Origin of the sequence: Pseudochelatococcus lubricantis (genome assembly GCF_042432495.1) — a bacterium.
GTDB lineage: Bacteria > Pseudomonadota > Alphaproteobacteria > Rhizobiales > Beijerinckiaceae > Pseudochelatococcus > Pseudochelatococcus lubricantis.
Genome location: NZ_JBHLXC010000012.1, coordinates 336,492 through 451,225, shown reverse-complemented (window position 1 = coordinate 451,225; position 114,734 = coordinate 336,492). Strand labels below are relative to the sequence as shown.

Below are 114,734 nucleotides of genomic sequence, written 5' to 3'. Positions count from 1 at the left end.
CACTATCGATGGTGGACACTATCCCGCACTCTCAGCACGCGGCAGTGCGGTCAGCCCGGACGCTTACGATGATGACAGCCGTAATGCCGATACAAGGGCCGATGCCATGCCAACGATGCTCTCGGCCCACCCATTCAAATGAGGGCTTGCCGTGCACGATAGCTGACAGTGACATGACTTTCAGGATCTCGAGCGTCGAGTTGCTCGTGTCTCGTCAACAGCTCTTGTTATCGCATTGATCGGAACACGGAGGTACAGTCGGCAGCGCTCAGCGCTCCCAGCCCTTTCTCTGCGCCAGGATAGCCCGGCGCCGTTTCTTCAGCTTCTTGCGGCGCTCCTCCTCGCTGATGTCGGCAGAACCGGAGGCTGATCCGCTCGGCTGTTGGGGCGCGGAAGCCGCGACAGGATCATCTTCCGGAGCATGACCGGGTTCGCCGACGGGAGATCCTGCATCCGGGGAGAATCTGATATCTGATTTGTCTTGTGCGGATGAGCCGCCGAGTGACGGCGAGAGGTCCGCTTTGCCCGAATTGGTCATCCTCGTAGCATGCCGAGGTCCGGGATCCGGTCGCATCGCTTCGAGGGGCGACCCTCGTTCTACAGAGAAGGCTTTCGCTGTTCTGCTTACAGGATCGTGTGCATGGACGCTGCCTGCAACTGGCGCATCCTGCCGTTCCTGGCGAACAATCTCGCCGAGCAGAGAATTTGGACGGAGAGCTGCGAAGTGCGGCATTTCCGTCCTTGGCGCCTCGCTGTGTTGGCCCGCAGGAAGCTGGTGCAGCCGGGCAATGTCGTTGATGAACTCCTGGAAGCGCGACAGAATGAGGTGCTTCTTGAAATTGACGACATCTTTGCGCAGTGCAGCGTTGATTCTGTTAATGTCTGCATTCGCGGCCTTTATCAGTCGATTGAAGGCGGCCTCGTCTTCCAGCCGGATGTCCCGTGAGACCGCGGCCAGAAGTTTCTGTGCAAGGGAAAGCTTCGTAGCCGGGACAAGTCGGGCGCGGGATATCAGCCTGTCAGCCATATAGCGTGCGGCGTCTCGCAAACCGATCGCGGAATACAGGCGATTTGAAGCCTCCTTCCACTGGTCGGCATGCCTTTGCGCAGTTATGGCGCCGGAAAAGCCGCTGGCACGCATCTTGTTGACAAAGCTCTGATGGAATTTGACGCTATGCATGGATGCAGCGGCGAATTTTCGCTGCTTGTCAACGAGACGTTTAGCCTCCTCGTTCCATTCCTCCGTCGCCTGATCAAGCCCCTCGGGTGTTGGCTCGCCGCGTCTCTCCTTGACATAGGCATGCGGCGGTATTCGGGTTCGGGCAGTCTTCTCTATGCCCATTTCCTCGTAGGAACGCGGATCATAAAACTTGTCGACGTTCGCATCCCTGAGCGCGCTGTTCATGATGTCGCTGAAACGCGCCCGCTCTGCAGGGATCCAGCTTCTCGCGGACATGGTGCGATTGCGTGACTGCATGAACGGTCGGCGAAGCCTTCCGCTGTGCCGATGCTTGTCGCGCACTTTCTCCACAATTTCAAAATCCCAGACGAATTTTCCGGTTTCCGGATGTTTCATCTTTTTTGCCGGCCGTTCACTGAGATTGATGTGCACGTGATAATTTCGGCGATCGTTGTTGGCGTCGGGAGCGTGAATGACCGCCCAGTAGGGGTGGCCTTCTTCCTCAAACTTGCGGCAGTAGGAACGCGCGATCCCGATGCGCTGCTCGGGCGTCAGTTCGTGGGGCAGCTCGGCGACGATGCGTGTCTGGACGCGGCCGGCCCGACCCGTCAATATCCTGACCGCTCTGCCATGGTCACCTGCCGATTGCAGAAAGCGATCGAGGTCGACCATCTGATGACTGTCGAGTTTGACTTCGGATTCTGTCGACTGCCAGAAGGCCTCCAGAATGGGTCCGGGCACGTATTCGGCGTTATTGATACGTTCGAGAACGACGTCCCAGAAGTCCGGATCTTGATAGGGGGCGATCACCACTTTCCGCGTTCTGGAACGGCGTTCGCAGCCTTCGATCGCTTCCCAGAATGCGATGCGCTCTTCAATCGTGTCTCCGATGTTACCGAAAGACGCCACCGTTTCGCCTTCACGTTCGGGTGCGCTTTCCCGTTCGATGTAGCGCTGCGACCGTGCGGCGTCGGTCTCGTTCCCGGGATCTGGCGGCACGGCGTGCTTCTGAACTGTTTCCGCGGCGCCGGGACGCTCCATGTACCGCTGGTGTGCTCCGGCCGGACCCGTGGGATGTGTACCGGCAGGGCGCGGACGCGCTGTTGCGTCTGTGGTGTGGATTGTAACGGAGAAATGAAACGATCTGCCCCCCGTTACCGGAGATCTCGGACGTTCGGACGTTCCCATCTTGCGCCGCCCGGGGCCCATCCCCTGAATGGAGCGCATGCCGGGCTGTTGAAGGGCTCTCCTGATGTCGGCGAGGGAAGCCCCGCGCACCATTTGGTTTTGAATCCGCGTACGGACCCGCCGCTCCGCTTCGGCAAGTCTCGCGATCTGGGTGCTGCGACGCTCAATATCGTCCAGAAGCCGCTGGTGTGCATCTTGGTCGTACATACAGCCACCATAATATGACGGTAAAAAGCATAGGTGCGAATGTTCCCTTGTCGGGCCCGGGTATGGTGAGAAGCATACCGTCCGCAGGCGAGTTGCACCGCTCAGGCCTTAGCCCCGGAACCTTTCGTAATATTTGCAGGCAAGTGGTGAGTTTCAAGCTCATTTCATTCGGCTAGACGGGCATATCGCGATTCCGTCCAACAAGTGCCGCGCAACAGCAGGAAGCTTGCAGCAAGATCAGCGGCGATGTTGGCCCCTTTTTTGCGATCTCATCCCTAGCTTGGCGGATCAATGCGATAGCGACAATGCCGTTGGTCGGATTGGCGGGAGATAAATGGTGGTGCACAGATCCTGAATTCGGACGTGTTGAAAACTGGAAAAACAGAAGAAAGATTGACGAGAAGACGCAGAAATCCCCATAAAAAACAAAAACAAATTCACAGAAACGAAAATTCAACCAGCGTGCCCGGATTGCCTGTACCATCGAGATAGATCGAAGAAATTGCGGCGTCGGTCGGACGAGAGCGGGCAGGGCACATCCAGCCGAATGATGCCGCCGGGACGCTGTGGTCCCGGCGGACGGATTGTCATTTTCTCATCTTGAAACGACACGTCGGCCCGCAGCACGATCCGGCCGCCGATCCGGGAGGGGCGAGTGGCCGGGCCAATATCAGAAATCGCGCTGCAGGCGCAGGCGGGTCTGGATCTGGTCTTCGTTGCGCTTCACGTAATAGGGCTGGTTGTGGTCGACCGCATTGAAGCGGCTGCGCTCCAGACGGCCATAGAGCACCTCGACACCAATATCGAACTTCGCCACCGGTGACCAGATCAGGGCGGTGCCGGCCTGCCAGATGTTGAAGTCACGGAAAGAGAGGGGGCCACTCCGCGGGAGAGAGGAATTGTACCTGACGGAGGCGTTGTAGGTCACGTCCGTGTACGATCCCCAGAGGGTCGAGCGGATGGACGGGGTCCAGTAGTGAACGCCGGCGGCGGTGAGGTTCCAGCCCGAGGTCGTCTTGATATCGCCGTTGACGATGTAGCCGTCGGTGACGTGGTTGACCACTCTGCCGGCGGTGGTGCTGCCGCTGAGGCCAAGGTAATTGAGGGCACCGTCCGCATAGGCGGCCTGCAGCCACAGCACGTCACCCGCGCCGAGCGCAGGGAGCTTGAGCTTCACGCCACCCTGGACGGCCCAGCCGTAGGTGGTATCGACGCGCTGGCCCCACTGGCCGGTGCCCCACGGATCATGGATGGAGCCCGAGTTGAGCTGGTGCAGGGCGCCCGACAACTGGGCCGAACCCCAGTCCTGCTCGACGCGCAGGTTGGCAACGATGTCGGGCAGGCGCTGACCGGCGCGGTCATAGGTCCTGTACGTCGTGCTGCCGATTGCGATGCCCGCAGCGTTCAGCTCCCGGTTGCCGCGATCCTCAAGCGAGATCGTGGCGGAGAAACCCGAACCGAATGAGGCGGTGTAGGCCAGCAGGTTGGTGGAGGTATCCGAGCCGGGCGCGCCGCCGAAGCTGCCCCAGTTGAGGTCGGAGGCATAGAAGTCGAAGAACGACTGTGCGTGACCGGCGGTGATGCCAGCCCATTGGATGTAGGCCTTGTCGAGCAGAGCACCGTTGCCGGAGCCCTGGTTGCCGGAGTTCTTGTCGATCTGGAAGCGCAGGTAAGCGCGCAGGGTGCCGTACTCGGTGGGGGTGCGGACGTCGACGTTCAGGCGGGCGCGCGCCTTGATGCCGGTGGCATCCTTGTAGCGGCCGTTGCCGGCAGCAAAGGCGTTGGTCTGGGTATTATTCGGTTCGATAAAGACGTAATCGGCGCGCAGGCGGCCTGACAGCTGGATGCAGGTATCGGTGCCGGGGACATAGAAGAAGCCGGTGCCGTAGGTCGAGCAGACGCGGACATACTCGACGGGGTCGGCCTTGGTCACCGGCAGGTCTGCGGCAAGAGCAGCGCCGGTGACCGCGATCGATGCGACGGATGTCGCGAGTAGAATCCTGAAAGCGTTCATGGTTGGTCTCCAATGGAAATCTGTGTTGCAGGATGAGAAGCCGCTTGCTGCCGGATATGCGTGACATGCGGGAAGGGCGACGCACGCGGATCATCGAATCCTGATTGGAAAATGCACGGCTGACTGTCGGTGAACAAGTAATGAAATAAAGTAAAACGTAAGCAAACAAGACAAGTTGTAAATATAGCACAAGAAGAAACATCAATAAAAACACGATAATCTCACCCGCAAACTGACAGGCAAGATTTGTAAATCACTGATACTCATTCGGCGCGCAGCCACCCGCGACAACCCATCCAGAAGGAGGGGTTGTGCTTTGTCCATCACGGACACTGCTCGTGATACTGTCTGTGCGAGTTCCTTTGGTCATGTGGAATAGGAAAAGGAGTGCCCGGCGGCAGTTTGTTGGGTCTCGATGCCGCCGGGCTGCATTGATTGGAGGTCAACGCACCGCAATTAAGTAATGAATCGGGATATATGTCAAATAATACGAATGAAACGGCATGATATCATTTCATAATCATTCTTGTATTATGAAATATCTCAATATAACTCAACTTTGATTACGCGATAAATGTATGCGACCGCTCTGGATGGCGCGCCACCTGGCAGCTTTATCATCATTCTGATATTGAAGGGGATTTCCGCACGAGACCGCAGCCGGGCTTGTTATTCCATCAGCGACAGCCGGGCAGGTTGTGGCCGGATAATCATCGGAAGATGAGTGTCGAATATGGCAGAATCTCTAATTATTGTCATGATAATGGATGCCGTATGCGATAGTAACGCCAAAAATAGACAGAAATCTGGAGATGTGCGGATGATATGACGTCATCCCGCCAGTGCATGGGCTTCTCCGTGGCCATCCGGTCACACCGTCGATCTTTGCCGTGGCGGCTTGAAGGGGTATCTCTACCACGATATTATCTAGAGTATATCTGCAACATCCATCAATAAATACATCAGCATTATTGCCTGATCTGGGCCTATGCCCATAATACAGATGAGACGACGTCAGACAGGGTAAGGATGCCAGTCCGCGCCCGCTCTGGAACCGCTCCCGGAAAGGGCACATACCACCAATCACTGCACTTCTGACCATTACGCGTTCACGACCTGCCGGCCGTCTCGGGAATGACGGCGGCCGGTTATGGATTCCACCGCTGCAGTACGTGTCATGGCCGCAGGCTCATGACCGGCGCAGCTTTCCCCCAACCAGCGGATTCTCGACGCTTCCCCGCGCCTTCGAACGCATCATCCGGGTCAGCTCTCTCGCGTACGCGCACGCCGCGCAGTCACGTTCCCAGAGTCAATGATGAGCTCAACAGACTATGACACCCTGATCAATCACATATACACAAGCCACTTCAGCAGTTCACGATGGCAGGAGACCATCCGCAAAATAGCCGCCTACGCCGGGTTCGACGGCGGCAAGCTGATCAATCTGGTCGACGGGAATGTCCATTTGGCCGGATCGCACCCATTCTATGGCGGTATCGCCGCAATCTTTCGGGAGGAAGGCGAGAACGCCGACATCAGGCTGTCGCGCTACTTCGAACGCGGTAGGGAAGGGTTCGTACCCGATTACGACCTCTGCAGCATCGAGGAAATCCGGCAAACCAGAATATACCGGCAGGTTCTGGGGCCGAACCGGTTGCAGGCGTCGGTCGGTTGCGCGTTCCGATTCGGGAGCCGGGCGACGACCGTGATCGTTCTCGATTCGAAGGACGGGAGACGTCCCCTCGAGGAATCGTGCCTTGGCACGTTGAGCCTCATCGGCGGACATTTGAAAGCGTCCATAAAGGGGGTCCACGACCAGCAGGACAGTGTCGTCGATGCCGTCCTGTCCTACATGGATGCGCACCGGGAAGCCGTGGCGACGATCGATCCGGCGGGGACTATCAGATCCCGGAACTTCGCATTCCAGCGGGCCGTGCCGAAACTGGTGTCGCATGTTTCGGAGCTGACGGATACCGCCGATGCGGCGACTGCGGACTCTGTCAGCGAAGCCTTGTCCCTGATCGGCAGAGCCGATGACACCGGCATGCGGGTGATCAGGGGGCCGTTGACTGATCTCGACAGGCGCAGCTACACGCGCGTCAGGATCATTCCCTCACGGCGCAGCCCCGGTGACATTTTCCATGTTCCATTCGCCTATGTTCACCTTGTGAGGGAACCGCTTGAGCGGGACGAACTGGCGCGCATCAACGCGGCGCTGTTCAGCCTCACGAAAGCGGAGGCGGACATTGCCGTGGCGCTCGCGGCGGGGGAAACGCCCGCGGAGATTGCCGCCCGCACAGGGGTCAGCGTCGCGACGGTCCGGACGCATATCAGAAGCCTGTTTCGCAAGACCGGGTCTCATCAAAGATCCGAACTCGTCGCCAGACTGTACAAGTGAGGCGACGTGGCCAAGCGGATCGGGTTTGCGGCGAGGCATCGCGCTGTCGTGATGTCTCATCAGGCCTTTGCCATGCCGGTTGTCATCAATGCCCGCGCCGCCAGCTTCGGAATACCAGATAAAGCACAATGCCGAGAATGAAGGCCGCTATCGTCGTATAGTCGAGCACCCGGTCACCTTTCCCCAATCCGCGCGCTATCATGATGCCACTGGCTCCGTCGCGCGACGAGTTTCGCATCAATCGATACCTTCATTACTTGCCGCTCACCAATCCCCACAAGTGTCCAGGCGCCTGAACGGAACCCGCAGTCTCGGTGATAATGATTGTCCATTGTCCGAAAGCCAGATCGGCTTCGACGTACCGGCGACCAGCGACTGGAGTTTCATGAAACCCGTTGTTCAGGAACGTTTTTTCAGCGCCGGCCTTTGACATCCGGTAGCCTTTGCCGCACAGTTTATGGTGTGGGACGAAAGATTTCGTCCAACCGCCCATGTTCATCAACCGAAGTTTCGAGGAAATTCCATATGTCGGAGGCTGCAAAGTCTGATCTCACCGCCTTGACCGTGCAGCTTCTGAGCGCCTATGTCGCCAACAACGCGGTGCCGAGTACCGATCTCGCCGATCTGATCCGCAAGACCCGCGCAGCACTTGCCGAAGGCGGAGAAGTCGAAACAGTCTCTCTTCCCGAGCAGCCCCGGTATATTCCCGCGGTTCCGGTTCATACGAGCCTGATTTCGCGCGATCATATTTTCAGCCTGATCGACGGCAAGCCCTACAAGAGCCTGAAGCGCCATCTCTCGTCTCATGGGCTCACCCCTGCGGAGTACCGCGCAAGATACGATCTTCCCGACGATTATCCGCTGGTTGCTCCCGCCTATTCGGAAGAGCGGCGGGAAGTCGCGCGGAAGCTCGGGCTCGGACGCAGGAAAGGTGAGGCCGGATCTGAACAGCAACGCGAAACGCCGGTCGCAATCGAACCTCAGGTCGAGGTTGAAGTCACGCCTTCCGCCGAGCAGGCCGCGCCTGAACCGGCTCCTGCTCCGAAACGTACCACGCGGGGCAGGGAGGCGGTGGCTTCCGAGGCACCTGCAGCACCTCGTGTGAAGCGGACGCGCAAAGCAGTGCAAGTCGACGCGGAGTAGGCTTCAAGATCCTGCGAATAGAGGTTGGCAATGCCGTGACAGCCGCATGATCTTGCCTCCTGCACGGCTCACATGCCTGAATGCGCGTGCTAGACGGTCGTCGAAACTGGCCGCCATTGGATCAATGGAACGAGACACTCGGATCCGAGCGTGTGCTGCTCGCACTATCCGTGGCCCACTTTTCCTGCACCCAATGGCTTGATGCCCGTGATCTGTTCATTGGTGAATTTCATTCCATGCGTTGTCCGTCATTAAATTGGGTCGCCCCTGTCGACTGTGAACGGAAATTGCCCTGATCGGTGCCTCATCCGGGCAAAGCCTGAGCTTCGCCGGGGATTATCAGTTCTCCGCTGAACGCGCCCGAGACGGACCGGATTTGAGCTTGCCCATCAGTTCAACGCCCTTTTGCACGAGCACGTAAAGACCCGGAATGATGACGATGCCGATGACGGTCGCGGCGGTCATGCCGCCCAGAATGGTGACGCCGAGCGCCTGACGGGCGTTGGCGCCAGCGCCGGTGGCGAGCGCGAGCGGCAGCAGCCCGAAGACGAAGGACACCGCCGTCATCATCACCGCCCGGAACCGCTGGCTGGCGGCTGTCACCGCAGCAGTGGCCGGATCCAGGCCGTTGACCTCGTGCTGCACGCGCGCGAACTCGACGATCAGGATCGCGTTCTTGGACGCAAGCCCGATCAGCAGGACGATGCCGATCTGGGCGTAGAGCGAATTGTCGATGCCCGTCAGCGCAAGGGCCGCCACTGCCCCGAAAGCGGCAAAAACCAGCGACAGCATGATGGAAATGGGCAGCGTCCAGCTTTCATACTGCGCGACCAGGAACAGAAAGGCGAAGACCAGCGCGAGGCCGAAGATCATCGGCGCCTGAGCTGCGGACTGGCGCTCCTGCAGCGACAATCCCGACCATTCATAGCCGTAGCCCTCCGGGAGAACCTCGGCGGCAATGCGGTCGAACAGGCTCATTGCGGCTCCGGAACTGACGCCTCCAGCCGGGATTGCGTTGACCGGGGCGGCCGTGAACAGGTTGTAGCGCGACAGCGAGAAGGGGCCGAGGTCGGGCTCCAGCTTCATCACGCTGCGCAATGGCACCATCGCGCCCGAGGCGCTTCGCACATGGATGTTGAGGACATTGTCGGGCACGGCGCGGAAAGGACTGTCGGACTGGAGATTGACCTGGAACGAGTGCCCCTCGTGCGTGAAATCGTTGACGTAGCGGCTACCGAAATTCGCTCCGAGCACGGCATGGATGCTGCCCGCGCTGACGCCCATGCTCTCCGCGCGGTCACGGTCTATGTCCACGAAGATCCGCGGCACATCCGCGGAGAAGGCGCTGGTGGCCATGGCGATTTCGGGAGCCTGGTTCACGCGTCCGAGAAATGCCCGCACGACCTGCGCGATCTCTTCCGGCGACTGACCGGCCTGCGCCTGGAGGCGGAAATCCAGGCCGTCGACCTGCCCTATGCCGGCAATGGGCGGAGGCGAGAATACCGCGACATTGGCCTGCGGCATGGAAGCGAAGCGCTGGTTCAGTGTGGCCACGAGGGCGTTGGTCGACAGGCCCGAATCCGTCCGTTTGTCCCACGGATCCAGCGTCACGATCGCGAAGGCGCCGTTCGGGATGTTGCCGCCCTGCAACAGGCTGAAGCCGGAAACCGCGATCACCTTGGCGACGCCGGGGGTTTCCTGGAGAACGTTCTCCACGGTCTGGACCACGTCTTGCGTGCGCGCGAGCGAGGCGGCATCCGGCAGTTGCACGTCCACGAACAGGAAGCCCTGATCCTCTGCGGGGAGGAAGGAGCTCGGCACGGAGGAGAACAGCAGAATGGTCGCGATGATCGTGCCGACGCTGATCACGACGGTCAGCGCGAGCCGGCGGACAAGGCGGCTGACCAGCGCGACGTAGCCGCTGCGCGTCGCCTCAAGACCGCGCGCGAACCAGGCGAGCACGCCGGCGGGCGGCGAGGGCTTGCGCAGGAAGATCGCGGTCAGGGCCGGGCTGAGGGTCAGCGCGGTCAGGGAAGACAGAACCAGCGCGGCGGAGATCGTCACGGCGAATTGCTGGTAGAGTTGCCCGTTGATGCCGGGCAGGAATGCGGTGGGGACGAAAACGCCCAGCAGCACCAGCGTCGTGGCGACGATCGGCCCGGTCACCTGCTCCATGGCCTTGCGGCTCGCCTCGCGTGCCGAGAGGTCTTCTTCCGCCATCAGGCGCTGCGTGTTCTCGACCACCAGAATAGCGTCATCGACCACAAGGCCGGTGGCCAGGATCAATGCAAGCAGCGTGATCAGGTTGATCGAGAATCCGGCCACGAACAGCACGGCGAAGGTGGCGATCAGCGAGACCGGAATGGCGATCGACGGAATGAGCGTGCCGCGCCAGTCGCCGAGAAACAGAAAGGTGGTCACCACGACGATGACGAAGGTGATCCCGAGCGTGACCAGGATTTCCTCGATGGAGGCCCGCACGAACAGCGTTGAATCGTAAACCGCCTCGTAGGACAGACCCGTGGGGAAGCGTGGGGCGAGACGAGCGAGCTCCGCTTTCACGGCGTCCGCCGTGCCGATGGCATTGGCGCCCGGTTCCTGGTTGATCACCAGCATCGCACCGGGCGCGCCGTTCACCCGCACGCTGGTGGCATAGCTCTGCGCTCCCAGCTCGACGCGGGCGATATCCCTGAGGCGAACCAACGCTCCGTTGTCGCCATTCCTGACCACGATGTTCTCGAATGCGGCGGCGTCTTCCAGCCGTCCCTTGGCCACGAGCGTGTACTGGATGCGCACGTCGTCCTGCGTGGGGGGCGCGCCGACCTGCCCGATCGACGCCTGCATGTTCTGGGCCTGGATCGCGGCCGCGACGTCGTCGGGTGTGATTTCCAGCGCGGTCATGCGCACCGGGTCCATCCAGATCCGCATGCTGAACTGGCCCGCACCCATGACGCTGGCCTCGCCGACCCCGGGAACGCGGGAGAGGGCGTCCGTGACGTTCATAGTCAGATAGTTGGCGATATCGAGATCGTCGAGAACGTCGCCGGGCGAGTAGAAGCCATAGGCCACGAGGAAGTCGGGCGAACTCGCCCTCACCGTGATGCCGTGCTGGGCCACCGTGGACGGAAGCTGCGCCATGGCGAGCTGGGCACGGTTCTGCACGTTGATTTGCGCCAGATCCGGGTCGGTTCCGACCGCGAAGGTCACCGTCAGCGAGTAGGTGCCGGAATCCGAGCTGCTCGCCGACATGTAGATCATGTCGTCCACACCGTTGATCGCCGATTCCAGCGGATGGCCGACCACGGTCGCGATCACCTCCGCATTCGCGCCGGGATAGACCGCGGACACCGTGACGGTCGGCGGCGCGATGTCGGGATATTGCGCGACCGGCAGGCCGAGCAGCGAGAGCAGGCCGGCAAGGCATAGAATGATCGCCAGCACGCCGGCGAAACGGGGTCGCGAGATGAAGAAGCCGGAAATCATGGCCGGTCTCCGGCAGCCTCGCTGACGACTTGCACGGCCACGCCGTCCGACAGCCGCTGCGCGCCCTGAACCACCACCTTTTCCCCGGGCTGCATGCCCTGGCGCACGTGCCAGCCGTCGCCGAGCTTGACGCCGGTATCGATACGGCGCTGGCGCGCGACGTCATCCTGGCCGACGACATAGACGAAGCGTCCTTGCCGATCCTGAAGCACGGCCGTCTGGGGAACGACCGGTCCCTCGTCGGGCGAGGCATCGCGCAGGTTTACTCTCACGAACTGGCCGGGCGCCAGCAGGCCGTCGGGATTGGGAAAGATCGAACGGACAGCTGCCGTGCCGGTTCTCGGATCCACCTCGGGCCCGATGAATTCGAGCCGGCCCGGCGGGGCATAGGCCCGGTTGTTCGGCAGAATGAGCGCGATATCGACACCGTCCCGGTCAGTCCGGCCATTCTCGAGGCCCTTCTGATGCATCGTCACGATGTCGGCCTCCGACGCGGAGAAGGTCACGCGTATGGGATCAACCTGCACAAGTCGCGCGATCGCTCCGGAGTTCGGGTCCACGAAATTGCCGACAGTAAAGGCGGGCTGGCCGATTCGGCCGGAAATGGGCGCGGAGATCCGGGTGTAGGACAGTTCCAGCTCGGCTTTGGAGAGAGCGGAGCGGGCGGCGGCGACATCGGCCTCGGCGATGTCAAAGGCGGTCTGCGCGTCTTCGACAACCGTTCGCGCGACGGTGTTGCGGTTCACCAGTTGGGTGTTTCGGTCCAGGGTGTTGGCAGCCTGTGTGCGTGCGGCCACCGCTCGCGACAGCTGCGCCTGCGCCGCGGCGACGGCGGCCTCGTAAAGCGCGGGCTCGATCTTGAACAACAGGTCGCCCTGTTTCAGGTAGGCTCCCGGCTTGAACGGAATTTCCTCGATAAAACCGCTGACCCGGGCGCGCAGGTCGACGGCTTCGAGCGCTTCAACGCGCGCGATATATTCGTTGGCCGGTGCGATGATCATGCTCTCGACGGCGTGCACGACCACGGCCGGCGCCGGACGCATGGCAGCCGTTCCCTGAGCGGCCGCCATGCCTCCCATGTGCAGAATCAGCGGGCCGGCAGCTCCGAGCGCGAGCGCAAGCCAAGGCGGGAGAATCCTCGTGCTTCTCATGGGCATGTTTCTTTTTCTGATGGTCTGATGGGCAAGAAAGCGCGGGGCGCCGTGGATACGTCATGTCTTCGAAGCGGTGGAAACTCCGTGGCGGCGTTCTCCAGAAGTGCGCATTTGGCCCCGATCGGGCAGGGCGGTCAAGTACTATTGGTTCGGTGGGCCAGGACGCGATAGCCCACGTGGTCGGTATGTGTTTCAAGCTGAAGAGCGCAGCGTGCAATGATGATCTGTTTGTCATTTTCCAGATAAAGTGTCAAAAATACGAATATATACATTAAATATTATGTAATTCTAGTGCTTTGCAAAATAACAGAGAAAATGTTGTTATCTGCATTGGCGGCCATATTGAGCGTTGTAACGGGATCTTCGCATTTTCTTCATCGAGCAGGTTCAGCCACTTCACCCCTTGGATGCCTGGATCCAGGCCGAATACAAAAAATATGGTGAAGTGATCAAGTAGACGGGCTCGAAATTGAATCGAAAAGAGAAACGTGACGTGGATGATGAATCGGGGTCCTGATGACTGACGAGCTTCGTATGACACCGTCAGGTCGCTTAAAAAATATCCTGAATGTGAATTATAATGTTATACCGAGGCGCTGTAGCGCCCCGGTACTTTTTCGATTGGAATAGATAGCTCATATATTTTTTTGAGATCAAATTCTTGTTTGAGATTTATCTATTGAGACGGCAGTTGTTTCAGAACTTCCAGTTCAGGTTTGCCTTGAAGCCATGATCCTGAGCGTCGTCGCCGAGCTGGCCCGTGTAGGAGATGCCCACCGTCACCGCATCGTTGATGGCGGCGTCGAGGCCGGCCTCAAGCACCGCCACGTCACGCGCCACCGGCAGGCTGGTGGTGGTGAAGGCGCTGCCCTTGTCGAACCAGAAGGTCGACTCAGGCGTGATGTCGTCGAAGGCGTGGCGCCAGCCGACGAGGCCGCGCACCGTCGCCTTCGTGCTGCCCAGATCGAAAGCCGCCGAGAGCCGCAGGCCGAGCGTGGAGTAGGTCACGTCGGTGTCGTCGCTCTTGCTGTAAAGCGCCGCCGATCCGCCGCGCTCGAAGAAGCCGTCGGTGTGCAGGTTGACGTAGGCAAGGCCGGCAAAAGGCTCAAGCGCGACCGTACCGACGTCGAACCTGTATCCCACCTCGCCGAACACCTGCGCGGTGTGAGCGTCATAGGAACCGCTCAGGAAGTCGCTGTAACCGGCGAAGCTCGCGGTGCGGTCCGTCGAGACGTCGTGCCAGGTATAGGCGCCGCCGAAGCGCAGCGAGAATGCGTTCCATTGTCCGCCGCCGTAGAGGCCAATGTGGAAGTTGTCGCTTTCCGCCGACGAGAGGCGGGCATCGACGTCGACCTCAGTGCGGCTGTAGCCGGCGAGAGCGCCCAGGCGCCAGTTGTCGCTCACCAGTGCGTCCGCGCCGATGAAGAAGCCGCCCGTCGTGCGGTCGATGTCGCCGGCGTTGCTGTTGCCGTCCGTCTCGCCCCATGATCCGAAGCCCTGCCCCCAGAAGGCGTAGGGCGCGTTCGCGGGCGTCGGCGTCGGGGCGGGTAGCGCGCCCTTCGTCACCGGCTTGCCGGCGTCATAGGTCACGGCGGCACCTACGCCGTCCTGCGCCGCGCGCAGGCGGCCCAGCGCGGCGTCGCGCACGAAGCGGCTGTCCTCGATGGCGGCTGTCTTCACCGCGCTGTGGACCTCGCCCGAGAGCGCGTCGAAGGCGACGATCGCTTCCGGCGTGCTGAGGCCGACGACGGCGTTGTAGATACCGCTGTCCGGCCCGGCGCTCTGGACGCCCACGGCGGTCGCCGCTTGGTTGGTAGTCTGAGCGATGGTGGCGAACGAGATGTCGTTGCGCGTCAGCGTCAGGAAAGCGTTGGTCGCGCCGTAGGACAGCGACGGCGACAGGAAGGCCAGGTTCGCGTTCACGCCCTCGAAGCGGCCCGTCACGCCGCCGTCCGCGGTCAGGATGGTGTAACGGGTGCGCGGGTCGTAGCTGCCGGTTTCCGCCAGCACCTGCACCAGGCCGCCTTCGATGGTCGCCTTGCCCGACACAGCCAGATGGTCCGACAGGCCGGCCGCGTTCACGTCGACGACGTAGAACGAACCTGCCGAGAAGGTGGCGTTGCCGGAAACGGTGAAGCGGCCAATGGAGTGGCCAGGCGCAATGGCGCCGCCGCCCTTGACGGCAAGGCCGGCCACCGAGCCGGTGCCGTTGAGAGCCGCATCTCGCTCCACGGTCACAGACGAGTTCTTCAGCGCGCCGTCAACAGTAAGCAGGCCGCCGGTGACGTAGGTGGGGCCGCTGTAGGTGTTCTGGCCGGTGAGCGTCAGCGTGCCGGTGCCCGCCTTGATCAGGCCGCCCGCGCCGCCAATGTCGTTGTTCCACGAGTCCAGGGCGTTGAAGCCGCCCTTCGCGGCGTCCATCGTCACGGTGACGTTGCTGTTGAAGGCGCCATAGCCATCCGCGGCGGAGTACAGGTTGAGGCGCGCCCAGCCCGAGCCGTCATCGAGGGGGCCGCCGGAGGGCAATTCCGTCGTCGCCAGCACGTCGCGGCGCTGGGCGGCATTGAGATAGGGAAAGCGCGTCGAAAGCAGCACTTCGGCGCCTTCCGGCACCACAGGTGCGAGGTCGGTGGCGCCGACGCTGCCGAGGCCGTAGGTCAGACGATATGTGTAGTCCGCCTTGTTCTGCGCCTTGTCGGAGAAGCGGTCGGGCTCGCCGCTGGCAGCGCAGGCCGCGATGCTCGTGCCGCAGCCTTCCTCGAGAAGCTTGCGCAGGTCGTCCTGCGCGGCGGCGAACAACTCCGGCTCTTCCAGCATGACGCGGACAACGTTCTGCGTGGCGATGATGCGCCCGCCGATCACGTCGAGGGGATAGTGCACACCGAGGACGATGCGGCTGTTGCCGTATTCCGAGCCACGCGTGACGGTCTCCTGGAAGCGCTCCGGGACAAGAACGGCGAACAGGAGCGAGGAAGATATACCCATCGCCGTGTGGCCGCTTGGGAATGCCGCGCTGCCCTTGAGGGATGCGTTGAGGATGTCCTTGGCGCTATCGACGGGCTGGCCCAGGAAGTCCGTGCCACTGAAGCGCTCGATGCTGTCGCTCCGGACCTGGAAAGGACGGGAGTTGCCGGCGGTGTTGGCGGACTCAGGCGGAGGGTTGTAGGCTTCGTCATAAACGTTGAAGCGACCGCCCTGCGGCAGGCTGACACCTTCCGCAGGCACGCCATGAACCGTGCCGTCGGCGAAGAATGTCTTGGCGGCCTCCGAGTCCGACATCGTTGCGCCGGAAACGGCATTGCTGAAAACGGCGGCCGTCGCAGCCGACACATTCGTTGTGTTGTACGGAATTCCGTAACCGGTATAGGGGGAGTTCGGATCGCTAAATATGTAGACTTTCTCGCTGAAGGCCCTGTTAAGCGCCGTTCCCAATCCGTCGGCGACGATCTGGCCGTTGGTGAATGAAAGAAACAATCCGGCCAGCGTGTTGTCGCTGAGAGCCTGCGCGCGCTGGGCCTCGGTCGACCCGTTATTGATCCCGATCACTGTGGCAAGATTGCGATCCAGTACGTCGCGCCCCGCCTGGGTATTCAGGAGAGTGCTAAATGGCGACAATGTATTGATTGCCGTAACGTTGGTGGCAGTCTGTGCGGCGGCTGAGCCAGCCTGAGAGATAAATATGGCGACGGATAAAGCAGAAACGGTGTGCAAGTATCGCACGATTAGCCTCCTGAACGGCATGATTCCCAAATAAATTTGGTAAAACTCTAGGGTGACGGTCGAGTGACAAATTGAGTGTGCCACCATTATGAACCACGTCGGTTTTGCGGGAGCCTCTTCCCTGAATTGAGGTGGAGCAGGGTGAGTAAAAGGCTGACCACGTTTTTCCCTAACGTGTGAGAACGCACAATGTGCTTGGTTAGGACATTGCTGCCGTCCGAGCGTGGTCGGTGGGCGCGACCAGCCCAGGACAACCGCCGTTTCCTGAACGGCATGCTCTATGTGCTGCGGGTCGGCTGCCGGCTCGTGGGTCAGCCGCAGCGCATCGGGTATCTGTTTGCTGCGGTGGGGCCGTTGATTGTCGGAGCCTTGCGTTAGCAGGCAACTGGCGGCTGGACAGCTGCGTTGTTGATGCTGGTTCTGGTCAATCCGAAGTGTCAGCACCTTACTGGCCGGGCGGGCGCAATTTGAGATCGCCGTCACTTAGGTGAGCATAGGCGCGATCGAGCGCATCGGTGATCGCGCCTTGCTGGCCATTGGCCCATAAGGCCCAGCACTGATCCAGCACGGCGATCGCTGCGACAGCGAAGACATGCGCGCCGAGCGGATCCGCGCCTTCGCGCTCGATCATGGCGGCCAGCGCCTCGATCTGGGGCTGGCGCGCCTTGCGAAGTCCTGCGTGCAGTTGTGGCAACGACTGGACCAGCTGGAAGCGTGCTCTCATGCGGTCGGGTTCGGCCTCGATACGCTCGATGACCGGCTGAATGGCACCGCGCAGGCGCAGCCAGATCGATCCTGATGTCTCGGTATAGGCTGCCGCGAAGATGTCAACCGGCCCCAGCATGGCGGCGATGACGATGTCCTCCTTGGTGCCGAAATACCGAAAGAAGGTTGCGCGCGAAATACCAATAGCGGCCGCGATATCCTCGATGGACTGGCCGTAGCCGTTGGCGATGACAGCATCGAATGCTGCTTCGGCCAGGTCCTGGCGCAGCATATCTCGCGAACGCTGTCGGATGTTTTTACCGATGATGGTTGCCTCCCGAGCATTATCTGATACTTGGTATCACAGATGAAACTGCATATCGATACCATCGTTCGGCAGATGGTCATTTCAAATGGAGTGCGCGAATGAACAGGGCCCGCTTGACGCGACGACAGACTCTTCAGGCAATCATGGCGACCTCCGCCATGACGATGTTTCCAATGCCACTGATCGCGCAAGAAGACGAGGTGCTGACAGATCCGCTGGCTTTGCCAAAGTTTGCCGAACCCTTCGTCGACATCGACGAGTGGCGCGACGTGCCGGTCCGCCACCGCTATGTGCATGGCGGCTTCAAGGGGACAGAGACGTTGTTTTCGTTCTATTTTCCACCAGAGGATCAGTATCGGGGCCGGTTTTTCCAGCATGTGACGCCGGCGCCGGGCAGCGAAAAGCTGGGCCAGATGGCCGCGCCCGGCCTTCACAACAAGGTCGGTTTCGCCATTGCCAGCGGCGCCTATTTCGTCGAGACCAATGGGGGCGGCAGCGACCGGGAGGTCACCGCCTATCGCGCCAATGCCGCCTGCGCTGCCTATTCGCGGATCATCGCTCAGAATATCTATGGTGGCGAGCGTCCCTTCGGCTATATCTACGGCGGTTCGGGCGGTGGTTACCGCTCGATCGGGTCGATGGAAAACACACGCGGGGTCTGGGACGGCGCGGTGCCCTATGTCATCGGTTCCAGCATGTCGCTGCCCAATGTCTTTACCGTGCGATTGCAAGCGATGCGGATGCTGAACCCGGTCTTTCCGCAGGTGATCGACGCGCTGGATCCGGGCGGCAGCGGCGATGCCTTTGCGGGATTGAACGATTTGCAGACTTCGGCCCTGCGCGAGGCGACGCGGATGGGCTTTCCGCCCCATGCGTGGTTTGGCTATCGCACGATGGGTATTCACGGGCTGGCGGCGCTTTATCCAGGTGTTCTGGGTTCCGATCCGGGATATTTTACGGATTTTTGGACAAAACCGGGTTATGCCGGTCACGATCATCCCGAACACTATCAGTCCGATCGCGTGCAGTTCGACACCCGCATCGCAGCGGCGCTGACACGCACTGATGCGGTTGAGGCGGGCCTGATCGCGGCTCCCGATGCAGCCAGCGTTGGCGGTGTGGATAATGCTTTCCGAGGTGAGGCGCAAGACGATCAGATCGTCGGATTCCGTCTTGAGCAGGCTCCGCCTGCGGGCCTGTTCCTCGGCGGTGATTTGCACAAACCCGATGGCGGCACGGTTCCGCTGGAGCATCTGAACGGTGATATCGTTCTGCTGATGATGCCGGAGACCTTGCAGGGCAATCTGCCCGCCGTGGGCGACGCGGTGCGAGTCGATAATTCGAATTTCCTGGCACTGGAAACCTACCACCGCCATCAGGTGCCGGGGCCGGATTTCGTCGGATGGGATCAGTTCCGCGACGGCGCGGGCCAGCCGATCTATCCGCAGCGCCGCCTCATCAGCCCTGGCATCGTCGCTTCGGCAGCGGGGTCTGTGCCAACGGGACGGATCAACGGCAAGATGATCGTCGTAGCCTCACTTCTGGATCGCGAGGCCTTTCCGTGGCAGGCGGATTGGTATCGAAAACAGGCGGCAAGACATCTGGGCGAGGCAGCCGATGACAGTTTCCGCCTTTGGTTCAGTGAAAACGCCCTGCATGGGGATGAGGCGAAGCTGGAGGATGGCTCGCGGGTCATCTCATACGAAGGGATGCTGCATCAGGCGCTGCGCGATCTGGCGGCATGGGTTGAGGATGGGATCGAGCCGCCCGCATCCACCGGCTACCGCGTCGAGGATGCGCAGATCGTTCCCGCGATAACGGCAGACGAGCGCCAGGGTGTCCAGCCTCTGATCACCTTGTCCACCGATCTCATCAAGGCCAAAGCGGGTGAGGAGGTCAACTTCGAGGGGCGCATCGCTCCGCCTGCCGGCGGTGGAACGCCGATTGCAGCCGATTGGGATTTTGAAGGCACGGGTGACTATCAGCCGGGCAAGGCGGGAGACACAGTGCAGGCCACCCATACCTATACCCGGCCCGGCACTTATTTCGTTAGCCTGCGCGGCGCCTCGCGCCGGAATGGCGACGACGGCACACCCTATGCCGTCTTGCCCAACATCGCGCGGGCGCGTGTCGTCGTCAGCTAAGGGAAGGCACAAGGCATCCAGACCATCTGTTCCACTGAGCCGGTAAAGTGGTCTTGGTTACAGATGGCACGTGGCTGTCTCATCCTTGATCTCCTGCAGGTGCGACTCGTTGGCGCGACCTGAAGCAAAGGTGATGAGAATACATCGGAGCCCATTTTGAACGCCGAAACGCAGACGACAGACGGGCCTTGCCGGACAATGTCTGAGCGCGTCCACCGAAACCGCTACAGAGCCAGCCAGCGATCAAAAATCTTATGTTTCCCGGCGATGGGCGGGATCAGTCAGGGCGAGCCGCACCCGACTGCGCCTTGCCTTGAATACGGGAGCGCAATTGGCCGGAAAGCTCGTTCGACTTGATCGGCGGTGGAAGGGTAGCCTCCACCTCGGCGCGGAGGCCAGCCAGGAATATCGCAGAGAACCGTTTCATGGCTGGTGCGGCCAATGCTCCCAGGCCCTGTACGATGCCGACGTTGGCCAGCATCAGAATCAGGAAGTCTTCCATCGCGAAGTCTGAACGAAGCTGCCCGGCCGCCTGGGCACGATGGACCAGGCAGGAGAACGCCTCATAGGCGCGCGCACGATATAACTCGATACCGGGGACATTGGGGAAGGTCGTCGCCAGCACCTCGGCCGCGCCAGCATCTGCGGCCTGCAACTCGCAGACCCGCTCCACATAGCTACAGAAACCGGCCCACGGATCGGGATCATCAAGGGCCGCCTCGGCTGTCTCGGCGTATTCGATGAGCCGCTCGCTGAACACCGCGGCAACGAGATCGTTGCGCGTTGGGAACCGTCGGTACAGGGTTGCGTTTCCGACGCCGGCGCTTCGGGCGATCGCGTCGAGCGGGGCGTCAAGGCCTCGTTCTGCGAAGGCGCTTCGCGCCGCCTCGATCAGGCGGCGACGGTTGTCTGCGGCATCCGCGCGCAGCCCTGGCTCAGGTTTGGGTGTGCTCTTCATTCCCTAGAACCGCCACATATGGACAACAATCCCCACTTATAATAGCATCCCCTCATGGCTGGGAACCCCCTCCTGTTTTTAGGGATATCGACATGACTGATAGCAAGGATGAAATGTCCTTTCAGGAGCAGATCAAGGATCGTTTTACTGAGGGGCTTCGCAGTCACTTCAACGACAGCTATGAAGACTGGCTGGAGTGGTGCGATACGCTTTACGAGCCGGATGCGCACTATAATGTCAACAGCAATCGCCTGACCCTGCAAGAATACAAAGACCTGATGTCGGCAATGATGTCCAAGTATGACATCAAGATCGGAGAGGTCAAAAATATGGTCATCGAGAATGATTGGGGGGCGATTCGCTATGCGGTTCGGATCACTGACCGGACGACCGGAGAAGTCATCAACCAGATGACCATGGAATTCGTGCAGTGGAAGGACAATCCGCAGCCTATAGGCGCGCGCGTCATAGAAGGCTGGGCTTTGTCGGACCATCCGCTTTCGGCGGATTGAGGCGTAGGCGGGCCTAAAAAGCCTGCCCACAACAATACCGCAGAAAGACAGATGAAACGGTCACGTCCGTCAAGATGGTGTAATTCTGTGTGTGGTCACCGGGCTGCATCTTTCAGGCAGCCTTTGGTGTAATCTGTAGTAGTTGGCCGTCCTCGCTTTGCGGCGCTGCGAGAGCGGCCATTCCCTCGATCTGCATGTATCGGTGCTGGAGCTGCCACTCGTCGTTCTGCGCGAGAAGAACGGCGCCGACGAGGCGGCTGATGCTGTCCTCGTTGGGGAAGATGCCGACGACATCAGCGCGCCGCTTCACCTCCTTGTTCAACCGTTCGAGTAGGTTCGTGCTGTGCAGCTTCACCCGGTGCTGCTCGGGGAATGTCATGTAGGCGAGAACGTCGTGCTCGGCTTCGTCCATGCATGTTCCCAGTTTTGGCCAGCGGCCGCGCAGTTGGTCGGCGACCTGTCGCCAGACCTGGGTTGCGGCGGCATGATCGGGCTGGAGGAAGACCTGGCGGATGGCGGCGGCGACCACGGTGCTCTGTCCCTTGGGCACGTATGCGAGTGCATTGCGCATGAAATGAACGTAAGCGCTACGTCGTTCCCCTATGCGGCGAGGGTTGACATCTGATTGAAGTGCCACGGCGTGAGCATCTTCGATGCGGCTCTGCAGGTGGCCATCAAGGATAGCGCGAAGGGTGGCAGCGAGATAGTCGACCGGGTTCACGTCGGCCATCTTGCAGGTGGCGACGAGCGAGGCGAGCATGGCCCAGTTCTCGGCGCCGACCTCGTTGCCGGCAAAGAGCGCATTCTTCCTGTTATGCAGAGGTTTGCATAACAGGAATTATGTTAAGCGCCGGATTATGCGCAGTTGGCCGAGGCGGACGCCGACAGCTGGGGTTTCCGCCTCGTTGAGCTTGACATAATCAAAGCGCCTCCAGGAAGCGCATCAATTGGTCGGGCGGTCGGTAGCGTCCGAGCTTTGCTTGCTGAGGCCGCAACTTTCCGAGTGCCTGCTCCTTCATGGAGAGGTCGGCCTCCACGTACATGTGCGTGGTCGCGGTATCCTCACAGATACGGCCAGTCGCCGGTGAGCGGGCGCTTGAGGAAGGCGTTGACGCGTTCATCGATGTCCTTGCACAGCTTCGAGACCGAGGATTTGGAGATGCCGGTCATACCCATGGCCTGAACCAGTTCGTCGACACGCCGGGTGCTGACGCCGGGGCGATCCATGCCTCCTGGATCACCGCCACCAACGCCTTCTCGACAGTTTTGCGCGGCTCCAGGAAGCCGGGGAAGTAGGTGCCGGTGCGCAGCTTGGGGATCTTCAGGTTGAGCGAGCCAAGCCTTGTATCGAGCGTGCGGTCACGGTATGCCTGTGTTTCCGAAGCACGCGCCTCGATCGGCTGATATCTGGCCTTTTACAATGAAGGCAGCCCGCATTCGAGCCTTGACGGTCGCACGCCCGACGAGGCTTACTTCGGCGCGCAAGCGCAGGCGGCGGCCGCATGATCACCACCAGCGATTTTTGTCGCAGCTCTGGTCGGGCTACGCCCGCCCGCCCGCCGCCGCGACAAAAATCACCAAGCCCTGCAAGCAGCATAACCCGGCAGGTATCCACTTAATTGCCGCGGGGCGCTGTCCAAACAAACGGAGCCAGCTCTCGCACCAGCGACAGTCGCACCGAAGCACATGAATGATGCCGCTGAGGATACGCCGGTCACGGACGCTAACAGAAGATCAGGCAGCGGAGACGATCATGAGCGGATGCCCCCTATCCTCTATTGATTGTTCCCTGCATCATTTAATGGCAAGGATAGGAGTGGGCCTGCTACATGTGAGATTGGTCATTTGGACAAATCACCGATCCAGGTTTGATATAGATCATATTAAATATTTATAATAAATTCTATACTCTAGCATTTTTATATACTTCCCGGATTCTTTCATGTGTCATCTGATTTCAAGAACCGATTGTAGAGCATGCCTGCAAGGTGCGGCAGAGTTCGGTTGCGCCGGGAAATGATGCTGATGCGTCTCTCTAGTATGGGGCCTTGAAGATCAATTATTTTAAGCTGTCTGTGTGCAACAAGTGGCAATGTCAGGTCAGGCAGGGCGGTCACCCCCAGTCCCGCAGCAATCATTGCCCCGGCTGTCGAGGGGTGAGATGTTTCAAGAACAGGACGTTTCTCTGGATTAATATTCTGGAATACTCTGTCCGTAAGAGACCGTACGCTGGTTCTTTCACGCATGGCGATGAAGGGATGATTGAGCAACTCATCCCATGTAATGGATTTTCTTTTTGCCAGCGGGTGCCCAAGCTGTACAACAGCCCTGAACCTGTCTGTTTTCAGATGCCTGTATTCCAGATGCGGCTCCGTCTCATCCAGTTCTGCTGAAATCCCAAAATCGACCTCTCCCTTCGCAACGGCAGAGGCGACATTTTGCTTGAATGTATCCAGTATTTCAATTGTTACTGCTGGAAAATCTTTATGGAATCCACTTATAACATCAGGAAGAAAGCTGAAGGCGAGTGATGGCAGCGCAGCAATGGAAACATGACCAACAACACTTGAAACATAGCTGCGCAATTCGTCAAGAGATACAGTCAGGTCATGTATAACGCGACGGGCTATTGGCAGAAACGCCTCACCATGAGGGGTGAGCACAATCTGCCGGCTGGTCCGGTCAAACAGTCGCACATTCAGGCGCTGCTCAAGCCGCACGATTGCACGGCTCACGGCCGGTTGCGAGAGGCCGCACATCTCCGCCGCACGGCTGAAGTTCCTGCTGGCCGCGACTTCCAGGAAAAGCTGGAATTCAAAGGGTGCGATATCTATGCGGTTCATGCATTGATTTATAGCAATTATTCATTTTCTATACAACCAGCCTCCTGCCATCCTGCACCAAAGATAAGGAGCTGCGCAAAGTCGGCTCCGCATGGAGGAAACATGCTCGCGCTTTTGGGGTTGGCGACAATCGTCGCCTTTCTTGCCGTGACCTTAAGTGGTCGCGTCTCCGTACTGGTCGGCCTTGTTTTGATCCCGCTGATTGCGGGACTTATTGGTGGCTTCGGACTGGACCTTGGCAAAATGATGATGGACGGCATTGTGCGTGTCGCGCCGACAGGCATCATGATCATGTTTGCCGTTCTGTATTTTGGCCTGATGCTGGGAACGGGCATCTTCAACCCGCTGATCCGAGGCCTTGCGGGGCTCGTTAACGGTGATCCGGTGCGCCTGTGTCTCGTCACGGCCGCGTTGGCCATGCTTGTCGCGCTGGATGGGGATGGCGCAACAACATTCCTCATTACGGTCACGGCCATGCTTCCCGTTCACCGGGCGATGCGCATGAACCCTCTTGTGCTGCCCAGTGTTGTGGCCCTCGCCGCAGGCGTCATGAACATTTTGCCATGGGGTGGGCCAACCGCTCGGGTCATGAGTTTGCTTCAGTCCGATTCCGGCGTGGTTTTTTCGCCCCTTATTCCTGCAATGCTGGCCGGAATCTGCTGGGTTTTCATTGCCGCAGCGCTGATCGGCATGGGTGAACGTCGCCGCCTAGGCCAGGTGGATGGCGTTGACGCTCGAACTCTTGTCGTTACAACCAACCCCGATGATGATGAGGCGCTCCGGCCGAAGCTGTTCTGGTTCAATGTGCTGCTGACACTGGCAGTCGTCACGGTGCTATTCATGCACCTTCTGCCCATGGCCACCATCTTTATTATTGCATTCTGTATTGCTCTGGTCGTGAACTATCCAGCATGGGAAGATCAGCGCAAGCGTTTGATTGCACATTCAGACAGCGTGATTGTCGTAACGTCCATGATCTTTGCAGCAGGTATATTCACAGGTATTCTTGGTGGAACAGGCATGATCAATGCCATGGCCGAAGCTTTTGTCAGCTATATTCCAGAGAAGGTTGCCGCATATATGCCGCAAGGCGTGGCTGTTGCCAGTATGCCACTTTCACTGGCTTTCACACCGGATGCTTTCTATTTTGGCGTGCTACCCGTCCTAACCAGCAGTGCTGACGCATTGGGGTACTCTGGCATCGATGTCGCGCGGGCGGCTCTTCTGGGACAGATGACAACAGGCTTCCCGCTGAGCCCGCTCACTGCCTCAACATTCATTCTTGTCGGTTTGTCGGGGGTAACGCTGGCTGACCATCAGCGCTTTACTTTCAAATGGGCCTTTGCAACGACCGCCGTCATGACCATCGTGGCCACTCTTACGGGTGCAATCTGAAATGAAAACAGCAGAAACAATTGTGAGGATCGGATGCGGGGCCGGCTTTGCTGACGACAGGACAGATGCGGCGGTACCGGTGGTTGCTGCGCTCTCGCAGCTGGATGGTCCGCGCTTCCTGATTTTCGAAACCCTTGCTGAACGTACGCTGGCTCTGGCGCAGATAAAGCGGCGGAAGAATCCGGATGCGGGCATTGGTGCTGTGGAACGGTTTTTGCGCCCCATCCTGTCGGATTGCCTGAAATCCGGTATCCGCATTGTCAGCAATTTCGGGGCTGCCAATCCCCGTGCTGCCGCCCGCGCCATCCACAGGCTAGCTGAAGAACTGGGGCATCCGAAGGTGCGTATCGCCATTGTTGAAGGCGATGATGTGACCAGTATTTTTACGCCTCAGGAACTGGCCAGGCGTGAGATCGCGGCCACATATCTGAACGGCAAGGCACAGATTATTTCGGCCAATGCCTATATCGGGGCTCTTGAAATTGCGCATGGCCTTGATATGGGGGCTGATATCGTGGTCGCCGGGCGGGTGTCAGACCCCTCTCTGGCGCTTGGTCCCCTTGTTCACGCCCATGGCTGGCAGATGGATGACTGGGACAGGCTGGCATCGGGAACACTGGTCGGGCATCTGCTGGAGTGCGGCTCACAGGTGACAGGCGGTTATTTTGCGGATCCAGGCCTGAAAGATGTCCCCGATCTTGCGGAGGTGGGCTATCCAATCGCGGAGGTGCGGGCTGATGGCAGCTTTGTCATCACCAAGCCGGAAGGCACGGGCGGGTGTGTCAATGCCGCAACCGTGAAAGAGCAGATGCTCTATGAAATTCACGATCCGTCGGAATATATTACTCCGGATGTTGTTCTGGACATCACTTCTGTATCCATTGCGATGCAGGGTGAAAACCGGGTTTATATAAGAGATGCCAAGGGAAAGCCCCGCACTGATACATTGAAAGCCACTGTATGTCTCGACGGAGGATATCTCGCCGAAGGGGAGATATCATACGCAGGCCCCAATGCGGCAAGCCGCGGTCGTCTTGCCATTGATATTATCAAGTCAAGGCTGGCCAAGCGTCAGCCCGGGCTGGAAGTACGTGGTGATCTGATTGGAGTTGCCAGCACATTCAATGACAATGCTGGTTATTTTCTTGAACATAACTATATTCAGTCGCGGGATGTACGGGTGCGTATCACTGCTCAGTCTTTTGACAAAACTGTTCTTGAGCAACTTTTAGATGAGGTCAGGGCGCTCTATTGTGCGGGGCCCGCGGGTGGCGCGGGCATCCGGGTCCATCTGATGCCGCGGCTTTGGAGTGCATCCTGTCTGCTGGAACGCAACCGGGTCAAACCTTCCGTATATCTTGACGAGACTGCAAACCATGCCTGAAGTTGAACTGCATCTCCTCGCCCATGCGCGCGCCGGTGATAAAGGAAACAGGGCGAACATTTCCCTTATTTGCTTTGACCCTGCAGACTATGAACTGCTGCGCGATCAGGTCACGGAAAAAGCTGTTTCCGAACTGTTTTCAATGCGGCATCCTGTGTCTGTGCGGCGCTATGAATTGCCAAATATAGCAGCCTTCAATTTTGTTCTGGATGGTGTTCTGGAAGGCGGCGTCAATTCAAGCCTAGGATTGGACGGACATGGCAAGGCCCTTTCATTTCTTTTGCTTCAGATGAAGATTGAGGGTGATCCGTACTCAACATAAGGTTCTTGTATTTATGGTTCTGAATGCACCGCAGCGAGAGGTGGCCTCGTTTGTTTGGACAGGGCCCCGCGGCAATTAAGAACCCCTAACAAAACCTCGCGGGGTCGGCTGGCCGGCGATTTTGGCCACCTGCTGCGTCGCCGATCCTCGCCGATGCAACCAGCATCGACTGCGTTCGGCTCCTTGCAGGATGACCAAAATCCCTCGGCCATCCTCAACCCGGAGGTTTTGTTAGGGGTTCTAATACTACAGTTGCGTATTTTGAGTAATTATAGTTCCTTGTTGGTTAGCAAGGAAGGACATTGATGGCTGTTTCGGACTGGTCGGGATCGTTGTTGGCATGGGAGCGTGAGCTTTCGGCTCTGAAGAAGCATCTGTTTCCGGCGTTCGGCCGCCGCGAATTGCAAGAGACGGGAGCGGCCTTCATCGACGGCTTGCTGTCGGGCGCGGCGCGCAAGACCGGCTGGCTGATGGCGGAGGCGGCAGGCTTTGATCGTCCCTACCGGATGCAATCGCTGCTAGGGCGCAGCTCGTGGTCGGCGGACGCGTTGCGCGATCGCGTGCGTGACTACGCTATCGAAGCGCTGGGCGATGCGGATGGCGTGCTGGTGGTCGACGAGACCGGGTTTGTGAAGAAAGGCGAGCAGTCTGTCGGGGTTGCGCGGCAATATTCCGGCACGGCCGGGCGCATCGAGAACAGCCAGATCGGCGTGTTCCTGACCTATGCGAGCCGGCTTGGCCAGACGCTGATCGACCGACGGCTCTACCTGCCACGGACCTGGGCCGAGGACAAGGACAGGCGCATGAAGGCGCATGTTCCCGAAGACATTGCCTTTGCTACCAAGATTGCAATTGCCCGCGACATGATCGCCGCCGCGCTCGATGCACGGGTTCCCTGCCGGTGGGTGCTGGCGGATGCGCTGTACGGCGGCGACTACGGTCTGCGGCGCATGCTGGAAGAGCGCGGTCAGCCCTACGTGCTGGCGGTGCGTTCCAACCATCATCTGCGCTTCCTCACCCGTGAGGGACTGGTCATGGCCGATCCGAAGACTATCGCCGATGAACTGCCGGCGCGGGAATGGGCGATGCTTGCAGCCGGAGAAGGCGCTAAGGGGCTGCGGCTCTACGACTGGGCACGTCTGCGATTGCCATGGATCACCGATGAGGGCTTCGAGCGTTGGCTGCTGATCCGCCGCAACCGGAAGGAACCTGACAAGCGGGCCTATTATCTGGTCTTCGCGCCACAGGATACGTCGCTTGCGGAACTCGCCGGCGCGGCGGGCTTGCGCTGGACGATCGAGGAATGCTTCGAGCGCGCCAAAGATGAGCTTGGCCTCGATCACTGCGAGGCGCGTTCCTGGCATGGCTGGCACCGACACATGAGCCTTGTCATGGCCGCGCAGGCCTTCCTGGCAAAGCTTTCCGCCGACCTGAGGCGTTCCGCTTTCGATGGCCGGGCTTCAGGCAAACCGAACGAAAAGAGTCCAATGGCCGCAACGGCCGCCTGATGGCCATGGATGCGCTTCTGCCGAGCGTGCCTGAAATCCGCTACCTCTTGTCCAGATTGCTACTCGGACCCCCAATCGGCAAGGCATTTGTCCTCGCATGGTCACTCTGGAGACGGCAGCACCAGTGCTGTGCTGCCGTCGCTCACTATCGAAAACAGAATAATACGCAACTGTAGTACTAAGTGGATACCTGCCGGGTTATGCGGCCGCAGCCTGCGCTTGCGCGCCGAAGTAGGCCTCATCGGGCGTGCGACCGTCAAGGCTCGAATGCGGGCGGCCTTCATTGTAAAAGGCCAGATATCAGCCGATCGAGGTGCGTGCTTCGGAAACACAGGCATAGGCCCGCAAATAGACCTCCTCGTATTTGAAGCTGCGCCAAAATCGCTGGACAAAAACATTGTCGCGCCACGCGCCCTTGCCGTCCATGCTGATGGCCACCTTCGCATCCAGCAGCACGCCCGTGAAGTCGGTACTGGTAAACTGGGCGGATTCAACCGGTCGTCGCAACACTGGGTTATTGTCCAGATTTCAGATATTCGTTCAAGGCTTCTGTTGGTGTCTTCCAGGCAAGGGTTTTTCGGGGCCTGTTGTTCAAAGTGTGTGCTACGGCTTGAATCTCTTGCGCAGTCCAGCGCGACAGGTCGGTGCCCTTCGGGAAGTATTGCCGCAAAAGGCCGTTGGTGTTCTCGTTCGTACCGCGCTGCCACGGACTGCGGGGAGCTGCGAAGAAGACCTTCACCCCGGTCTCGCTCGTGAACCGAGCATGGTCGGATAGCTCCTTCCCACGGTCCCAGGTCAATGACTGCCGCAGTCGGGCAGGCAGAGGCTTCATGGTGTCCTTGAGCGCATTGGCCATGGCGACGGCCCCATAGCCAGACAGCGCCGGGCCGTTCTTCGTGCGTTGAACCAGACCATAACCCTTCTGACGAGGCAGATGGACCAAGCTGGTAAAGCGAGTCGAACGCTCGACCAGGGTTCCGATTGCGGACCGGTTCAAGCCGATGATCAGGTCACCCTCCCAATGTCCGGGCACCCCACGGTCTTCTACTTCTGCGGGGCGTTTGGTGATCATCACCGCGTCGCTGACGTGTGCCCATGCCTTGGCCTGAGCTCTGGCCCGCGGGATGCGCAACACCCGGCCGCGGCGCAGGCAGCCGACGAACTTGCGTTCGAGAGCACCGCGATTTTGGATGTAGAGGGCCTGATAGATGGCCTCGTGTGAGATGCGCATCGATTTGTCCTCCGGGAAGTCGATCTGCAGCCGATTGGCAATCTGTTCGGGCGACCACCCGTTAACCCATTGCCTGTCACCGCGATGTGGCTTGTTGCGCCCCTTGAACGGTGCCTGCTGAGGGCCTGCAATCTCACGGCCGTCAGGGGCTTGGATTTTACCAGCCAAACGGTCTTGGACGTAGTGTTGCAAACGTGGGTTCGTCACCAGCTTCGCCGGCTTTGGTCTTCTGGCCACCAGTTCCGCCTTCCATTGTGCGACCGAAGCTAGATATTCGAGCTTCCCGCCACGCGTTGCAGCGTTTCGTCTCAGCTCTCGCGAGACCGAGGATGGGCTACGCCCGATACGACGGGCGATCTCTCGCACCCCGACGTGTTGGGCCCACAGAAGTCCGATCTCCTCTCGCTCGATGAACGACAAGTATCTCTCGGATATGGGTCTCGACATGAACAATGGCATCCCGCCACGATGACGGAACCAGCGGGTGCCGACAACTTGCGACACCCCGACCGCTTCTGCGGCCTTCTCACTGGTGATCCCGGTCGCAATCTTTTCCCAGAACTGTCGTTCGATCTCACGACGAAGCGACGGTGCACCTGGCGAGCGCATTGCTCCTCGCCCCGTCAACTCCTGCATCCATCCCGCAGGTCGTCCCATGAACACCTCCATGATTGGAGTGTTGCGACGACCGGTTGAATCCGCCTATTGCGAGCCGGTCCGAATGATGAACGCAGTTGGGCGGAGGCTTCAGGCCTTCGATGGCGGTCAGGGCGGCCAGCGCCAGCCGCGCGTCGGCGGAACGGTCGATGGCATATCCGACCACCCGTCGCGATCGTGCATCCAGGACGATCGCGATGTATGCGAAGCCGCCAGCATCAGCTCGGACGAGATCGGGTTGCGCTTCTGCGGCATCGTCGACGAGGCTCCGCGTCCCTTGTTGATGGACATCCTCGAAGCGATGGCCGCGGGCCGGGGGCGTGACCCTCATGCCGGAGAATGCGGAGCTGACGACGGTTCAGGCCGCTGAAGTGCTTAACGTGTCCGGCCGTTCCTTATCAAGTTGCTGGGCAAGGGCATGGTCCCGCATCGGAAGGTAGGCCACGCACTGTCGCATCCGTATGGAAGACGTAATGGCTTACAAGGCGGCGATCGACCGTGAGCGCGAAGCCGCATCGGCCTGATGATCCGTGTCCACAGATCGCTTCTCCGTCTTGCAAGTCTACCGTCTTCCTGCTTTCCTTCGCCCTGTGCGCGGCTTTCCCGCGCTCCGACCACTACGGAAGCTCCGCCCTTCTTCGGCCGTTGCGGCGAGCCGAGCTCCGTTCCCGGTGGCCTGCTGCTGATTTTGTGGATGCAGATAAGATCGTGACGACTGCCTGACAGCGACATAGTCCGCATGCAGCAGGAGCTCATTGCCGACAACAAACCGCCCCCGAAATTTTTGCGCGACGGAAGGCACTCAATTCCCAGTTCTTCTGCGGCGAGGAATTCCGCCGCCATGATCTGCCTTCCACCGTTATTCGATGACGCGCTGGCGCCAGCGCATGGGCGAGAGGGCACGCTGTCGTTGTCTCGCATGCGAGTCCTGCCTGCTGTCGGTTACTCCTCGCTCGGGACGATATTGGCGGCCAGGAAGACTGCATAGCCTTGTTCATCCATCCGTCCCGCCGCGAGCGCGAGCACCGCATTCGCGGCATCCTCCTGCGTGGCCGTGAAATGGAAGCCGTTCAGTTCCAAAAACAGCACGCCGAGCACGAAACCTGTGCGTTTGTTCCCGTCGATGAACGGATGGTTTTTCACGATGCCGGCCGTGTACACGGCCGCGAGCCGCGCAATACCCGGGGCATCCGCATAAGCTGCATGCTGTTGCGGCCGCGCAAGCGCGGATTTCAGAAGGCCCTCGTCCCGCACGCTGGACGCGCCGCCGTGCAGCACCAGCAAGCGATCATGTAGGATCAGGGCTTCCCGCTCGTCTATCCAGACGAACGCCGTCATTGCGCCAGAACATGCAACGTATCGCTGTAGCGCCGCATGATGTCCTCGGCCTGCGCCATTTTCTTCTCGAAATGTGGATCATAGGGCACCAGCCGATAGCCGCCCTCCGGCGCTTCGATCAGATGCAACAGCGCACCGTCCTGCGTGTTCAGGCGCGAGATCACCTCCTTGGGAAGCACCACCCCGAGAGAGTTGCCAAACCTGCGTACTTTCAGCTCTACCATTGTGAAACTCCATCAAGTTATTACCATTGTAATAACTTTTCGAGACTCCGGCAAGCGCTTCGGGAAAGCCAGGAAACTTGAAATCATCCTGGGCGACCGCCACACCGAGTGGGATTGGGTCAATCAAAGCGTCGGCGGGCGCGATGGTAACTGCGGCCTCCTTGGCGCAGGGTCCCTTGTGGTTGAAGAGAAATTTCGTGTAAGGCGTGGCACCGAGACAGCGATAGAAATTGCAATATCGCTCGGTACCTCGTGGACATCATGCACACGCCTGCAGCGGAATTTTGCTGCTGCCGCATGCTCTCGAACTTGCTTCAATATGGCGTCATCTGGCATGGAACTCCCAGGGATCCCGCATCTATCGGAACCACCACCATGGCGCGCAAGCCCGCACTGTCCATCGAAACGCTGACCGAGCTTGGCGCGGAAAAGCTCGCGCGCCTGGTGCTTGCCGAAGCGGAGCGCAGCGCCCCATTCCGCAAGCTGGTCTCGGCAGCGCTCGCCGCCCGCAAGGGACCGGAGGCCATTGCGAAGATCATCGACCGTCGTCTCGGCGCCCTGGAAAAGACGCGCGGTTTCATCGACTGGGACAAGGCGCGGCCATTCCGCGACGATCTAGCGGCGACCGTCGCGACCATCGCCGGTGAACTGGGCGACGCATCGCCCCTGATGGCGGTCGAGCGCCTGCTGCGCTTCATCGCAACGCACGAGCCAGTGTTCGAGCGGGTGGACGATTCCTCCGGTTACGTTCAGGATGCCTATCATGAGGCGATCGCGGCTCTGGGTGCGCTCGTACCAAGACTGGAACCGCAGGACATGACCAGCTTGCCGGACAGGATCATGGCATCGCTCGGCGAAAGCAGCCATGGCTATCTGGTTTCCGTGGCGAGAGGTGTGGCGGGGCATCTGCCGAAGGACACGTTGCGGCGCTGGGACGCCGATCTCGACGCCCTGCAGCGCGAACGGGAAACAGAGGATGCAAAGACGAAGGACCGCTTTCGTTTCTCCAGTGCCTACCAGTATCGCAAGGTCCGGCAGATCATCGCCGATGTGCTGGGCGACCTCGACGGATTGATCGCGCTGGAGGAAAAGAAGCATCCGAACGTGTAGGACACGATCGGCATTGCCGAGCGCCGGCTGGAAGCGGGAAGGGCGCGTGAGGCGCTCGACTGGGTGCGCCGCGAGAAGACGGGTGGCCTGAAATATCTGGCCGCTGCCGATCGCGCCGACGGCTTAGGACCGCGGGATGCCTTGTTGCCGCGCCGCACGCACCTCGAGGCAGAGATACTCGAAGCACTCGACGAGAAGGACGCCGCGCAGTCTCTGCGGTGGGCGGCGTTCGAGAGTTCGCTCGACGCAGACACATTGCGGGAATACATCGCGGCATTGCCGGACTTCGAGGATTCCGCTGCGCTCGACCGGGCTTTCGCCCATGCCCTTGCATCACCGCATGTTCACGGGGCGCTTGCGTTCCTCGTTGAATGGCTGCGTCTCGATCTCGCCGCGCAACTGGTGATCGCCCGCCATGCCGAATGGGACGGCGGCCAATATTACATGCTCCCGCCGGTGGCCGAGGCGCTGGAGCACGATCATCCACTCGCCGCCGCCATCCTGTATCGCGCCTTGCTCGACGACATCCTGTCACGCGCCCGTTCGAAAGCCTACCCGCATGGGGCGCGCTACCTGGCAAGGCTCGATGCACTCGCCGCATCGAGGGACGCGGAAACCGAGAGACCGGCAGGCGTCGTCTCCCTTGCCGACTATCGGTCTGGTTTGCGGAAGACCCATGGCCGGAAATCCGGGTTCTGGGCACTCGTCGGCCAAGGACAGGCTGGATGGATCGGGTCGGCCGGAACATGCTGAACGGTAGCAAGCGGGAGAGTGTTGTATGAAATTGTCATCGACTTCTGGTTGGCACACAAATGGCACATGAGAAGGTGCTCATCTTTGAAAAATAAAGGAAAATGGCCTCTTTCCTTCAGGCTCATAACCTGAAGGCCGCAGGTTCAAATCCTGCCCCCGCAACCAAATCGAACCAAAGACCCCAGCAAACTCAATGAGTTGCTGGGGTTTTGTTTTTATGCCCTATTTCGATCCAGCAAAATCAATCACTTAGCATCGCAGGTTCAAATCAGGTGGCGTGCCCCCTGCAACCAATATGCGGCGAGGAAAGCCGCCGCCGCCAAGTCGGGCCGATCTTATCCGAAAGTTCGAAGCGTTAGCCAAAAAGCCGATGGCGTCGTTTCCGGTCACTCCAATCGGATGGAAGGAACCACGACGTTTCGGAGCAGCCGAAGTGCTAATCGGAGGCTGGTGCCGGGACGTCTAGGAGGGACTTTCCCGCGGCCCGCTGGCAGAGAGCTGTTTCCGCTCCGCGCCAATTGCCGACATTACGGCATTGCCGCGAAGCAGACGTTGACGGCTTATAATGTCGGAGACCCTCCAGCTCGCGCTACGCACCACCCTCGCGACGCTAGGCTTCACCGATTTCCTGAAGATCCACGCCGGCTGCTCACTCCATCATGGCGCGACCGAGGAGGAGGTAAGGGAGATCGCCAACATCGTTATCATCGTGGGAGGCCTCCCGTGTACGAACATGGCCTCTCAGGTGATCTCGGAGCTGGTGGCGGCCCGCGATGGCTGAAGCGAAAGGCGGTGCGTCAATCATCAGCCATATCGAACGTGTTATTCCGGCGAGTCAGGCAGTTGCGCCGGAGTCGAAGCCGCGAGGGCTGGCCGTGGCTGCGGCAGTTATTTCGGCTCTCGCGCTGATGGTCTCGTGCTAGCGAAGGAGCATGAGTTGATTCGGCCTCTCGCACGTGTGGTCGATGTGAATGGAGCCCGCTCGCCAATGGCCCCCCGATTAGCGGCCGGACAGCTGATCTAAGTGGATAAGTTGGCCGCGGCCCTTGCAAACGGCTCAAGATCTGATGGTGTCAGTGCTCACGCGATCGCCTGAAAGCCTGCCAATGACGCTAAGTCCTGAGAATCTGGTCGGCTATGTCAGAGCCGAGTTTGCCAAGGCTTCAAATCTCCGCGTCTGGCTCTTCTTCGTTCAGCTCGCCGTGGCGGTGCCGGGCGCCGCGTCGGTCGTCGCCGACGACAAACTTATCCTCTATGTTCTCGCAATCGCCGGCGCCGTACTAGCTGTCGCCTGGTGGGTGCTGAACAGCCTCTACACCGCAGCGCGAGACGCCGCTCAATCAGCACGGCGAGCCACATTGCTGGTGGCCGGACTGGATCGCCCCCTGTCGGCGCATGCCCTTCTCGCACTCAAGGAAAAGCTCACGGTCACTGAGGAAAAGGCCCGAAAGAACGAGAATCCCAACTACTACGCCACCCGCAATCCAGCGGGGCCCGGCCGTCTGGCGGAGATGATTGAGGAGTCCGCGTTCTACAGCGGGAAACTCCAGACTATCAGTGCTAACGTCATGCTTGGCGTGATCTTGCTGTTCGCAGTGATATTCGCCTGCATCGCGATCTTTGCTGCCCCGGTTGTCGCCAGAGACACTGCGATGACGGGACTTCGGGTGTTTTTGGCCATTCTGGTGTTCGTCATGTCGTCTGACGTGCTAGGAGCCTACCGGCTCCACAAATCAGCGGCCAAGGCCATCAACGAGGTCAGGATGCGTCTCGTGACCGCCGAGGGGCAAGACTACCCTGAGGCTGACGTCCTTCTGGCGATGGTCGACTACAACGCCGCTGTCGAAAGCGCGCCCGAGAGCGTGCCCTACGCCTACAAGTTCAGCGAGAAAAAGCTCAACAAGCTGTGGACGGAATATAAGGTCGATCGCGAAGCCGCACGTCAAGAAGGCTAGCCGGGGCAGATGAAGCACGTTGATCTATTCAATGACTTTCTCAAAGAGGTTGTAAATCTCAACACAACCCGGATAGGAGACCTTGAGCGCACCACTGAGGCCATCAAGAAGGCCGTTCGGGAATCCGAATGGGAGCCGACGATCTCCAGCTGGATGCCTCAGGGCTCCTGGGCGCACAAAACGATTATCAGGCCTGTTGATGCGGGAGAATTCGACGCCGACCTGCTGGTCTTCGTCTATCCGGTCGATGGCTGGAGCGCCGCGAAATACATCAACGAGCTGTATAATGTCCTGAAGGCCAATGCCACCTACGCCAACAAGGTTCGCAGGTGGTCACATTGCGTGACCATCACCTACGCCTCGGAGCAAAAGGTCGACGTGGCGCCGTGCATCATCAACCGGGATGGGTATCAGCGGCTTGAGGTGTGCAACCGCGACACCGATAAATTCGAACTGACAGAGCCCCGGCAATTCACGGACTGGATTATCGAGCGAAACGGCTACACTGGCGGCAACAGCTTCCGGAAGGCGGCCCGCCTCATCAAGTACCTGCGGGACATCAAGACCACGTTCACCTGCTCATCGGTGCTGCTGACGACTATCCTCGGTCAGCGGATCAGCGCATTCGACCAGTATGGCAGTGAGTTCGCCGACACCCCGACAGCGCTGAAGACACTTTTCAGCCGCATGGACGATTGGGCACAGGCAAACCCCAGCAAACCCGCAGTCAGCAACCCGTTTCTGAACACGGAGAACTTCGCCGACAACTGGACCGACAATCAGTACGCCAATTTCCGCGACGTGGTTAACCGCTACCGGGGCTGGATCGACGACGCCTATGCCGAGACTTCACGGAACGCGAGCATCGCTAAATGGCGGCGCGTTTTCGGCGAGGACTTTGCCAGCGACGTCGTGATCGAGACCGCCAAGTCCGTAAGCTCCACGGCGCTTGTGCATATCCGAGAGACTGCAGCGGCTGCCGTGCAGTTCGCCGGCGACTTGGTGATGGCGGTGAAGCTGTTTGGGTCGCGCGCGCTGCCGCCTGAGTTCAACCGCATGCCGCATATGAAGCAGCCCCGGTGGAAGGCTGCCTCAAACTCGGTCTCTGTGCAGGTCAGGGCGGAACTCTATCGATCGAAGGGGTTCAACAGGGTCGGACCGATCCAGTCGCTCGATCCGGTAGGGGCCGGCAACTGGATCCAGTTCACAGCGGTCACCTCGATGGGGCTCCCATTCCCCGCCAATGAGTTTCGGGTCAAATGGCGGATCACCAATACCGACCAAGCGGCCTACTCCGCACGGGCTTTGCGGGGTGATTTCTATGATTCAGATACCGCGAGCATCCGGTGGGAGCAACTGCAGTACCGAGGCGTGCACCTCGCTGAAGCCTTCGTCATCCGTAAGCGGGATGATGCCCTGGTTGGGCAGAGCGCGCCCTTTCGTGTCGTGATCGATGCGTAGGTTGAGGCGGACCACGCCCGCAGCAACTCTCCTCCACGCAGATTGCCGCACTAAAGGTTCGCGACAAACACCATTGATCTTAGTGGCGCCGCGGTGAAAAAATGGAATTTCTGGCGATCAGCCCAGTCGGCTGTTCGCCGATAGAACAGGGCGCACGACCGCGGGGGGGCGGCTGAATGGCGGAACAACGGGTCGGGCGTTACAGGTTGACGCGAAAAATTGTTCCCGGCGACCCCAAGCGGGGAATTCCTGACCTTTGGCAGGCGGAAGACCAAGGGGACCTATACTACGCCAAACTATGGACAAAAGGCCCTAGCGATAGCGCTGCAGTTCAAGCGCTATGGAATCGCGAGGTGCGCGGCCTCATGCGGCTCCAAGGCTATCCGGGAGCCTCCGAACTGTTCGTAAAGCTTCGTGATCTGGATTCGGACGAGAAGCAATTTTTTGCAATCCTCGACGGCGGGCGCAGGCAGGTCCTTGCCGATGTGTTGCAGAACCGAAGCCGATATCATTGGCTCCTGAACTTGGCCGAGGCAAGCCGACGTCGCCCGCTTTGGGAAGGGTTGCTGCGGATAGCCGAAGCGCTAGCAATCCTCCATCGAGAAGGCACGCTCCATCGCTCCCTTTCGTCATCTTCGGTTTTCGTTAGTCCGGATGGGCAGGGCGAATTTCGCCTGAGCGGGTTTGAATGGTCCTTGCGGCTCGCGGGACCCGATAGCGGCGCGTCAAAGGTCTTGCGCAAGAGCGCGTTCAGCGCTCCCGAGCTCGACAAGCCGGACGGCGAGTATTCCACAGCGACGGATTGGTATGACTTTGGTTTGACCGCCGCTGAACTTTTTGGTGTGCCTCTCAGGAACACCAAGAAGCGAGCCGCGCTGCCCGCGCTTATTGAAAACCTAACGAATCTCCGCGAGGCTGAGCGGGATATTATTCGGCGTCTGCTGGAAGAGAATCAGGAACAACGCCTCGTTGATGCTGAAGAGATCGAGCAGTTGCTGCGGCAGATCATCCGTGATCTTGGCGCCGTGACTTCCTCGTCCGGCAGGGGTCTACTAGTCGCTGTGCGCCTCAGCTCAGACCTGGACATTGCCCGGACGATCGAAGTTGTTTCTGAGGGGAAAGCAAGTGCGCATGACCCCGTCGCGCAGCGGGACTGGATACGCAGTGACCTGAGAGGCGACGTCCGTGTCATTGGTCGCACCGTTCCATCGCCGTACTATGTGCTAAAGGGCGAGAAGCTCGAGTACCGCGTTCGTAATTGGTCGGTTGACAATCTAACGACATGGGACATCGGCTTTTGCGACGGCATCGAACGGGTTCCTCGGATCAATTCGGATGATCAGCTTTTCAGCTTGGGCCAGCGCAAGCTGGACGTTCAGCTTTTTCCGCACGTTCGGAAGAACATTCGATCAGCGCGAGATAGGTCGGCCCAATGGGACAGGGTATTTCCTATCCGCGCTCAACGGACCGAGCTTCCAGATAATCTACGTACCGTGCACGAGTTTTTCCGAATTACACAACAGCTCGATACGGTACTGACCGTCGCGCAGATTTGTGCCGTTGACATCCTGGAGATTGATAAGGGCACCAACGACACGACGATCATCGTAACTCCAGTTCGAGAGCCTGAGCGAGCAGACTTAGCGCAGTTCCTCAATCTTGATCCTCCTCCAGAGCAGGTTCAGGACTGGTTCAAGCTGGGAGCAGAAGCGGTCTCTGCTGATGATGAGGAAGACCCAAAGCAAGACCGTTACTCATTCCTTGACCGGCACACGATCGGCAGTGACACCTCGACAACCACTTGGCGGTTCGTGCGAGCCAAACCCGACACGAAAGGGCCGCGCTACTATTTTCGAACTCAAGGCGCCGCCGCGGTCCGGGAGGGGCGGGCCTATCTGGCTCGAAATCACGGCGGGACACTTGCGCAAATCCGTCGAAGGCACAAAGCAATCGAGGATTTGCGACTTTTTGAAGGGCTGTTGCGCCTCGTCACATCCCCGCGTGAAGTGACACGCAACAATTCGGATGGCCTTCCGTCGCCGAAAGCGACGATACCGCTCGACGATTCCAAGCTCACAGCCCTTCAGCGACTTTGGCGGACTCAACCTTCTTTTGCCATCCAGGGTCCACCTGGTACGGGCAAGACAACGTTGATCAAAGCGTTTGCCGATCGACTCTTCGGTGTCGACTCAAGTGCGCAGATACTTATCACTGCGCATTCTCACCACACCGTAGATGACGTCCGCGACAAACTTTCAAAGGTCTTTGCTGGCCACGACAACCACCACCGACCTATTGTTCTGCGCTTAGGGGCCGACGATGGCGATGGCGACAGTTCGGAGATGGTCACTGAGGCCCTTCTCCGTCAGCTTAATGACAGCGATTTGGCGCGGCGATCGCCGGCGCACCTGCAGGACAGGCTGTCTTCCGCAGCAGACCATGGCAGCAGCAGGAGCCCAGACGCCGATACAGATGTCCGGACGATGCAGGTTCTGGTGCAAGACGCTGCCAACCTCACCTTTTCAACGCTCAATTCGCCTGAGCTGGCCGACCTCGCCGGCCGAGGCCGGCGTTTTGACTGGTCGATTATTGAAGAGGCAGGCAAGGCGCACGGGTTCGACATGGCGACCGCCCTGCAGGAGAGCCATCGACTGCTTTTGATCGGGGACCATCACCAGCTTCCGCCGTTCAATGTCCGACGCTTTACGGATCTACTCGGGGACCCCCTCAAGGTTCGGAAGGCAATACAGGGCGGCGCTCGATTTGCCCCGGGATTGGTAGATCCCTCACTGGTGGCGGACGATGAGGATCGGGACCCATTCATCGACCGCTGTGCGGAATGGGCGCGTATGGTCAAACTGTTTGAGACGATCTTTACGCGAAGCGCATCAGGTGGCGCGGAGGATTCGCCCGCTGCGATTCTGACCGACCAACACCGTATGCACCCGCACATCGCCCAACTGGTCGGGAGAGTGTTCTATCCTGACGAAGAGGGCGGAACTATTTTGCACTCACCGCCCGAAACGCACGATCGCTTCAAAGGTCCCACGCCCTTTACGATTCCTTCAACGTCCTGGCTGCCAGAGCAGCGAGTGGTTTGGTGCGATATTCCGTGGGAGCAAAAGGAGGAGTTCGCCGAAGGTGAGGTCGAAGGTCTCTTTGTCTCGAAACCAGAGGCCGAATTAGTGGTCAAGGTTCTTGAGCAGATTCATCCCCGTGGCGAGGAGCCCTGCGAGCTACAAATTCTGTCCCCGTATAACGGCCAGTTGCAGGCTATCAGAACAGCCGTCGAGCGAGCGTACGCGTCCGGCCGGCTCCCACACATGTTTAAGTCCCCATTTGACCTCGGCCATGGAAAAAGAATGGGCGCGACGGTCGACGAATTCCAAGGCTCTGAGGCTGACATCGTGATCGTTAGCCTTGTACGAAATAATGCCCTCGTTCCCTGGAAAAGCCTGGGGTTTCTTAAAGAAAAGAATCGAATGAACGTGCTGCTGAGCCGCGCAAAGCAGAAGCTCATCATCGTTGGAAGCTGGGACTTCTTTACGTCGCGATGTAACGCGACCACCAGTGAATATGATGAGCACGCGTATATTGGTCGGATGATGAAGGAGATGGCATCAGCGGAGAAAGCACACATCCTGTCCAGAGTGAGGGCAACTCAGTGAAATATCTCTATGTCCCGCTTTACAGGATGGCAGTGAGCTATCTCTACAGCTTTGGCCGCCGCTGGAGCCTCATTGAGCATATGCTCCTTATCGAGAGCACGGTGGCAAAGCACACGGCTTCTGAGCTCGCGGTGATAGCCAACGTCCCTCACAGGCTCGTCGTCGAAGCCTTGATCAATCTCTTGCGCGCCAATTGGATCGAGGTGCGAAGCGACAACGATAAGATCTACTTCGCCGCCACCCCGGCGGGGCAGAGACACGCCAAAGAGAGGACCCTTCCAGAGCGTTTACAAAAAAACATTCGCTGGGATTCCGTTTGCGTGGAGAGGCTGACAGGCCACTGGATGCGGGCCGACGACCTAGATCTCGTTTACGAGAGGGACCTTCCGGCTGATGCCGTCAGGCTTCCGGCACTCCTCCATACGTTCGAGCCCAATGATGCTGCCTTGCGAGACCTCTTTCGCTTAAACCTCGACGAGAGCCTGGAGCCAACGACACCGCAGTTTCGCACCCCGTCTTTGCCGTACGCCCGCGTTGGAATAGCTTTCAATGAGGTGCAGGCTGGCCTTCCTCCAAATGCTCCTCTTGGCTTGCGGGCCAGTTTGGTAGAAGCGTCGACAGAACTCATAGATGATGACAGCGCCGCCTATTCGGCGAAGTCGCATATGGTTCAGGAGGTGGCGCGGGACGCTCTCACCGCTGATGACATTATCGTCGGTGGCCCGGCTCACCTTCAGCTGCTTCGAGATTCGTTGGAGCGAACGAAATCAACAATCGTGGTCCACTCATGTTTTCTCAGCGCTGACACCCTTCGCAACCTACTGCCCGATTTCGAGCGTGCAGCAAGACGCAAGGTCCGGGTAGAGTTGCTCTGGGGTCTGCATGCGGATCCAGAACTTGGCGGGCCGCCCAGAAAATTTTCAGATGCTGCGGCTGTGCTTGCGGGACTGCCACCCGGTGCCAGGGGCCGAATCCGGCTGTCCTCACACTCGTCGGGATCTCACGCTAAGGTGCTGCTCTATGACGATCGCGACACCGGGCAATGGACCACGGTAGTCGGCAGCTGCAATTTTCTCTCCTCGGAATTCGATTGGCTGGAGGTATCGTTGCGGACACGCAGCGCCCTGTTCGCGTCGAAGGTGCTGAGTCGTTTGCTTTCTAACCAGCTTCCAGCAGTCGGCAATTGGAGTGCGACCGCGCGACAACTCAATCATATTTTGTCGGCGCTAAAGATGAAGACTCGCACTCACCCTGAAGTCGGTGAATACTCGCTTTCTATTATAACCGATTATGATCACTATGGATGCGTAACTCTCGCACGCGACCGTGCGTCCAAAGAGATAGATATTGCGTGTGATCTGTATGGCTTGTCAGCGGAGACGTCTGTGCTCGTCCCGATGGAAACGGCTGCATCCCGAGGGGTCGACGTCCGGCTCCAGTATACCCGCCCAAGCAAATTCCTACTTGAGGAAGGCCACGAGCCCGCACCAGCTGAAATTGCCAAACGCGGCATCAAAATTGTCCGCGTCGATGATGCCCACGCGAAGTACCTAGGCTGGGATGAAGACAATCTCGTGATCTCAAGTTTCAACTGGATGGCAACGTCTGTTGATGCGGGACGGGCACGTGGCGCCGAAATCGGCGCGCTGATCATGGGGCCGGGAATTCGTTCAACTCTGGTCGAAAAATTGCGTGATACGCGCGGCGAGAAAATGAGTCAGTCCGTCGGGTCCCTAGATGGGGTGATTCCGAGCTGATCGCACAAGGAGCGCCATTTGTGTGAGAGCTCGGGATTCAGTTTGTTAAACACGCCGGTTGAGAGTGACAAACCCGCTTGAGCCTTGCTCGTTTCGTAACGGATTAGAGTCTCGATGACGCGGGCACGAAACTCTTTACTGCTCAGATCCGAGGTGGATTGGATGAGCGCGTACAGATCTTCATAGAGGCGCTCCGCTCTTGAGCGAAGCCATTCCATGCGCACCCACCGTGAAAGCAACTGCTCGCTAAACAAGACCTGCGCGGCGACGGCCAGCAATTCTAAGTCCGTGGCGCGATAGACCGCGGCCCATAGCCAGGCGAGTATATAGACGCAAATGCGAGTTCGTTCGAAATGCAACATTCTCCCAAGAATCGATTTAGTGAAGAGCGTGTTCTCCAGAACAGATGCACCCATGCGGAGGAATGAATCGCCCTCAGGGGGGGGTATAATAGCCTTCGGACGGAGACGGGACGAGGGGAACGGAAAACGCATTGGAAACGAAGTCAGCAAATCGGCTCGAATGCGCACGAGACGCGAAGTACGTTCGTATCACGATGCCGCTTGCAAATATTCCGACGACCGCTACCACGAACGTAGCTTGAACTGCTCCATAAAACTTTGGTTGTGATGTCTTGTCGATAAGTAGTACTATGATCGATAGCGCTGCTGCGAGATAGAATGCAACGTCGGACACTCTTTCGGCAGCTCTTAGCGGAATATAGAATTCTGGTCCAATTGGATCGCTTCGTGTCACGACCTGCCCCTCACCATCAAACCCTGCCCCGTATCATATTTTTGCTGAGGAATTCGAGACTGTCACGACGAAAGGTAAAATCGAATCAGCACGGCCTCGGGATGCCTCGCTGGAAGGGGCCGACGAGATGAAGGGCTCAGATCAAGGCTTATAATGTGAGCCAATAAAAATCATTTCGCTGGTTAAAGCCCTGGGAGGCCGATGCTCCCTGAGCCACCAACGGGTCAGCTGTAGTCTCTCGTACTAGCTGAGTTGGCTGACTGAAAGCAGACGCTCCCAACGTCTGCAAGGGGTCAACTTTCGACACTCGGCATCCCACAAAGTGCGACCGGGAACACTGCTTCAAGCAGTGAGTTGATGCCGCTACGCCGCCTCCCACACGCGATTGAGGATTTGCGCGGCAAGCGCCGCCTTATCCTGCGGCAGGAAGCGCCCATAGTGCTTGGCCACCATGTCGGGCGTGTCCTGGATGGCATAGCTCGCCTGCTCATAGGAGCCGGTCTGCTTCAGGATATGGGTGGCGAGCACGTCGCGGACATTGTGCGGGCCGTGCGGCAGAAGACCCTTGATGGCGCCACGACCCGTATAGGGGTTGTGGATGCCGTACCGCTGGATGGCGATACGCCAAGCTTCATAGAAGGTGTTCTGGCAATAGGCCGCGTCCTTGCTGGTGAGCTTCACCGTCTTCACGAACAGCGTGCCGGGATCGGCGGCGTTTTTGAGCAGCGTTCTCCGGTGCCGGTCGATATAGGCGTCGAGATAGTGGTAGAGCCCGCCGAGATCCGGCAGGATCAGCCGGAACGGCTTGCTGCCGAAGAAAGATGAGTTGGCATTCTTGAACGCAACCGCGGGGATGAACACCTCCCAGCCGTGGTCACGGTCGTTCCAGCGCAGTTCGCCGCGCTTCAGTTCCGTGAGGCGACGCTCCGAGCTAGGAATGTGTCCGCGAGGACAAACGAGAAGCTGTCGCAGGTTCTTCTGGCGTAGCCCGAGATGCAGGCCGAGCCGGAGCATCAGGAAGGCTCGCACCGTCTCGGCAGCGGCGCGCGGGTAGCGCTTCTCGTCCGGCATAAGACGGATGACCTCCTCGGTGATCTTCCGATACTCGCCCACGGGGCTGTCGGCCTCCAGCACCACCATGATCGGCTCGAAGGGATCGCGATGGATCCGGGCCACGCGCTGCACCTCGCGCGCCCGGGCCAGTCCGTGCTTGTGCATCTGCTCGCAGGCGCCGGGCCAATTGGCTCGGACGGTGGCGATGTCACGCTCGGTGACAAGATTAGGGATCGGCCTGATCCGCTCGGCGAGCTGCGGATTTTGGCGCAACCAGCCCGTATCCACGCGGGTCAGGGCGACAGCGATGCGCAGCATGTCGACCTCCCAGGCGGTATAAAAACCGCGCCGGCGTTCACGCCACTGGATGTACCAATCCCAGACGACCGGGAAGACCAGAAGGCCGAAGGTCAGGCATTCCAATGGAACGCCGAAGCCAACAACGGCCCCGCTCGGCGCCGCCGCCAGGGCACCGAACATCAAGCCCAGATGCTCGATCCTCTGCGAGGCGGTTTCCTCGCCCCATACGCCACTCCGCTGATAGACGAAGGCGGTCAGCGTCGAGGTCTTGAAGCGAACGAGATCGGCCATCTCTTGCGCAAGCGGAGGCGGTGCATCGACGGCGGCCGCCGCCAGGTCAGGATCTGGCAAGGCACCATCGTCATCACGGCAAAAGCGGTAGAGACCGCGCGGACGCAGGGGTTCGCGTAGTAAGCCGGGGAAGCGGATAGAATAACGCTGCTTCATTGCCGCCGCTTGGAAGCGGCGATATTCGGTGGAGCCCGAGATTACTACCTTCCGCACCCATTCGAGGATCTCCTCGCGCTCCCGTAGCGTACGGCGGTCGAAATCCGCCGGCAGATGCCAGGCGAGCCGCCGCCGCTCGGCGCGGCTGACGCCAGAAATCATCCCCACTGAGGTACAGCGATCAGTGAGGGGAAGCTTCGCCCGAAAATAGCCGACCGTGAGCCGATAGCGTTTCTCAATGTGACCGAGGACCTCCAGGCTATGCGCCGCTCGAGGCACCTTGAGACCACGCCTCCACATCCGGATCGTGGTCGCGTCCACATGGCTCGTGACAAATGCAAGGGCCTTCGCCAGGTGTTTCGCACTGTCGCTATGCCGACGCATATGAAGATCGAGCGCGTCAGCGAAGGACACCGGATCGGTCCACGGCTTTCCGTCATCTTCTGGAAACGCGACAATCGGTTTGGCACGAGGGCCGCGCTTGCGCGGTGGTGGAGCAGGCTTTTCATCCACGAGGACCGGCGCCGTATTGGAAACAATGTTGGGCGTCCGACGCGTCGCGACACGCTTCGGCTTTATCCGGGCCGAGCCACCTCGCCGGGCAACCTCTCGGCTGAGCGCATCAAGGCCAGGCTCAAGAACCCCAGCTGCCCGCTTCAGGCCAGCATGATTGATCCCACAGGTGCCAGCGATTGTGATCCAGTCATAGTCGCCTCCAGCCTTTGGTGGCGGGATGTGCGCGGCCAAGAGACCGAGCAGATAGGTCTGAAAACGTCGGTGTCGCGGGGCGACAGGACACTAGCGGCGCGCTGCTGGCAGAACTTCACCAGCATGCGCGAGAAACTTGAACGAGGCATATTCGGTGGACTAAACGCAATGAGAAGGAACGAATCGATTCCGGATCGGGGCAGATTAATAAGGTTAGGAGAAAAGCCCCTTATCGATGAAGCGGGGCGGCATGTATTGCGTTTGGCGCTACGCGGGCGCTGCTCTGATCATAAAGAAATGAGGGTGACCGTGACCAACGAACGCGAGGAATATTCGATCTCAATGCTCCTGCCCGAAGCGGATGCAGCGATGATTGATCACGCAGCCGTGCTGCGCGGCTGGTCGCGAGCAGACTTCGTGTGTGACGCTGCCGTGCGTGCCGCCAAGGAAGTCCTGATGGACGATCGTCTGATCAGCACGAGTCCCGAAGGATATGCCGATTTCATGGAAATTTTGTCGGCGCCAGCTTGGCCGGTCGCAGAGATGGTGGAAGGTGATCAAACGATCTGCACCGTGGGAGCCTGGCTATGTCCGAAAAGGTGACATTGGACAGCAATAGCTTCTACGCAGCGCTGCGAAACAGTCCCCAGCGGGACGCTGTAGTCATCTGCGACAAGAGGGGATAATCCCTTGAATAATAACGCAAGTTAAGATGGTTGCGAGCCCCCGCAACCAATTCCAGCATAAATCACTCGAAATCAACGTGTGATCAAACGCTTAGGCCGCCAGAGGGCGGCCTTTTCTGTTTTGAAGCAGGCGGAATATCAGCCGTTTCGGCCATGCCGAAGCCCTGCGCGCTCAACGGCCGTTTTGATGGGATAGTGCAGCAGGAGATGATAGCCACCGCGCATCATCTTGATGCCGTAAGCGACGAGACGACGGGCCTTGTTCTTGCGCGGATCGACTTCCCAATCCTCTTTCGTGCCCCTGAATCCGAGAAGAACTTTGGCGATGGTGCGGTAGCTCTCACCGTGCAGGCGGGCGTCCAAGGCTCGCAGGGACAAGATGTGCCATTGGCGGAGTTGGGCAGGCATGGTCCGAAACTCCGGCCCCGGCCGGCGGCCTTCAACGGAGCGCCAGAACCGCCGCGCAGCATGGCATCGCAGTTCGTAGAAGGCATCCAACGGCAAGAACGTGCCGTAGAAGGCCGTTGCGTCGGGAGTGGAGCGCGGCAGCCACAGTTGATGCGCAATGCCATCGGCCTGCCAGATTCCGTGCCATCCGTCAGCCGCGGGGCGGAGTTCGAAGCCGGACAGATGCGCCAGTGTAATATAGGCCCCGTCACCCTGCCACGATGCTGCACCGGGGATAGTTGAATGGCTCGCGGCTGTAGGCTCGGTATCCAAAACAGAGATTGCCGGTCAGGTGGGGTTTCGGGATCACATGGGAAATCGCAAACCCCAACGCTGCGAGAATGTTTCCAGTTGAGCCGCGTCCGGTTCCTTTATGCGGGCAATGGTCTGGAAGTCGCAGTGATAGTCTTCATGACGACGAAGATACTCCCACGCGAAATCAGCAGGAAGAATGACCTTTTCGTAGCCGTAAGCCGATGTCGCGCGCCAATCAATACTCAACATGACGTGCCCTCCCATCTATTGGCGATCAACCATCGGTGCTGAATGCCATAGCCGCCGCATCGCGTTAGGCCCGGACACTCGCGGCTCGATCTATGAACCGCACTCCCGATCTCGGTGGGAAAGGTGATGATGCCATCTTCATTTTATTGTGTATGTGCATCTGGCGACGATTTGCCTGCCAGTTGGGACCGTAACTGAGCGTTTTCTGCTTCTAGCGACTTCAATCTCTGCCTGATGGGTTGCAAGGCGCTGGCCAGTTCCGTTTCCGTGAAGCGCGGGACGATATGCTGAGGACAATTCCAGTCGAAGTTTTGCAGACGCAGCCGGATGATCCTCTCGACCTTTCCGTTGGCACCATCGAGCACCTTTTTAGTTATGACAGGGTCGGCATCGAGAGCGATCACGTCTGCATGCACGTACATCTTGAGCCGGGCTCGGCGCGGATAGTCCATCAGAAACAGGCAGGCTTTGCTGTTCGCGGACAGATTGCCAATGCTGAGATACTGAAAATTGCCCCGATAGTCCGCGAACGCCAACGTCCTGTCGTCCAGAAGCTTCAAGAAGCCTCGGGGTCCTCCGCGATGTTGGATATAGGGCCAGCTCGTCTCGGAAGTGGTCGCCATGTAGAAACTGTCCCGATCTGCGATAAAGGCAGTCTCCGCTTCGGTGAAGCGATAAAATTCGCGCCTGCCTTTGAAGTTTTCCCACATGTGCGCCACGCCGAGCGCTTCTTGCACCGCCCTTACAGCAGGGGCCACTGCCACTTCCAGAAAACCAAAAGCCATGTCATCTCCAGCCGTGCTTGCCCGTCCTCATGCGATTGCTTTGTGAGCCTGAGTGGCCCCGTGCTTCGTTTGCGCCCGGTCTGGAAAGCGAGCGCTGCCGCCGCGAGCAGCGCGAACACGCTTCCGGTCCACATCGCAACGGCGGGGTCATCGCCGAAGGCGCTGATCGTGCCTGCGCTTACGGCGGTGCCGACGGTGATGCCCAGCGTGATGACCGACATGTGGACGGTCGCGACGAGGTTCCCGCTGCCCCCGATCTCCACGACGCGGGTGACCAGCGGCGGGTTCATCGTGACCCCGGCAAGGCCCACGATCAGGACCATCGTGAGCACCAGAGGCTGACTCTCGCTGGCGATGGCGAGCACGCCCAGCGAGACGAAGAGCAAGGCGTGGCCGAAGCGCAGCACGCCGACAGCATGATTGTCAGCAAGCTTTCCGACGATGAGATTCCCGACGAGCGAACACAGTCCGTAGGCAAGAAGTATCAGCGTGGTCGCATCCGTGCTGAAACCGGCGTTCTGTTCCAGAAGTGGTGTGAAGTAGGAGAACGCTGCATATGCCGAACCGATGGTCAGGAAGCTCACGAGATAGCGCGACCAAAGCCTGGGCAGTCTGAGATTGCGCAGGTCCTGCGCACTGTCGTCGGCAGAGGCCGCGCTTCTGTCGGGGAGCGTCAGAAGACTCAAAAGAAAAAAGAGAAATGCCGCCGCACCGAGGACGTAGAATGTTGCCTGCCAATTCCATCGGCTGGCGATGAAATGAGACACCGGAAGACCGATGACGATGCCAGCCATGATGCCGCTGAGGACGATCGAGACAGCCTCACCGATCTTGCTCTGGCTCGGCGCAAGCCTGGCCGCGTAGGCGACGGACAGTCCGACTGCGGCCCCCGCGAGACACCCGGTCAGGACACGCATAAGAGCGACCCACCAGCAATCGTGCACCAGAGGGACGAGCAGTTCCGGGATTGCGTAGGCGGCGACCACCGTGAGTAGCGCTTTTTTGGGTGGAAGATGGCGCAACGCATAGGCGATCACTGGCCCGCCTAGGGCCATGCCGAGTGCGAAAAATGAGACGAGCAGCCCGATCCTGCCGGTATCCACGCCAAGATCACGAGCCATCTCGGGCATTATGGCCGGAACTTGCAACTCGCTTGCGACCACGATCAGGATGGTCAGCGCCAACAGGAACAGGTGTCTTTTCATAGTTGGCTCCTCTTTTTCAGGCTGTGCTTTTTGTATTTTATAGTACAAAATATGGTAAAAAAATGCGGGATCACGCGACCCTGCGACTTACGCGCGAAGTGAATCGAGATGGAGATCGGCGACCTTGCGCAGGCTGGAGACCCCCGTGCCGGATTGCGAGAGAACCCGGATGCCCGAGATCGCCGACACCACCGTTAGCGCTGCCTCGCGCGGCGAGAGGTCATTTCGCAAGCTCCCGTCGAGCCGCCCCGACGCGACAGCCTCGGCCACGAGGGAGAGCTGGCGGTCCATGAAGCGATCAAGAATGCGCTGCACGCGCGGCTCTCTGTCGCCGATACCGGGCGCCATCCGCGAGGCGACGATCATGCAGCCGGCCGCATGTCCCTTCTTCCTCGCAGAACGTTCCTCCTCAAGGATCAGATCAAAGAGGGCGGCGAGACGCTCACAGCCGGACAAGGCGTTTTCCGTCAAGATCGCCTTCTGCGCATCGAGCGCGACGGAGATGTGTCGCTCCAGAGCGCGAATGAACAGCTCATCCTTCGAGATGAAGGTGTTGTACAGACTGCTCCGCTTCACGCCGGCAGCTTCGCACAATTGCTCTGTCGACGTGTCTGCGAACCCGTGAACCCTGAACTGCCTAGCTGATGCGTCGAGCACCGCCGCCTCGTCGAAACCTCGTGGCCGTCCCATTGTGATCTGTGCACCTTGTTTTGTACTTTATCATCCAAAACTATCGTTTTTTCCAAGACTCGTCAATGAGTAGCGTAGCTCCGTATCCCAGTTTGTGTTCTTGAGGCGAAACCGAACAGAATGACCGTGCTGTCGTGCGATGTCCTGAGGCGATTCTGCCGCCGCGTACAACAGTGAAAGGCTGCTGCCCGAGCTGCCGTTCGATCACCGGCTCACTGCATCAGGCTGAAACTTCACACCATTGTCATCCTCGCGCTCAAGGCGTCCGTCGAGGACAACCTCGACAGAAAGGCTAAACGGCAAAGCAAGGGTGTACACCAAGGACTACAGCCCCAACCTCTTTGCCGCCCAACTGCCACGATACCGATCCGGCCGGAACGACGCCCATGACCTCACGGCTGAACTGGCCGTCGATGACGGGCCACCACGAGATAAGGGGGCATATTGCGCTTCGTTGTCTTTGCGCGGCGTTGCCGCGCGATGGCGGGCAGCGCTGCGATATGTGGGGTCTCCGCGCCGCCCGCCATCGGTCACGCCCGATCCTGCTGCGGTTGAGTTTTGTCGTTCGGACCTGCCGGACGCTCCACCTCGAACGCCTCTTTCCCCTTTTCGGCCCACTGGCTGCGAGCCTGCCCACCTTGCTCGCTTTTAAGCTTGTCAGCCATCCAGAGCAGCGCGCCGTAGATGATGGCGCGGTCATCGCCGGTCAGGTCCACGATGCCCGCCTTTATGACGAGGCCGCCGAGTTCGATCAGGTGGCGCGTGCGCTTGCGGCGTTCGACCTGCCATGTGCGCATGTCATGCCGCGCCCGCGCCGCCTGATGGCGATTGCGCGCCGCCCGGTTGCGGTTGAGCGCCGCCGTTGTCGCGGTCAGCCGTTGGCGCAGATCGCCGTGATTTCCCGCGAAAGAACGCAGCCCCGCGCTTGGCCCATGCGTCCCTCTTTCCGGCATCGGTGGTTTCCGCCAGCACGACCAGCGCCCCGGCCAGTTCGTCGGCGGTGAGCGCATCGGCCCCCGTGGCGATCACCAGTTCGCCAAGCTGCTGCACCTTGAGGGTTCTCAGGTCGCGCGCCTTGTCTTCCAGCGCCTTCAGTTCCGCATCGTAATCGCGTGGTTTGCGCATGATCGTGTCCTTTCCCGATCGCAAGTGGTTGATGCGGTGAGGATAGTTGCGCAGACGGCGGAACACAGTATTGTTGCCGGGACGGTCTGGAACGGCCCGGTCCATCCCGAGATTTTTTCGAGAGAGGGCGCGCTTATACGTCGTTCCGACGTGCGCTTTTCCGTGCCAATGCTTGATCGCGATGGCGATCTATCATCTTCACGTCAAGGTCAGCGGCCGCAAGGCCGGCAGCAGTGCGGTGGCGTCCGCCGCCTACCGCTCGGCTTCGCGGATGCGCGACGAGCGCATCGACCGCGTGCAGGATTTTTCCGCCAAGCGCGGCGTCGTCCATTCCGAGGTACTGTTGCCGGAACATGCGCCGGTTCATCTTGGCGACCGCGAACGGCTCTGGAACGATGTAGAGGCGTTCGAGGTCCGCAAGGACGCGCAGCTTGCCCGCGAGGTCGAGTTTGCCATTCCGCGCGAGATGACGCAGGCAGAGGGGATCGAACTGGCCCGCGACTTCGCACAGTCCGAATTTGTCGATCAGGGCATGATTGCCGACCTCAATGTGCATTGGGACATCGGCGAGGGCGGGATGCCGAAGCCTCACGCCCATGTCATGCTCGCCATGCGCTCCGTTGACGAGAACGGTTTCGGCCAGAAGGTGCGGGACTGGAACCGCACGGAGATGGTCGAGCGCTGGCGCGAACGATGGGCCGAGCATGTCAACGAGCGCCTTGCCGAACTCGACATAGACGCAAGGATCGACCATCGCAGCCTTGAGGCGCAGAGCATCGGCCTTGAGCCGCAAAGCCAGATCGGCGCACCCGCGCAGCGCATCGAGATAGACGGCATCGAAGCCGCAGACCGTGCGGACATGCACCGCGAGATCGCCCGCAATAACGGCGACAGGATCATTGCCAATCCCGATATCGCACTGGACGCGATCACGCAGCAGCAATCGACCTTCACGCGCCGCGACATGGCGATGTTCGCGCATCGCCACAGCGACGGTATCGAGCAGTTCAACGAGGTCATGGGCGCGATGCGCGGTTCGCCCGATCTGGTCGAGCTTGGACAGGACGGACGCGGCGAGGATCGCTTCACCACCCGCGACATGATCGAGGCCGAACAGCGCCTGCACCGCGCGGCGGAACTCATAGCCGAGAAGGAGCGGCATGAGATCGGCGACAGGGACAGGGAAGCCGCACTTGCGCGCGCCGAACAGCGCGGTCTTGTCCTGTCGGGCGAGCAGGCCGAGGCGCTGGCGCATGTCACTGATAGCCGTGACCTTGGCATTATCGTCGGCTATGCCGGGACGGGAAAGAGCGCCATGCTCGGGGTTGCCCGTGAGGCTTGGGAAGCGGCGGGCTATGAGGTTCGCGGCGTGGCGCTCTCCGGCATCGCCGCCGAGAATCTGGAAAGTGGATCGGGCATCGCATCCCGCACCATCGCCAGTATGGAACATGGCTGGGGACAGGGCCGTGACATGCTCACGTCTCGCGATGTGCTTGTCATCGACGAGGCGGGGATGGTCGGCACGCGGCAGTTGGAGCGCGTGCTGTCCCATGCCGCCGAGGCCGGTGCGAAGGTCGTGCTGGTCGGCGATCCGCAGCAGTTGCAATCCATCGAGGCCGGCGCGGCCTTCCGTTCCATTCATGAGCGTCATGGCGGGGTAGAGATTCATGAGGTCCGCCGCCAGCGCGAGGACTGGCAGCGTGACGCCACCCGCGATCTGGCGACCGGCAGGACGGGCCATGCGATCCACGCCTATGACGCGCACGACATGGTGCATGAGGCCGCATCCCGCGAGCAGGCGCGCGGCGATCTGATCGACAGATGGGACCGTCAGCGTCAGGCCGCACCCGACAGCAGCAGGATCATCCTCACCCACACCAATGCCGAGGTGCGGGAACTCAACGAGGCCGCACGCGACCGGATGCGGGAGGCCGGCGATCTGGGCGAGGACATGCACGTCACGGTCGAGCGCGGTGCTAGAAACTTCGCCGCCGGGGATCGCATCATGTTCCTGCAAAACGAACGCGGGCTTGGCGTGAAGAACGGCACGCTCGGCACCATCGAACAGATCAGCACGCAGAGCATGACCGTGAAGACCGACGATGGCCGCTCCATCGCTTTCGACCTCAAGGATTACGACCGCATCGACCACGGCTATGCGGCGACCATCCGTAAGGCGCAGGGCATGACGGTGGACCGCACCCATGTGCTGGCGACTCCCGGCATGGACGCCCACGGCAGGTATGTCGCCCTGTCCCGGCACCGCGACAGCATGGACCTGCATTATGGTAGTGACGACTTCGCCAGCCGGGACAAACTCGTCAACACCTTGTCGCGTGACAGGTCGAAGGACATGGCGACGGATTACGAGCGCGCCGACCCGGCGCAGAACTATGCCGAGCGGCGCGACATCACTTTCTGCGCCCGTGTCGCCGAGATCATGCGCAAGCTCGTGCCCGAACGGTTGCGCGATGCGGTCGATGACATGCTTGACCGTCTGCACCAGCACGACAATGCTGTGCCTGGCCGCGAGGTCATGCAGCAGCCGAGAAGGGAAAGATCGATTGCGGACGCCGGGCCGCGCGAGGCCGCAGCACCGGCAGGCGGTGCGGCCGAGGATCGAGAGAACGCCTTGCGCCGCGCCCGCAGGCAGGCGCTCGTCCGTCATGCCCGCGCCTCCGAAGCGATTCTTGAGGCCAAGCATCAGGGCCTTGCGCATTCCGAGGAACAGCGCCGCGAGCTTGGCGCTGCACGGCGCGCCTTCGATGAGGTACGGCCCCACGGCTGGCGGGACGCGGAAAGCGGCCACTGGGTTGCTATTGACGGCCGGTACCGGGCAGGGTCCGGTGAATTCTAAAAGAGTGGTTCTATGCAGGAGATTCCTAGGAATTCCGGGCGAGCCGATGATGCCGTTCGATGTAGCGAGATCCAAAAAGCGTGGACTGCTATGGGATTTTGATTGCTTCCAACTGCAAAAATAGTGACTAATGTACTTGGCGTTAGGCAAGAGCAGGAGGAGGTAGTGCTATTTGGCGTATTGAACCAAAACATCTTCATGTTGTTCGCCGGGGAAAATCGCCTCCTTTACGAAGCAGTCTTGATGCGTATCTACAATGATTGCTTCAGCGCAGACCTGATGTTTCCTACACGTAGCGAGATTATTGGCGTTGTCTACGACGCTCTGGCGCAAAAACCGAAACTCTGGCACGATGAAAGTCCGTTGGTCGTGCTTCAGGAAGTCTCCACTCGCGGACGCCGCCTTCGTCCACGAGCGGCTGCTGGTCGAGATCGAGGCGCCACTGTGGAGGCCATGGAGCGCGCTCGGCACATCTATGCTCGATTGCTGGAGACTGGCTGGTTGGAGGAGAGCCGATATGGCCTGCGGGTGACGGTCGACATGCCGCCGGCGGCGATGCGGTTGGCGGAATTTCTCTCCAGCCTTCGCCAAGGCAGCGGCGAACAACTTGGCGGTCTGATCGTCGAGGTCAAGAATGCGCTCGACGCGGTGAAGGCCAGCGCCAGTCAGAATGCTCTTGGTCTTCACAAGGCGGCGAAGGACGCTGTCGGCTTCGGGCGCTACCTGCGTAGCGTGCTCTCCTCCCTCCGCGAGATCGATCGGCAAATATTGGCCAGTCAAGATTTGAGCGAACGGCTTCAGCACTATTTTGAAGAGTTCGTCGGCCAGATCCTGCTCAAAGATTTCGCGTCGATTTCGACGACCGCGCATCCATATCGCTTTCGATTCGCTATCTTGGATGCATTGCAGGTGCTGGAGGATTCTCCTGCCGACATCGAGAGCCTCGCTGCGGCCTATGGCGACGCCCGGCTGGCTAGCCAGCGGGACGAAGCGCGCGACCTGGTGTTTGACGATCTTCAGCGGATCAGGCGCGTCCTCGTTCAGATTGACGAGGCGTTCCTTCGCATCCAGCAGCATCGGTCGCGCCTCGAGATCCGCCTCCGCAACACGGTGAAATATGCCGGTCGCCGCGCCGAGGCGTATCTGCGACGGAGCGAGGACGCGATTCTGAACTTAGACCGTATCGTCGCCGCCAACCGCAGCACGCGTGTCGAGTTGTCAGTGCCAGGAACCCTGCAGGCAGTGATAAGTCCATTCTCCTTCGGCCTGCTCGCTCGGCCTCGCGGGGAGAGAGCATCGATCGTTTCTGCCGCCATGCCAATCGTGGAGCCGGAGCCCATCGATCTGCTCCGTCGGCAGCTTGAGCGCGAATATCTTGCGCGCATAACCGTGAAGCCCGAGCAAGTCCTCCGCTTCCTCGATACGAGAGTGCTGCCAGAACAGACGATCGAGGCAAGGGATCTCCTAATGGTCGATCTCGACGATTTCCTCGCATTCGAGGCCCTTCGCCGATCGGTCCAATCCGTGCTTCATGGTTCTCGCGATGACAGATTGTCACGAGACCTCGAGGATCGTTATCGGTTCTCGGCGGGCAGCGAGGACGGCGTCGACAACGACTGGGTCTCTTGCTCCAACTTCAGCATCCATAGGGTGACGCCGCCAGCGCCGTAGAGGAAGATCCATGCTGAGTGAATTCCAGGATATTGAGGCGCGTGAACCGCGGATCATGGAGCGGGTCACGCAGACAATACACCACCTACTCCGCCATCAATTTCTTCACACGGAGGATCGCGGGTCGCCACCGATGCTGGAGATTCTCCGACGGTCTGCTGTCGTCCGACCCGTCGAGAAGTTCTTCGAGACAGCTGGCTACCGGCTGGTCATACGTGAAAGCGAAGGATGGGCAGGTATATTCCCGGATCTCGATCGAGTGTCGCATCCTCGTATGCAGATCGATGAGACCTTGGTGCTCCTCGTCCTGGCGCGGCTCTGGCAGGAAGGCATTCAGGACGGGAACGTCGGGAACTACGGCAGCGTCCTCACGACCCTGAACGATACTTACGACGCCTATCTCGAGCTGGTGTCCCGATCCAGAAGGCCGGCTCTGCGCATTGAGGACTTCCGCGATGCGGTCAAGGAGCTCAGCCGCAGGGCAGCTGTGAAACTCCATGTCTTCGACGATGAGGCGCAGGATCAGGAGCTGGTGATCCGTCCCATCGTCAGCCTGTTGGCGGGCGAGGATTTCCTGACTTCGCTGGAGACCTTCATCAGGCATAATGCGCCGCCCGAGGAGGGCTCCACGTCGGAAGAAACAACATGATCCACCTGACTGGCATTTCCTTGGTGAACTGGCATAGGTTCACAGTCGCAGATGTCGACTTCGCGGGTAATACCGCCGTCCTCGGCAAGAATGCGACGGGCAAGTCGACGCTCATCGACCTGATCCAAGCGGTAATGGCCGGCGGTTCCGGCGCATACTATCGGTTCAATCGGTCGGCTGGTGAGGGCGGGAGCAGATCCGATCGCACTTTGCGCAGCTACTGTCTCGGGCAGACAGACATCGGCAAGCCTGGGCGCTCGCAATGCGTCACGCATCTTGCCCTGCGCTTCGATGGTGGCGAGAAGCCCGTGACCATCGGCCTCTGCATTGAGGCTGCAGAAAGCGAAGAGGCACCGAGGATCGTGGGCCGATACGTCGTCGAAGGCGTGTCGGTCAATACCCGATTCTTCCTCGAAGATCGAGGCGGCGAGACGTTTCCTTCCATGTGGCCAACCCTTCGCACACGGATCGAAGAGGCGTGCCGCGACGCGGGCGGGGCACTGCACGAGCACCAATCTACTTCGGCAGTGCGTTTCATCCGCGAGTACATGCGCGTGCTCTTCACGGGCCGACGAGCGCCGGACCCGGACAGATTCATCAAGGCCTTCATCATGGCGTTGTCCTTCGAGGACATGCGGTCGGTCGAGGAGTTCGTCCGCAATTATCTGATTGAACGTCGTGACATCAACATTTCAGAGCTGCGGGAATCTATTCAACGCTACCGCCAGATCCAGAGCGAAATCGCCGAGCTTGAGAGAAAGCTGGAGGCGTTGCGGCCGATCATGTATGAGATCGAGCGCCTGGGCTCCATACTCGAGCAGAGCGATACTGCGGAGAGCATGCGGCGCCTTGCCGACCTCCTCGATACTGCGAAGGTCCACTACAAGCTGCTTGCATCCCGTCGTGCCAAGGCGGCCGAGAAGGAGCGGCTGAGCGCGGAACTGGCGAGGATCAACGAAGAGATCGGCTATGCCAACGCGGAACTGGAGAGCGTGACCGCGCAGATCGCCATCAGTGGCGTAGATGCCAAGAAGCATGCCTTGAGACTGGAACTGTTGGTCGAGGAGCAGAAGCGAGAAGCAATCATCGTTCGCCTTCGGAACCGTCATGCACCAGTCGTCTCCGCTCTCAAGTTGCTGGCGGTGCGCGATCGCATCCAAAACTTCGGTCTGGGGCTCGGCGCTCTGCTCGATAACCTCGAGCGCATTCAGCAAGAATCCGCGGGACTTCTCCCACCAACCTGGCCGAGGAATCCAGTCCGCATGGAGGAAATGGTCGCATCGGCGGTCGCGATTGCGCTCGACGGGTCCGGCAAGGTCGCGGCAAAGCGGGACGAGGCCGTGTCGCTTCGGGTCGAGGCGGAGAGGCGTGTCGCGGAGATCGCTGGCAAATTGGCCGAGACGCGGCGCGGCGCGGTGTCGCTCGATCCCAATGTTGCATCGTTGATTGCGGCCTTGACCGAGCAGGGGATGAAGCCCCGCGCCCTGTGTGCAGTCCTCGAAGTTTTGGACGAACGGTGGCGAGGTGCGGCCGAAGCACTGCTTGGCCGTGATAGGGAGGCCGTCATCGTTGATCCCGAGCATGCGGAGCGGGCGATCTCGTTCTTCCGCCGCGAGCGCTCGAGGTTCCCCGGCTGCCGAGTGGCAAACACGCGCAAGCTTGCCCATACCCCTGACAAGGCCAAATCCGATACTCTGGCGTCGATGCTCTCCAGCCAGGACTCGATCGCAATGGCGGTAGTGGTGTTCCGGCTCGGGAACGTGGGTCTTGCTGAGACGCAGGCCAAACTGATCTCTGGCGGCCGCGCCATCATGAGCGATGGTACTTATTACGACGGGCTCATCGTGGAGATCAGGACCGTACGTGATGTGAGGATCGGTAAGGTCGCAGCGAGGATGATGACGGATCGGCTTGCCAAGGAACTGGAGGATGAGCGCCAATTGGCGCAGGCTCACCGATCGAACGAGAACCTGCTCTCGGACGTACTTGCAAAGATGGCGGCGCTAGCCAGCGAAGTGTCCGACGACGATGGTCTGATGAAGCTTGGTGCGCAGCTAGCTGACGTCGATGCGCGGCGGCAGGACATTGCGGATCGCATCGAGAAGGTATCGCTGTCGGTCAACCCGGCCCTTGAGGAGTCCCGGCGGGGGCTCGCCGCCCGCATCGAAGAGCTTCGAGCGGAAACGCGTGGTCACGATCAGTCAATCGGCGGGTTGATGTCGGAACTGGCTCTGCTTCGGTCCCAGATCCAGGCCGGCAATGACATGCCTGGCTCCTGGTGGTCGGTGCGAAATCGCCTGACGATGTTCAGGGAGTGGGTCAAGTCCTCGGCCGTCTTCCGACGTATCCGGCCGCTCTACCGACCTCTGCGAGGGGCCCGGACTGACCGTGCCATCTCGGCAGAGCTGGATGTCCGCTTGAAGCGTCTCGCCGATGATCGAATCGCTTGCGATGCACTCATCCGAGACAAGGTGTCGAGCTTCCTCTACGATTTCGACGTGCGGCGTCCCTTCGACAGCAGTTCCTCGATCATCGGCCAGATGAAGCCTTGGGTTCAGGACATGATCGATACGCTCGAGGGCAATGATCTCATCCAGTACCGGAAGCAAGCGGACGAAGCCGCGGGCCGCGTCACTTACCTCTTCCGCACTTCCTTCGTGCAGGAACTCAATGGCTGCTTCCGCAATGTCGAGCGTGAGATCGATGACGTTCGCGTTGCCTTGCGGAGCAAGCCGTTGCACGGCGAGATCTACTCGCTTCATGCATACGTTCGGCCTGAGTTCCGGGATCTCTATAACTTGGCGCGGGCGAGCGAGACGGATGACGGTGTCCTTGCCCTGCTCTTCTCCCCGGAAGCGACGGAGCATCCCTTCGCCTCGGCAGTCCGCCACGTGGAGACGCTTCTTAAGGACGAGAACGCCAGTTTCGAGCGGTATCAGGACTACAGAAACTACTACACCTTCGAATTGCGGATGAAGAAAGTCAGCTCTGGCGACGAGATCGCTTACGATCGCAGACGCGGGACCGCCAGCGGCGCGGAGCGCCAAGTTCCCTTCTACGTCGTGATCGGCGCAGCGCTCTCCAGCATCTATCATGGCACGCGCCGGTCGGACGAAGCCAGAGGGATGGGGCTGGCGGTCTTCGACGAGGCGTTTAGCAAGATGGATGGAGAGAACCAGCGCACCATGCTTGAGTTCTACAATGAAATCGGCCTGCAGGTGATCATCGCTGCCCCGACAGAGAAGCGCTCCGTCGTCTACGAGAACCTCGACAGCATCGTCGATGTCTATCGGTTCGGCGATTCGGCAGTGCTCGAAACCTCGCGGATTAAGGGACGCGTGCGGCAGGAGATGCGGAAGGCCAATCCGGAGCACCTGAGCCAGGAAGCTCTTCTGCTGCTCCTTGCAGAGCAGCCAAGGCTGACCGAGCACCTCGACGATCCGTTGACCGGTCAGAGCGATGAAACAGTACACTGACATAGACCGTCTTGTCGACGAGATGCTGAATCGGCTGGAATCCAAAGGTGGATCGACGCGGTTGTTCTCCTATCCCGGCACTTTCTCGTCGACAGCAGAAGAGGACGCCTTCATGGCGCGTCTCGATATCCTCGAGCGAGAAGGAGCTCTGATCGTCAAGAGGGTGCGGCGTGACGGCGTGCATCTGGTTCAGCATGTGCGGCTGGCGGATCCTGCCCCGCTGTACGCTTATCGTCGGCGCACTCCCGCTAAGGTACTCTCCAGAGGCGCTCTTGGCCCCTTGCGAATTGCTCGGATATTTCCCGGCAACATCAAGGAAATCATCGACGAGATCGATGCGGCGTGGTCGCGCGGCGTCGCCTGGGGCGGCCTGCAGCCGGGTCGTGCCGCGGAGTTGTCAAACGCGGTGAAAGCGGTCGAAGCGCTCCGTGGTGCGCAACTTGACCCGACGCTGGCCGCCGACTACCGAACCTTCTCGCGGCGCGCTGTTGGCGATACCAAGTTCCTCGAAAAGCGCATGGGGCTGATCCTCTCGATCTATCGCCGGGTGTATCCCGACTCGGTGGCGGATCCCGAGCTGGACGACAAGAAGTTCCTTGCGACTTTGGGCATCCAGAGGTTACCTCAACCGATTCTCCTCGGTGGACGGCTGGCAGTTGATGGCCAAGTAATCCCGGCGATGCCCTACGTCGGCGTGGCGCCGGATCATGCCCATCGCATCTCGGTCGATGGCCCCACCTATCTCCTCACCGTCGAGAACTACGCATCCTTCGTACGGCATTGCCGGGAGGTGAACCAAAGCGGGAATGGCCTTGTGATCTATACCGGTGGTTTTCCCGGTCGGCAGATTCTGCAAGCGACGACCGCCTTAGCTAGTTCCACACGTTGCCCCGTCTTTCACTGGGGCGATCTCGATAGGGGCGGGCTCAGGATCTTCACCCACTTGGAACGGGCCCTGAGAGGGGTCGGGAGGGATTTGTGGCCTCACCTCATGAATAGCGACGTGCTTGCAGCATATGGCACTGCCTCCACGCACTCGGTGGGGCAGCCGCCCGCGGTCGCTTCAGGCAGTGCCATAGAAGACCTTTGGCGTTTGATGGCAGAAGCCGACCCTGAGCTGAATCTCGAGCAGGAGGCGCTCGATCCGGTCAGCCCCGTGAACCTCGGCTGAGACGACTTAGAATTCCTAACAAAACCTCTCGGGGCCGGCTGGCCGGCGGGCGCAGAGTTGGCTCAGGTGTTGCCGTTGGGCACCGGAAGGAATGTATAGAGTCAACTTACTCCTTGCGATTTGGGCGGGTTATACAGCCATAGTTCTTTGATTTTGGCGCAAGTAAGGATGAAAGTTGGTCGCCGCAACCAAACAAAGCGTGAGGCGATAGCTGTCTTTGGCTCGCCAAGGGGTGGGCTTTGCATTTCGATGAGATGGTGTTTGGGCTTCACCCTATTTGGACGAGCGAGCAGCGACGTCGATATGTCGTACTACAGTGGTAAGATATAACCTGCTCATGTTTTGAGTGCTTGTCATATCTTGAACGTATCCGCCACGAGTTACTTGATTTTGGTGATGCCATGCTTCTGACAAAGGCGCAGCGACGCGGATTGAACGGGCGAAACGCGCTCTTGCGCCATATGGTCAAAACCGGATGCACCATTGCAGGGGATCGTCTTTGGAGCGATGTCGAAATCGAAATATTACGGCAGTTCCGTCCAGACCTTGACGCCCTTGCGCTGGCCCTGCCCGAGCGTGGCATCGGCGCGATCACCAAGAAAGCCCACCAAATCGGTCTTGTGCCCTCACGCCGAGCCTGGAGCGCCGATGAGGTTCCGCGTCTGCGTAAGCCCTACGTCGCTGGCGTACCCGTTGATGATCTGGTCTCCATGTTTCCCGGCAAGACGAAGCGCCAGATCTGGAACAAGGCATTTCATCTCGGCATCCGGCGTCCACGAAGACGCCCGAAGGGGACGGGCTTGCTGCTGGTTGACACAGTACGAAATAGGGCGTTCGACTTGGGACTGACAATGACCGATCTGGATACCTATGTCAGCGCCGGGCGGTATTTCGTTTGCCCGCGCTGCAGCAACTGGCGTCTGCTTCAGAAGGCCATCCGTGAGCTTAAGGGACAAGTGGTCGTGCGCTGGCCGGAGACGGTCGCTCATGCCGCCTGATACTATCGTTTCCAAATCCACTTGTGGACGACGTGAGCGCTGGTCATCCGAAGAGGACGAACTGGTCCGGAGCACCTATCCGGATTATCGCTGCATGACGCGGGCGCTGTCCCATCGTTCATTGGCTGCTTTGAAAAACCGGGCCGGTCATCTGGGCGTGGTCCGGCGCCGCGAGCTATGGACCAATGTCGGGGTCAAAAGGCTTCAATTGGCTTGGGAGAGCAACGTCTTGGACGCAGAACTGATGCTGCTATTCCCGAGCATGAGTCTGTCGCGGATCAAGAGCAAGGCACGCCACCTCGGATTGCGAAAACGAGAACCGCATCTGGTGGTTTTCGAGGATCGGGCTCTCGATTCCATTCGACGTCGCGCGGCAACCTGCAGCATGTCGTTTGTTCAACTCGATCGGCTGGCCGGTACCGGCCGGTTCTTCCAGAAGTCGATTCGCCGCCCGAACCTGAAATACATCATGCGCGCCGCAGCGGTTCTCGGGGGAGAAGTTGCCGTCGAATGGCGTGAGGCTGATTGAGTGGCAAAGCTACGCAGCCCCTCGGCCGTCCTTCAACGCGGAGGTGCCCACGGTTTCCGGGGCGGTGCGTCGGCGCGGGCCTGGGCTTCGCGGACGGACTCCTGATCGGCCATGACGATATGCTGCTGCTGGGGGCTTCTCTCATGCTCCCGGTAGTCCAGCCCGAGATGTTGCTTGCGGAAGTAAAACAGCATGGCGAGGCGCATCGGGATCTCGAACATCCCGTCGCGCATGCCGTAGTCGGCGGCGACGGCCTGCTTTTGCGCGTCCGACAGTGCCGGGTGGGGCTTCAGCCTGATCCGGTAGATTTCGTGCCAAGCGCTGTCAGCGTCGGACAGTAGGCCGGGAGCGCCTTCATCCCGCTGGCCCGAGATGCGGGGGAGCAGGAAATCGCGAAAAGTTCCGCGCTCGTGACAGAAGGCCCTCGCGTGCCAGCGCATGCCGTCGAAGCAGAAGGCATGCGGCGTGATCCGTCGCCATTGCGGCTTCGGCTTGTCCGGGTTGAGCGATTGATAGCGAATTTCGACGGAGAGGCCGGAGCGGATCACGGTCAGCAATCGGCGCAGCATCACGGCATCGACGGCGCGGTGCAGCTGCGCCAGAGTCGCGAACGCCACCGGTTGTGAAACCCATGTCTGGGCCGCGAGATGCGGCGGCAACTCGGCGGCGGTCATCTGCATCAGGTAGTCGCCCGCGTCCGGATGAAGATATCTCGACTGGAATTCGCTCGTGGCGAAATAGCGCTTCAGACTGGTGTCGTAGCGCATGTTGCCGGGGGCAGCTTCCTGATAATGCGTCAAGTCCTTCGACGCCTGCGGGACCGAGACCCTGAAGCGGTCGATGATGTCGGCACGGTTGACGCCTCCCTCCCAGAACAGTCGAAACTCAATGAACTCAAGCCGTTGCTCGATGCCCCACCGCAGGTTCCTCGTCTGCTCGCTCATATGGAATCGTACCTTATAGTGAGAATAGAAACTATATGCATATTGACATGGTTCGACATTCCGTATAGTTACTATGCCCATTGGCGAGCTATGGTCAAGGCTCTCTCTCCGAGGGGCGCAGGGATGATCCGAGGCCCGACGCCGGTTCACGATCCATTGCACGGTGTTCTGCCGATCAGGGCTGCATGAGTAGGATAACGAAGCGCGGAAGGTGGGCGTGATGGAGCTGTTTGATCGTCTTGTGAGGGGGCATGCCCTGCTCACATCGTCAGCGCCGGAAAATGACGCCTTCGAGCATTACATGCTGCGGGCGCTGGTACTGGCCTATGTCGGCTTGCTCCGGAAAGGCGAGCACTACGTCTGTTCCGCGGCTGTCGTGAAATGGTATCTGGCCAATGCAGAGCGCCTGAATCTGTCCATTCCGCAACTGGAGGCTCACAGGGGCGAGGGCGGCGACACCGAACTGCCGCCGGTGATCTCCGTGAAGCTGCCGCTCGAGACCATTCTGGCAAACCGGACTGCCGCCCCTGCGCCGTCAGCGCTGCAACGGCGTCTGGACTGGGTCTGTGCGACGCTGGAGCTTGATGATCGCAGCGCGCTGATCCTGGGCATCTTGTTCCGATTGACTTATATGGCGTCCTATCGCTCCTTTTCTGCGCTGCTGAATACCGATCGCCGGTTTGCCGACGAATTCGGCATCGGCGTGCCCTCATCGGGGGGCGGCTGCCTCGAGGATGGAGAGGTCAGCGGCGGGATGGTCTGTGCGTTGCTGGGTATCCCGAAGTGGGTCATCAACGATTACCTCGGCAAGAATGCGCCGCTGCGGCGGTTCGGGCTCGTCGAGGACCAGTATGGCGGCGCTTTTACCCCCTCCGGGATGCTCGCTGATCTGTTGAAAAAGGATACGGACGATCCGCGCCTTCTGGAGCAGGGCCTGTTCGGCCAGCCCCGTCCTTCCACATTGGAGCGGTTGGACTTCCGCCATCTCGGCCGTGTCGTCGACGATGTCGCGAACATCCTCAATGGAGCCTTTACAACCCGTGAGACGGGCATCAATATCCTGTTTCACGGTGATCCGGGGACGGGAAAGACCGAGTTCGCGACGTTGCTGGGGACTCTTTGCAACGCTCGTGTCGTCTTTGCCGGCGAAGCGAACGAGCGCCTCCAGGAGCCGAGCCGCGCGGACCGGCTGGCGCACCTGTCCTTCCTCTCGGCGCTCGGGCAGAGCGCAGGGCGGACGATCGTGGTGGTGGATGAGGCTGACGACATCTTCGTCGGAGTCGATACCGGGAACGGATCGGACCGGCGTGGGTCGAAGGTGTTTCTCAGCCGGCTGATCGAGACGAGCGCCGTCCCGACCATCTGGATCACCAACCATCCGCGGCGTCTCGGGGAAGCGGTGCTGCGGCGCATGGCGCGGGTCGTCGAGTTCCGGCAGCCAGGCGTTGTGGTGCGGCGGGTCATCATCGACCGTCATATTGCCGGGCTCGATTTTTCCCTCGATCCCGCAAGCCGTGACAGGCTCGCTCAGGTACCCGTGGCACCGGCTGTCATCGCGTCCGCCCTCAAGGCTGCGCGCCTGGGCACTGCCGGAGCAGGTGGAGAGAACAACCACGCGGAGGCAGGAGAGATTGCCGTCGCCTCCGCCCTCTCGATCCATAAGGCGCTGGGCGGGCGGGAAACGGCCCTGCCTTTGCCCCATGGAGCGCGGTTCGACGCCTCGCTGCCATCGGCGGATATCGATCTGGCGTCGCTCGAGGAGCGAGTGACCGCCGCAGGACCGGGGGCGCTTTCTTTCCTGTTCATCGGCCTGCCGGGAACGGGGAAGAGCGCCTTTGCCCGTCATCTGGCCGAGCGTCTCGGCCTTGAGGTGCTGGAAAAGCGTGGCTCCGATCTGCTCGGAATGTATGTCGGCCAGACGGAAGCGAATATAGCCGAGGCCTTTCATGAAGCGATCGACAACCGGATGTTCCTCATCTTCGACGAGGCGGACTCGCTGCTCGCCGACCGAAGCAGCACCGTGCGCAACTGGGAGGTAAGTCAGGTCAACGAGATGCTGACCTGGATGGAGCGCCATCCCCTGCCGTTCGCGGCTACCAGCAACACACCGGAGCGTCTCGACCCCGCCATGCAGCGGCGATTTCTCTTCAAGGCCCGGTTCGGCGCCATGACGCCTGCACAGATCGCGAAGGCCTTCCGCCTTAACTTCGGCTGCGCGGCACCGGCGGGCGTGCTTAGGCTCGATCCGCTGACGCCCGGCGATGTCACGGTGGTGGCCCGGAAGGCAAAGGTGCTGCGCGTCTCCGATGCGCGAACCCTGGGCGAGATGCTGAAAGAGGAGGTTGCGCTGAAACCCGGCGCATGCCGGCCGATCGGGTTCAGGTGACCGGCTGCAACGCGGCACGGCAGCCGAGCGCTCGGCCTGAATGAACGACAACCAGAACTATTGCTGGTTTCTGCCGCTATTGTTCGTGAATTCGGAGGGGTCGACGGCTGGCCTGGTGCCTTGCGCTCGATCAGCCCAGCAGGGCTGAGCGCGTTAGGAAAGTATGCTCCTAGCATATATGAATTTCACAAATTTCATCTTAAAAAATTATTTTTCACCCTTCATCATAAAAATTTATAGGTGCGCGGTGTTGCCACCGAAGTTTCATAAGCCATCAACGGTTTTCATGAACGAGAAAGATCATCATCCGTTTTCAGAGCAGATCAGTGTTTTTCACGGTCGCCACCTGCCTGAGCGAGGGCTGCCGGCGGGCTATGCCGCCTTGATCAGTGCTTTTGACCTCACCGTCCTCCTGCCAATCAGGCTTTCCGCCATCGGTGAGAAGCACCGTGTTTACGAGGCCGACAACTGGCGGCTGTTCACACCCCGTCACACCCCGTCATGCGCCGGAACCTACCGTGGAAGGCCACCTTGTCTTTGCGCTCAAATATGAGGGTCTTGACCTGACGGTCCTGCGGCGCCTCTTTCTGAGCATGGTGCCGGAGCCGGTCACGGCCTTTGTCCGCGCCAAGCCAACCAGCGCCTACGCTCGCCGACTCTGGTTTCTCCATGAATGGCTGCTCGATACGCGCCTCAACATCCCGGATGCGGACCGGGGCAGCTACGTCCCTGTTGTCGATCCCAAACAACAATTCGCCACGGAGGGCGTGCTTTCACCGCGCCACCGTGTTCGCGACAATCTGCCCGGCACGCCGGATTTCTGTCCGCTCGTTTGCAGGACGGAACGCCTCCAGGCGCTTGTGGCGCGGGGCCTCAAGGAGCGGGCGAGGGAAGCGGTCGCAGCCGTACCCAAGGACGTGCTCTCACGCGCCGCGGCGGTTCTTGCCTTCGGCTTCGTCTATATCCATCCTTTCGAGGACGGCAACGGACGACTGCACCGCTATCTGATCCGGCATAATTCCTTGTAATGTACTGATTTTTCTATAAGAAATCTAAATTTTTTCCGTTTTTCCGTTGCATCGGGCTCTTTCTTTGCGTCGTGTTTTGTGATTCCTCCTGTTGAGGAGGATTGTGCCATGCCTTCACCGCTTTCGCTTGACTTGCGTCGTCGTTTCCAGCGCGCCATCGAAGAAGGTCTGAGTGCGCGGGAAGCCGCTCGGCTCCTGATGATCTCGGCGGCGACGGGCGCACGGCTGGCGGTCAAGGTTCGGCAATCCCCCAAGGTTTAGCCGAGGCCATATGACCCGGCGGGAGGACCCAGCTTGGGGCGCCCCTGAGATCGCAACACGCGGCAATGCAGATTCAATGCACGTCACCAACGCGACCCCCGCAGATGCAATCGTTCAATTCACCGATCTGGCTGGAACTGGAAGATTATGCGCTCGGTCACGCCCGCCAGGACAAGATGCGGATTTCAGTCTTTACCGGTCCCTACTTCACCGACAAGGATCCGACGCTCTATGGCGTCAAGATCCCCTTTCGCTTCTGGAAAATCATCGCCTTCATCCATGACGAGACTGGCAAGCTCTGCGCCACAGGCTATGAGATGGCCAGGAGGCGGCCTTGCGGTCCGAAGAGGAATTCGTCTTTGGGTCGTTCGCCTCCAGCTACGTTAGCGAGGTGGTGCAGACGCCGATCGCTGCAATCGAGGCTAAGAGCCTCATTAGCTTCGGCAAGCTCGCGGCGGTGGATCCTTTGGGCAGGAATGATGAGGCGCGGTTCAATTTGGTGGCGCGGTTAATCAACGATCTGACGGACATCCAATTCGTGTCGTGACCGCCACGTGATCCCCAGCTCAAGTTAAGCACCAATATATTTTTAGTTATAATAATATGAACCTACTCGACAAAAAAAGTATGAAAGCCCAATATTGCTTGCTCACATACGGAACGCGCTAGGCGCTTAAGGGGAGCGTCTCGGGCGACGTCAATTGTTCCGCCGTGAGGTCGGCCTGCGACGAGATGCAGGCCCAATCTTGGGGGTGAAAATGACGAAATATATTGTCACACGCATGGATGTCGGGGCTAATCTGCGCGCTGGACCGTCCGACAAGGCCACACTTATCGGCAATCTTCCCTTTTCGACAATCGTCGAGGAGGTCACGGTCTCACCTACAAAGTGGAAGCATATCAAAATCGTCGACGGTCCTTTTGCGGGCCAGATTGGACATGTCTCAGATCGCAACCTCAGCATTCTTCATAGCGACGCCGCAGGACGCCTGATCCAAGCTGCTGCCTTTTACTGGGGAGAATTCGACCGAGGAAAGGGCAAAGAAGACGATGACAAGAACGGAAATAGCCCTCTGGGGAAAAGCTACAAGCAAAAGGTCCTGAAGATGTGGGACGATCTTGGTGCTGGTCGTCCTCCCGGAGACAACACGAGCCACAAGAAATGGCCGTGGTCGGCAGCGGGAATGTCCGCTTTCGTGCGTCGTGCCGGTGGCTATACCGGATTCAAGTTCAGCAGTGGGCACCATTCCTACATCAAGGATAGCGTAAAGCAGCGGGAGGCCGGAAATCCATCCTGTCCGTTCTGGGGCTATGAATTGGATGACCACAAACCACGTGTTGGCGATCTGGTCGTGCGGTGGCGCGGGTCGGTGAAAACCTATGCGCAAGTCAAAGCGATCATGAACACCACCACGACCTTCGAGGCCCACACAGACGTCGTGTGCGAGATCAATCCGGGAAGCCTCTGGGCGCTCGGCGCGAACAACTCAAACAGTGTATCGCGCGTATCCTACGAGTTGGATTCCAACGGCTATGTGAAGCTGACCGGGGACAGGTTCATGATCATGAAGAACATGCTTTGAAGTCGGGAGACCTCTCCCCAGTCATCTCTGCATGAAGATTTTACCGAAAACTGCCGCCTGAAAGAAATGTCCCTTAGCCTCACTGGAGAAAGAGAGCATGAGAACGGGTCGATATGCATTAGTGGCACTGGCCGGTGTCATGATCGCAGCCCTGGCGTTCACAGGGGCCCAGACACAAGAAGCAGCGCCACCTGCGCAACCGGGTGGACTAGGAGAGGGGACCTGGAACGCCTTGAGCGGGACCTTGCTGCAACTGCTGGCCGTTGTGATCGTCATGGAATCCGCATTGGCGGCGCTCTTCAATTGGCGCGTCTTCCGGGTCGCATTTAATGCCAGGGCGCTCAAGACACCGATCATGTTCGGCGTCGGCCTGATGCTTGTTCTGGTTACCACCTATGATCCGATGAGGGTGATCATCGCGGCGAGCGGCATTTCACTTGCCGAGACGCAACCCTTACGATTGTTCTTCCAGGGTCTTTTGACCACGATATTGTCCGCCATGATTATCGCTGGCGGAAGCGAAGGCATCTTCCAACTGCTTAAGAAGCTCGGTATTCGCTCACCCGAGACAAGCCAGGACGAAGCCGCGGCCAACGCACTCAAAAGCGACCAGGCATGGGTTTCGATCCGCGCAACGGGAGCGACCGAGCCGCAGCCCATTCAAATCGGCATCGAGGAACTCGGTAGTACCTATAGCGCCGCCAACGACAGCCTGTCCTACTTCTTCGACCATATCGACCAGCCACCGCTTGCCGGATCGATCGATTCGCGAACGGTCTGGCAACGAGCAAAGGCGACCTTTACGGCTGACGCCTATCGTTTTCCCAGCTATGGCGGGCGCACGGTTTCTGCTGACAAGCCCTATCGGATCACCGCAACCTGGATCAGCGAGGACAAGCCAAAGTCTGTCGGGATTTTCCGGGGGAAATTTGCACCCCGCGCCTTGATAGACCTTTCGGTAGATCTCTCCGACGATCCTGCATCGTAATCCAAAACCAAACAGTAAGCGCGTTTTGTCCAACTCTTCAGGAGGCCTTGATGACCACCGCAAAGCAGGATGCGATGATATGGATGAACGACACCTTCGGGTCAGACATCGACGTGGCCCTGGCGGGGACGCCGATCACGAAGAAGCTCGTGATCGCCATTGGCATCCTGGAAACATTTTATATCTGGGCGAAGATGTACAAGACGGCAACCCCCGAAGAAGTACTGGCCGTTTGCGTCGACGATACAATCGATTATCCGGCGCGCAGTTCGGCCTGGCCGAAGAATCGCGCGGAACTGGAAGCCCATCCTAAGGGAAAGGCCATGTTCTAAGGTGGCCCGAGATGCGCTTGCTAGGATCGCAAAAATCAATTCAGGCTACGTGAAACCGGCAAAGAATCCTGACAAGTTTTTCCACGGCTTCGGCATATTCCAATACGATATCAGTTCTTTCCAAATGATTCTGGCTACTTCCTGAACGGCACTTGGGTTACCTGGAAAGGAACGCTAGAGCATGTCCTACGATCGATGAATCGATTGTGAAGTGACGCGTGCGTTCGCCGGTGCTTCAAAGTTGACCTCGATGGAGGATGATGATGGGAAGAGCGCTGAGCGGGGATCTTCGGTCGCGGGTTCTGCAGGCTTCACGCGTTCTCCGTGAAGAATGTCCAACGCATTGATCTGGCGTCCATATCGGCTTCCCTAAAATATTGTTGTTTGCAAGTTTCGGGGTTCTTTTGGGCCGTTATCTTGCAAATTGCGCTTGTGACTGAATGATGATTCCCTCTCGGATGGCGGCGATTGGCAGGGAGTTTCCGATGCGTCCGAAAGAGCGGCGGGACAGCGGGCAGCGCGATCTTTTTCGGGCCAGGCTCGAGCAGATCGTCGACATGAACCATGCGCTCGCCCGGCTTGGCCGGGTGATCGACTGGCACTGCCTGGAGGAGTGCTGCGGCGCGGCCTATGCGGACGCGCCCGGCCATCCGGTACTGCCCACCCGCTTGATGGCGGGACTGGCGATCCTCAAGGCGATGCACAACCTGTCCGACGAGGCGCTGTGCGACCGGTGGCTGGAGAACCCTTGTTTCCAGCTGTTCTGCGACGAGGAGGTCTTCCGCCACGATCTGCTCTTCAACCGCTCTTCGCGAAGCGCTGGCGTTCTTCGCCGGGCGGGAGATCGCGCGGCGTGACGAGCGCCGCATCTCGATGGCGAGCAAGATCGCCCAGTTCCCGTTCGTGCGCGAACTCGACGGCTTCGAATTCGGTGCGCAGCCCTTGCTGGACCCAGGCCATATCCGCGAACTGGCGACGTGCCGTTGGATTGCCCATGGCGACACGACCCTGTTCCTCGGCCCTCCGGGCACGGGGCAAACGCATCTCGCCGTGGCGCTGGGCCGCGAGGCGATCCGGCAGAACTATTCGGTCCAGTTCGTCACCGCAGCAACCCTGGTGGCGATGCTGGCCAAGGCTCACGACGATGGCACGCTCGACAGGCAATTGACGTAGCTTGCCCGGCCCAGGCTGCTCATCATCGATGAGCTCGGGTACCTGCCGTTCGAGGCCAACGCCGCCCATCTGTTCTTCCAGCTGGTGTCCCGACGCTATGAGAAGGGCTCAATCCTGATCACTTCAAATCGCTCCGTGGGCGAATGGGGAAGTGTTTTTGGGATCCCGTCGTTGCAACGGCGATACTGGATCGCCTGCTTCACCACTCGACGGTCATCACCATCCGCGGCGACAGCTACCGGCTTCGCGAAAAGCGCAGGTCCGGCCTTCTGCAGAAGGCCGGACCTGCGCTCAAGACAAACGAAAACGCCACAGCATGAGAGGGGTCAGTTCGTCAGTTCCCCAAAGGGGTCAAATTTGCAGTTCGCTTGACACCGCCCAACGGCTACGGGCTTTATGACATGATAAGCAACGTGTGGGAGTGGACGGCGGATTTCTGGTCGCCCGGCCATCCCGCGGACGCGCGGACGGCATGCTGCGTGCCTGTCGATCCTCGCGGTGGTTCGGCGGACGCGAGTCTCGATCCCGTCCGGTCGCACAACCCCATTCCCCGCAAGGTGCTGAAGGGCGGTTCTCACCTTTGCGCCCCCAACTCCTGCCGCCGCTACCGCCCCGCCGCACGCCATGCCCAACCCGTCGATACCTCGACCAGTCATGTCGGCTTCGGCTGCGCGCGCAGGGATGGAGCGGTGCGCAGCGCCCTTACATGAAAGAAAATCGGCCTTAAAAGGGCGCAACGCGCGGATCAGTGTTTGGAGTGTCCGTTCCTGTCCGTTCCGAGCTTTTCCTCTATCCTGTCCAGTCTCGTTCGAATGTCGGACCACATGGTCTCGAGGATCACGTCGCGCTTGCGCATGGCGATTCCGTGCGTGCCGTAGGCGACACCTGCATCGCTGGTGTCGAAGACGGCGTTCGTCAGCGTATGGGCGAGGCCGAGGGCTTCAACCACTTCGGCGACCACACCTTCCCGCTCCTTCACGAGGGACAGGAACAGGTAACGGCCTGTCAGCATCTCGGCGCCCGCGTCCTTCGCCTCGGCCGCTGCGCGGGCGAGGATTCCGCGGGCATCGTCCGACAACCGGACCTCCGCCGGGTCGATCGGCGGCCGTCCGGCCCGGGACGCGGCCTCCAGCGCCTCGCGCAGCCGGTGGGGCGGAAACCCGAACTGTTCGAGCAGGAGGAGGAGCAGGCTTTCGCCCTGCTCGATGATCCCGGCGAAGATGTCTTCGGCCTCGACGGTCGGCGAACCGCGCTCGGCCGCGATCGGATAGGCGATGGCGACGATCGCGCGCACGTGCTGGCCGAGGCGGATGCCCAGATCGGGCTCCTCGGGCAGCGGCGGCTGCGGGGGGTTCGCCGATTCGAGCGTTTCCGCAATCGTGCGCAGCGCCGCCGAAAGAGCATCCTGACAGATCGCCGATACGGGCAGCTTGGCGCGCTTGACTTGCTCGAACAGGTCGTCCGGCAGGTAGACGTTTATTTTCGGCATGCTTGTCCCGGCGCCGCAGCACCTGCTTTCCTGATTGACGGGTGGCTACCGGTTCCCCTGTTAACCCACCGCAGGTGCGCGGGCAACGTGCGCGCGGGCTTCAATGCCAGACCCGCCTCGCGACGTCGAGCATGAGGTCGATCTTGCGCCACTGCTCGTCCGGCGTCAGCAGGTTGCCTTCGATCACCGAGGCGAAGCCGCATTGCGGGCTGAGCGCCAGTTGCTCGACGGGTATGTATTGCGACGCTTCCTCGATGCGGCGGATCAGGCCGTCGGCCGTTTCGAGTTCGCCGACCTTGGTCGTGATCAGGCCGAGGACGACGATCTTCCCCTTGGGCACGAACCGCAGGGGCGCGAAGGAGCCGGCGCGCGGCGTATCGTATTCCAGCAGGAAGCGGTCGAAGTTCAGCTCGTTGAACAGCCGCTCCGCGATGCCGTCGTAGAAGCCTTCGCGGTGCCACAGGCTCTGGCGGTTGCCCCGGCACAGATGGACGCCGAACACGACGCCCTCGTGCCCCGCGATGGCGGCGTTGTCCGCCGCGATCGCATGGCTCAGATTCTGCGCCGGATCCTCGCCGCGCGCGATCTGCTCCGCGATGGAGGCGGGGTCGACATAGCCCGTCAGGCTCGGCTCGTCGATCGAGACATACCGGCAGCCGGCGGCGGCGACGCCCGCGATCAACTCCCGCTGGATACGCACGAGATCGTCGATGAAAGCCTGCAGCGAGGGGTAGATGTCCTGCGGCTGCGGCTTGCCGTAGCCGTGGATGATGCGGTCGACGCCGATCAGCGTCACCTTGGCCGGCGTATCCGTGAGCCCTTTCACGAAGGCATATTCGTCCAGAATGTCGTTGTTGACGAGTTCGAGCCTGCGGGTCGCGCGGCGCAGGGGAAGCGGCACGGGGCTATATCCGCAACAGGCGCCGTCGTGGGTGTGTTCCGCGGGTCTGACATCCGCGGGTTTGGCATTCTCCCGCTTGGGGATTTCCCTGTTCTCCCATTCCTCGAAGCCCGCGACCTTCGAGAAGCTTTGCAGGAACACCTGGCGCCGGTACTCGCCGTCGTTGACGATGGGCAGGCCGTGGTCGACCTGCTCCCGGACGACCTGCGCAATCGCCTCATCCTGCCGGGCGCGCAGCTCGCCGGCGGAAAGCGCGCCCGCGCGGTGCTCCCGGAAGGCATCCTTCAGCGCCTGCGGCCGCAGCAGGCTGCCCACATGGTCGACACGCAGGTTCTTGATGTATTCTGCGCTGTGGCTCATCTCGTTCTCCCGTTCATTGTCCGAAATCGTTCCATGCGACCGGCACGGCCTCCAGCACGGGCGCGTCGATCCCGGACAGGATGAGTTGCCGATGCTGGCCTTGCTCCGTGGCGGGGAAGTCGGCGCGGACATGCATCCCCCGCGTCTCCTCGCGGGCGAGGGCGGCGATGTACGACCAGCGCGCCGTGGCGAGCATGGCCTCCGTCTCCCGCAGCCGGATCCGCGCGCGGACGTCGTCGGCCGCAAGGCCGTTTCTCAGCAGGTCCCAGCCGTTTTCCAGCCGGCCCAGCGCCTCCGTCATGCCCGTCGCGGAGCGAAGGCCGTTCTTCTCCAGCGGGTGGACCTCGGCGCCGATCAGCTTCTCTAGGCGCTGCAACGCGCCGGCTTCCGTGGTGGGCCGGGCCGCCGCGCCGTTCCGGCCCTCGGGCGCTGCCGGCGTCGGATGCCCGCGCGGGCTGCCGCGCTCGCGCGCATGCCGGGCGGCGGCTTTCCCGGACCACCGCCCTGACGAGACCGTCCACGCCGCGTTCGCCGAGCCCGCGCCGCTGGCCGCGCCGGTGATGTGCTGCCGGGAGGCGGTGTCGCCTGCTACCCACAGGCCGGGAACGCCCGTCCAGCACGTCTCGTCGGCGACGACGACCCCGCCGGTGCCCCGCACCGAACCTTCCATGATGGGCTCTATGCGGAACTTCTCGGTGAACGGATCGATGCCGAGGCGGTCGAACTGGATGAGCAGGTTGGGCTGGGAAGCCCTGACGGCGAGCCGGTCCTGCGGCGCGACGCGGTCGAAGCGGGCGAACACCGGGCCTTCGATGAACGCCCGCGCGATGGCCGTGCCGACGACGCCCGCCGGCGGGCTCCAGCCCCGGTCGATCTCGCGGCCCCGTTCGTCGTAATAGGTTGCGAGCAGGTAGTAGCCGTTCTTGTCGATGGAACAGCCGACGGGAACGAGCCCGTAATAGTTGCTGAACTCCATGCCCGTCAGCCGGGCGCCGGCTTCCGCCGCCATGAGATAGCCGTCGCCGGTCGCGACATTGCCGCCAAGGCATCCGCTCTTGAAGGCGCAGCCGCCCGTGGCCAGGATGACGGCGCCCGCATGGACCCGCCACGGGCCGGCGGCATGGCGGCGCAGGCCGCGCGCGCCGCACACGGCGCCATCGGCGGCCAGCAGCTCCAGCGCCGGGGAATGATCCAGGATCGTGACGCCGGCCTGCTTGATCAGGCGCCGCATCTCCCGCAGGTAGACCGGCCCCTGGACGAGGGGCTGCGCGCCGGCGTCCCCGTCGTCGCCCTGGCGGTATCCCCTCCGGTCGGCGATGCGGGGCCAGGTGCGCCACGTTTCATCGAGGATGCGCGCCATCCACGCGGGATCGGAGAGATAGCCCCCGGCCCGCGCCTTCTCGGCCATCGCGGCGGGGCGGTTCTCCTCCGCCACCCACCAGTGGCCGATGGTCGACGGCGCCGCGACGCCGCTGGATCCGCAATAGCCCTTGTCGGCGAGGACGACGCGGGCGCCTTCCTCGCGCGCCGTCAGCGCGGCCCACGTCGCCGCGGGTCCGCCGCCGATCACGAGCACGTCGGTCTCCAGCGCGAGACCATCGCTGATGTCGCTGTTCATCGGTCTGCCGTGCCTTCGTCGCCGTGAGTGAGGGCGCCTTGCGGGAGGGCCTCGCCCCGCTCATGCGCCGCGTCCGGCGCGGACATGCCCTCCGGTCCTGGTCCCGCTCCCGGTCCGGTGCGGGCTAGCGCCAGCGCCTCGTCGAAGGTGCGCGGGGGGCGCCTGCCCTTGCCCCAGCCCAGGCGGGCGCGGAAACTGCCGAGAATGCCGGCAGCCGCCAGTCGGCTCTCGTCGCGGTGAACGGATCCCTCGGCCGCCGGCTCGCGACGGGGGGCGACGTACATCGCATCCGCCGGGCAATGGATTTCGCACATGTAGCAGGTCTGGCAGTCTTCCTGACGCGCGATGGCGGGCGGCGCGTTCTCCCTCAGCTCGAACACGTCCGTCGGGCATATGTCGACGCAGAGGTCGCACAGGGTGCATCGTTCGGCGCTGATGAGCTCGATCATTCCGCCGCCCCCCGGATCGCGGGCGCTTGCGGGCCGGCGCCGACGTCGTCGTTCACGCCGAGTATCTGCAGCAGCCCCTGCCGCAGGGCCGCGAAGCCGGGCGCATTCCGGTTGCGCGGCCGGCCCAGCGGCACGGGTCGGTCGAGCGCGAGCGCGCCTTCCCTCAGGATCACCACCCGGTCGGCGAGCAGCAGGGCCTCGTCGACATCATGCGTGACGAGGAGAACCGCCGGCTGGTGGCGGTCGCAGAGTTCCGCCACCAACTGCTGCATGCGGATGCGGGTCAGCGCGTCGAGGGCGGCGAACGGCTCGTCCAGCAGCAGAAGCTGCGGCTCGCGCACCAGCGCGCGCGCCAGGGCGACGCGCTGCGCCTCGCCGCCGGACAGCGTGTGCGGCCAGGCGCGCAGGCGGTGCGACAGCCCCACCTCGTGCAGCGCCCGCACGGCCACCTGCCGCGCGGCGGCGGTCCTCTTCTGGCCGATCAGGACGTTGGCGCTGACGTCGAGGTTGCGGACGAGGCGCGCGTCCTGAAACACCACCGTGCGGTTCGGCGCCACCAGCACGCTGCCGGAATCGATGTCCTCCAGCCCGAGCAGGATGCGCAGCACCGTGCTCTTGCCGCTGCCGCTCGCGCCGAGCAGGGCGACGAACGAGCCCCTTTCGATCGCGAGGTCGAAACCCCGCAAGATGGGCGATGCGCCGAAGCTCTTGCCGACCCCGCGCATGTCGACGGCCAGGACGCCGTGGTCGCGCCCGCCGTTCCCGTCGATCGCATCCGGCATCACGCTTCTCTCCGCTTGCGTCGCCAGGGCATGGCGACGGCTTCGAGGAAGCGCACGATGCCGTCGCCGACCAGCCCCCAGACCGCGTAGACGATGATGCAGACCAGCAGGATGTCGGTTTCGAAATATTGCTGCGCCGCGAGCGCCAGCGCGCCGATGCCCTTGGGTGCGTTCGTCTGTTCCGCCAGAACGAGCGCGAGCAAGGCGAGGCCGATCGATTGCCGCAGCCCGATCAGCATCTGGGGCAGCGCGTTGGGCAGGATGATACGCCAGACGACCTCCGCCCGGGAGGCGCCAAAGACCTGCGCCGCCTCCAGGATGGCGGGATCCGCCTGGCGCACGCCGCCCTGGGTGTTGAGGTAGAACGGCACCGCGCAGGCGAGCGCGACCAGCGCGATCTTGTGCGGTTCGCCGATACCCAGCCAGACGACGAACAGGGGCGCGACCGCGAGAAACGGTATCGTCCTGATCATCTGGAGGGTCGGGTCGATCAACTGGTCGCCAAGCCTGTAAAGGCCCGCCAGGATGCCGAGCGGCAGCGCGATCGCGATGCCGATCAGAAAGCCGACGCCGGCCCGGGCGAGCGAGACGGAGAGATTGTCCCACAGCATGCCGTTCTGCATCAGCGTGAGGAACGCCGTCAGGACATCGCCGGGCGGGGGCAGCAATTGCGGCCTGATCCACCCTTGCCGCGAGGCGAGCCACCAGAAGGCGACGGCCGCCGCCGGCACGAGCGCGCGCATCGCGATGTCCGCCGCCGCCGATGGCCGGGCGGCGCGGGCGGCCTTCGGCGATACGAGCCGGTATCCGCCCCGCCGTCCCACCACCCCGCCCCCGGCCCCCGCCGGCGCGCAGCCGGTCATCGCCGCTCCATGGGAGTTGCTCATCTTCCGCCGCCGGGCCCGTTATTTCAGAGCCCAGGCGTCGACATCGGCGCTGCGCTTGATGACGCCCGTATCGGTGAGAAACGCCAGCGAGCTCCTGATCACCTTCAGGCCGTCCGGCGCAATCGGCGCGTCGGCGAAGTTGAGCAGGACGACGGTGCTGGATTCCTCGGGCGACAGGCCCGTCTTCTGGCTGTAGAATGTGTAGTACTTCTGCGGATCCTTCCGGATTTCCGCGATGCCGGCCTTCTGCACCTCCCACAACGCCTTCTGCAGGCCGGGATTGCGCGCGGCGAAGTCCTCGGTCGTCACCACGACGCTCGCGCTCAGTTCGAGCGTGGGATCTCCTTCGCGGGCGCGGGCGATGATGTGGACGTCCTTGTCCTTCCGCCGCCAGCCCACGGCCTGCGGCGGGCTCGCCACCACCGCCGCGACGCCGCCGCTCTGCAGGGCGGGATAGGTTTCCGACGGCGACAGGTTGACGAGCTTCACCTTGTCCTGCTGGCCGGTGCGCTTCAGCGCCGCCAGCGCGAACTTGTCGAAGTTGGAGCCGAAGGCCGCGCCGATCGACTTGCCGGCGAGGTCCTCGAGCTTGCCCGCCTCGGACTTCCGCGCGACGATCCACAGGTCTCCCGCCGGCGCGCCGATCGTCACCGCGCGCGTCGCCTGGCCGTTGACCACCGTGAGCACGGCCGGCGTCTCGCCCGTCTGCGCCAGTTGGATCTCGCCGCTCTGCAGGCCTGCGAGCGCCAGGGGCCCGGTGTTGAAGCCGATCTGCCGGCCGAGCTTGAAGCCGTGTGCCTCCAGGATCGGCCCTGCGAGGCCGAGGTGGATGGCATAGCCGGTGGCGTCGGTCAGCGCGGGCGGAAAGCCCACGCCGCCGTTCCACGGAAAGCCGAAGTTCAGCTCCACGGGCGCCACCTGTCCGGCAGGCTTGCCCGCCTCCTGCGCCGGGGAGGGCGATGAATGAACCGCCGCCGCAATGACGGACGCGAGGATGGCCGTCATGACGGTGCGCCGCGGGAGGCGGAAAATGCCGGACGATGAATGCATAGCGGGATGTACCTTCGCCGATGATTGATGGGGTTATCCTATAACCCCAAAAAAGGTCTCGCAAGGCGAATTATATTAAATCTACTGAATTTATCTCAAAATGAGAAGACGAAGCTGCTCGGCTCCGTGTTCGGCACCGGCCCGCAGGACCGCCCGGCTGCAGCGGCGGCCATGGTTGCCATGCCGGATTCGTCTCAGGAAAGCAGTTCCAGCAGCGACTTGCGCAGGGCGATGAACGCCGTTTCCTCCCGCTGGCGCGGTCGCGGCAGGCCGACATCGACCACGGCGCGGATGCGGCCGGGATTGGGCTGCATCACGACGACGCGGTCGCTGAGGTAGATCGCTTCCTCGACATCGTGGGTGACGAGCAGGATGGTGACTCGGTTGCGCTCCCAGATATCGAGCAACTCGCCCTGCAGGCGGGTGCGCAGCAGCGAGTCGAGCGCGCCGAACGGCTCGTCCATCAGCAGCAGCGCCGGCTCCGCGACCAGCGCCCGCGCGATGGCGGCGCGCTGCGCCATGCCGCCGGACAATTGCCGGGGATAGGCGGAAGCGAAGCTGCCGAGGCCGACGAGCGCGATGTAGCGGCGCACGCGCTCACGCCGCTCCGCCGGCGCGAGGCGGCAGGAATCGAGCGCGAGATCGACGTTCCCGCTCACCGTCAGCCACGGAAACAGCCGATGGTCCTGAAACACGATGGCGCAATCCCGCGCCGGGCCGGCCACCGGCCCGCGCCCGTTGATGAAGAGCGCCCCCGCATCCGGCGTTTCGAGGCCGGCGACGAGTCGCAGCAGGGTGGACTTGCCGCAGCCCGAGGGGCCGAGGATGCTGACGATCTCGTTGTGCCGCAGGGTCAGGCTCACGTCGTCCAGTGCGGCGAATGTCCGCGTCTCGACGGTGAAGGTCTTGCGGACGTTCTCGATGGCCAGCGACGGGGCCGGCGAGGACTGAACCGGCGTCATGCGCCGCTCCTTGGGCTGTTCCACGGCGTGAGCCGGGCGATGGCGGCGCGGGAGAGGTAGTGGAGGCCCGCGCCGACGGCCGCCAGCACGGCGACGCCGACGATGACGATATCCATGCGGAACTGGTCCCGCGCGCTGGCGATATAGCTGCCGAGCCCGCGGCCGTTGCCGATGGCGTATTCCGCGCCCACCGTTCCGATCCAGGCGGATATCAACGCGATCTGGACGCCGACGCCGATCGAGGGCAGGGCGGCCGGCAGCAGCAGGGCGGTGATCGTGCGCCGGCGCGACAGGTGCAGCACCCCCGCCACCTCCCTCAGCGTCGCGGGGACCGTGCGCAGTCCCTGCTCCGTGGCGAGGAAGAGCGGGAAGAAGGTCGAGATGGCGACGAAGCAGAGCTTCGTCGCCTCGCCGTTGCCAAACCACGACGTCAGCAGCGGAATCCACGCGAACAGCGCGATCTGGCGCAGCGTATGCAGGGTGGGCGAGAGCGCGAGCCCGCCCCGGCGCGACATGCCGACGAAAAGCCCCGCCGCCTGTACGGGAGCCTCACGATCAGTGGGGCGCGTGCCTATTTCGTCCTGCAGAAACGGATCGTCGGCGAGATTCTCGCCGCTGCCTCCCGTTCCATTTCCTGCTTTTGTCTACATCCGATGAGGACGAGAGACCGTCCCTTGACAGCCAACGTGCACTCATTTAAAAAAATATAAAGTCTATGTATTTGATTAAATAAATGATGGAATCGGAGCAGCCAGCCGATCAAAGGTAGATAGAACCGGATATCGTCCAGACCAGCGCTCATGCAATGGTGCTGCATCCGTCCTCGGCGATAGTCCGGCTTTCGCGGAAACGGCCGACGCCCGTCTTCTGAAATACCGCTTCGCGACGACTCCCCATATGCGGCATCATGAGTTGTGGGAAGCTTCCGTTATTGGCATCGACCAGACTGGCGCATTCAGATGGCAATCTCACACATTGCAGCGTTCACGAAAAATCATTCCGGCCCATCGAGGCTTCGTCCGCCCTCCCTGTCGAAGCTGCCGCCGCTCACCGCGTTGCGTACGTTCGTCGTCGTGGCGCGTGAGCTTTCATTCAAGAACGCGAGCGACAAGCTCTATGTGACGCCGGCTGCCGTGGGCATGCAGATCCGGGCGCTCGAAGATCATCTCGGGGCGCAGCTGTTCGTCCGTGATGGCAACCGTTTGCAGATCACCGAGATAGGAGAGGCGCTGTATCCTTATCTGGAGGAGGCCTTTCACCTGATCTCGGACGGCGTGGAACATGTAACGCGGATCGCCGTTGAAGGGCCGCTACGCGTCTCCGTGACGCCGTCCTTCGCCTACAAGTGGCTCGTTCCCAGGCTGGCGGGGCTGCGCAGCAAGCATCCCGATCTCGAAATCCAACTGGACTCCAGCCTGACGCTCGGCAGCTTTTCGGACGATAACATCGACTGCGCCATCCGATTCAGTTCCGGCATATGCCGGAATCTCGCTTCCGAACTCATTCTCTCGGAATCCATCGTGCCGGTGTGCAGTCCTTCGCTGCATGCGAAGATACACAATCTGTCTATCGGGGAGATTGTTCGCACGGTTCCCCTGATTCACGACGACTCGTCAGAGAACGAGGACGGCAGCGTCAGCTGGGGAGTCTGGCTCGGCCGGCACGGTGTCGGCATCTTGCCCGGTGACAGCGGCCCGCACTTCAACCTCTCAGCGCTGGCCATCGACGCCGCGGTGGCGGGCATGGGCATAGCGCTGGCAAAATCTCGTCTGGCACAGGCGGATCTGGATGCCGGCCGGCTTGTTGTCCCGTTCGGCGAGACGGCAGGCGTCAACTTTTCCTACTACTTCGTTACCACGAAGCAGAAGTCGCAAATTCGCCGCGTGCAGACGTTCAGGAAATGGCTGAAGTCCGAAGCGCTTCATCACTCGCCTGCGTACTGAGGTGCGCCGGATGAATATCCGGACCCCGATCATTACCTCCGCGCGTGCGCCGGCTTACCGGGCGAGCCTTTCCGCGACGCCGATGGCCTGATCGAGACATTCGATGGCGCCATTCGACTCCCAGTGAATCCCGCGCATCAGCGGGCCGATGGCACTCAGACGGTCACTGACACTTCCGTTGCGATCGATCACCCGGCCATCCGGGGTTGCCAGGAGCCCGAACTGTTCCGGGCCGGGCACGATCAGCCCTCTTCCAAGCAGGTTGCGGACGAGCGCGGGCTGAGCTGCGTCGCTAATATCGTGGCGGGGACCGGAGCAATTCACCACGGCGTCGGCCTCGATGATGACAGCGGATCCGTCGGAGCGCTGCCTCAACGAGATCTGTAGGGCGCCGCTACTGGTGACCGAAACCGATACGATGCGGCCACTCAACGTCGTGAGTCGCCCTCTCGCCAGCGAGCGCTCGACGGCTGCCGCCGTCTGGGGTGCGGCGCGATGCAGTGCAGTTTCCCAGAACCTGCGCAGGAACCGCAGGAAGTTGCGGCGCTCGCGGGATGACCCGCGCCGCCAGAGGCCGGGTATCTGGGCTTTGATCGCTGGTACGATCGATTGCCAATCGCCGCCGGACGCAGCAAGGGAATGCCGCATGATCTGCACCTGCCGCAGGAAAGGGACCAGCCTGTCGGGCGCTTCTTCGTTTTCGGCCAGAACCGGAAGGCTGACGACCTTGCGGCGGCCCTCCGAAACCAGACCGCTGCGGGAGATGGCGACGAGTTCCCCTCCGAACCCGGCCCGTTCAAGGGACGCGGCGACATCCAGCATCGTTAGTCCGGTGCCGATCGTGACGATTTTTCCGCTCCGCGCCAGCCGGTCCAGCACCCCGTGTTCCCACGGGTCAGCCACGTAGCCGGGGTGAGCGCCGGCCTCCCCGGTCACGAACGCGGGTCTTGCCGAGGTCACGCCAACTGCGAGGACGACCTGTCGCGCGGATAGCTTTCCGCCTTCGGCAAGATGGAGAGTGGCGGCATCCGCGCCCAGCTCCAGGTCTGTCACGACATCCCTGATGTGCCGGACCGTGGCGCGGGCAGTAGTGGCCGTGCGTTCGAGTTCCGAGCGCACGTACGCGCCGTAAAGCCGGCGTGGCGGATAGGCTTCGCCGGCGACGGTCCATTCCGAAAGCCGCTCCGCACCACATGCCGTTTCCAGCCAGCGTGAAAATCCCTCGGGATCGCTCCTGTCAATGCCGAATACGGTCGCGGGCGCATTCATGAGATGGACGTCATCGCGTGTGGAATACGCCACGCCGCCGCCGAGCATCTCGCGCGGCTCCACGATGGCGATGGTGACGGGGCGCCGCGCGACGGCAAGGTACTTGATGGCAAATACGGTTCCGGTAAACCCGCCGCCGACGACGGCGACGGAGAAAGGAATGTCGTGAAAGAGCGGTTCAGGGAATGAGACTGCCGTCATCGTCTGGATTGTTCCATACTGTCAGCGCTGAACTGTCGGCAACCGTCGTGGACAGCGCCGGGCCACGGGTGCCGGGAGCCTGACGTGGAGCTGGAAGAGGGTGACACGGATGCCGCTATCATCGGCCCTGAGTAGACGTGCGCGTCGCTTGCCGGCAAGAAAGTATAATTTCTGCACCGATAGAAATTTTGGTTTGAGCGCCCGGCTCCCCACGAAAATAATGATTGCTGGTTGACGCCCCCTGATTGTCTGTCCGCTGCGAGGCGTGGCTGCAAGCCGCTTTCCGGAGCTGGGGCGGGCTGTGCTTTGGCCTTTCGGGATGTAGTGGGAGACGGGATTGGCGGAACGAATGATACATCTCGGGTTGTTCCTGCGCGGGCCGGGCCACCACCTTGCCGCATGGCGACATCCCGGAAGCAGTTCCCTGGCCGGGATGGATTTCCGCACGCAGCTTGCGGTCGTCCGGGCAGCCGAGGAATCCCGGTTCGATATGGTCTTTCTTGCAGACGGCCTTGCAGTGCGCAATTTCGAACAAGGGCCACACATCACCAGCCGAATGGGGCACGGTGTCCATCTGGAGCCATTGACGCTCCTATCCGCGCTTGCCGTGCATACTGAGCGTATCGGCCTTGCGGCAACTGCGTCCACGTCATACACGGCGCCTTTTCACGTCGCGCGGCAGTTCGCCTCCCTGGACCATCTCGGCGGCGGGCGCGCGGCCTGGAACCTCGTCACTTCCGTATCCGTGGCGGAGGCACGCAACTTCGGCTTCGACGAGCACCTGCCGCATGCCGAACGATATGCGCGCGCCGAGTCCTACGTCGATGTCGTGAGGAAACTCTGGGACAGCTGGTCCGACGACGCATTCACAGCCGACAAGGCGGACGGACAGTATTTCGATCCCCAGCGCGTATTCCCCGCCGGCTACCGGGACGAACACTTTGCCGTCGAGGGACCGCTTAACATCGCCCGTTCCCCGCAGGGGCATCCGGTGATCGTGCAGGCAGGGTCGTCCGCAGCGGGACAGAAGCTCGCGGCGAGAACGGCCGATGTCGTCTTCACCGCCCAGCCCAATCTGGAATCCGCTATCGCCTTCCGCACAGGCTTGCGGCAGCAGGTGGAGAAGGCGGGTCGCCCCGCCGACGCGCTGAAAGTGCTGCCCGGCCTCATGCCCGTGGTCGGGGACACGGAGGAGGAGGCGCAACGCGCGTTCGCAGAGCTGCAGGGGCTGATTGATCCCGAAGTGGGAATGGCCATGCTCTCGCGGCTGCTGGGCGGCGTCGACCTGTCCGGCCTGTCTCCAGATGCGCCCCTGCCGGAACTCGGCGGGAGCAACGCCATTCAGAGCCGTCTCGAACTCATCCGTGGCATCGCGCGATCCGGTCGGCTCACGATACGCCAGACATATACCGCGATCGCGGGTGCGCGGGGCCATCACACGGTCATCGGGACGCCGGAGACGGTTGCCGGGGTCATGGAGCAATGGTTCAGGGCCGGCGGCGCCGACGGGTTCATCGTCCTGCCCGCGCTCTACCCGCAACATTTCGAGAAGTTTGCGTCGCAGGTCGTTCCGATCCTTCAGGAAAGGGGTCTGTTCAGGAAGGAATACGCCGGATCGACATTGCGTAGTCATCTCGGCATTCCCCGAAAAGAACATTTCACGTCCATCGACCGTCATGTGGCGTGACGTCAACACGAAAATCAGGTGACAGCATGAGCAGCACATTTTCACGAAGCCGCCGCGAGCTTCTTCAGTCCAGTCTTTCCGTGACCCTGCTTGCGTCTCTCGGGGTTCCTTCCGTCGTGTTCGCCGACGAAGCGGCCGCGCCCGTCCATGGCGGGACGCTGACCTTCCTCGTCTACCCGGAACCGACATCCCTCGTCAGCATCGCGACGACATCAGGCGCCGAGCAGAGGGTCAGCTCGAAGGTGCACGAGGGCTTGCTCAAATACGATTTCGATCTGACCCCGCAACCGCAGCTCGCCACGGGCTGGACCGTGTCGCCCGATGGAAAGCTCTACACGTTTTCCCTGCGGGAAGGCGTCCGCTGGCACGACGGAAAGCCGTTCCGGGCCGTCGACGTGGTGCGGTCGATCGAGCTGCTCAAAGCGTGGCACCCACGCGGCAAGCAGACCTTCGCCAACGTCGAGGCTCTGAGGGCCCCCGACGACCATACCGTCGAAATCGCGCTCTCCCAGCCCGCACCCTATCTTCTCTATGCGCTGTCGGCGGCGGAATCCCCAATCGTCGCGGCCCATGTCTACGACAGCCTCGACAGCCCGGCCAAGAATCCGGCCAGCCTATCGCCGATCGGTACCGGCGCCTATATCTTCAGGGCGTGGGAACGTGGCACCAGCGCGGTATTCGAACGCAATCCGGATTACTGGGACCAGCCGAAGCCGTATGTCGATCGTCTCGTCGCACGCTTCATCGCGGATATCAACGCCCGCGCGGCGGCACTCGAAACCGGAGAACTGCTGGTCGCGAGCGAAAATCCGGTGGCGCTCTCCGAGATCAAGCGGCTTCAGGCGCTGCCGCATATCGCGTATACGCAGGACGGCTACAGCTACAGCCCCAATCAGCACCAGCTGGAATTCAATCTGGACAAGCCTTATTTCAAGGACTTGCGGGTGCGCCAGGCAATCGCCCATGCCATCGATCGCCAGACCATCCTCGATGTTGTCTACAATGGCTATGGCATCGTGGCGCCGTCGCCGATAAGCCCGTTGCTGAAACGCTTCTACTACGACGGTGTAGAGACCTATCCCTTCGATCTGGACAAGGCCAATGCGCTTCTGAACGAGGCCGGCTATCCACGGGGGCCGGACGGCGTGCGTTTCCGCATCACGCACGACTACCTGCCCTATGGATCGGAGTTCCAGAATCTCGCGGCCTATCTCAAGAACAACCTCGCCCGGATCGGCATCGACGTCACCATCCGCTCCCAGGATCTCAGTGCCTGGATCAAGCGCGTCTATACGGACCGCGATTTCGACTTCGTCAGCAACGGCCTGAGCAATACCTTCGACCCGACGGTCGGCGTGCAGCGCGGTTACTGGAGCAAGAGCTTCGTCAAGGGCGTGCCGTTCTCGAACGCCTCGCACTACGCCAATAGCGAAGTGGATGCCCTGCTGGAAACCGCCGCCATCGAACCTGACGAAAAGAAGCGCTATGATCTCTTCGCACGGTTCCAGCAGATCGTTGCCCGCGAAATCCCGCTCATCAACACAATCACCGTCAAGCAGGTAACCTTGTTCAACAGGAAAGTCCACGACCACACCGTTACCGCGGACGGATTGCGCGGCAATCTGGCCGATGTGTTCATAAAAGAATGAGCCGGGAATGCGATTCCGCCGACGTTGCCGATAATGGAGCCGGTTTCGCCGGCGCCCTTGACCGCGCGCGCCAGGTAGCGGTCCGCCTTGCGGAAACCGCCAACGCCCGCGAGCGGCAGACCGCTCCCCCGCATGGCGAAATCGGGCTGTTGCGTCAGGCAGGGCTGCTCGCCTTCCTCCATCCGCGCACGGTGGGAGGGGGCGGGGGCAACTGGCGGCAGGCGTTCCGCATCCTGCGCACCGTCGCCGAGGGGGACATGTCGATTGCCCAGATCCTGGGAAATCACTACGTTCAGGCGACATCCCTATTCGGCCGCACGGACGAGGTGACGGCAGCGCTGATCAGGGAGACGGCGTCGCGCAGGTTGCTGTGGAGCGCGGCGGTCAATCCGCGCGATCCCGATCTCGTGTTGTCACGCGCTTCCCCCGATCGTTATGCGCTGTCGGGGCGCAAGACATTCTGCACGGGCGCCGGCGTCTCCGACAGGCTGATGCTGGCAGCCGTCCTGCGTGACGGGGAGGGAACCCGCCGGCTTCAGCTTTCCGTGCCGACGAGCCGTGCCGGCGTGACCATCAACGACGACTGGGACAACCTCGGGCAGCGGCTCACCATGAGCGGCAGTATCGATTTCGTCGATGTCTCTGTCCGCGACGAGGACATCATTCTGCCACAGCCCGACGATGCGCCGTCCCACCTCGACCTTACTACGCCGAGGATCCAGCTGTTCTTCTCGAATATCTATCTCGGCGCCGCGCGCGCGGCCCTGACGCACGCTGTCGCTTATGTCAAGGAGCATACTCGTCCGTGGCCCGGTTCAATCGCTTCTTCGGCAACGAAGGACCCCTATATCGCGGCGACGATCGGCCGCCTTTCGGCGCACCTGGGTGCGGCGGAGGCGTTTGCCGATGACATCGGGGACCGCCTCCAGCGGGCGGGCGACGCAGGGTACGCGCTCGATCCGGACCAGAGGGCCGCAGTCGCCTGCGACGTCTATCAGGCCAAGATCGTGGCGACCGAAGTCTCACTCGAGGTCACCTCGCGGATTTTCGAGGTGATGGGGGCAAGATCGACGGCATCCACCTATGGTTTCGACAGGTTCTGGCGCAACGTTCGGACCCATACGCTGAGCGATCCGGTCAGCTACAGGGAGCGCGACGTCGGGCAGTACATCCTCGCGGGCATCGCACCACCCATTACCCTTTTTGACAGCAAGGCCCATCGATCCGATACGCCGGACAGAGGCGGTCGGGAGGAGTAACTTTCCGGGAGCTATGTCGGAATCTGGGTGATGACGGTTTGCTGAGGGTGGCGTATCGAGGGGGGGTAACGAGCCGGTCAGAACCTCCGAAGAGTAATACACTTGATGACAGATTCCCGCCATGGACGTCGGGCTAGCCTGGCGGCGCGACATGGAGCTTTCATGGAGCTTTCGCCGCAGATGCTCGCTTTCCGATCCTATTTTCGGCAGGCATACCACCTGCCCGGCCGGTGACACGGTCCGAGCGCCGCAGCCGGCGAGCCTCGCAATGCAAGACGACCGGTTTCATGCGGGACGGCTCGGGATCCGGGTGGAGTCTGCGATCCCGGGTCGGGACGAATCGGTTATTGTCGAATGATTGTCCGGGCGCGATCCGCGCCGAATGATCGCGGGGATGCCGTGCCGCCACAGACCGGGGAGATCAGCGTCGCACAGGCACGACGCATCGCGCTTGCCGCCCAGGGGTTCGGATCGGCGCGTCCCGTCCGCGTCGATCAAGGCCATCTGCACCGCGTCGTGGGGCGGCTGGGCCTGCATCAGATCGACAGCGTCAACGTCCTCGCGCGGGCGCATTACCTGCCTGCATTCTCGCGGCTAGGTGCCTACGACCGGACGCTTCTCGACCGCGCGGCGTGGGGGCAGCGGAAAGAGCGGCGGCTTTTCGAATACTGGGCGCACGAGGCCTCGCTGCTGCCTTTGGATACCCATCCTCTCCTGCGCTGGCGCATGGCGCGGGCGGACCGGGGTGAGGCCGGCTATGCAGGCATGCGCGTCTTCGCGGGCGAGCGCCGCGAGGAGGCGATGAAGGCGCTGGAGCGCATCCGGCAGGAAGGGCCGCTTGCCGCCTCCGACTTCGAGTCGAGCCGCGCCGGCTGGTGGGAGTGGAGCGATTCCAAGCGCATGCTCGAATGGCTCTTCTATGCCGGCCATATCACCACCGCCACGCGGCAACGCAGTTTCGAGCGCGTCTACGATCTCATGGAAAGGGTGATCCAGCCGGCCGTTCTCGCATTGCCGACGCTGCCGGAGGCCGAGGCCCACCGCTCCCTGATCGAGCGATCGGCACGCGCCCTCGGCATCGCGACGGTGGGCGAATTGCGCGACTATTTCCGCATCGGACCGGAGGATGCGAAGGCCGCCATTGCGGCGCTGGTCGAGGAGGAAGTGCTGATCCCGGTCGCAGTTCCCGGCTGGCCCCCGGCCTTCCTGCATCACGAGGCCCGCCGCCCGCGCCGGGTCGACGCTCAGGCGCTGCTCGCTCCGTTCGACCCGCTCGTCTGGGAGCGTACGCGCACCGAGCGCCTGTTCGGCTTCCGCTACAGGATCGAAATCTATGTGCCGGCTGCGAAGCGTCAGCACGGCTATTACGTGCTGCCCTTTCTGCTCGGCGACAGGCTCGTGGCGCGCGTAGACCTGAAGTCCGACCGCAAGGCTTCGCGTCTTCTCGTGCACGCCGTGCATCTCGAACCGAAGGCTCCGCCGGAGACGAGGGACGCGCTCCGCGTTGAACTCGCGTCACTCGCCCATTGGCTGGGGTTGTCGGAGGTCTCGACCGGGCCGGTTCGATAATATAACCCTGTGATGTTCATCTTCTCCCGCCGTGAAAGCACTTTCGTTCCATGGATATCTGGATACCAGCAACCGTTATTGCGGCGTTTCTTCAGAATTTGAGATCGGCCGGGCAGAAGCATCTCAAGGGCGTCATGGGCACATCCGGGGCGACCTTCGTCCGCTTCGGATTCGGCGCGCCGTTTGCCGTGCTGTATCTTTTCCTGGTCCTGCGCGTGACGGGTGCTGCGGTCCCGGCGTTCAATCCGGCGTTCGTCGGCTGGGTGGCGGTGGGAGGATTCACGCAGATCGCGGCGACCTATCTGCTCGTGCACCTGTTCTCGTTCCGCAATTTCGCCATCGGTACCGCGTATTCACGCACCGAACCCGCGCAGGCGGTGATCCTCGGCGCGGTGCTGCTCGCGGAGGTCCCGACCGTGGGCGCGCTGGCCGCCGTCGCCATCAGCGTGCTCGGCGTCATGCTCATCTCGGTCGCGCATACGAAAGTGAGCCTGCGGTCGCTGTTCACCTCGCTCCGCACGCGCAGCGTCGCCATCGGCCTGACGTCCGGGCTCGCCTTCGCAGCCAGCGCAGTGGCCTACCGCGCCGCGTCCCTGTCGCTTGCCGGGTCGAACTTCATCGTCCAGGCAACCATCACGCTGGCCTGCGTCATCCTGTTTCAGGCCGCCGCCATGCTGGTCTGGCTGCTGTGGCGGGAGCGGGACGAACTCGCTCGCATCCGCCGGGCATGGAAACCGTCGCTGTTCGTCGGCTTCGTCGGCGCTACCGCCTCGCTGTGCTGGTTCACGGCCATGACCGTGCAACAGGCCGCCGTCGTCAAGGCGCTGGGGCAGGTCGAGATGATCTTCGCCTTCGCCTTCACCGTCTTCGTGTTCCGCGAGCGGATCAACCGGTTCGAGGCGGCGGGCTGCCTTCTCATCGTTCTGGGGATACTGATCCTCGTGCTGTTGTAGCGGGGCCCGGTCAGTTCTCCGCCGGCCGGTCGTCACCGTCGTCCAGGCAGCGGCGGATGCGCCGCTGCCACGCCCCGGCGCGGATCAGCCGGGCGATCAGCGCGGGGTCGGGCAGGCCCGTAAGGTTCGCGGGCAGGGCGCCGACCCCGGCGCGGATCACGACATCACCGACGACGATCTCCACCCCGAAGGTGGCATCCATCGTCGGCGACGCCGCCACTTTCGTGCACGGCAAGCTGCCCCATCCGTAGCTGCTTGCACCAGTCGTAGACCTGCCAGCGTCGTTCCGTGCCAACATCTCCATTGCTCATGCGCACGGAGAATGGCCCGGTCAGAGTTCTAGCGGCAGGAGGGGATCAGCGTCGCGCTAACTTTCAGAATGCGATAACCTCACATTGGTCGAACGGTCAGACCGGGTTGGGCTCGTTGCCGGCCAAGGGAGAAGTCGTTCCTCGCGTGGGAGCGTGGATATACGATGCGGATCGATCAGCAATAATGGCTGATGCGTATCAGGTTTGTCAGCGCGCGTGCCGCCGGAGTAAGGCTGCGGTCGGGGGCGGTTGCGATAGCGATCGAGCGCCCGAGCACCTTGTCAGGCAGCCGAAGTGTCACGAGTCCGTGCATGCTGCAAATTTTCTGCAGGCCCACCGGAATGAAAGCGCTCGCGAGACCGGAACGGGTTATGGCGATAGACGACAGAGCGTGCATCGTCTGCATCGTCGGCTCAAAACTCAAGCCGTGCTCGGCAAACAGACGGTGGATGTAATGGTAGGTCGCCGAATGGGGTGGCATTGAGACGATAGGGTATTGTGCCATTCGCTGAAGAGAGAAGTCACCTTCTGCAAGCGGATGGCCCTCGGGAACAATTACCACCATTTCCTCAAAAAGAAATTTTTCCAATAGCAAAGATCCATTATCTATATGCTCGTCATAAGGCGCGATTGCAAAATCCACTTCGCCGCGCATGACCCGTTCCAATGCCATGCCGAAGAAATCATCATAAATCGTCACCCTAATTCCTGGGTAGGTGTCCTGGAATGCGCGAACGATACCTGGTAATACGATGGCTGAAACGGTGGGTGTTGCTCCAACATTTACCCGGCCTCGAATCAAGCGGGCTTCGTCGCGGAATTCGTCGATGATGGCTTGCAGGTCGGAAAGTGCCATTCCGGCGCGCGCCTTCAGGCGGGCGCCGTGTTCGGACAGGATTACCCGTCGGGTTGTTCTGTGAAATAACTCAACCCCAAGAACTTCTTCCGCCACCCGGATCCGTGATGAAACTGCCGATTGCGAGATCGAGAGCAGCCCGGCTGCGGCGCTGAAGCTGCCAGTTTCGGCCACAGCGATCACAGCCTCCAACGCGCCAAGATCAATTGGAAGTCGTGCCAAGCTCAAGCCCCCCATTCCTATCGCTAACAATCCAATTCATAAATTGGATAGATAATTATATAAAAAATATCCGTTTGAAAGATAAATTCCATACATGCGACGGTGCCACTGGGAGGCGACCATGCACCAGTTTAACCGGCGCATGGTCGCCTCCCCACTTCAATGAGGAGGGAACACCATGAACACGCTTTCCCAAGCGCTTGCGGCGTTTGCGTTGGGGCGGCTCGATCTGCCATCTGACGTGTATGCGAAGGCGCAAGATCATTTTCTGGATACGTTGGGCGTTGCGGTCGCCTCGTCCGGCTTTCCCTTCGCGGCTTCGGTTAACGTTGCAGCCGAGAGTCTTGGCAAGGGCAGCGATGCAACGGTGATCGGCTCGGGCCGCACACTTCCGGCCAATCTTGCGGCAATGGTCAATGGCACACTGGCACATGGGTTAGACTTTGATGATACCCATATCGAGGGAATCTACCACGCCAGCGCGACGGCTATGGCGACAGTCCTGGCTGTCGGTGAAGAGACCGGCGCGTCGGGCCGGGAGGTACTCGAAGCGTTTATTGTCGCGCTCGAAATCGGTTGCCGGTTGGCGCTGACGGCCAAAGGCGAATTCCATGACAAGCACCTGCATCCAACGGCAATATGCGGACCTTTTGCCGCTGCTGCTGCGGCGGCGCGGCTCTACGGGCTGAACGAGACACAGCTTGTCGATGCATTGGGGCTTTGTGGATCCCTTGCCGGCGGCATCTTACAGTTCGAGGGCGCGTGGTTGAAGCGGCTGCATCCCGGCTGGGCCGCCCATTCGGGCATTACGGCAGTCGCGCTCGGCCGCGCCGGTTTCACAGGGCCGAAAACGGTGTTCGAGGGGCCTCACGGCTACTTCATGGCTCATCTGGGCTATCTGCCCGACACTGAGCGCCTGATCCGCAGACTGAACGAAGAGTGGGTGCTGACGGGACTGGCGATCAAGCCATATCCCTGCTGTCATTTCATCCATGCCTTCGCCGACGCTGCGTTGGAGCTGGTCGCTGAAAGAGGGGCACCTTTTACTGCGGACGAGATTATCGCAATCGAGGCTCCGCTGTCCGAACGGCTGCATCATTTGGTCTGGGAACCCCGGACAAGCAAGATCGAACCGCAAAGCGAGTATGATGCCCTGTTCAGCACGCCCTATGTGATTGCTCTCGCGCTTGCGCGGGGCAGGGTTGATCTGTCTGGGTTTTTCGATGGAAATCTGGCTGATCCCGAAGTGCTCGGCCTCTCGCGCAAGGTCACTTGCACGGTTGATCAGCTCAGCGATTTTCCTGCCCGTTTTCCCGGTGAGTTACGGCTGACTCTTCGCGATGGCAGCCGGCATGTCCTGCGCAAGCCGCAAAGCCGCGGAACGCCGGGGCTTCCGCTGGAGCGAGCCGAGATCCTTGCCAAGTTCCGCGCCAATGTGCTGCGGGAATTGTCGCCCGATGCGACGGAGCGCCTGCAAACACTTGCGCTGAGTCTTTGCGATCTGGAATCGATCGCTCCGCTGCTTTCCGCCACCCGCTCGAACGTGGAGGATGTGGCGGCATGATCCGGCAAGAACGCGGCCTGCTGTATGAGGATTTCAGCGTCGGCCAGCAATTCGAACACCACTGGGGCCGGACATTCAATGCGTCGGACGCCAGTTTGTTCAGCAATATGTTTCTTCAGATGAACCCGATTTTCTTTAATGCCCCCTATGCGCAGGCCCTGGGCTACGACGACATCATTGTCCCGCCCATGTTCGTCTTTGCCACGATCCTCGGGCTTTCGGTGGAGGATCTTTCCGAGGCAGGTGGCCCGTTCCTGGGCGTCGATGATCTTTCCTTCGGGGTGCCGGTTCATGCCGGCGACACCGTTTATGCGCGATCCACCGTGGTCTCACAGCGCCTGACCGAGAGTCGTCCCGGCTGGGGCATCACCGAATGGCACACACGCGGTCACAACCAGAATGGCGAGGAAGTGGTGACCTTCCATCGCCGCAATCTGTCGCGCTGCCGCAATACGTAAGGAACTGCAAATGAGCGAACTTTCCGAAGAAATCCGCCAGATGCAAGAGGCGGCAAGGACTTTTGCCGACAAGGAGGTGGAGCCCGTTGCCCAGGCCCTGCACCTTGCTGAAGCCGAAATACCAGACGATCTGCTGCAAAAGCTCTGTGATCTGGGCATTTTTGGGTTGACGGCGCCTGAAGAGGTGGGGGGCCTTGATATGGGCAATCTGGCCGCCGCGGTGGTGACGGAAGAGCTGTCCCGTGCCTGGTTCTCGGTTGGGGCCTTGCCTGCGCGCAACTGGGCGCTAATCGAAATATTGCTGCGCAACGGGACTGCCGAGCAGAAGCAGCGATTCCTGCCCGATTTGATCTCGGGACGCAAGCAGGCGGCGCATTCCGGCACCGAACCCGAAGCCGGATCGGATGCCGCGAATATCAAGACCACGGCAGTTAAAGACGCGGACCATTACATCTTGAACGGCACCAAGCTGTGGTGCACCCACGCAAGACGGGCGGAAGTCATCTCTTGCTTCGTGCGGACATCGAAAGATCACAAACACGCCGGTATTTCGCTTCTGCTGATCGAAAAGCCGCGTGGCGAGTTTCCAGGACCTGAATTCACCGCCCAGAAGCTGAATACCGTTGGCTATCACGGGATGCATTCCTACCAGCTGTTCTTCGATAACCTGAAGGTGCCGGTTGCAAATCTTGTTGGCGGTGTCGAGGGTCTTGCCTTCCGCCAACTGATGGCGACCTACGAATTTGCTCGCATGCAGTTTGCGTTCCGCTGCATCGGCCTGGCGCAGGCGGCTTTTGACAAGGCACGTGACTATGCCGCCACGCGCGTGCAGTTCGGCAAGACGATCAACAGCTTCCAGGCTGTGCGCTTCAAGCTTGCTGACATGTCCACCGGGATCGAGGCGGCGCGGCAGCTGGGCTACATGGTTGCGCGCAAGCTTGACCGGGGCGAGCGTGCCGATCTCGAAGCGGGGCAGCTGAAGCTGTTTGCCGCCGAAATGGCGCAGAAGGTTTGCCAGGAGGCGGTGCAGATTCATGGCGGTATGGGCTTTGCTGTCGAAACCGCCGTCAATCGATATTGGCGCGACAGCGGCTTGCTGACCATCGGCGAGGGTACTTCGGAAATCCAGCGGGAAGTCATCGCCCGCCGTCTCGTCGAGGAGCGCGGCTGATGGCAGTCACAGGGCGCAACAACTACTTCGAAAGCTTTTCGGTTGGGCAGGTCTATGACCATGCGAGAGGACGCACGGTCACCAACTGGGACAACTACGCCATGTGCCACATGTCGATGAATACAGCTTCGGCGCATTTCGATCTGGTTGCTTCCACCACTGCGATGGACGGGCGGTTCCGCGAAAGACTAGTCCTCGGCCCTTGCACGCTGACGATCGTCATCGGCCTGACCACCGAGGACATGAGCGAGAATGCCTTCATGGACATCGCGGTCACCGGCATTCGGCTGAAGGGGCCGGTATTTCAGGGCGACACGCTCTATGCAAGGTCCGAGGTGCTTGCACTTTCCGATGCCTCGCGCCCCGACGCCGGGTTGATGCGCTATCGCTTCACGGGAAGCAATCAGGACGGGATCGAGGTCGCCACGGGCGAGCGCACCGTAATGATCAAACGCGCGGCCTTCTGGGCCGAAAAGGACATGAATTTCGGAAAGATCACAGCATGAGCAGCGCTTCACCAGCCGGCTTGCACGGCATCACCGTCATCGACTTGACCCAGGGTGTCGCCGGGCCATTCTGCACGCGGCTGATGTCGCAGATGGGGGCGCGGATCATCAAGATCGAGCGTCCGGGCGGCGGCGACATCATCCGCTTTTGGGACAACATCGTCCATGGCATGTGCTCGGGTCACGCCTGGGTCAATCCCGGCAAGGAAAGCCTCGCGTTGAACCTAAAAGACGAAAAGGCTCGGGACATCCTGATGGAGCTGGTCGCCACCGCCGATGTGGTGATTGAGAACTTCGTGCCAGGAACGCTGGAGGCCTGGGGACTGACCTACGACGCCTTCCGCGCCCGCAACGACAAGATCATCTTCTGCCGCATCTCTGGTTTTGGGCAGGAAGGCGAGTATTCCACTCGCTCGGCGCTGGATCTGATCGTCCAGGGCGAAACGGGATTGATCTCGACCAATGGCACGCCCGAGGAGCCGGCAAAGATCTCGCTCTCGCTCTGCGATATCTCGGGGGCGATGTATGCGACGGTCGGTATCCTTGAGGCTCTGTTTCACCGCGAACGCACGGGCAGAGGCCAAGAGATTCAGGTCGCGCTTTTCGACTCGATCATGACGTGGACAGGCTATTTCCCCTACATGATGTGGTATGGCGGCAAGGCCCCGGTGCGGGTCGGCCTGCATCACCACACGATGGCGCCCTATGGGCCGTATATGGCTGCAGATGGAAAACAAGTCATCGTCGCCGGCGGTGGCGGACATGTCGTGATGTGGCGCAAGTTCTGCGAGGCGATTGACGATCTGGCGCTGTTCGACGATCCGCGGTTCAGCAACAACAACGACCGTCTGGCCAACCGGGCTGAACTTGACGTCCGCATTTCCGAGGCCTTTGCGAAGCGCAACCGGGCCTGGTGGCTGGCACGTTTCCATGAATTTGGCATTCCGGCCGGGGCGCTCAACAGTTTTGAGGACGCATTGGACCATCAGCGCTTCCGCGACCGGGATCTGATCAAGGAAGTACAGAGCGCTGTGGGACCGGTCAAGGTCTTCGACTTTCCGCCCCGATTGTCTGACGTTGCCGCGGTCAATCGACTGGGTCCCCCGTTAGTGGGCGAACATACCGCCGCAATTCTGGCCGAGATGGGAATGGACAGCGATGCGGTCGCAGCCCTGGTTGCTCACGGCACCGTTGGTTTGATCGAGGAGGTGGCAAATGGCTGACGGCTTGGAACGTTCCGGCGCAACAGCGCGTCTTGCCGCCTTTGCGGTATCTACGGCGGGGGATGAGATTCCCGCCACCGTTCTGGCGAAGATGCGCGTATGCCTGCTCGACTGGTTCGGCAATACTGTATTCGCGGCCCAACACGCCGATAGCGCACCGTCGGTGCGCCAAGGCATAGCCGCCTTCGCTGGCACCGAGCCGGGTGCTCACACTGTTGCCGGAGAACCCGGACGCCGTAGCCTTTCGGCAGCGCTGCTGCTGAACGGCACCTTCGGTCACTCTTTGGATTTCGACGATACCAATCTTTTCGGCAAGATTCATCCGGGCGTGACCGTCATCCCGGCCGCCCTGGCCGAGGCGGAGCGCACCCATACCAACGGCGGCGATCTGCTGGCCGCCATCGCGCTAGGTTACGAAGTGGCTTGCAGAGTCGGGGCCGCGCTTGGGGAGGCCACCTACACGCGCGGCTTCCACCCCACGCCGCTTGGCGGCATTTTTGGCGCTGTAGCGGCGATGGGCCGGTTGCGTGGCTTTGATGCAGCGCAGATGCAAGCCGCTTTCGGACTGGCCGGCAGCCGGGCGGCGGGTTCGATGCAATATCTGGAGAACGGCGCCTGGAACAAGCGACTGCATACGGGCTTCGCTGCCCATGATGCCGCACTTTGCGTGGCATTGGCGGAGGCCGGGGTGATTGGCGCAGCCGCAGCGCTGGAGGGCCGGGCAGGGGTTCTGACCAGCTACTCGCCCGCGCCGCGGCCCGACCTGCTGACCGACGGGTTCGGCACCTTTTGGGCGGCCGCGGAAACGGCGATCAAACCTTATCCCAACTGCCGGCTGAACCATTCGGCTATCGAGGCTGCGCTATTGCTCCGCGAGACCCTGGCCGCGCCGCAGGAAGAATCCTATGCGCTACGCCTCGGTGCGACCGCCTATCGCATGGTTGGCGAACCGCTGCCGCTGAAGCGTGCAGCGCAGAATATCGTCGACGGTCAGTTCAGTGTCTACTTCCAGATTGCCGCTTCGCTGATCGACGGCCGCAACGACTGGAACAGCTATCGGCTGCTTGGCGACGCCGAGGTCAACCGGATCGCCGCCCGGATCGAGGTTACTGAAGACGTGGGCCTGGCCCTGGGTGAGGCGGTGCTCACGCCGAAGTCCGCGCCAGAACTCGCGGTGCATATCCGGGAGCCGCTGGGCGAGCCGACCCGCCCGCTGAGCTGGGATAGCGTTTGCGCCAAATTCACCAGTCTCGCTGCCGGTCCTCTCGGTGCGGACCGGGCTGCGCAGCTGGCTGCCGGCGTTGCCACGGTTGATACGCTGACCGATACCGCGCCGTTGATCGCGTTGGCCGGAGCGCCCGCATGACGCGCGATACGGTGCTTCGCCGGTCCCAGCTTGTGACACCGGCCAACCGCCCTTCGGCGGTTGCGAAGGCGCTGGTTTCGGCTGCCGACAGCGTGATCCTGGACCTTGAGGACGCGGTGCCCGCGGGGGAGAAGGCCGCCGCCCGGGCAGCGCTTGTCGTGGCCCTCGCGACGGCTGAAATTTCGGTCGGTGAAGTAGCGGTGCGGATCAATGGCATCGATACCCCGTGGTGGCTCGACGATCTGATCGCACTGCGGGAGCTGCCGGTTGGCGCAATCGTGATTCCCAAGGTGCGCCGTCCCGAGGATGTCGTCTGCGTCGACCGTGTCTGTCGTCAGCTGACCATGCAGCGGGGGGCGCTCTTGGCCCTGCTGCCGATGATCGAGACCCCCGATGCGGTGCTGCGGGCTCCCGAGATTGCGCGCAGCAGCGAGCGCAACGCGGCACTCGTGTTCGGGGTGGGCGACTACATGGCAGAGACCGGTATCGCCTTCGGGGCTGAGGGAATTGAGCTTGCCCGTGGGCAGGTCGCTCTGGCGGCGCTTGGGGCAGGGCTTGAAGCCGTGGATCAGGTCTGGCCCTGGATCAAGGATCTGGAGGGGTTGGCGCGGGATGCGCAGCGAGGCAAGGCCTTGGGTTATGCCGGCAAGTGGGCGCTGCACCCGATGCAGATCGAAGCCATTCACAGCGCCTTCTCGGCTGGCGCCGAGGAGCTGGCGGAGGCGCACCGGGTGGTTGCGGCATATGACGCAGCGATTGCAGTGGGCTCCGGCGCGGTGCTTTTCGAAGGGCAACTGGTCGATGAGGCGGTAGTCAAGATCATGAGGAGGCGCCTGGCTACGCAAGAAACCAATACTTGACCAGAAACTTGAAAATACAAAAGGGAGGAAAACATGAAGCGTCTAATTTTGGCGTTCGCGTTGGCATGTTTTGCAACAGTTGGCGCGGCGAAGGAGATGGTAATCACCACCGAGGTGCCGGATACCCATTGGAAAACAGGTTATGTTCAACGGTTCGCCCAACTGGTATCGGAACGTAGCGGCGGCGAAATCAAGGTCAAATTCTATCCCGCCGGCCAGCTTTACAGCGATCGCGATGGGCTGGCGGCACTCGGATCCGACACGGTGCATATGGTATGGCCCATCAGCACTCATCTGGAGTCGCTGGACCCGGGCATGGGGCTTCTCGGCCTGCCTTTCACATTGTCGGACGAGTTGATGGCCAAGCCGGGCTTCGCCCGCGATCTCGCGGCCTATCTGTCCGAGAAGGTGCGGGACCGCAACCTGGCTGTCCTTGCATTGATGCGCGCGACTGACGCTGTTCTGGTCATGAAGAGCACGCCCGTATCAGTGGTCGCCGATCTGAACGGCAAGCGCATCCGTGGCCCGGCCGGCACCCAGTTCCGCGACATGATGCGGGCTCTGAGCGCAAATCCTATCAACCTGCCGGCCTCGGAGATGGTGACCTCGCTGTCGCAGGGCGTGATCGACGGTGTGATGACCTCGCCCGCAGGTTGGCGGACAATCCTCGCTGACTCGGCGCGCAATGGCACGCTTGTGCCGGGGCTACTATTGACCACCTATGCCGTGGTCGTCGATCGCGCCTGGCTTGACGCCCTGGACGAAACAAGCCGCACAGCGGTCATCTCGTCGATTGAGGAAATTGCTGCAAGCCAGTGGGCGGATGCGATCCGTCTGGACGGCGACGACACCAATGCGATGGTCAGTTCGGGTGCGAGCTATGTCGTGGTGGAGGGCGCTGCCTATGACGCCTTCCGTGGCAAACTGCAACCGGTCAAAGATGCCTTCGGCGCCGCGAATTCCGAGACTTGGCAAGCCTATACTGCATTGGTGGAAAAATATGCCGCACAGTGATCCGGTCGCCCGCGCGGGTCTGCTCGACCGAGGCGTGCGTATCTTCGAGCAGCTTTTAGCCTTTGTTATTGCGAGCCTGCTGCTGGTGGCCCTGGGAACCATGGCCTTTGAAGCATTCTCGCGCCTTCTTTTCAGCAAGAGCGCCTTCTGGGCCGATGAACTGGTGCGCTTCGCGATCATCGCAATGGCCTTTCTGGGCCTCGCATCGGCTGGCATCAGCCGCCGGCATATCCGCACCGATTTCATGGTCAGCCGGCTGCCGGAGCTGCCTCGGCGCCTCCTGTCGGCAGCGGTCATCGGATTGAGTGCAGTCTATTGCTGTGTGCTGATGTGGACGGGCTGGCTGCAGACCAGACAGTTTATCTTCAGCCGGATGCGCAGCGAAAGCTCGCTCGAACTGCCGATGTGGATCATCGCGGCCGTCATCCCGGTCGGGGCGGCGCTGTTTCTGATCTTCTATCTGTACTCTCTTTATTGCCTGGCGCGCGGAGAGATTGATCCCCTGGCCGAGGAACATGGTGAGGAGCGCGAGGAATGATCGCTATTGTTGTCGTTCTGCTTCTCGCGCTGCTTGCTGTCGGGATGCATGTCGGTGTTGCCATGGGGTTGAGTGCCATCGTGATCCTTTGGCTCGAAGGGTTGCCGTTACAGGCGGTGGCACAGAATGCGTTCAAGTCGGTTAACAGCTACGCGCTCGTCGCAGTGCCGTTTTTCATTCTGGCTGGTGAGCTGATGATGCGCGGGCGTATCGCCGAGGTGCTCGTCGATCTGATTGGCGCGGTGGTGCGGGTTATCCGCGGGGGGCTGGCGCTGACGGTGATGCTGGGCTGCATCTTCTTTGCGGCGGTTTCTGGCAGCTCGGTTGCGTCGGCTGCGGCAATCGGGCGGTCTTCCGTTTCGATCCTGGCCAGCGACGGCTATCCCAAGCATTTTTCGGCGGCGTTGGTGGCGGTGGGCGGTACATTGGGCCTGATGATCCCGCCGTCACTGTCATTCATCCTGATCGGTTCGATGGTGGGGTTGCCAATAGACCGGCTTTTCGTCGCCGGCATTCTACCCGGCGTGCTCGAGGCTATCCTGCTTGCGATAACATCAACCGCGATCGCGCGGCGCCGCGGTTATGGCACGCAGTTGGAGCGGCCGGACTGGCTGGCATTCCGCCGGTCTATCGGCCCGGCGTTGCCGGCAGTTCTTTTCCCGATCTTGATCGTTGGCACAATCTACGCCGGTATCTTTACGCCTACAGAGGTCGCCGCGGTTGCAGCGCTTTATGCAGCGCTACTCTGCCTTGTCGTATACCGGACGACGACACTGGCCGGAGTCTGGCAGTCGTGTAAATCTGCGGCGCGCTCGTCGGCCATGATTTATTTGGTCGTCGTTGGCGGTGCGCTTCTCGCCTATGTTCTGACACGAATTGGCTTTGCGGATCAGTTGATCACCGCGGCCAAGGCAGTCAACATGCAGCCGTGGATGTTCCTGATTGCAGTTAACCTGTTTCTGCTTTTGTTGGGCATGTTCGTTGACGGGATTTCCCTCATTGTTTTGACCGCGCCGACGTTGTTCCAGATGGCGCCGCAGTTTGGCGTAGATCCGATCCATATGGCCGTGATCCTGACGGCAAACGTTGAGATTGCGACGCTTACTCCGCCGATCGGTCTCAATCTCTTTGTCATGAGCGGTATCGCGCGCATACCGGTGGAACAGGTCGCACGGGGCGTCATGCCGTTCTATGGAATCCGGTTGGTTGCGCTTTTGCTTCTAACCTTCGTTCCTTGGTTCAGCCTGGCGCTTGTAAGGTAAGCGTTCCCACGTTTCCCGACGCAACCAGGAGGTTTGGGCATCGAGTTCCTTCTCCGGCCAAATGATACAAAAGCGCGCCCTCACGGGCGCGCTTTCACCATTCGGCCACCCTTCCCGGGTCCTGACACTAGCCAAAACCGGTCGCCCGTCAGATACGGAGAGCCGTCTTGACTACAAGATATACGAAGCATATACGATTCACATATTAACCGGCTTTAGAGGTTATCCATGGGCATCGTAAAAATCGCCGACGGCCTGCATGATGAAGTTCGCCGCGCTAGCACAGTGATGTGCCGCTCCATCAATGCGCAGGCAGAGTTCTGGATGAAAATAGGCATGTTGGCTGAAGCCAACCCGACGCTTTCCTTCAATGACATCGTCAAGATGACGTTGGAGGAAGCAGAGGTGAGGCCAAGGGGGTTGGTAGTCGCCTAACATGGTGAAAACGCCTGACGAACTGGCGCTCATGAGAGCGTCAGGCAGAATGCTCGCCTCGGTTTTCGAGATGCTCGACGGCAAGGACCTTGTCGGCCTGTCGACCCTGCAGGTCAATGATCTGGTCGAAAGGTTCATTACCGATGATCTCGCCGCCCGTCCGGCGAGCAAGGGGCAGTATGGATTTGAGTATGTCCTGAACTGCTCGATCAATCATGTCGTGTGCCACGGCGTGCCGGATCGTGAGGAGATCATCCGTGACGGGGATATTATCAATCTGGACATCACGCTCGAAAAGAACGGGTTCATCGCCGATTCCAGCAAGACCTACCTCGTCGGCAGTGCCTCGCCTGCTGCGCGCCGGCTGGTCCGGGTTGCACAGGAGGCGATGTGGCAGGGCATCAGGCAGGTGCGTCCCGGTGCCTATGTCGGCGATATCGGTTTCGCAATCGAACGGCACGCCAAGAAGAACGGCTATTCGGTGGTACGGGAATATTGCGGCCATGGTATTGGCCGCGAGATGCATGAGGAGCCGCAGATTCTCAACTACGGGCGGCCAGGCACGGGCATGAAGCTGCGCGAGGGTATGGTCTTCACTGTCGAGCCAATGGTGAACCAGGGCACACGCAGGGTTTCCGCTTCTGACGACGGATGGACCATCGTGACTGAAGACGGGAAGCTCTCGGCGCAATTTGAGCATACAGTCGCCGTGAACAGCACTGGCGTTGAAGTGTTGACGCTCCGCCGTGACGAAATGCCATTGGTGAAAGGCAGAGTGTGGCATCTCTGATATCCGCTTTACCGCGCCTATTCCCTGCAAACTGCCAGTCCGCTTTCCACCTCTGTCGAGTTGTTCCGCTATCGGAGGCAGGCCAGCTTGTGCAGGACGGTGCCTTTCCGCTCCCGACAACGATGCCGCTTCGGTCCGAGCCATGGGCTGGCCAGTGGCCGCCCCCTGGCTGATCAACCTGCTATCCGAGGACAATGCGCGATCCCCATAATGGCGCGGATCCTCGACGTCCCGCGCAGAGATGTGCTGGTCCTGCTGGGTCAGGTGGGGCGCGACATGTCGGGGGCAATTTCCTTTGCCGAGCGCGGCATGACCGGCGTTGATGTGCGTGAGGTTACCTCGGAAGAAGATCTCGAACAGGTCGTCGACGAACTGCCGCGAAAGCCATTCTTTGCAGTAGAAAATTTTATTCTAGTAAAATCAATATATTAGAGATTGTCATGTTCAAATCGAGGCTCGGGTAGCACGCAACCAAACACACAATGCGATAAGTCCGATAGACGAAAGATGGGCTCATGCGCTGAGCTGCGACCGAGGGCGTTCTGAGCCGAGGCGCATTCGTCGAGGCGCCGGGCTGCGGAATAGCTGTCCAAGGCCGCCCAATGTCGTCGCCCGTCGTGCGATTGTCCTATATGGAGAGTTGTCGGGTAGGGCCATCCATTTGGTCTTAGCCCGTCGGGTATTTCCGCCCAATCTCGCGCAGGTCGACGCATGGTGAGCAGCTACATGTCGAATTGACCCGGAAAGAGTGCCCGCGACGGTCGGCCGGAACATCCGGCAGTCTACCATATTCAAGCATCCTACTTGGAGGGGAGAACCTCCCGCAAACACAGCGCCGCCAGATAGCCCGCGGATGCCGACAGGCCGGTGAGGATCGTTCCCCAGGCAATATCCACGACCGAGATGGCTACCGGCCAGTCGCGCAGCGTGGCGTGATTGGTCAGATCGTAGGTTGCATATGCAACGAGGCCGAGGGCGAGGCCGTTGATGGCCGCTTTCGCGAGTCCGCCGGATGCAAGTGCCGGCAGGATCGCGAAAAAGACGATGCCGCCAATATATATAAGGTAGAAAATGGCAGCCGGAGCCAGACTGAAGCCTTCCATTAGCCTGTCGCCGAGTAAAGGGCGATAGAACCTGTCGGCCATGATGCTCAGCCATACAGAATCGATAGCCAGGAAGACAACCCCGGCGGCGATATAGGCGATGAACGCGGTTTTCATGCTCGGCACTCTCCTGTGAGCGTCGTTACTTTTACGTCCTTATCGACAACGCGGATCACTTGCAGGGCGGATCACTTGCAGGCCATTTGGAGCCCCGGGAAATTTGGGGCCTGCGGTGAATGGGGTAAACCGTTCGTGCGTTTCCAGCGTAAAAGGCAACGATATGGCTTTTGACGCCTGCCGTGCGGAGGCCCGACAAGGGGGAGATGAATTGAAATCACCGGCATCCGATGCTGAACGCCCCGTGCTGGTGCTGTTTCGGGATGACCTGCGTGTCGCGGACAACGCTGCGCTCGCCGCCGCCTCTCGCAGTGGCAAGCCGGTTATCGCCGCTTTTGTGCTGGAAGGGGCGTCTTCCGGCGCGCGCCCTCTCGGTGGCGCCAGGTGCTGGTGGCTGCATCACTCGCTGGCGGCGCTCAACGGTACATTGGCGACAATCGGGGTGCGACTTGTGCTCCGGCGCGGAGCGATGGGCGAGGTGGTTGATAGCCTTGTCACGGAAAGCGGCGCGGATACCGTTTTCTGGAATCGGCGCTACGATCCCGGAGCCATCGCAGCCGATACGACGATGAAGGCGGGTCTGCGCAATCGCGGGGTTGCGGCGGAGAGTTTTGCCGGCCATCTGTTGCACGAGCCATCGCGCCTCGTTACCTCGACGGGGGGATATTACAAGGTCTATTCGCCTTTCTGGAAAGCGGTGGCGGCTGGTCCCGAACCGCGAGACCCGCTCGACGTGCCGGACGGATTGGAGCCCTTTGCCGGCAATCTCGCCTCAGACGCTCCCGATGCCTTCGGGCTGCTGCCAACGAAACCCGATTGGGCGGGCGGCTTGCGGCAGAGCTGGACGCCGGGCGAGGCCGGGGCGCAGGCGCGGCTGGACGATTTCGTAGCCGGGGCGCTGCAGGATTATGCGGAGGGCAGGGATTACCCCGCCTGTGAAGCCACGTCCCGCCTGTCGCCGCATCTTGCGCATGGCGAGATCACGCCGTTCCAGATTTTCGCTGCCCTGCAGGGCGCGGGCGGTGACGTGTCCGACGCGGGCGCTGCAAAGTTTCGCAAGGAGGTGGGCTGGCGCGAGTTCTGCTACCATCTTCTCTTCCATAACCCGCATCTGGGTACGCGGAACTTTCAGCCGTCGTTCAACGCATTTCCCTGGCGCGAGGATGAAGAAGCGTTGCGGGCGTGGCAGCGTGGCCTAACCGGATTCCCGATTGTCGACGCCGGTATGCGCGAGCTGTGGGAGACGGGCTACATGCACAACCGCACACGCATGATTGCGGCTTCGTTCCTGACCAAGCATCTGCTTGTCGACTGGCGTGCGGGGGAACGCTGGTTCTGGGATACACTGGTGGACGCGGACGCTGCCAGTAACCCCGGCAACTGGCAATGGGTGGCGGGATGCGGAGCGGATGCAGCACCTTATTTTCGCATCTTCAACCCGGTTCTGCAGGGGGAAAAATTCGATCCCGAAGGCCGCTATGTCCGCCGATGGCTGCCCGAACTGGCGCGCTTGCCCGCGCGTTATATCCACAAGCCATGGGCGGCTCCACCCGCCGTCCTCGCGGAAAGCGGCGTGAGGCTTGGCGAAACCTATCCCCGGCCCATTGTGGACCACCGCCTTGCGCGTGAGCGGGCGCTGGGAGCTTATGAAACCGCCCGGAGTGCGCCATGACCGTGCAGCGCATCGCCCCCGTGGAAGCCAACGGGCCGCCGCCCGTGGCAGCTGGTGTGCTCTATCCGGGCGAGGTCATGCATCAGCGGCTGAGGCCGTTCGGCCATCGGTTCACCTACAACGTGTTCTCGCTGCTGGTCGATATCGACCGATTGCCCGAACTCGGCCGCGCCACCCGGCTGCTGGCCGTCGACGCACCGGGTGTCGTTTCATTCCGCCAGAGCGACCACGTGCCGCATCGTGGCGAAACGCTGCGTGCGCATGTCGACGGGTTGCTGCGTGAAGCGGGGCTCGCGCAACCAGCCCGGCGGGTGTTGCTGCTCGCCTATCCGCGCATTCTCGGCTACGTCTTCAACCCGCTGTCCGTCTACTTCGCCTACGGGGAGGGCGACGAGCTTGTGGCGCTCATCTACGCGGTGCGCAACACGTTCGGCGAACGCCATACCTATGTCGCGCCCGTGCGCGAGGGAGAGGCAGGGCCGGCCGGCATCAGGCAGACGCGGACAAAGATCTTCCACGTGTCACCCTTCATCCCGATGGGTGCGCGCTATGACTTCCGCATTCTGCCGCCGGGGCGGCGCGTGCGGGTCCATATCCATGAGACGGATGCGGGAGAAGGGCTGCTGACAGCGACTTTCGACGGCACGGCGAAACCGCTCACGAGCCGTAACCTCGCCGTGTTGCTGGGGCGCTTTCCCTTGATGACATTCAAGGTGATCGCCGCAATCCACTGGGAGGCGCTGAAACTCTGGCTCAAGGGCGCGCGTTTCCACAAAAGCCCGCCGTTGCCACCGCCGGCGAGTTTTCGCGATGAGGGCGAGATCGCTGCGCGCGAATGAAGCGGTTCAGGTGCTTTGATTGTTAGTCACTACGCGGCCGCCCGGGCCAGAAGGCGTTGACGCGCCGCTGATAGGCGCGATAGGCCTCGCCGCGCTCCCGCAGCATATGGGCTTCCAGCGGCGGAATGCCCGACGCATGAACAAGAATCCAGTACATGAACACCGGTCCCGCCAGAGCTGCCCAACCCCACGGATAATCGCCGCCCGTGCCGATGGCGATCGCGGCGTATCCCGTCCACCCCAGCCATTGAAAGAAGTAGTTGGGATGGCGTGACAGTCCCCACAGGCCGGCATCGCAGATGCGCCCCCTGTTGGATGGTTCCTTGCGGAAACGTGCGAGCTGCGCATCGGCGATGCCTTCGCCGGCGATGGCCGCGAGCACGATGACGATGCCCGCTGCATCTGTCCACGCAAGTCCCGGCGTCGGGTTGCGGGCGGCGAGAAAAATCGCCCCCGCCAGCAGCAGGGCTGCCGCAGCCTGTATTTGCAGGAACCGGAACAGCTCGCCGCGCCATCCGGCCCCCCAATCACGCCGCAGCGTCGCATAGCGCGGGTCGTCCGCACCGCGCGCTGTGCGCAGGGCGATATGCAGTCCGAGCCGGAGCGACCACGCAGCCGCCAATGCCGCCACGAGCCGTTGCCGCGCCGGGTCGGCAGGCCAATCCCGAATGGGCGCGAGCGCCAGCGCCACGCCCGCCGCGCCGACGAGAAAGGACCATGTCGTGTCGACCCATCCCGATTTCGCGCCGCGCGTCACCGCCGCCCATGCCGCGGTCATGGCCAGCGAAAGGATAATGGCCGTGGCGGCGAAGGCGACGGCTGCGGGCATGTCAGAAGCCGAAAAGCGGCTGGACGATGCGCCCGAAGAGGCCGCTCAGGCGCATGCGCCCGTCCAGCGCCACAAGGCAGATGCATTCGCCGTCGCGATCCACGATCGGCTGGTGTTCCACCTCGTCGTCCACCTCGGCGAGGTCGCCAGGGCCGAAGCGGCCCAGTACATCGGAGAACGAACCTGACAGGACATGGGTGAACTCGGTGCCGGAATGACCGTGTTCGGGCAGCTTCCTGCCGGGCCCGACTTTCAGCAGCATGATGCTGGCGTCGGGTTCGCGCGGCGTGCTAATCCGGCTCATGCGCACGCCCGGGCCCAGCCAGCGCCAGGCGCCGATATCGCAGCCGGCAAGAGCCTCCGGCAATCTGAGACCGTCGCGCGTGACGGGAGATGGCCGCGCGGCCGACGGGCCGGCATGACGCCCGCTTGGCGCGGGCGCCGCCTCGGCGTCGATGCGCGTCAATGCGGCGGCCAGCGCGGTGGGCGCGAGGGCGGTCGCGGGCGTCTCATCCAGCACGGCGCCGCCCAGCGCCTCGAAGGTTCTCAGGCGGTTTCGGCAGAGCGGGCAGACGGCCAGATGCGCGGCGATCACGATCGCCGGTCCCGCCGCGAGCGTGCCGGTGGCGTAGCGCAGCAGCGTTTCGTCGGTTGGATGATGGGCGATTGTCATGGTTCGTTTTCCAGGAGGCTGCGCAGGCGTTTCATGGCCAGCCGGATGCGGGACTTGACGGTGCCGAGCGGAATGCCGAGTTCTTCGGCGATCTCTGATTGCGATTTCTCGCCGTAGAACGTCAGACGGATGACGGTCGACTGCTCGGCGGAGAGCCCGGCCAGCGCACCGCGCACGCGCAGCTCGCGCTCGGCGGTCAGCACGGTTTCCTCCAGCGTCGGCGGCTCCTCGACAGGTTCTTGCGGCAGGGCGGACGGGTCGCGCTCGCGGCGCAGGTGATCGATGCGCAGGTTGCGCGCGATGGTGAACACCCATGTCGACACGCCCGCCCGCGCGCTGTCGAAGTAGGACGCCTTCCGCCACAGCGACAGCATCGTTTCCTGCACCAGATCTTCCGCCACCGGCGCCGAAACACCGGCGCGCATGAAGAACGTCTTGAGGCGGGGGCCGAAATGGCCGAAAAGCCCGGCAAAAGCCTGACGATCCCGATCCTCGGCAACGAGCCGCACCAGCCGCGTCAGCTCGTCCGGCGCCAGCGCCGCCAAGCCGTCTCCCGCCGCGCTCACCAGACGGACCCGCCCGGCCGATGGCGCTGGAGCGGGCGCGGATGCGAACTGTTCCAGAGTGTCATTCATGCGCCTTTCTACGCCCCGGCGTACGCACCGGATCACACGCGGGACGACTTCTTGCGGAAGGCGGTTTTCCCCTCCGGACGATGACTGCCGGTGATCCGCGCGCCGCCGCCGCCCGTAGAACCTAGCTGAACCACGTCTCCGAATCCACACCGCCTGCTTTCAGCGCCAACGGATTGCCATGAAACATCTTGCTAATCCTCCCCACCGGTTGAAGGTTGCCGTCGTGGGCGGTGGCATCGCCGGGCTTTCTGCCGCATGGCTGCTGTCGCAACGCCATCAGGTCACGGTGTTCGAGGCGGACGACCGCGTCGGCGGCCACAGCCATACCGTCGATCGCGGCGGGGTGCCGGTGGATACGGGTTTCATCGTCTACAACGAAGTGACTTATCCCAATCTCACGGCGCTGTTCCGCCATCTCGACGTGCCGAGCGTGGCGACGGACATGTCTTTCGCGGTGTCCATCGACGGGGGGCGGATCGAGTATGCCGGCTCGAACCTCGCGGGCTTGTTCGCGCAGCCGGCCAATGCGGTGAGCCCCCGGTTCTGGTCCATGCTGGGCGATCTCGTCCGTTTCTATCGGGAAGCGCCACGCGCCGTGCGTACTCTCGGGCCGGAGGTGGGCCTCGCGCAATATCTCGATACCGCAGGCTTCGGCGCGGCTTTCCGCGAAGACCATCTCTATCCCATGGCGGCGGCGATCTGGTCGACGCCCTCCATCGAGATCGGTGACTATCCGGCGGCGGCCTTCATCCGTTTCTGCGAGAATCATGGCCTGCTGAAATTCATCGGGCGGCCCGTATGGCGCACGGTCAGGGGCGGAAGCCGCACCTATGTCGACCGGCTGACGGCGTCTTTCAGGGGGCATATCCGTACCTCGTCGCCGGTCGTCTCCATTCGCCGAACGGAGGAGGGGGTTGATGTGAGTGTCGCCGGCGGGCCTTCCGAGCGGTTCGATCACGTCGTGATCGGCGCGCATGCGGATCAGGCCATGCGCATGCTCGCGGATCCCTCCGCCGAGGAACGGAGTCTTCTGGGCGCGTTTGCCTACGGCCGCAACCGGACGGTGCTGCATGGGGACGCCGCCCTCATGCCGCGCCGCCGACGTGCCTGGGCGGCGTGGAACTATCTCGCCACGTCGGCGCGATCAGGCGATGCGCCCGCGCCTCCCGGTGTAACCTACTGGATGAACAAGCTGCAGGACATCGACCTCGCCACACCGCGTTTCGTCACCCTGTGCCCACCGCTGGAACCGGACGCCCGCACCGTGCTGTGGAGCGGCATCTATGAGCATCCGCGCTTCAACGCCGCCACGGGCGACGCGCAATCGCGCCTCTGGTCGTGCCAGGGGGTGCGGAATACCTGGTTCTGCGGCGCGTATTTCGGCGCGGGCTTTCACGAGGACGCCCTTCAGGCCGGTCTCGCGGTCGCCGAACAGCTCGGCGGCGTCAGGCGGCCGTGGGACGTCGCGGACGAATCCGGCCGCATCGTCATCACTGAAAACCGCAATGCAGGAGGCCGCCTTTGTCTGTCATGATCGCTCCGACGGAAAACGGGATCAAGCTTGAGCCGACGACGCAGCGGACAGGGGGCCATTGCCGCACGTTGCCAACCGTTCGCCTCGATCGCGGCAATTTCTCCTCCATGACGGCCTCGTTGTCATGGCGGGCGCGCATGATGCTGCGCGCGGTTGTCGATCTTCCCTGCGGTTCGCTGACTGTGCATACGCCGGAAGGGCTTGCGCTGTTCATCGGCGGCAGGGCCGAGGGGCCGCATGGTGAGATCGTTCTGAGGAACTGGAATCTGGCCGGCCGCGCCTTCGCGAACGCAACCGTCGGCGTGGCCGAGTCCTACATCGACGGTGACTGGGACAGTCCCGACATCACCGCGCTGCTGCAGCTTTTCGCCGTCAACGAAGCCGCCGGCCAGCAAGTGGCGCGGGGCGCCGCTCCGTTGTTCAACGTCTTGCAGCGCCTGCGTCACCGGCTCAACCGGAACACCCGCGCCGGCGCGCGGCGCAATATCTCGGTCCACTACGACCTCGGCAATGCGTTCTACCGCCAGTGGCTCGGCCCGTCGATGACCTATTCATCGGCTCTTTACACCAATGGGGCGAACGATCTGGAAAGCGCGCAGGCGGCGAAATATCGGGCGTTGGCGCGCGACGCCGGTCTCGGTCCGTCTGACCACGTTCTCGAAATCGGCTGTGGCTGGGGCGGGTTCGCCGAGTTCGCCGCGCGTGAGATCGGTTGCCGCGTCACCGCGCTGACGATCAGCAGCGAACAGCACGCTTTCGCCCGTGAGCGCATCGCCCGCGCCGGGTTGACGGATAAGGTGGACATCCGGCTACAGGATTACCGCGATGAGCAAGGCGTCTACGACCGCGTCGTGTCCATCGAGATGTTCGAGGCGGTAGGAGAGCGTTACTGGCCCCTCTTTTTCGGCAAGCTGCGTGCATGGCTGAAGCCGGGAGGGCTCGCTGGCATGCAGGTCATCACCATCCGGGACAGCGCCTACGCGCGTTACCGCGCGCAGCCCGATTTCATCCAGCGGTACATCTTCCCCGGGGGCATGCTGCCGACCCCGTCGATCATGCGGAAACTCTCGGCGGAGCGCGGCCTGAGCGTGGCGGGCGAACGCATCTTCGGGCACGATTACGCCCGCACGCTGGCCGAATGGCGCAGCCGTTTCCACGATAGCTGGGAAATGATAGCGCCGCTCGGTTTCGACGAGCGTTTCCGCAAGCTGTGGTCGTTTTACCTGCACTATTGTGAGGCCGGCTTTCGCGCCAACTATATCGACGTGCGCCACTTGACGCTGCGGGGCTGACGGATGGCTGCCCGCAGGGCGATCTTCGCCCGGGAGGCGGGGGCGAAATCGCCGCTCAGCCGACCTCGCGAGGTTTTGTGAGGGGTTCTGGAGTGTTTCTGTCAAAGACAGAAGCACTCCAGCATTTGCCTGTGGCGGAAAAAGCTTCGCTTTTCCAATGCTCAAACGCCGCACGGGCTCAAGAGTTTTTCAGCTTTTTGATTCAATCAAAATGAGAAAAACTCCAATGTCCGGAGCCTACGACGAATGGACCCGCCGGCGCCGTTGCATGACGCTGGCAAACCATTGCGTCGTCAGCGATAATCCCCTCTCCGGACGACCCGTCCTCGCGGCTTGCAAAACTGGGCTACGTCTAAATTGATGATATTACACCGCCTCCTTTGGCACGGCGGGCCTCTTGCTACCTGATCGCGTTCGGTATACCTCGGCATACAATCAGCTTGTCGCCGTTCGCCGGAAACTTTTACGGCCAGGTATGCCTGCTTAATCCAGCCCTGAATCGTAGGGATCGTCATGAGCTTGTACACAGACTACCTCACTGAAATTGAAACGCGCAAAGGCAGCGGCCTGCATCCCAAGCCCATCGATGATGGCGCACTGGTGGAAGAGCTTATCGCGCAGATCGAGGAGGCTGGGAACGAGCACAGGTCCGATTCTCTGAACTTCTTCATTTACAATACCTTGCCCGGCACGACGAGCGCCGCGGGGGCCAAGGCGAAATTCCTGAAGAAGATCATTCTCGGCACGGCTATCGTACCGGAGATTACTCCCGCATTCGCCTTCGAGCTTCTGTCTCACATGAAGGGCGGTCCGTCCGTCGAGGTCCTCCTCGATCTTGCGCTTGGGGATAACGCCGGGATCGCCCTGCAGGCCGCGGACGTGCTCAAGACGCAGGTGTTCCTCTATGAGGCGGACACCGACCGGCTGGGCGCGGCTTACAGGAACGGCAGCGCGATAGCCAGGGACATTCTCGAAAGCTATGCCAAGGCGGAGTTCTTCACCAAGCTTCCGGATGTCCAGGAAGAGATCAAGGTCGTGACCTATATCGCCGCGGAAGGCGATATTTCCACCGACCTGCTGTCTCCCGGCAACCAGGCGCACTCGCGTTCCGACCGCGAACTGCACGGCCAGTGCATGATCTCGCCGGAAGCGCAGGCGGAAATTCAGGCGCTGCAGAAGCAGCATCCCGACAAGCGCGTCATGCTGATCGCGGAAAAGGGCACGATGGGCGTGGGCTCTTCGCGCATGTCGGGCGTGAACAACGTCGCCCTGTGGACCGGCAGGAAGGCCAGCCCCTACGTGCCTTTCGTGAACATCGCCCCGGTCGTTGCCGGAACGAACGGCATCTCGCCGATCTTCCTGACGACGGTCGACGTGACCGGCGGCATCGGCATCAACCTGAAGAACTGGGTCAAGAAGGTCGATGCGGACGGCAAGCCGATCCTGAACAACGATGGCAACCCGGTCCTGGAGCAGAAGTACTCCGTCGAGACCGGCACCGTTCTGACCATCAACGCCAAGAGCAAGAAGCTGCTCGACGAGGCCGGCAACGAGCTTGTCGACGCATCCTCGGCCTTCACGCCGCAGAAGATGGAATTCATGAAGGCCGGCGGTTCCTACGCCATCGTCTTCGGCAAGAAGCTGCAGACCTTTGCGGCCGAGACCCTTGGCATCGAGCCGACGCCCGTCTTCGCGCCGAACAAGGAGATTTCGCGCGAGGGTCAGGGCCTGACCGCCGTCGAGAAGATCTTCAACCGCAACGCCGTCGGCGTCACCGGGGGCAAGGTGCTGCACGCCGGCTCCGACGTGCGCGTCAAGGTGAACATAGTCGGCTCGCAGGACACGACCGGGCTGATGACCTCGCAGGAGCTGGAGGCGATGGCCGCGACCGTCATTTCCCCCACCCTGGATGGCGCTTACCAATCCGGTTGCCACACAGCCTCGGTCTGGGACAAGAAGGCCCAGGAAAACATCCCCAAGCTGATGAGGTTCATGAACAACTTCGGCCTGATCACCGCGCGGGATCCGAAGGGCGTGTATCACTCCATGACGGACGTGATCCACAAGGTGCTCAACGACATCACCATCGACGACTGGGCGATTATCATCGGCGGCGACTCGCATACCCGCATGTCCAAGGGCGTGGCCTTCGGTGCCGACTCGGGCACCGTGGCGCTTGCCCTGGCCACGGGTGAGGCGACCATGCCGATTCCGGAATCGGTGAAGGTGACCTTCAAGGGCACCATGCGCAGTCACATTGATTTCCGCGACGTGGTCCACGCAACGCAGGCGCAGATGCTCAGGCAGTGCGGCGACAACGTGTTCCAGGGCCGTGTGATCGAGGTTCATATCGGCACGTTGCTGGCCGACCAGGCCTTTACCTTCACGGACTGGACCGCCGAGATGAAGGCCAAGGCCTCGATCTGCATCTCGCAGGACGAGACGCTGATCGAATCGCTCGAAATCGCCAAGAGCCGCATCCAGATCATGATCGACAAGGGGATGGAGAACGCGGCTGGCACCCTGCGCGGCCTGATCGCCAAGGCCGACAAGCGCATCGCGGAAATCCGCTCCGGCGAGAAGCCCGCGCTCGCGCCCGACAGCAACGCAAAGTACTTCGCGGAAGTTGTCGTCGATCTCGACCTGATCGACGAGCCCATGATCGCGGACCCCGACGTGAACAACGCGGACGTCTCGAAGCGCTACACCCACGACACCATCCGCCCGGTGTCCTACTACAGCGGCGAGAAGAAGGTCGATCTCGGGTTCGTCGGCTCCTGCATGGTACACAAGGGTGACATGAAGATCGTCGCCCAGATGCTCAAGAACCTTGAGAAATCGCAGGGCAAGGTCGAGTTCAAGGCGCCTCTGGTCGTGGCGGCGCCCACCTACAACATCATCGACGAACTCAAGGAAGAGGGCGACTGGGAAATCCTGCAGAAGT

Annotated in this window: 91 protein-coding genes and 10 pseudogenes (1 of these 101 only partly in view); 60 read left to right on the top strand and 41 right to left on the bottom strand. The window is 61.2% G+C overall.

Annotation, left to right across the window (positions count from 1 at the left end; genetic code table 11):
* Positions 1-268 precede the first annotated feature (268 nt).
* The 3 genes from ACFFJ7_RS17655 to ACFFJ7_RS17645 all read right to left on the bottom strand — a co-directional run bounded on the left by ACFFJ7_RS17655 (position 269) and on the right by ACFFJ7_RS17645 (position 4,589).
* Positions 269-2,221, bottom strand: a complete 1,953-nt coding sequence (locus ACFFJ7_RS17655; protein WP_377594056.1) for a MobA/MobL family protein — start codon at positions 2,219-2,221, stop codon at positions 269-271.
* 526 nt (positions 2,222-2,747) lie between these two features.
* Positions 2,748-3,059: a hypothetical protein gene (locus tag ACFFJ7_RS17650; protein WP_377594055.1), complete on the bottom strand. Its 312-nt coding sequence runs from the start codon at positions 3,057-3,059 to the stop codon at positions 2,748-2,750.
* Positions 3,060-3,245: 186 nt separating this feature from the next.
* Complete coding sequence (locus ACFFJ7_RS17645; protein ID WP_377594054.1) at positions 3,246-4,589, bottom strand: porin; 1,344 nt, start codon at positions 4,587-4,589, stop codon at positions 3,246-3,248.
* A gap of 1,315 nt (positions 4,590-5,904) precedes the next feature.
* Here ACFFJ7_RS17645 and ACFFJ7_RS17640 point away from each other — a divergent pair.
* From ACFFJ7_RS17640 to ACFFJ7_RS17630, 3 genes are all read left to right on the top strand, one after another.
* Positions 5,905-6,987: a helix-turn-helix transcriptional regulator gene (locus ACFFJ7_RS17640; protein WP_377594053.1), complete on the top strand. Its 1,083-nt coding sequence runs from the start codon at positions 5,905-5,907 to the stop codon at positions 6,985-6,987.
* A gap of 88 nt (positions 6,988-7,075) precedes the next feature.
* Positions 7,076-7,417 (top strand): hypothetical protein, encoded by a 342-nt coding sequence (locus tag ACFFJ7_RS17635; protein ID WP_377594051.1) that lies wholly within the window; start codon positions 7,076-7,078, stop codon positions 7,415-7,417.
* 95 nt (positions 7,418-7,512) lie between these two features.
* Positions 7,513-8,130: a Ros/MucR family transcriptional regulator gene (locus ACFFJ7_RS17630; RefSeq protein WP_377594050.1), complete on the top strand. Its 618-nt coding sequence runs from the start codon at positions 7,513-7,515 to the stop codon at positions 8,128-8,130.
* Between the two features lie 339 nt (positions 8,131-8,469).
* Here ACFFJ7_RS17630 and ACFFJ7_RS17625 read toward each other — a convergent pair whose 3' ends face one another.
* The 4 genes from ACFFJ7_RS17625 to ACFFJ7_RS17610 all read right to left on the bottom strand — a co-directional run bounded on the left by ACFFJ7_RS17625 (position 8,470) and on the right by ACFFJ7_RS17610 (position 17,484).
* Positions 8,470-11,613, bottom strand: a complete 3,144-nt coding sequence (locus ACFFJ7_RS17625; RefSeq protein ID WP_377594049.1) for an efflux RND transporter permease subunit — start codon at positions 11,611-11,613, stop codon at positions 8,470-8,472.
* Positions 11,610-12,656 (bottom strand): efflux RND transporter periplasmic adaptor subunit, encoded by a 1,047-nt coding sequence (locus tag ACFFJ7_RS17620; protein ID WP_377594048.1) that lies wholly within the window; start codon positions 12,654-12,656, stop codon positions 11,610-11,612. The genes ACFFJ7_RS17625 and ACFFJ7_RS17620 overlap by 4 nt, the downstream gene beginning before the upstream one ends.
* Positions 12,657-13,463: 807 nt before the next feature.
* A complete protein-coding gene (locus ACFFJ7_RS17615; protein WP_377594047.1) occupies positions 13,464-16,046 on the bottom strand; it encodes an autotransporter domain-containing protein in 2,583 nt (860 codons plus the stop codon).
* Between the two features lie 886 nt (positions 16,047-16,932).
* A complete protein-coding gene (locus ACFFJ7_RS17610; RefSeq protein ID WP_377594046.1) occupies positions 16,933-17,484 on the bottom strand; it encodes a TetR/AcrR family transcriptional regulator in 552 nt (183 codons plus the stop codon).
* A gap of 134 nt (positions 17,485-17,618) precedes the next feature.
* Between ACFFJ7_RS17610 and ACFFJ7_RS17605 the strand changes: the two genes are divergently transcribed.
* On the top strand, positions 17,619-19,664 hold the full coding sequence (locus ACFFJ7_RS17605) for a PKD domain-containing protein (protein WP_377594045.1): 2,046 nt from the start codon (positions 17,619-17,621) through the stop codon (positions 19,662-19,664).
* A 277-nt stretch (positions 19,665-19,941) separates the two neighbouring features.
* Here ACFFJ7_RS17605 and ACFFJ7_RS17600 read toward each other — a convergent pair whose 3' ends face one another.
* Positions 19,942-20,622, bottom strand: coding sequence for a TetR/AcrR family transcriptional regulator (locus ACFFJ7_RS17600; protein WP_377594044.1), 681 nt, complete (start codon positions 20,620-20,622; stop codon positions 19,942-19,944).
* Between the two features lie 92 nt (positions 20,623-20,714).
* Between ACFFJ7_RS17600 and ACFFJ7_RS17595 the strand changes: the two genes are divergently transcribed.
* Positions 20,715-21,134 carry a hypothetical protein gene (locus ACFFJ7_RS17595; RefSeq protein WP_377594043.1) on the top strand — a complete coding sequence of 140 codons (420 nt, stop codon included), beginning with the start codon at positions 20,715-20,717 and terminating at the stop codon, positions 21,132-21,134.
* Between the two features lie 112 nt (positions 21,135-21,246).
* On the opposite strand, the pseudogene ACFFJ7_RS17590 reads toward ACFFJ7_RS17595, so the two are convergent.
* Both ACFFJ7_RS17590 and ACFFJ7_RS17585 read right to left on the bottom strand, forming a co-directional pair.
* Positions 21,247-21,861 (bottom strand): annotated as a pseudogene (locus tag ACFFJ7_RS17590) (transposase); the annotation flags it as partial.
* Positions 21,862-22,199: 338 nt separating this feature from the next.
* Positions 22,200-22,504: pseudogene (locus ACFFJ7_RS17585) on the bottom strand (transposase); the annotation flags it as partial.
* On the opposite strand from ACFFJ7_RS17585, the pseudogene ACFFJ7_RS17580 reads away from it, so the two are divergent.
* Positions 22,500-22,640 (top strand): annotated as a pseudogene (locus ACFFJ7_RS17580) (IS3 family transposase); the annotation flags it as partial. The pseudogenes ACFFJ7_RS17585 and ACFFJ7_RS17580 overlap by 5 nt on opposite strands.
* Positions 22,641-23,074: 434 nt before the next feature.
* On the opposite strand, the gene ACFFJ7_RS17575 reads toward ACFFJ7_RS17580, so the two are convergent.
* Positions 23,075-23,977 (bottom strand): LysR family transcriptional regulator, encoded by a 903-nt coding sequence (locus ACFFJ7_RS17575; protein ID WP_377594042.1) that lies wholly within the window; start codon positions 23,975-23,977, stop codon positions 23,075-23,077.
* A gap of 102 nt (positions 23,978-24,079) precedes the next feature.
* Here ACFFJ7_RS17575 and ACFFJ7_RS17570 point away from each other — a divergent pair, with 102 nt between their 5' ends.
* From ACFFJ7_RS17570 to ACFFJ7_RS17555, 4 genes are all read left to right on the top strand, one after another.
* A complete protein-coding gene (locus ACFFJ7_RS17570; protein ID WP_377594041.1) occupies positions 24,080-25,372 on the top strand; it encodes a CitMHS family transporter in 1,293 nt (430 codons plus the stop codon).
* A 1-nt stretch (position 25,373) separates the two neighbouring features.
* Complete coding sequence (locus ACFFJ7_RS17565; RefSeq protein WP_377594040.1) at positions 25,374-26,756, top strand: acyclic terpene utilization AtuA family protein; 1,383 nt, start codon at positions 25,374-25,376, stop codon at positions 26,754-26,756.
* A complete protein-coding gene (locus ACFFJ7_RS17560) occupies positions 26,749-27,078 on the top strand; it encodes an AtuA-related protein (RefSeq protein ID WP_377594039.1) in 330 nt (109 codons plus the stop codon). The genes ACFFJ7_RS17565 and ACFFJ7_RS17560 overlap by 8 nt, the downstream gene beginning before the upstream one ends.
* A 305-nt stretch (positions 27,079-27,383) precedes the next feature.
* Positions 27,384-28,586: an IS701 family transposase gene (locus ACFFJ7_RS17555; protein WP_377594038.1), complete on the top strand. Its 1,203-nt coding sequence runs from the start codon at positions 27,384-27,386 to the stop codon at positions 28,584-28,586.
* 198 nt (positions 28,587-28,784) lie between these two features.
* Here ACFFJ7_RS17555 and ACFFJ7_RS17550 read toward each other — a convergent pair.
* Both ACFFJ7_RS17550 and ACFFJ7_RS17545 read right to left on the bottom strand, forming a co-directional pair.
* Positions 28,785-29,078: pseudogene (locus ACFFJ7_RS17550) on the bottom strand (integrase core domain-containing protein); the annotation flags it as partial.
* Positions 29,079-29,100: 22 nt separating this feature from the next.
* The gene (locus ACFFJ7_RS17545; RefSeq protein WP_377594067.1) at positions 29,101-30,453 is read right to left on the bottom strand and encodes an IS30 family transposase; all 1,353 of its coding nucleotides are present in this window, start codon (positions 30,451-30,453) and stop codon (positions 29,101-29,103) included.
* Between the two features lie 19 nt (positions 30,454-30,472).
* On the opposite strand from ACFFJ7_RS17545, the gene ACFFJ7_RS17540 reads away from it, so the two are divergent.
* The gene (locus ACFFJ7_RS17540) at positions 30,473-30,844 is read left to right on the top strand and encodes a hypothetical protein (RefSeq protein WP_377594070.1); all 372 of its coding nucleotides are present in this window, start codon (positions 30,473-30,475) and stop codon (positions 30,842-30,844) included.
* Between the two features lie 572 nt (positions 30,845-31,416).
* Here ACFFJ7_RS17540 and ACFFJ7_RS17535 read toward each other — a convergent pair.
* Positions 31,417-31,812 (bottom strand): type II toxin-antitoxin system death-on-curing family toxin, encoded by a 396-nt coding sequence (locus tag ACFFJ7_RS17535; RefSeq protein WP_377594037.1) that lies wholly within the window; start codon positions 31,810-31,812, stop codon positions 31,417-31,419.
* Positions 31,809-32,036, bottom strand: a complete 228-nt coding sequence (locus ACFFJ7_RS17530; protein WP_377594035.1) for an AbrB/MazE/SpoVT family DNA-binding domain-containing protein — start codon at positions 32,034-32,036, stop codon at positions 31,809-31,811. The genes ACFFJ7_RS17535 and ACFFJ7_RS17530 overlap by 4 nt, the downstream gene beginning before the upstream one ends.
* A gap of 261 nt (positions 32,037-32,297) precedes the next feature.
* On the opposite strand from ACFFJ7_RS17530, the pseudogene ACFFJ7_RS17525 reads away from it, so the two are divergent.
* The 6 genes and pseudogenes from ACFFJ7_RS17525 (at position 32,298) to ACFFJ7_RS17500 (ending at position 42,740) form a co-directional block, all read left to right on the top strand.
* Positions 32,298-33,899: pseudogene (locus tag ACFFJ7_RS17525) on the top strand (DUF6880 family protein).
* Between the two features lie 565 nt (positions 33,900-34,464).
* Positions 34,465-34,680 (top strand): carboxymuconolactone decarboxylase family protein, encoded by a 216-nt coding sequence (locus ACFFJ7_RS17520; protein WP_377594034.1) that lies wholly within the window; start codon positions 34,465-34,467, stop codon positions 34,678-34,680.
* 286 nt (positions 34,681-34,966) lie between these two features.
* Positions 34,967-35,854 carry a hypothetical protein gene (locus ACFFJ7_RS17515; protein WP_377594033.1) on the top strand — a complete coding sequence of 296 codons (888 nt, stop codon included), beginning with the start codon at positions 34,967-34,969 and terminating at the stop codon, positions 35,852-35,854.
* Positions 35,855-35,863: 9 nt separating this feature from the next.
* Positions 35,864-37,315 (top strand): SMODS domain-containing nucleotidyltransferase, encoded by a 1,452-nt coding sequence (locus ACFFJ7_RS17510; protein WP_377594032.1) that lies wholly within the window; start codon positions 35,864-35,866, stop codon positions 37,313-37,315.
* 176 nt (positions 37,316-37,491) lie between these two features.
* Positions 37,492-40,983, top strand: coding sequence for an AAA domain-containing protein (locus ACFFJ7_RS17505; RefSeq protein ID WP_377594030.1), 3,492 nt, complete (start codon positions 37,492-37,494; stop codon positions 40,981-40,983).
* 32 nt (positions 40,984-41,015) lie between these two features.
* Positions 41,016-42,740, top strand: a complete 1,725-nt coding sequence (locus ACFFJ7_RS17500; protein ID WP_377594029.1) for a phospholipase D-like domain-containing protein — start codon at positions 41,016-41,018, stop codon at positions 42,738-42,740.
* Here the strand turns inward: ACFFJ7_RS17500 and ACFFJ7_RS17495 are convergent.
* Both ACFFJ7_RS17495 and ACFFJ7_RS17490 read right to left on the bottom strand, forming a co-directional pair.
* Positions 42,701-43,156, bottom strand: coding sequence for a hypothetical protein (locus ACFFJ7_RS17495; RefSeq protein WP_377594028.1), 456 nt, complete (start codon positions 43,154-43,156; stop codon positions 42,701-42,703). The genes ACFFJ7_RS17500 and ACFFJ7_RS17495 overlap by 40 nt on opposite strands.
* A gap of 703 nt (positions 43,157-43,859) precedes the next feature.
* Positions 43,860-46,129, bottom strand: a pseudogene (locus ACFFJ7_RS17490) (hypothetical protein).
* Between ACFFJ7_RS17490 and ACFFJ7_RS17485 the strand changes: the two are divergent.
* Entirely contained in the window at positions 46,128-46,607 is a 480-nt protein-coding gene (locus ACFFJ7_RS17485; protein WP_377594027.1) for a type II toxin-antitoxin system TacA family antitoxin, read from the top strand. The pseudogene ACFFJ7_RS17490 and the gene ACFFJ7_RS17485 sit on opposite strands and share 2 nt — an antisense overlap.
* 221 nt (positions 46,608-46,828) lie before the next feature.
* Here ACFFJ7_RS17485 and ACFFJ7_RS17480 read toward each other — a convergent pair whose 3' ends face one another.
* The 7 genes from ACFFJ7_RS17480 to ACFFJ7_RS17450 all read right to left on the bottom strand — a co-directional run bounded on the left by ACFFJ7_RS17480 (position 46,829) and on the right by ACFFJ7_RS17450 (position 51,446).
* Entirely contained in the window at positions 46,829-47,410 is a 582-nt protein-coding gene (locus ACFFJ7_RS17480; RefSeq protein ID WP_377594025.1) for a DUF2285 domain-containing protein, read from the bottom strand.
* A gap of 33 nt (positions 47,411-47,443) precedes the next feature.
* Positions 47,444-47,641: a transcriptional regulator domain-containing protein gene (locus ACFFJ7_RS17475; RefSeq protein ID WP_377594022.1), complete on the bottom strand. Its 198-nt coding sequence runs from the start codon at positions 47,639-47,641 to the stop codon at positions 47,444-47,446.
* 143 nt (positions 47,642-47,784) lie between these two features.
* Positions 47,785-48,426 carry a pyridoxamine 5'-phosphate oxidase family protein gene (locus ACFFJ7_RS17470; RefSeq protein WP_377594019.1) on the bottom strand — a complete coding sequence of 214 codons (642 nt, stop codon included), beginning with the start codon at positions 48,424-48,426 and terminating at the stop codon, positions 47,785-47,787.
* Entirely contained in the window at positions 48,384-49,631 is a 1,248-nt protein-coding gene (locus ACFFJ7_RS17465; RefSeq protein ID WP_377594018.1) for an MFS transporter, read from the bottom strand. Before ACFFJ7_RS17465 ends, ACFFJ7_RS17470 begins: the two co-directional genes overlap by 43 nt.
* An 87-nt stretch (positions 49,632-49,718) precedes the next feature.
* Positions 49,719-50,321, bottom strand: a complete 603-nt coding sequence (locus tag ACFFJ7_RS17460; RefSeq protein ID WP_377594017.1) for a TetR/AcrR family transcriptional regulator — start codon at positions 50,319-50,321, stop codon at positions 49,719-49,721.
* Between the two features lie 530 nt (positions 50,322-50,851).
* The gene (locus tag ACFFJ7_RS17455) at positions 50,852-51,118 is read right to left on the bottom strand and encodes a conjugal transfer protein TraD (RefSeq protein ID WP_377594016.1); all 267 of its coding nucleotides are present in this window, start codon (positions 51,116-51,118) and stop codon (positions 50,852-50,854) included.
* Between the two features lies 1 nt (position 51,119).
* Positions 51,120-51,446: a conjugal transfer protein TraD gene (locus tag ACFFJ7_RS17450; protein WP_377594066.1), complete on the bottom strand. Its 327-nt coding sequence runs from the start codon at positions 51,444-51,446 to the stop codon at positions 51,120-51,122.
* Between the two features lie 181 nt (positions 51,447-51,627).
* Here ACFFJ7_RS17450 and traA point away from each other — a divergent pair, with 181 nt between their 5' ends.
* The 7 genes from traA to ACFFJ7_RS17415 all read left to right on the top strand — a co-directional run bounded on the left by traA (position 51,628) and on the right by ACFFJ7_RS17415 (position 62,797).
* A complete protein-coding gene (gene traA / locus ACFFJ7_RS17445) occupies positions 51,628-54,303 on the top strand; it encodes a Ti-type conjugative transfer relaxase TraA (RefSeq protein ID WP_377594015.1) in 2,676 nt (891 codons plus the stop codon).
* Between the two features lie 165 nt (positions 54,304-54,468).
* Positions 54,469-55,974, top strand: a complete 1,506-nt coding sequence (locus tag ACFFJ7_RS17440) for a Wadjet anti-phage system protein JetA family protein (RefSeq protein WP_377594013.1) — start codon at positions 54,469-54,471, stop codon at positions 55,972-55,974.
* Positions 55,975-55,984: 10 nt separating this feature from the next.
* Complete coding sequence (locus tag ACFFJ7_RS17435; protein WP_377594011.1) at positions 55,985-56,623, top strand: DUF4194 domain-containing protein; 639 nt, start codon at positions 55,985-55,987, stop codon at positions 56,621-56,623.
* Positions 56,620-60,099: an SbcC/MukB-like Walker B domain-containing protein gene (locus tag ACFFJ7_RS17430; protein ID WP_377594009.1), complete on the top strand. Its 3,480-nt coding sequence runs from the start codon at positions 56,620-56,622 to the stop codon at positions 60,097-60,099. Before ACFFJ7_RS17435 ends, ACFFJ7_RS17430 begins: the two co-directional genes overlap by 4 nt.
* Positions 60,083-61,270: a Wadjet anti-phage system protein JetD domain-containing protein gene (locus ACFFJ7_RS17425; protein ID WP_377594007.1), complete on the top strand. Its 1,188-nt coding sequence runs from the start codon at positions 60,083-60,085 to the stop codon at positions 61,268-61,270. The genes ACFFJ7_RS17430 and ACFFJ7_RS17425 overlap by 17 nt, the downstream gene beginning before the upstream one ends.
* Before the next feature lie 350 nt (positions 61,271-61,620).
* Positions 61,621-62,268, top strand: coding sequence for a hypothetical protein (locus tag ACFFJ7_RS17420; protein ID WP_377594004.1), 648 nt, complete (start codon positions 61,621-61,623; stop codon positions 62,266-62,268).
* The gene (locus tag ACFFJ7_RS17415; RefSeq protein WP_377594002.1) at positions 62,258-62,797 is read left to right on the top strand and encodes a hypothetical protein; all 540 of its coding nucleotides are present in this window, start codon (positions 62,258-62,260) and stop codon (positions 62,795-62,797) included. Before ACFFJ7_RS17420 ends, ACFFJ7_RS17415 begins: the two co-directional genes overlap by 11 nt.
* A 32-nt stretch (positions 62,798-62,829) precedes the next feature.
* Here ACFFJ7_RS17415 and ACFFJ7_RS17410 read toward each other — a convergent pair whose 3' ends face one another.
* Complete coding sequence (locus ACFFJ7_RS17410) at positions 62,830-63,741, bottom strand: BrxR family helix-turn-helix transcriptional regulator (RefSeq protein WP_377593999.1); 912 nt, start codon at positions 63,739-63,741, stop codon at positions 62,830-62,832.
* A 220-nt stretch (positions 63,742-63,961) separates the two neighbouring features.
* Here ACFFJ7_RS17410 and ACFFJ7_RS17405 point away from each other — a divergent pair, with 220 nt between their 5' ends.
* From ACFFJ7_RS17405 to ACFFJ7_RS17355, 11 genes and pseudogenes are all read left to right on the top strand, one after another.
* Positions 63,962-66,127 (top strand): AAA family ATPase, encoded by a 2,166-nt coding sequence (locus ACFFJ7_RS17405; RefSeq protein WP_377593997.1) that lies wholly within the window; start codon positions 63,962-63,964, stop codon positions 66,125-66,127.
* Positions 66,128-66,645: 518 nt separating this feature from the next.
* Positions 66,646-67,155 (top strand): Fic family protein, encoded by a 510-nt coding sequence (locus ACFFJ7_RS17400; RefSeq protein ID WP_377593995.1) that lies wholly within the window; start codon positions 66,646-66,648, stop codon positions 67,153-67,155.
* A gap of 108 nt (positions 67,156-67,263) precedes the next feature.
* Positions 67,264-67,416 carry a hypothetical protein gene (locus tag ACFFJ7_RS17395; protein WP_377593993.1) on the top strand — a complete coding sequence of 51 codons (153 nt, stop codon included), beginning with the start codon at positions 67,264-67,266 and terminating at the stop codon, positions 67,414-67,416.
* Between the two features lie 65 nt (positions 67,417-67,481).
* Positions 67,482-67,724: pseudogene (locus ACFFJ7_RS17390) on the top strand (DNA/RNA non-specific endonuclease); the annotation flags it as partial.
* Positions 67,725-67,750: 26 nt separating this feature from the next.
* On the top strand, positions 67,751-67,963 hold the full coding sequence (locus tag ACFFJ7_RS17385) for a hypothetical protein (RefSeq protein WP_377594068.1): 213 nt from the start codon (positions 67,751-67,753) through the stop codon (positions 67,961-67,963).
* Between the two features lie 211 nt (positions 67,964-68,174).
* Positions 68,175-68,999, top strand: a complete 825-nt coding sequence (locus ACFFJ7_RS17380; RefSeq protein WP_377593991.1) for a DUF2272 domain-containing protein — start codon at positions 68,175-68,177, stop codon at positions 68,997-68,999.
* 97 nt (positions 69,000-69,096) lie between these two features.
* Complete coding sequence (locus tag ACFFJ7_RS17375) at positions 69,097-69,987, top strand: hypothetical protein (RefSeq protein ID WP_377593989.1); 891 nt, start codon at positions 69,097-69,099, stop codon at positions 69,985-69,987.
* 50 nt (positions 69,988-70,037) lie between these two features.
* Positions 70,038-70,319: a hypothetical protein gene (locus ACFFJ7_RS17370; RefSeq protein ID WP_377593987.1), complete on the top strand. Its 282-nt coding sequence runs from the start codon at positions 70,038-70,040 to the stop codon at positions 70,317-70,319.
* Positions 70,320-70,804: 485 nt separating this feature from the next.
* A pseudogene (locus ACFFJ7_RS17365) lies at positions 70,805-71,137 on the top strand (transposase); the annotation flags it as partial.
* A pseudogene (gene istB, locus ACFFJ7_RS17360) lies at positions 71,115-71,812 on the top strand (IS21-like element helper ATPase IstB); the annotation flags it as partial. The pseudogenes ACFFJ7_RS17365 and istB, both read left to right, overlap by 23 nt.
* Positions 71,813-71,866: 54 nt before the next feature.
* A pseudogene (locus tag ACFFJ7_RS17355) lies at positions 71,867-72,202 on the top strand (formylglycine-generating enzyme family protein); the annotation flags it as partial.
* Between the two features lie 35 nt (positions 72,203-72,237).
* Here the strand turns inward: ACFFJ7_RS17355 and ACFFJ7_RS17350 are convergent.
* The 9 genes from ACFFJ7_RS17350 to ACFFJ7_RS17310 all read right to left on the bottom strand — a co-directional run bounded on the left by ACFFJ7_RS17350 (position 72,238) and on the right by ACFFJ7_RS17310 (position 80,565).
* On the bottom strand, positions 72,238-72,981 hold the full coding sequence (locus ACFFJ7_RS17350) for a Clp protease N-terminal domain-containing protein (RefSeq protein ID WP_166954291.1): 744 nt from the start codon (positions 72,979-72,981) through the stop codon (positions 72,238-72,240).
* A gap of 100 nt (positions 72,982-73,081) precedes the next feature.
* Positions 73,082-74,242, bottom strand: coding sequence for a uroporphyrinogen decarboxylase/cobalamine-independent methonine synthase family protein (locus tag ACFFJ7_RS17345; RefSeq protein WP_377593984.1), 1,161 nt, complete (start codon positions 74,240-74,242; stop codon positions 73,082-73,084).
* 13 nt (positions 74,243-74,255) lie between these two features.
* Positions 74,256-75,860 carry an FAD-binding protein gene (locus ACFFJ7_RS17340; protein WP_377593982.1) on the bottom strand — a complete coding sequence of 535 codons (1,605 nt, stop codon included), beginning with the start codon at positions 75,858-75,860 and terminating at the stop codon, positions 74,256-74,258.
* The gene (locus tag ACFFJ7_RS17335; protein ID WP_377593980.1) at positions 75,857-76,309 is read right to left on the bottom strand and encodes a 4Fe-4S binding protein; all 453 of its coding nucleotides are present in this window, start codon (positions 76,307-76,309) and stop codon (positions 75,857-75,859) included. The genes ACFFJ7_RS17340 and ACFFJ7_RS17335 overlap by 4 nt, the downstream gene beginning before the upstream one ends.
* Positions 76,306-77,091 carry an ABC transporter ATP-binding protein gene (locus ACFFJ7_RS17330; RefSeq protein ID WP_377593978.1) on the bottom strand — a complete coding sequence of 262 codons (786 nt, stop codon included), beginning with the start codon at positions 77,089-77,091 and terminating at the stop codon, positions 76,306-76,308. The genes ACFFJ7_RS17335 and ACFFJ7_RS17330 overlap by 4 nt, the downstream gene beginning before the upstream one ends.
* Positions 77,091-77,978 (bottom strand): ABC transporter permease, encoded by an 888-nt coding sequence (locus ACFFJ7_RS17325; RefSeq protein WP_377593976.1) that lies wholly within the window; start codon positions 77,976-77,978, stop codon positions 77,091-77,093. The genes ACFFJ7_RS17330 and ACFFJ7_RS17325 overlap by 1 nt, the downstream gene beginning before the upstream one ends.
* A gap of 18 nt (positions 77,979-77,996) precedes the next feature.
* Positions 77,997-78,983 carry an ABC transporter substrate-binding protein gene (locus ACFFJ7_RS17320; RefSeq protein ID WP_377593974.1) on the bottom strand — a complete coding sequence of 329 codons (987 nt, stop codon included), beginning with the start codon at positions 78,981-78,983 and terminating at the stop codon, positions 77,997-77,999.
* A gap of 239 nt (positions 78,984-79,222) precedes the next feature.
* Entirely contained in the window at positions 79,223-79,990 is a 768-nt protein-coding gene (locus tag ACFFJ7_RS17315; protein ID WP_377593972.1) for an ABC transporter ATP-binding protein, read from the bottom strand.
* Positions 79,987-80,565 carry an ABC transporter permease gene (locus ACFFJ7_RS17310; protein WP_377594065.1) on the bottom strand — a complete coding sequence of 193 codons (579 nt, stop codon included), beginning with the start codon at positions 80,563-80,565 and terminating at the stop codon, positions 79,987-79,989. Before ACFFJ7_RS17310 ends, ACFFJ7_RS17315 begins: the two co-directional genes overlap by 4 nt.
* A 339-nt stretch (positions 80,566-80,904) precedes the next feature.
* Here ACFFJ7_RS17310 and ACFFJ7_RS17305 point away from each other — a divergent pair, with 339 nt between their 5' ends.
* Positions 80,905-81,933, top strand: coding sequence for a LysR substrate-binding domain-containing protein (locus tag ACFFJ7_RS17305; RefSeq protein ID WP_166954265.1), 1,029 nt, complete (start codon positions 80,905-80,907; stop codon positions 81,931-81,933).
* 54 nt (positions 81,934-81,987) lie between these two features.
* On the opposite strand, the gene ACFFJ7_RS17300 is transcribed toward ACFFJ7_RS17305, so the two are convergent.
* Entirely contained in the window at positions 81,988-83,403 is a 1,416-nt protein-coding gene (locus ACFFJ7_RS17300; RefSeq protein WP_377593969.1) for an FAD/NAD(P)-binding protein, read from the bottom strand.
* 349 nt (positions 83,404-83,752) lie between these two features.
* On the opposite strand from ACFFJ7_RS17300, the gene ACFFJ7_RS17295 reads away from it, so the two are divergent.
* The 5 genes from ACFFJ7_RS17295 (at position 83,753) to ACFFJ7_RS17275 (ending at position 90,520) form a co-directional block, all read left to right on the top strand.
* Complete coding sequence (locus ACFFJ7_RS17295) at positions 83,753-85,090, top strand: LLM class flavin-dependent oxidoreductase (RefSeq protein WP_377593967.1); 1,338 nt, start codon at positions 83,753-83,755, stop codon at positions 85,088-85,090.
* 26 nt (positions 85,091-85,116) lie between these two features.
* On the top strand, positions 85,117-86,739 hold the full coding sequence (locus tag ACFFJ7_RS17290; protein ID WP_377593966.1) for an ABC transporter substrate-binding protein: 1,623 nt from the start codon (positions 85,117-85,119) through the stop codon (positions 86,737-86,739).
* A complete protein-coding gene (locus ACFFJ7_RS17285; protein ID WP_377593964.1) occupies positions 86,736-87,998 on the top strand; it encodes an acyl-CoA dehydrogenase family protein in 1,263 nt (420 codons plus the stop codon). Before ACFFJ7_RS17290 ends, ACFFJ7_RS17285 begins: the two co-directional genes overlap by 4 nt.
* 399 nt (positions 87,999-88,397) lie before the next feature.
* Positions 88,398-89,567: a winged helix-turn-helix domain-containing protein gene (locus ACFFJ7_RS17280; protein ID WP_377593963.1), complete on the top strand. Its 1,170-nt coding sequence runs from the start codon at positions 88,398-88,400 to the stop codon at positions 89,565-89,567.
* Positions 89,568-89,617: 50 nt separating this feature from the next.
* Positions 89,618-90,520, top strand: a complete 903-nt coding sequence (locus ACFFJ7_RS17275) for an EamA family transporter (protein WP_377593962.1) — start codon at positions 89,618-89,620, stop codon at positions 90,518-90,520.
* Between the two features lie 10 nt (positions 90,521-90,530).
* Here the strand turns inward: ACFFJ7_RS17275 and ACFFJ7_RS17270 are convergent, their stop codons facing one another.
* Complete coding sequence (locus tag ACFFJ7_RS17270) at positions 90,531-90,755, bottom strand: hypothetical protein (protein WP_166954251.1); 225 nt, start codon at positions 90,753-90,755, stop codon at positions 90,531-90,533.
* Positions 90,756-91,006: 251 nt separating this feature from the next.
* Positions 91,007-91,915, bottom strand: a complete 909-nt coding sequence (locus ACFFJ7_RS17265; protein ID WP_166954249.1) for a LysR family transcriptional regulator — start codon at positions 91,913-91,915, stop codon at positions 91,007-91,009.
* Positions 91,916-92,087: 172 nt separating this feature from the next.
* Between ACFFJ7_RS17265 and ACFFJ7_RS17260 the strand changes: the two genes are divergently transcribed.
* The 13 genes from ACFFJ7_RS17260 to ACFFJ7_RS17200 all read left to right on the top strand — a co-directional run bounded on the left by ACFFJ7_RS17260 (position 92,088) and on the right by ACFFJ7_RS17200 (position 103,528).
* Positions 92,088-93,473, top strand: coding sequence for an MmgE/PrpD family protein (locus tag ACFFJ7_RS17260; protein WP_377593960.1), 1,386 nt, complete (start codon positions 92,088-92,090; stop codon positions 93,471-93,473).
* Positions 93,470-93,931 (top strand): MaoC family dehydratase, encoded by a 462-nt coding sequence (locus ACFFJ7_RS17255; RefSeq protein ID WP_377593959.1) that lies wholly within the window; start codon positions 93,470-93,472, stop codon positions 93,929-93,931. Before ACFFJ7_RS17260 ends, ACFFJ7_RS17255 begins: the two co-directional genes overlap by 4 nt.
* 10 nt (positions 93,932-93,941) lie before the next feature.
* Positions 93,942-95,102 (top strand): acyl-CoA dehydrogenase family protein, encoded by a 1,161-nt coding sequence (locus tag ACFFJ7_RS17250; protein ID WP_166954243.1) that lies wholly within the window; start codon positions 93,942-93,944, stop codon positions 95,100-95,102.
* Positions 95,102-95,608: a MaoC family dehydratase gene (locus tag ACFFJ7_RS17245; RefSeq protein WP_377593958.1), complete on the top strand. Its 507-nt coding sequence runs from the start codon at positions 95,102-95,104 to the stop codon at positions 95,606-95,608. The genes ACFFJ7_RS17250 and ACFFJ7_RS17245 overlap by 1 nt, the downstream gene beginning before the upstream one ends.
* Complete coding sequence (locus ACFFJ7_RS17240) at positions 95,605-96,831, top strand: CaiB/BaiF CoA transferase family protein (RefSeq protein WP_377593957.1); 1,227 nt, start codon at positions 95,605-95,607, stop codon at positions 96,829-96,831. Before ACFFJ7_RS17245 ends, ACFFJ7_RS17240 begins: the two co-directional genes overlap by 4 nt.
* Complete coding sequence (locus ACFFJ7_RS17235; RefSeq protein ID WP_377593956.1) at positions 96,824-98,197, top strand: MmgE/PrpD family protein; 1,374 nt, start codon at positions 96,824-96,826, stop codon at positions 98,195-98,197. The genes ACFFJ7_RS17240 and ACFFJ7_RS17235 overlap by 8 nt, the downstream gene beginning before the upstream one ends.
* Positions 98,194-99,057 carry an HpcH/HpaI aldolase/citrate lyase family protein gene (locus tag ACFFJ7_RS17230; RefSeq protein ID WP_377593955.1) on the top strand — a complete coding sequence of 288 codons (864 nt, stop codon included), beginning with the start codon at positions 98,194-98,196 and terminating at the stop codon, positions 99,055-99,057. Before ACFFJ7_RS17235 ends, ACFFJ7_RS17230 begins: the two co-directional genes overlap by 4 nt.
* Before the next feature lie 33 nt (positions 99,058-99,090).
* The gene (gene dctP / locus ACFFJ7_RS17225) at positions 99,091-100,071 is read left to right on the top strand and encodes a TRAP transporter substrate-binding protein DctP (protein ID WP_166954233.1); all 981 of its coding nucleotides are present in this window, start codon (positions 99,091-99,093) and stop codon (positions 100,069-100,071) included.
* Positions 100,058-100,609 (top strand): TRAP transporter small permease, encoded by a 552-nt coding sequence (locus ACFFJ7_RS17220; RefSeq protein ID WP_166954231.1) that lies wholly within the window; start codon positions 100,058-100,060, stop codon positions 100,607-100,609. Before dctP ends, ACFFJ7_RS17220 begins: the two co-directional genes overlap by 14 nt.
* Positions 100,606-101,871 carry a TRAP transporter large permease gene (locus ACFFJ7_RS17215; protein WP_377593954.1) on the top strand — a complete coding sequence of 422 codons (1,266 nt, stop codon included), beginning with the start codon at positions 100,606-100,608 and terminating at the stop codon, positions 101,869-101,871. Before ACFFJ7_RS17220 ends, ACFFJ7_RS17215 begins: the two co-directional genes overlap by 4 nt.
* Positions 101,872-102,099: 228 nt before the next feature.
* A complete protein-coding gene (locus ACFFJ7_RS17210) occupies positions 102,100-102,306 on the top strand; it encodes a ParD-like family protein (protein WP_166954227.1) in 207 nt (68 codons plus the stop codon).
* A gap of 1 nt (position 102,307) precedes the next feature.
* Positions 102,308-103,096 (top strand): type I methionyl aminopeptidase, encoded by a 789-nt coding sequence (gene map / locus ACFFJ7_RS17205; RefSeq protein WP_377593953.1) that lies wholly within the window; start codon positions 102,308-102,310, stop codon positions 103,094-103,096.
* Between the two features lie 210 nt (positions 103,097-103,306).
* Positions 103,307-103,528 carry a hypothetical protein gene (locus ACFFJ7_RS17200; RefSeq protein ID WP_377593952.1) on the top strand — a complete coding sequence of 74 codons (222 nt, stop codon included), beginning with the start codon at positions 103,307-103,309 and terminating at the stop codon, positions 103,526-103,528.
* A gap of 368 nt (positions 103,529-103,896) precedes the next feature.
* Here the strand turns inward: ACFFJ7_RS17200 and ACFFJ7_RS17195 are convergent, their stop codons facing one another.
* Positions 103,897-104,316 (bottom strand): DUF2177 family protein, encoded by a 420-nt coding sequence (locus tag ACFFJ7_RS17195; protein ID WP_377593951.1) that lies wholly within the window; start codon positions 104,314-104,316, stop codon positions 103,897-103,899.
* A 163-nt stretch (positions 104,317-104,479) separates the two neighbouring features.
* Between ACFFJ7_RS17195 and ACFFJ7_RS17190 the strand changes: the two genes are divergently transcribed.
* Both ACFFJ7_RS17190 and ACFFJ7_RS17185 read left to right on the top strand, forming a co-directional pair.
* Positions 104,480-105,988 carry a cryptochrome/photolyase family protein gene (locus ACFFJ7_RS17190; RefSeq protein ID WP_377593949.1) on the top strand — a complete coding sequence of 503 codons (1,509 nt, stop codon included), beginning with the start codon at positions 104,480-104,482 and terminating at the stop codon, positions 105,986-105,988.
* Positions 105,985-106,827 (top strand): DUF1365 domain-containing protein, encoded by an 843-nt coding sequence (locus tag ACFFJ7_RS17185; protein WP_377593948.1) that lies wholly within the window; start codon positions 105,985-105,987, stop codon positions 106,825-106,827. The genes ACFFJ7_RS17190 and ACFFJ7_RS17185 overlap by 4 nt, the downstream gene beginning before the upstream one ends.
* A gap of 22 nt (positions 106,828-106,849) precedes the next feature.
* Here the strand turns inward: ACFFJ7_RS17185 and ACFFJ7_RS17180 are convergent, their stop codons facing one another.
* Genes ACFFJ7_RS17180 through ACFFJ7_RS17170 form a run of 3 tightly spaced genes read right to left on the bottom strand, consistent with a single transcriptional unit; the run spans position 106,850 to position 108,964 of the window.
* A complete protein-coding gene (locus ACFFJ7_RS17180; protein WP_377593947.1) occupies positions 106,850-107,656 on the bottom strand; it encodes a DUF1295 domain-containing protein in 807 nt (268 codons plus the stop codon).
* Position 107,657: 1 nt separating this feature from the next.
* On the bottom strand, positions 107,658-108,329 hold the full coding sequence (locus ACFFJ7_RS17175) for a ChrR family anti-sigma-E factor (protein ID WP_377593946.1): 672 nt from the start codon (positions 108,327-108,329) through the stop codon (positions 107,658-107,660).
* A complete protein-coding gene (locus tag ACFFJ7_RS17170; protein ID WP_166954207.1) occupies positions 108,326-108,964 on the bottom strand; it encodes a sigma-70 family RNA polymerase sigma factor in 639 nt (212 codons plus the stop codon). Before ACFFJ7_RS17170 ends, ACFFJ7_RS17175 begins: the two co-directional genes overlap by 4 nt.
* Positions 108,965-109,142: 178 nt before the next feature.
* Here ACFFJ7_RS17170 and ACFFJ7_RS17165 point away from each other — a divergent pair, with 178 nt between their 5' ends.
* The 3 genes from ACFFJ7_RS17165 to ACFFJ7_RS17155 form a co-directional block, all read left to right on the top strand.
* On the top strand, positions 109,143-110,498 hold the full coding sequence (locus ACFFJ7_RS17165) for an NAD(P)/FAD-dependent oxidoreductase (protein ID WP_377593945.1): 1,356 nt from the start codon (positions 109,143-109,145) through the stop codon (positions 110,496-110,498).
* Positions 110,495-111,790 (top strand): class I SAM-dependent methyltransferase, encoded by a 1,296-nt coding sequence (locus tag ACFFJ7_RS17160; protein ID WP_377594064.1) that lies wholly within the window; start codon positions 110,495-110,497, stop codon positions 111,788-111,790. The genes ACFFJ7_RS17165 and ACFFJ7_RS17160 overlap by 4 nt, the downstream gene beginning before the upstream one ends.
* Before the next feature lie 513 nt (positions 111,791-112,303).
* Positions 112,304-114,734, top strand: the 5' portion of a protein-coding gene (locus ACFFJ7_RS17155; protein WP_377593943.1) for a bifunctional aconitate hydratase 2/2-methylisocitrate dehydratase. Its footprint extends 359 nt past the window's final position; only the first 2,431 of its 2,790 coding nucleotides appear in the window; its start codon is at positions 112,304-112,306; its stop codon lies beyond the right edge, outside the window.

What these genes read in the sequence shown, in the direction of transcription:
- ACFFJ7_RS17655 (WP_377594056.1), bottom strand. Translation starts at nt 2,221, where the DNA reads ATGGAGCGTCCCGGCGCCGCGGAAACAGTTCAGAAGCACGCCGTGCCG.
- ACFFJ7_RS17650 (WP_377594055.1), bottom strand. Translation starts at nt 3,059, where the DNA reads ATGGTACAGGCAATCCGGGCACGCTGGTTGAATTTTCGTTTCTGTGAA.
- ACFFJ7_RS17645 (WP_377594054.1), bottom strand. Translation starts at nt 4,589, where the DNA reads ATGAACGCTTTCAGGATTCTACTCGCGACATCCGTCGCATCGATCGCG.
- ACFFJ7_RS17640 (WP_377594053.1), top strand. Translation starts at nt 5,905, where the DNA reads ATGAGCTCAACAGACTATGACACCCTGATCAATCACATATACACAAGC.
- ACFFJ7_RS17635 (WP_377594051.1), top strand. Translation starts at nt 7,076, where the DNA reads ATGCCCGCGCCGCCAGCTTCGGAATACCAGATAAAGCACAATGCCGAG.
- ACFFJ7_RS17630 (WP_377594050.1), top strand. Translation starts at nt 7,513, where the DNA reads ATGTCGGAGGCTGCAAAGTCTGATCTCACCGCCTTGACCGTGCAGCTT.
- ACFFJ7_RS17625 (WP_377594049.1), bottom strand. Translation starts at nt 11,613, where the DNA reads ATGATTTCCGGCTTCTTCATCTCGCGACCCCGTTTCGCCGGCGTGCTG.
- ACFFJ7_RS17620 (WP_377594048.1), bottom strand. Translation starts at nt 12,656, where the DNA reads ATGCGTCCGGCGCCGGCCGTGGTCGTGCACGCCGTCGAGAGCATGATC.
- ACFFJ7_RS17615 (WP_377594047.1), bottom strand. Translation starts at nt 16,046, where the DNA reads ATGTCGGACTCGGAGGCCGCCAAGACATTCTTCGCCGACGGCACGGTT.
- ACFFJ7_RS17610 (WP_377594046.1), bottom strand. Translation starts at nt 17,484, where the DNA reads ATGCTGCGCCAGGACCTGGCCGAAGCAGCATTCGATGCTGTCATCGCC.
- ACFFJ7_RS17605 (WP_377594045.1), top strand. Translation starts at nt 17,619, where the DNA reads ATGAACAGGGCCCGCTTGACGCGACGACAGACTCTTCAGGCAATCATG.
- ACFFJ7_RS17600 (WP_377594044.1), bottom strand. Translation starts at nt 20,622, where the DNA reads ATGAAGAGCACACCCAAACCTGAGCCAGGGCTGCGCGCGGATGCCGCA.
- ACFFJ7_RS17595 (WP_377594043.1), top strand. Translation starts at nt 20,715, where the DNA reads ATGACTGATAGCAAGGATGAAATGTCCTTTCAGGAGCAGATCAAGGAT.
- ACFFJ7_RS17575 (WP_377594042.1), bottom strand. Translation starts at nt 23,977, where the DNA reads ATGAACCGCATAGATATCGCACCCTTTGAATTCCAGCTTTTCCTGGAA.
- ACFFJ7_RS17570 (WP_377594041.1), top strand. Translation starts at nt 24,080, where the DNA reads ATGCTCGCGCTTTTGGGGTTGGCGACAATCGTCGCCTTTCTTGCCGTG.
- ACFFJ7_RS17565 (WP_377594040.1), top strand. Translation starts at nt 25,374, where the DNA reads ATGAAAACAGCAGAAACAATTGTGAGGATCGGATGCGGGGCCGGCTTT.
- ACFFJ7_RS17560 (WP_377594039.1), top strand. Translation starts at nt 26,749, where the DNA reads ATGCCTGAAGTTGAACTGCATCTCCTCGCCCATGCGCGCGCCGGTGAT.
- ACFFJ7_RS17555 (WP_377594038.1), top strand. Translation starts at nt 27,384, where the DNA reads ATGGCTGTTTCGGACTGGTCGGGATCGTTGTTGGCATGGGAGCGTGAG.
- ACFFJ7_RS17545 (WP_377594067.1), bottom strand. Translation starts at nt 30,453, where the DNA reads ATGCAGGAGTTGACGGGGCGAGGAGCAATGCGCTCGCCAGGTGCACCG.
- ACFFJ7_RS17540 (WP_377594070.1), top strand. Translation starts at nt 30,473, where the DNA reads ATGAACACCTCCATGATTGGAGTGTTGCGACGACCGGTTGAATCCGCC.
- ACFFJ7_RS17535 (WP_377594037.1), bottom strand. Translation starts at nt 31,812, where the DNA reads ATGACGGCGTTCGTCTGGATAGACGAGCGGGAAGCCCTGATCCTACAT.
- ACFFJ7_RS17530 (WP_377594035.1), bottom strand. Translation starts at nt 32,036, where the DNA reads ATGGTAGAGCTGAAAGTACGCAGGTTTGGCAACTCTCTCGGGGTGGTG.
- ACFFJ7_RS17520 (WP_377594034.1), top strand. Translation starts at nt 34,465, where the DNA reads ATGTCGGAGACCCTCCAGCTCGCGCTACGCACCACCCTCGCGACGCTA.
- ACFFJ7_RS17515 (WP_377594033.1), top strand. Translation starts at nt 34,967, where the DNA reads ATGGTGTCAGTGCTCACGCGATCGCCTGAAAGCCTGCCAATGACGCTA.
- ACFFJ7_RS17510 (WP_377594032.1), top strand. Translation starts at nt 35,864, where the DNA reads ATGAAGCACGTTGATCTATTCAATGACTTTCTCAAAGAGGTTGTAAAT.
- ACFFJ7_RS17505 (WP_377594030.1), top strand. Translation starts at nt 37,492, where the DNA reads ATGGCGGAACAACGGGTCGGGCGTTACAGGTTGACGCGAAAAATTGTT.
- ACFFJ7_RS17495 (WP_377594028.1), bottom strand. Translation starts at nt 43,156, where the DNA reads ATGGGTGCATCTGTTCTGGAGAACACGCTCTTCACTAAATCGATTCTT.
- ACFFJ7_RS17485 (WP_377594027.1), top strand. Translation starts at nt 46,128, where the DNA reads ATGCGCGAGAAACTTGAACGAGGCATATTCGGTGGACTAAACGCAATG.
- ACFFJ7_RS17475 (WP_377594022.1), bottom strand. Translation starts at nt 47,641, where the DNA reads ATGTTGAGTATTGATTGGCGCGCGACATCGGCTTACGGCTACGAAAAG.
- ACFFJ7_RS17470 (WP_377594019.1), bottom strand. Translation starts at nt 48,426, where the DNA reads ATGGCTTTTGGTTTTCTGGAAGTGGCAGTGGCCCCTGCTGTAAGGGCG.
- ACFFJ7_RS17465 (WP_377594018.1), bottom strand. Translation starts at nt 49,631, where the DNA reads ATGAAAAGACACCTGTTCCTGTTGGCGCTGACCATCCTGATCGTGGTC.
- ACFFJ7_RS17460 (WP_377594017.1), bottom strand. Translation starts at nt 50,321, where the DNA reads ATGGGACGGCCACGAGGTTTCGACGAGGCGGCGGTGCTCGACGCATCA.
- ACFFJ7_RS17455 (WP_377594016.1), bottom strand. Translation starts at nt 51,118, where the DNA reads ATGCGCACATGGCAGGTCGAACGCCGCAAGCGCACGCGCCACCTGATC.
- ACFFJ7_RS17450 (WP_377594066.1), bottom strand. Translation starts at nt 51,446, where the DNA reads ATGCGCAAACCACGCGATTACGATGCGGAACTGAAGGCGCTGGAAGAC.
- traA (WP_377594015.1), top strand. Translation starts at nt 51,628, where the DNA reads ATGGCGATCTATCATCTTCACGTCAAGGTCAGCGGCCGCAAGGCCGGC.
- ACFFJ7_RS17435 (WP_377594011.1), top strand. Translation starts at nt 55,985, where the DNA reads ATGCTGAGTGAATTCCAGGATATTGAGGCGCGTGAACCGCGGATCATG.
- ACFFJ7_RS17430 (WP_377594009.1), top strand. Translation starts at nt 56,620, where the DNA reads ATGATCCACCTGACTGGCATTTCCTTGGTGAACTGGCATAGGTTCACA.
- ACFFJ7_RS17425 (WP_377594007.1), top strand. Translation starts at nt 60,083, where the DNA reads ATGAAACAGTACACTGACATAGACCGTCTTGTCGACGAGATGCTGAAT.
- ACFFJ7_RS17415 (WP_377594002.1), top strand. Translation starts at nt 62,258, where the DNA reads ATGCCGCCTGATACTATCGTTTCCAAATCCACTTGTGGACGACGTGAG.
- ACFFJ7_RS17410 (WP_377593999.1), bottom strand. Translation starts at nt 63,741, where the DNA reads ATGAGCGAGCAGACGAGGAACCTGCGGTGGGGCATCGAGCAACGGCTT.
- ACFFJ7_RS17405 (WP_377593997.1), top strand. Translation starts at nt 63,962, where the DNA reads ATGGAGCTGTTTGATCGTCTTGTGAGGGGGCATGCCCTGCTCACATCG.
- ACFFJ7_RS17395 (WP_377593993.1), top strand. Translation starts at nt 67,264, where the DNA reads ATGCCTTCACCGCTTTCGCTTGACTTGCGTCGTCGTTTCCAGCGCGCC.
- ACFFJ7_RS17380 (WP_377593991.1), top strand. Translation starts at nt 68,175, where the DNA reads ATGACGAAATATATTGTCACACGCATGGATGTCGGGGCTAATCTGCGC.
- ACFFJ7_RS17375 (WP_377593989.1), top strand. Translation starts at nt 69,097, where the DNA reads ATGAGAACGGGTCGATATGCATTAGTGGCACTGGCCGGTGTCATGATC.
- ACFFJ7_RS17370 (WP_377593987.1), top strand. Translation starts at nt 70,038, where the DNA reads ATGACCACCGCAAAGCAGGATGCGATGATATGGATGAACGACACCTTC.
- ACFFJ7_RS17350 (WP_166954291.1), bottom strand. Translation starts at nt 72,981, where the DNA reads ATGCCGAAAATAAACGTCTACCTGCCGGACGACCTGTTCGAGCAAGTC.
- ACFFJ7_RS17345 (WP_377593984.1), bottom strand. Translation starts at nt 74,242, where the DNA reads ATGAGCCACAGCGCAGAATACATCAAGAACCTGCGTGTCGACCATGTG.
- ACFFJ7_RS17340 (WP_377593982.1), bottom strand. Translation starts at nt 75,860, where the DNA reads ATGAACAGCGACATCAGCGATGGTCTCGCGCTGGAGACCGACGTGCTC.
- ACFFJ7_RS17335 (WP_377593980.1), bottom strand. Translation starts at nt 76,309, where the DNA reads ATGATCGAGCTCATCAGCGCCGAACGATGCACCCTGTGCGACCTCTGC.
- ACFFJ7_RS17330 (WP_377593978.1), bottom strand. Translation starts at nt 77,091, where the DNA reads ATGCCGGATGCGATCGACGGGAACGGCGGGCGCGACCACGGCGTCCTG.
- ACFFJ7_RS17325 (WP_377593976.1), bottom strand. Translation starts at nt 77,978, where the DNA reads ATGAGCAACTCCCATGGAGCGGCGATGACCGGCTGCGCGCCGGCGGGG.
- ACFFJ7_RS17320 (WP_377593974.1), bottom strand. Translation starts at nt 78,983, where the DNA reads ATGACGGCCATCCTCGCGTCCGTCATTGCGGCGGCGGTTCATTCATCG.
- ACFFJ7_RS17315 (WP_377593972.1), bottom strand. Translation starts at nt 79,990, where the DNA reads ATGACGCCGGTTCAGTCCTCGCCGGCCCCGTCGCTGGCCATCGAGAAC.
- ACFFJ7_RS17300 (WP_377593969.1), bottom strand. Translation starts at nt 83,403, where the DNA reads ATGACGGCAGTCTCATTCCCTGAACCGCTCTTTCACGACATTCCTTTC.
- ACFFJ7_RS17295 (WP_377593967.1), top strand. Translation starts at nt 83,753, where the DNA reads ATGATACATCTCGGGTTGTTCCTGCGCGGGCCGGGCCACCACCTTGCC.
- ACFFJ7_RS17290 (WP_377593966.1), top strand. Translation starts at nt 85,117, where the DNA reads ATGAGCAGCACATTTTCACGAAGCCGCCGCGAGCTTCTTCAGTCCAGT.
- ACFFJ7_RS17285 (WP_377593964.1), top strand. Translation starts at nt 86,736, where the DNA reads ATGAGCCGGGAATGCGATTCCGCCGACGTTGCCGATAATGGAGCCGGT.
- ACFFJ7_RS17275 (WP_377593962.1), top strand. Translation starts at nt 89,618, where the DNA reads ATGGATATCTGGATACCAGCAACCGTTATTGCGGCGTTTCTTCAGAAT.
- ACFFJ7_RS17260 (WP_377593960.1), top strand. Translation starts at nt 92,088, where the DNA reads ATGAACACGCTTTCCCAAGCGCTTGCGGCGTTTGCGTTGGGGCGGCTC.
- ACFFJ7_RS17255 (WP_377593959.1), top strand. Translation starts at nt 93,470, where the DNA reads ATGATCCGGCAAGAACGCGGCCTGCTGTATGAGGATTTCAGCGTCGGC.
- ACFFJ7_RS17250 (WP_166954243.1), top strand. Translation starts at nt 93,942, where the DNA reads ATGAGCGAACTTTCCGAAGAAATCCGCCAGATGCAAGAGGCGGCAAGG.
- ACFFJ7_RS17245 (WP_377593958.1), top strand. Translation starts at nt 95,102, where the DNA reads ATGGCAGTCACAGGGCGCAACAACTACTTCGAAAGCTTTTCGGTTGGG.
- ACFFJ7_RS17240 (WP_377593957.1), top strand. Translation starts at nt 95,605, where the DNA reads ATGAGCAGCGCTTCACCAGCCGGCTTGCACGGCATCACCGTCATCGAC.
- ACFFJ7_RS17235 (WP_377593956.1), top strand. Translation starts at nt 96,824, where the DNA reads ATGGCTGACGGCTTGGAACGTTCCGGCGCAACAGCGCGTCTTGCCGCC.
- ACFFJ7_RS17230 (WP_377593955.1), top strand. Translation starts at nt 98,194, where the DNA reads ATGACGCGCGATACGGTGCTTCGCCGGTCCCAGCTTGTGACACCGGCC.
- dctP (WP_166954233.1), top strand. Translation starts at nt 99,091, where the DNA reads ATGAAGCGTCTAATTTTGGCGTTCGCGTTGGCATGTTTTGCAACAGTT.
- ACFFJ7_RS17220 (WP_166954231.1), top strand. Translation starts at nt 100,058, where the DNA reads ATGCCGCACAGTGATCCGGTCGCCCGCGCGGGTCTGCTCGACCGAGGC.
- ACFFJ7_RS17215 (WP_377593954.1), top strand. Translation starts at nt 100,606, where the DNA reads ATGATCGCTATTGTTGTCGTTCTGCTTCTCGCGCTGCTTGCTGTCGGG.
- ACFFJ7_RS17210 (WP_166954227.1), top strand. Translation starts at nt 102,100, where the DNA reads ATGGGCATCGTAAAAATCGCCGACGGCCTGCATGATGAAGTTCGCCGC.
- map (WP_377593953.1), top strand. Translation starts at nt 102,308, where the DNA reads ATGGTGAAAACGCCTGACGAACTGGCGCTCATGAGAGCGTCAGGCAGA.
- ACFFJ7_RS17200 (WP_377593952.1), top strand. Translation starts at nt 103,307, where the DNA reads ATGGCGCGGATCCTCGACGTCCCGCGCAGAGATGTGCTGGTCCTGCTG.
- ACFFJ7_RS17195 (WP_377593951.1), bottom strand. Translation starts at nt 104,316, where the DNA reads ATGAAAACCGCGTTCATCGCCTATATCGCCGCCGGGGTTGTCTTCCTG.
- ACFFJ7_RS17190 (WP_377593949.1), top strand. Translation starts at nt 104,480, where the DNA reads ATGGCTTTTGACGCCTGCCGTGCGGAGGCCCGACAAGGGGGAGATGAA.
- ACFFJ7_RS17185 (WP_377593948.1), top strand. Translation starts at nt 105,985, where the DNA reads ATGACCGTGCAGCGCATCGCCCCCGTGGAAGCCAACGGGCCGCCGCCC.
- ACFFJ7_RS17180 (WP_377593947.1), bottom strand. Translation starts at nt 107,656, where the DNA reads ATGCCCGCAGCCGTCGCCTTCGCCGCCACGGCCATTATCCTTTCGCTG.
- ACFFJ7_RS17175 (WP_377593946.1), bottom strand. Translation starts at nt 108,329, where the DNA reads ATGACAATCGCCCATCATCCAACCGACGAAACGCTGCTGCGCTACGCC.
- ACFFJ7_RS17170 (WP_166954207.1), bottom strand. Translation starts at nt 108,964, where the DNA reads ATGAATGACACTCTGGAACAGTTCGCATCCGCGCCCGCTCCAGCGCCA.
- ACFFJ7_RS17165 (WP_377593945.1), top strand. Translation starts at nt 109,143, where the DNA reads ATGAAACATCTTGCTAATCCTCCCCACCGGTTGAAGGTTGCCGTCGTG.
- ACFFJ7_RS17160 (WP_377594064.1), top strand. Translation starts at nt 110,495, where the DNA reads ATGATCGCTCCGACGGAAAACGGGATCAAGCTTGAGCCGACGACGCAG.